General features: G+C 72.7%; 100 protein-coding genes, 1 pseudogene and 1 riboswitch (1 of these 102 only partly in view). Of the genes and pseudogenes, 37 read left to right on the top strand and 64 right to left on the bottom strand.

Annotation, left to right across the window (positions count from 1 at the left end; genetic code table 11):
- Window positions 1–517, top strand: the 3' portion of a protein-coding gene (locus ACH4NX_RS18005; RefSeq protein WP_398127998.1) for a helix-turn-helix domain-containing protein. It extends 299 nt beyond the left edge of the window; only the last 517 of its 816 coding nucleotides appear in the window; the start codon falls outside the window, past its left edge; it ends in the stop codon at window positions 515–517.
- Here ACH4NX_RS18005 and ACH4NX_RS18000 read toward each other — a convergent pair.
- The gene (locus tag ACH4NX_RS18000; protein ID WP_351396012.1) at window positions 499–924 is read right to left on the bottom strand and encodes a hypothetical protein; all 426 of its coding nucleotides are present in this window, start codon (window positions 922–924) and stop codon (window positions 499–501) included. The genes ACH4NX_RS18005 and ACH4NX_RS18000 overlap by 19 nt on opposite strands.
- Window positions 925–1138: 214 nt before the next feature.
- On the opposite strand from ACH4NX_RS18000, the gene ACH4NX_RS17995 reads away from it, so the two are divergent.
- From ACH4NX_RS17995 to narI, 6 genes are all read left to right on the top strand, one after another.
- On the top strand, window positions 1139–2002 hold the full coding sequence (locus ACH4NX_RS17995) for a helix-turn-helix transcriptional regulator (protein WP_351396009.1): 864 nt from the start codon (window positions 1139–1141) through the stop codon (window positions 2000–2002).
- 129 nt (window positions 2003–2131) lie between these two features.
- A complete protein-coding gene (locus ACH4NX_RS17990) occupies window positions 2132–2947 on the top strand; it encodes an SAM-dependent methyltransferase (protein WP_351396006.1) in 816 nt (271 codons plus the stop codon).
- Window positions 2948–3058: 111 nt separating this feature from the next.
- Window positions 3059–6754 carry a nitrate reductase subunit alpha gene (locus ACH4NX_RS17985; protein WP_351396003.1) on the top strand — a complete coding sequence of 1232 codons (3696 nt, stop codon included), beginning with the start codon at window positions 3059–3061 and terminating at the stop codon, window positions 6752–6754.
- On the top strand, window positions 6754–8349 hold the full coding sequence (narH, locus tag ACH4NX_RS17980; RefSeq protein WP_398127997.1) for a nitrate reductase subunit beta: 1596 nt from the start codon (window positions 6754–6756) through the stop codon (window positions 8347–8349). Before ACH4NX_RS17985 ends, narH begins: the two co-directional genes overlap by 1 nt.
- A gap of 4 nt (window positions 8350–8353) precedes the next feature.
- Window positions 8354–8848: a nitrate reductase molybdenum cofactor assembly chaperone gene (gene narJ / locus ACH4NX_RS17975; protein ID WP_345588657.1), complete on the top strand. Its 495-nt coding sequence runs from the start codon at window positions 8354–8356 to the stop codon at window positions 8846–8848.
- Complete coding sequence (gene narI / locus ACH4NX_RS17970; RefSeq protein WP_351395996.1) at window positions 8845–9567, top strand: respiratory nitrate reductase subunit gamma; 723 nt, start codon at window positions 8845–8847, stop codon at window positions 9565–9567. The genes narJ and narI overlap by 4 nt, the downstream gene beginning before the upstream one ends.
- 19 nt (window positions 9568–9586) lie before the next feature.
- Here the strand turns inward: narI and ACH4NX_RS17965 are convergent, their stop codons facing one another.
- The 4 genes from ACH4NX_RS17965 to ACH4NX_RS17950 all read right to left on the bottom strand — a co-directional run bounded on the left by ACH4NX_RS17965 (window position 9587) and on the right by ACH4NX_RS17950 (window position 14273).
- Window positions 9587–10012 (bottom strand): OsmC family protein, encoded by a 426-nt coding sequence (locus tag ACH4NX_RS17965; protein ID WP_351395993.1) that lies wholly within the window; start codon window positions 10010–10012, stop codon window positions 9587–9589.
- Between the two features lie 101 nt (window positions 10013–10113).
- Window positions 10114–11526 (bottom strand): amino acid permease, encoded by a 1413-nt coding sequence (locus ACH4NX_RS17960; RefSeq protein WP_351395990.1) that lies wholly within the window; start codon window positions 11524–11526, stop codon window positions 10114–10116.
- Window positions 11527–11610: 84 nt separating this feature from the next.
- A complete protein-coding gene (locus tag ACH4NX_RS17955) occupies window positions 11611–13755 on the bottom strand; it encodes an alkaline phosphatase family protein (RefSeq protein ID WP_351395987.1) in 2145 nt (714 codons plus the stop codon).
- A gap of 116 nt (window positions 13756–13871) precedes the next feature.
- A complete protein-coding gene (locus ACH4NX_RS17950) occupies window positions 13872–14273 on the bottom strand; it encodes a hypothetical protein (protein WP_351395984.1) in 402 nt (133 codons plus the stop codon).
- Between the two features lie 83 nt (window positions 14274–14356).
- Between ACH4NX_RS17950 and ACH4NX_RS17945 the strand changes: the two genes are divergently transcribed.
- Window positions 14357–15130, top strand: a complete 774-nt coding sequence (locus tag ACH4NX_RS17945; RefSeq protein ID WP_398127996.1) for an MBL fold metallo-hydrolase — start codon at window positions 14357–14359, stop codon at window positions 15128–15130.
- Entirely contained in the window at window positions 15127–15753 is a 627-nt protein-coding gene (locus tag ACH4NX_RS17940) for a VTT domain-containing protein (RefSeq protein ID WP_351395978.1), read from the top strand. Before ACH4NX_RS17945 ends, ACH4NX_RS17940 begins: the two co-directional genes overlap by 4 nt.
- 2 nt (window positions 15754–15755) lie before the next feature.
- On the opposite strand, the gene ACH4NX_RS17935 is transcribed toward ACH4NX_RS17940, so the two are convergent.
- From ACH4NX_RS17935 to ACH4NX_RS17900, 8 genes are all read right to left on the bottom strand, one after another.
- Entirely contained in the window at window positions 15756–16835 is a 1080-nt protein-coding gene (locus ACH4NX_RS17935; RefSeq protein WP_351395975.1) for an MBL fold metallo-hydrolase, read from the bottom strand.
- Window positions 16832–18196, bottom strand: coding sequence for an aminotransferase class I/II-fold pyridoxal phosphate-dependent enzyme (locus ACH4NX_RS17930; RefSeq protein ID WP_398127995.1), 1365 nt, complete (start codon window positions 18194–18196; stop codon window positions 16832–16834). Before ACH4NX_RS17930 ends, ACH4NX_RS17935 begins: the two co-directional genes overlap by 4 nt.
- Before the next feature lie 140 nt (window positions 18197–18336).
- On the bottom strand, window positions 18337–19266 hold the full coding sequence (locus ACH4NX_RS17925) for a hypothetical protein (protein WP_398127994.1): 930 nt from the start codon (window positions 19264–19266) through the stop codon (window positions 18337–18339).
- 252 nt (window positions 19267–19518) lie between these two features.
- The gene (locus tag ACH4NX_RS17920; RefSeq protein WP_351395969.1) at window positions 19519–20313 is read right to left on the bottom strand and encodes an RNA polymerase sigma factor SigF; all 795 of its coding nucleotides are present in this window, start codon (window positions 20311–20313) and stop codon (window positions 19519–19521) included.
- Between the two features lie 381 nt (window positions 20314–20694).
- On the bottom strand, window positions 20695–21111 hold the full coding sequence (locus ACH4NX_RS17915; protein WP_351395966.1) for a VOC family protein: 417 nt from the start codon (window positions 21109–21111) through the stop codon (window positions 20695–20697).
- A 5-nt stretch (window positions 21112–21116) separates the two neighbouring features.
- The gene (locus ACH4NX_RS17910; protein ID WP_351395963.1) at window positions 21117–21545 is read right to left on the bottom strand and encodes a helix-turn-helix transcriptional regulator; all 429 of its coding nucleotides are present in this window, start codon (window positions 21543–21545) and stop codon (window positions 21117–21119) included.
- Between the two features lie 62 nt (window positions 21546–21607).
- Complete coding sequence (locus tag ACH4NX_RS17905; protein WP_398127993.1) at window positions 21608–23998, bottom strand: ATP-binding cassette domain-containing protein; 2391 nt, start codon at window positions 23996–23998, stop codon at window positions 21608–21610.
- 37 nt (window positions 23999–24035) lie between these two features.
- Entirely contained in the window at window positions 24036–24257 is a 222-nt protein-coding gene (locus ACH4NX_RS17900) for a hypothetical protein (protein WP_398127992.1), read from the bottom strand.
- A 201-nt stretch (window positions 24258–24458) separates the two neighbouring features.
- Between ACH4NX_RS17900 and ACH4NX_RS17895 the strand changes: the two genes are divergently transcribed.
- The 3 genes from ACH4NX_RS17895 to ACH4NX_RS17885 all read left to right on the top strand — a co-directional run bounded on the left by ACH4NX_RS17895 (window position 24459) and on the right by ACH4NX_RS17885 (window position 25963).
- A complete protein-coding gene (locus ACH4NX_RS17895) occupies window positions 24459–24866 on the top strand; it encodes a DUF2795 domain-containing protein (protein WP_351395955.1) in 408 nt (135 codons plus the stop codon).
- Between the two features lie 20 nt (window positions 24867–24886).
- Window positions 24887–25330, top strand: a complete 444-nt coding sequence (locus tag ACH4NX_RS17890) for a CBS domain-containing protein (protein WP_398127991.1) — start codon at window positions 24887–24889, stop codon at window positions 25328–25330.
- Between the two features lie 90 nt (window positions 25331–25420).
- Window positions 25421–25963: a type 1 glutamine amidotransferase domain-containing protein gene (locus ACH4NX_RS17885; RefSeq protein ID WP_351395948.1), complete on the top strand. Its 543-nt coding sequence runs from the start codon at window positions 25421–25423 to the stop codon at window positions 25961–25963.
- A 189-nt stretch (window positions 25964–26152) separates the two neighbouring features.
- Here the strand turns inward: ACH4NX_RS17885 and ACH4NX_RS17880 are convergent, their stop codons facing one another.
- Complete coding sequence (locus ACH4NX_RS17880) at window positions 26153–26449, bottom strand: DUF6158 family protein (RefSeq protein WP_351395945.1); 297 nt, start codon at window positions 26447–26449, stop codon at window positions 26153–26155.
- Between the two features lie 60 nt (window positions 26450–26509).
- Here ACH4NX_RS17880 and ACH4NX_RS17875 point away from each other — a divergent pair, with 60 nt between their 5' ends.
- A complete protein-coding gene (locus ACH4NX_RS17875; protein WP_351395942.1) occupies window positions 26510–27631 on the top strand; it encodes a Vms1/Ankzf1 family peptidyl-tRNA hydrolase in 1122 nt (373 codons plus the stop codon).
- 18 nt (window positions 27632–27649) lie between these two features.
- Here the strand turns inward: ACH4NX_RS17875 and ACH4NX_RS17870 are convergent, their stop codons facing one another.
- Complete coding sequence (locus tag ACH4NX_RS17870; RefSeq protein ID WP_398127990.1) at window positions 27650–29269, bottom strand: ABC-F family ATP-binding cassette domain-containing protein; 1620 nt, start codon at window positions 29267–29269, stop codon at window positions 27650–27652.
- A gap of 135 nt (window positions 29270–29404) precedes the next feature.
- Here ACH4NX_RS17870 and ACH4NX_RS17865 point away from each other — a divergent pair, with 135 nt between their 5' ends.
- The 3 genes from ACH4NX_RS17865 (at window position 29405) to ACH4NX_RS17855 (ending at window position 32055) form a co-directional block, all read left to right on the top strand.
- Window positions 29405–30910: a bifunctional phosphatase PAP2/diacylglycerol kinase family protein gene (locus tag ACH4NX_RS17865; RefSeq protein ID WP_398127989.1), complete on the top strand. Its 1506-nt coding sequence runs from the start codon at window positions 29405–29407 to the stop codon at window positions 30908–30910.
- A 99-nt stretch (window positions 30911–31009) separates the two neighbouring features.
- The gene (locus ACH4NX_RS17860; protein WP_398127988.1) at window positions 31010–31831 is read left to right on the top strand and encodes a class I SAM-dependent methyltransferase; all 822 of its coding nucleotides are present in this window, start codon (window positions 31010–31012) and stop codon (window positions 31829–31831) included.
- Window positions 31832–31884: 53 nt separating this feature from the next.
- Window positions 31885–32055 (top strand): hydrophobic protein, encoded by a 171-nt coding sequence (locus ACH4NX_RS17855; protein WP_279561342.1) that lies wholly within the window; start codon window positions 31885–31887, stop codon window positions 32053–32055.
- Between the two features lie 47 nt (window positions 32056–32102).
- On the opposite strand, the gene ACH4NX_RS17850 is transcribed toward ACH4NX_RS17855, so the two are convergent.
- The 13 genes from ACH4NX_RS17850 to ACH4NX_RS17790 form a co-directional block, all read right to left on the bottom strand.
- Window positions 32103–32423 carry a gas vesicle protein K gene (locus ACH4NX_RS17850; RefSeq protein WP_351395930.1) on the bottom strand — a complete coding sequence of 107 codons (321 nt, stop codon included), beginning with the start codon at window positions 32421–32423 and terminating at the stop codon, window positions 32103–32105.
- On the bottom strand, window positions 32398–32580 hold the full coding sequence (locus ACH4NX_RS17845; protein ID WP_003972471.1) for a gas vesicle protein: 183 nt from the start codon (window positions 32578–32580) through the stop codon (window positions 32398–32400). Before ACH4NX_RS17845 ends, ACH4NX_RS17850 begins: the two co-directional genes overlap by 26 nt.
- Window positions 32577–33401 (bottom strand): GvpL/GvpF family gas vesicle protein, encoded by an 825-nt coding sequence (locus ACH4NX_RS17840; RefSeq protein ID WP_351395926.1) that lies wholly within the window; start codon window positions 33399–33401, stop codon window positions 32577–32579. The genes ACH4NX_RS17845 and ACH4NX_RS17840 overlap by 4 nt, the downstream gene beginning before the upstream one ends.
- Complete coding sequence (locus tag ACH4NX_RS17835) at window positions 33398–33727, bottom strand: gas vesicle protein (protein WP_279561339.1); 330 nt, start codon at window positions 33725–33727, stop codon at window positions 33398–33400. Before ACH4NX_RS17835 ends, ACH4NX_RS17840 begins: the two co-directional genes overlap by 4 nt.
- Window positions 33724–34902 (bottom strand): SRPBCC family protein, encoded by a 1179-nt coding sequence (locus ACH4NX_RS17830; protein ID WP_398127987.1) that lies wholly within the window; start codon window positions 34900–34902, stop codon window positions 33724–33726. The genes ACH4NX_RS17835 and ACH4NX_RS17830 overlap by 4 nt, the downstream gene beginning before the upstream one ends.
- The gene (locus ACH4NX_RS17825) at window positions 34899–35639 is read right to left on the bottom strand and encodes a DNA primase (RefSeq protein WP_398127986.1); all 741 of its coding nucleotides are present in this window, start codon (window positions 35637–35639) and stop codon (window positions 34899–34901) included. Before ACH4NX_RS17825 ends, ACH4NX_RS17830 begins: the two co-directional genes overlap by 4 nt.
- Window positions 35636–35899, bottom strand: a complete 264-nt coding sequence (locus ACH4NX_RS17820) for a gas vesicle protein GvpG (protein ID WP_351395919.1) — start codon at window positions 35897–35899, stop codon at window positions 35636–35638. Before ACH4NX_RS17820 ends, ACH4NX_RS17825 begins: the two co-directional genes overlap by 4 nt.
- A gap of 4 nt (window positions 35900–35903) precedes the next feature.
- Window positions 35904–36677: a GvpL/GvpF family gas vesicle protein gene (locus ACH4NX_RS17815; RefSeq protein ID WP_398127985.1), complete on the bottom strand. Its 774-nt coding sequence runs from the start codon at window positions 36675–36677 to the stop codon at window positions 35904–35906.
- Window positions 36674–37117, bottom strand: a complete 444-nt coding sequence (locus tag ACH4NX_RS17810; protein ID WP_279561334.1) for a gas vesicle structural protein GvpA — start codon at window positions 37115–37117, stop codon at window positions 36674–36676. Before ACH4NX_RS17810 ends, ACH4NX_RS17815 begins: the two co-directional genes overlap by 4 nt.
- Window positions 37118–37179: 62 nt before the next feature.
- Window positions 37180–37560, bottom strand: coding sequence for a gas vesicle protein (locus ACH4NX_RS17805; RefSeq protein ID WP_398127984.1), 381 nt, complete (start codon window positions 37558–37560; stop codon window positions 37180–37182).
- 100 nt (window positions 37561–37660) lie between these two features.
- Window positions 37661–38608, bottom strand: coding sequence for a non-homologous end-joining DNA ligase (ligD, locus tag ACH4NX_RS17800; protein ID WP_398127983.1), 948 nt, complete (start codon window positions 38606–38608; stop codon window positions 37661–37663).
- The gene (locus tag ACH4NX_RS17795) at window positions 38605–40452 is read right to left on the bottom strand and encodes a transketolase (protein ID WP_398127982.1); all 1848 of its coding nucleotides are present in this window, start codon (window positions 40450–40452) and stop codon (window positions 38605–38607) included. The genes ligD and ACH4NX_RS17795 overlap by 4 nt, the downstream gene beginning before the upstream one ends.
- Window positions 40449–42383, bottom strand: a complete 1935-nt coding sequence (locus tag ACH4NX_RS17790) for an FAD-dependent oxidoreductase (protein ID WP_351395905.1) — start codon at window positions 42381–42383, stop codon at window positions 40449–40451. The genes ACH4NX_RS17795 and ACH4NX_RS17790 overlap by 4 nt, the downstream gene beginning before the upstream one ends.
- Window positions 42384–42585: 202 nt before the next feature.
- On the opposite strand from ACH4NX_RS17790, the gene ACH4NX_RS17785 reads away from it, so the two are divergent.
- Window positions 42586–43548 (top strand): LLM class F420-dependent oxidoreductase, encoded by a 963-nt coding sequence (locus ACH4NX_RS17785; protein ID WP_398127981.1) that lies wholly within the window; start codon window positions 42586–42588, stop codon window positions 43546–43548.
- Between the two features lie 96 nt (window positions 43549–43644).
- Here the strand turns inward: ACH4NX_RS17785 and ACH4NX_RS17780 are convergent, their stop codons facing one another.
- The gene (locus ACH4NX_RS17780) at window positions 43645–44169 is read right to left on the bottom strand and encodes a phage holin family protein (protein ID WP_351395899.1); all 525 of its coding nucleotides are present in this window, start codon (window positions 44167–44169) and stop codon (window positions 43645–43647) included.
- Between the two features lie 81 nt (window positions 44170–44250).
- On the opposite strand from ACH4NX_RS17780, the gene ACH4NX_RS17775 reads away from it, so the two are divergent.
- Window positions 44251–44598, top strand: coding sequence for a VOC family protein (locus tag ACH4NX_RS17775; RefSeq protein ID WP_351395896.1), 348 nt, complete (start codon window positions 44251–44253; stop codon window positions 44596–44598).
- Between the two features lie 27 nt (window positions 44599–44625).
- On the opposite strand, the gene ACH4NX_RS17770 is transcribed toward ACH4NX_RS17775, so the two are convergent.
- The 6 genes from ACH4NX_RS17770 to ACH4NX_RS17745 all read right to left on the bottom strand — a co-directional run bounded on the left by ACH4NX_RS17770 (window position 44626) and on the right by ACH4NX_RS17745 (window position 52443).
- On the bottom strand, window positions 44626–46605 hold the full coding sequence (locus ACH4NX_RS17770) for a DUF5107 domain-containing protein (RefSeq protein WP_351395893.1): 1980 nt from the start codon (window positions 46603–46605) through the stop codon (window positions 44626–44628).
- A gap of 80 nt (window positions 46606–46685) precedes the next feature.
- A complete protein-coding gene (locus ACH4NX_RS17765) occupies window positions 46686–47264 on the bottom strand; it encodes a GNAT family N-acetyltransferase (protein WP_398127980.1) in 579 nt (192 codons plus the stop codon).
- Window positions 47265–47306: 42 nt separating this feature from the next.
- The gene (locus tag ACH4NX_RS17760) at window positions 47307–48233 is read right to left on the bottom strand and encodes an LD-carboxypeptidase (protein WP_351395887.1); all 927 of its coding nucleotides are present in this window, start codon (window positions 48231–48233) and stop codon (window positions 47307–47309) included.
- 14 nt (window positions 48234–48247) lie between these two features.
- Window positions 48248–50215 (bottom strand): prolyl oligopeptidase family serine peptidase, encoded by a 1968-nt coding sequence (locus tag ACH4NX_RS17755; RefSeq protein WP_398127979.1) that lies wholly within the window; start codon window positions 50213–50215, stop codon window positions 48248–48250.
- 40 nt (window positions 50216–50255) lie between these two features.
- Window positions 50256–51617 carry a M20/M25/M40 family metallo-hydrolase gene (locus ACH4NX_RS17750; RefSeq protein WP_398127978.1) on the bottom strand — a complete coding sequence of 454 codons (1362 nt, stop codon included), beginning with the start codon at window positions 51615–51617 and terminating at the stop codon, window positions 50256–50258.
- Window positions 51610–52443 carry a M55 family metallopeptidase gene (locus tag ACH4NX_RS17745; protein WP_351395879.1) on the bottom strand — a complete coding sequence of 278 codons (834 nt, stop codon included), beginning with the start codon at window positions 52441–52443 and terminating at the stop codon, window positions 51610–51612. Before ACH4NX_RS17745 ends, ACH4NX_RS17750 begins: the two co-directional genes overlap by 8 nt.
- Window positions 52444–52809: 366 nt before the next feature.
- Between ACH4NX_RS17745 and ACH4NX_RS17740 the strand changes: the two genes are divergently transcribed.
- Complete coding sequence (locus tag ACH4NX_RS17740; RefSeq protein WP_351395876.1) at window positions 52810–54033, top strand: cation:proton antiporter; 1224 nt, start codon at window positions 52810–52812, stop codon at window positions 54031–54033.
- Window positions 54034–54055: 22 nt separating this feature from the next.
- Here ACH4NX_RS17740 and ACH4NX_RS17735 read toward each other — a convergent pair whose 3' ends face one another.
- The 4 genes and pseudogenes from ACH4NX_RS17735 to ACH4NX_RS17720 all read right to left on the bottom strand — a co-directional run bounded on the left by ACH4NX_RS17735 (window position 54056) and on the right by ACH4NX_RS17720 (window position 60662).
- Window positions 54056–54820 (bottom strand): class I SAM-dependent methyltransferase, encoded by a 765-nt coding sequence (locus ACH4NX_RS17735; protein ID WP_398127977.1) that lies wholly within the window; start codon window positions 54818–54820, stop codon window positions 54056–54058.
- A gap of 169 nt (window positions 54821–54989) precedes the next feature.
- Window positions 54990–57513 (bottom strand): annotated as a pseudogene (locus tag ACH4NX_RS17730) (SpoIIE family protein phosphatase).
- Between the two features lie 145 nt (window positions 57514–57658).
- Window positions 57659–60058: an MFS transporter gene (locus ACH4NX_RS17725; RefSeq protein WP_398127976.1), complete on the bottom strand. Its 2400-nt coding sequence runs from the start codon at window positions 60056–60058 to the stop codon at window positions 57659–57661.
- A gap of 160 nt (window positions 60059–60218) precedes the next feature.
- Window positions 60219–60662 (bottom strand): SRPBCC family protein, encoded by a 444-nt coding sequence (locus ACH4NX_RS17720; RefSeq protein WP_351395864.1) that lies wholly within the window; start codon window positions 60660–60662, stop codon window positions 60219–60221.
- A 165-nt stretch (window positions 60663–60827) separates the two neighbouring features.
- Here ACH4NX_RS17720 and ACH4NX_RS17715 point away from each other — a divergent pair, with 165 nt between their 5' ends.
- The 4 genes from ACH4NX_RS17715 to ACH4NX_RS17700 all read left to right on the top strand — a co-directional run bounded on the left by ACH4NX_RS17715 (window position 60828) and on the right by ACH4NX_RS17700 (window position 64645).
- Window positions 60828–61868 (top strand): Rv2578c family radical SAM protein, encoded by a 1041-nt coding sequence (locus ACH4NX_RS17715; protein WP_351395861.1) that lies wholly within the window; start codon window positions 60828–60830, stop codon window positions 61866–61868.
- Window positions 61869–62082: 214 nt separating this feature from the next.
- Window positions 62083–63666, top strand: coding sequence for an alpha/beta hydrolase (locus tag ACH4NX_RS17710; RefSeq protein WP_398127975.1), 1584 nt, complete (start codon window positions 62083–62085; stop codon window positions 63664–63666).
- Window positions 63667–63704: 38 nt separating this feature from the next.
- Window positions 63705–64103 (top strand): RidA family protein, encoded by a 399-nt coding sequence (locus ACH4NX_RS17705; RefSeq protein ID WP_351395856.1) that lies wholly within the window; start codon window positions 63705–63707, stop codon window positions 64101–64103.
- A 20-nt stretch (window positions 64104–64123) separates the two neighbouring features.
- Window positions 64124–64645 (top strand): GNAT family N-acetyltransferase, encoded by a 522-nt coding sequence (locus ACH4NX_RS17700; RefSeq protein WP_398128100.1) that lies wholly within the window; start codon window positions 64124–64126, stop codon window positions 64643–64645.
- Between the two features lie 4 nt (window positions 64646–64649).
- Here the strand turns inward: ACH4NX_RS17700 and ACH4NX_RS17695 are convergent, their stop codons facing one another.
- Entirely contained in the window at window positions 64650–65252 is a 603-nt protein-coding gene (locus ACH4NX_RS17695; RefSeq protein ID WP_398127974.1) for an adenylosuccinate lyase, read from the bottom strand.
- A 438-nt stretch (window positions 65253–65690) separates the two neighbouring features.
- On the opposite strand from ACH4NX_RS17695, the gene ACH4NX_RS17690 reads away from it, so the two are divergent.
- The 9 genes from ACH4NX_RS17690 (at window position 65691) to pssA (ending at window position 76618) form a co-directional block, all read left to right on the top strand.
- The gene (locus tag ACH4NX_RS17690; protein ID WP_398127973.1) at window positions 65691–67496 is read left to right on the top strand and encodes a 3-hydroxyacyl-CoA dehydrogenase family protein; all 1806 of its coding nucleotides are present in this window, start codon (window positions 65691–65693) and stop codon (window positions 67494–67496) included.
- Between the two features lie 187 nt (window positions 67497–67683).
- Window positions 67684–68499, top strand: a complete 816-nt coding sequence (locus tag ACH4NX_RS17685) for a TetR family transcriptional regulator (protein ID WP_351395849.1) — start codon at window positions 67684–67686, stop codon at window positions 68497–68499.
- A 390-nt stretch (window positions 68500–68889) separates the two neighbouring features.
- Entirely contained in the window at window positions 68890–70227 is a 1338-nt protein-coding gene (gene ccrA / locus ACH4NX_RS17680; RefSeq protein WP_351396137.1) for a crotonyl-CoA carboxylase/reductase, read from the top strand.
- Window positions 70228–70237: 10 nt separating this feature from the next.
- Window positions 70238–72265: a protein meaA gene (locus tag ACH4NX_RS17675; RefSeq protein ID WP_351395846.1), complete on the top strand. Its 2028-nt coding sequence runs from the start codon at window positions 70238–70240 to the stop codon at window positions 72263–72265.
- Window positions 72262–73224, top strand: coding sequence for a CoA ester lyase (locus tag ACH4NX_RS17670; RefSeq protein ID WP_351395843.1), 963 nt, complete (start codon window positions 72262–72264; stop codon window positions 73222–73224). The genes ACH4NX_RS17675 and ACH4NX_RS17670 overlap by 4 nt, the downstream gene beginning before the upstream one ends.
- Before the next feature lie 5 nt (window positions 73225–73229).
- Window positions 73230–73745 (top strand): MaoC family dehydratase, encoded by a 516-nt coding sequence (locus ACH4NX_RS17665; protein WP_351395840.1) that lies wholly within the window; start codon window positions 73230–73232, stop codon window positions 73743–73745.
- Complete coding sequence (locus ACH4NX_RS17660) at window positions 73745–74950, top strand: acyl-CoA dehydrogenase family protein (RefSeq protein WP_351395837.1); 1206 nt, start codon at window positions 73745–73747, stop codon at window positions 74948–74950. Before ACH4NX_RS17665 ends, ACH4NX_RS17660 begins: the two co-directional genes overlap by 1 nt.
- A gap of 170 nt (window positions 74951–75120) precedes the next feature.
- Window positions 75121–75777: a phosphatidylserine decarboxylase gene (locus ACH4NX_RS17655; RefSeq protein WP_279561302.1), complete on the top strand. Its 657-nt coding sequence runs from the start codon at window positions 75121–75123 to the stop codon at window positions 75775–75777.
- A 40-nt stretch (window positions 75778–75817) separates the two neighbouring features.
- Window positions 75818–76618, top strand: a complete 801-nt coding sequence (pssA, locus tag ACH4NX_RS17650) for a CDP-diacylglycerol--serine O-phosphatidyltransferase (protein ID WP_279561479.1) — start codon at window positions 75818–75820, stop codon at window positions 76616–76618.
- A gap of 86 nt (window positions 76619–76704) precedes the next feature.
- Here the strand turns inward: pssA and ACH4NX_RS17645 are convergent, their stop codons facing one another.
- A complete protein-coding gene (locus ACH4NX_RS17645; RefSeq protein ID WP_351396134.1) occupies window positions 76705–77847 on the bottom strand; it encodes a glycerate kinase in 1143 nt (380 codons plus the stop codon).
- Window positions 77848–78128: 281 nt separating this feature from the next.
- On the opposite strand from ACH4NX_RS17645, the gene ACH4NX_RS17640 reads away from it, so the two are divergent.
- Window positions 78129–78623 carry an NUDIX hydrolase gene (locus tag ACH4NX_RS17640; protein ID WP_351395834.1) on the top strand — a complete coding sequence of 165 codons (495 nt, stop codon included), beginning with the start codon at window positions 78129–78131 and terminating at the stop codon, window positions 78621–78623.
- A 122-nt stretch (window positions 78624–78745) separates the two neighbouring features.
- The gene (locus ACH4NX_RS17635; RefSeq protein ID WP_351395831.1) at window positions 78746–79492 is read left to right on the top strand and encodes a Sir2 family NAD-dependent protein deacetylase; all 747 of its coding nucleotides are present in this window, start codon (window positions 78746–78748) and stop codon (window positions 79490–79492) included.
- Here the strand turns inward: ACH4NX_RS17635 and ACH4NX_RS17630 are convergent.
- The 3 genes from ACH4NX_RS17630 to ACH4NX_RS17620 form a co-directional block, all read right to left on the bottom strand.
- Window positions 79489–79971 (bottom strand): methylated-DNA--[protein]-cysteine S-methyltransferase, encoded by a 483-nt coding sequence (locus ACH4NX_RS17630; protein ID WP_351395828.1) that lies wholly within the window; start codon window positions 79969–79971, stop codon window positions 79489–79491. The two genes, ACH4NX_RS17635 and ACH4NX_RS17630, sit on opposite strands and share 4 nt — an antisense overlap.
- A gap of 118 nt (window positions 79972–80089) precedes the next feature.
- Entirely contained in the window at window positions 80090–81586 is a 1497-nt protein-coding gene (locus tag ACH4NX_RS17625) for an AlkA N-terminal domain-containing protein (RefSeq protein WP_351396131.1), read from the bottom strand.
- 138 nt (window positions 81587–81724) lie between these two features.
- Complete coding sequence (locus tag ACH4NX_RS17620) at window positions 81725–83635, bottom strand: heavy metal translocating P-type ATPase (protein ID WP_351395825.1); 1911 nt, start codon at window positions 83633–83635, stop codon at window positions 81725–81727.
- 56 nt (window positions 83636–83691) lie between these two features.
- Here ACH4NX_RS17620 and ACH4NX_RS17615 point away from each other — a divergent pair, with 56 nt between their 5' ends.
- On the top strand, window positions 83692–84054 hold the full coding sequence (locus ACH4NX_RS17615; protein ID WP_279561298.1) for a metalloregulator ArsR/SmtB family transcription factor: 363 nt from the start codon (window positions 83692–83694) through the stop codon (window positions 84052–84054).
- A 78-nt stretch (window positions 84055–84132) separates the two neighbouring features.
- Here the strand turns inward: ACH4NX_RS17615 and ACH4NX_RS17610 are convergent, their stop codons facing one another.
- From ACH4NX_RS17610 to ACH4NX_RS17580, 7 genes are all read right to left on the bottom strand, one after another.
- On the bottom strand, window positions 84133–88065 hold the full coding sequence (locus ACH4NX_RS17610) for a glycoside hydrolase family 2 TIM barrel-domain containing protein (protein ID WP_398127972.1): 3933 nt from the start codon (window positions 88063–88065) through the stop codon (window positions 84133–84135).
- Between the two features lie 223 nt (window positions 88066–88288).
- Complete coding sequence (locus ACH4NX_RS17605; protein ID WP_351395818.1) at window positions 88289–89893, bottom strand: alkaline phosphatase D family protein; 1605 nt, start codon at window positions 89891–89893, stop codon at window positions 88289–88291.
- A gap of 135 nt (window positions 89894–90028) precedes the next feature.
- A complete protein-coding gene (locus ACH4NX_RS17600; RefSeq protein ID WP_351395815.1) occupies window positions 90029–90691 on the bottom strand; it encodes an ATP-binding cassette domain-containing protein in 663 nt (220 codons plus the stop codon).
- On the bottom strand, window positions 90684–91685 hold the full coding sequence (locus tag ACH4NX_RS17595) for an ABC transporter ATP-binding protein (RefSeq protein ID WP_398127971.1): 1002 nt from the start codon (window positions 91683–91685) through the stop codon (window positions 90684–90686). The genes ACH4NX_RS17600 and ACH4NX_RS17595 overlap by 8 nt, the downstream gene beginning before the upstream one ends.
- On the bottom strand, window positions 91682–92632 hold the full coding sequence (locus ACH4NX_RS17590) for an ABC transporter permease (RefSeq protein ID WP_398127970.1): 951 nt from the start codon (window positions 92630–92632) through the stop codon (window positions 91682–91684). Before ACH4NX_RS17590 ends, ACH4NX_RS17595 begins: the two co-directional genes overlap by 4 nt.
- Before the next feature lie 5 nt (window positions 92633–92637).
- Entirely contained in the window at window positions 92638–93606 is a 969-nt protein-coding gene (locus ACH4NX_RS17585) for an ABC transporter permease (protein ID WP_398128099.1), read from the bottom strand.
- Between the two features lie 32 nt (window positions 93607–93638).
- A complete protein-coding gene (locus tag ACH4NX_RS17580) occupies window positions 93639–95231 on the bottom strand; it encodes an ABC transporter substrate-binding protein (RefSeq protein ID WP_351395808.1) in 1593 nt (530 codons plus the stop codon).
- Between the two features lie 199 nt (window positions 95232–95430).
- Here ACH4NX_RS17580 and betT point away from each other — a divergent pair, with 199 nt between their 5' ends.
- Window positions 95431–97554, top strand: a complete 2124-nt coding sequence (gene betT, locus ACH4NX_RS17575) for a choline BCCT transporter BetT (RefSeq protein ID WP_398127969.1) — start codon at window positions 95431–95433, stop codon at window positions 97552–97554.
- Between the two features lie 61 nt (window positions 97555–97615).
- Here betT and ACH4NX_RS17570 read toward each other — a convergent pair whose 3' ends face one another.
- Both ACH4NX_RS17570 and ACH4NX_RS17565 read right to left on the bottom strand, forming a co-directional pair.
- Window positions 97616–98125 (bottom strand): O-acetyl-ADP-ribose deacetylase, encoded by a 510-nt coding sequence (locus tag ACH4NX_RS17570; protein WP_398127968.1) that lies wholly within the window; start codon window positions 98123–98125, stop codon window positions 97616–97618.
- 47 nt (window positions 98126–98172) lie between these two features.
- Window positions 98173–99582 (bottom strand): phytoene desaturase family protein, encoded by a 1410-nt coding sequence (locus ACH4NX_RS17565; protein WP_398127967.1) that lies wholly within the window; start codon window positions 99580–99582, stop codon window positions 98173–98175.
- 114 nt (window positions 99583–99696) lie between these two features.
- Between ACH4NX_RS17565 and ACH4NX_RS17560 the strand changes: the two genes are divergently transcribed.
- Window positions 99697–100362, top strand: a complete 666-nt coding sequence (locus ACH4NX_RS17560; protein WP_398127966.1) for a hypothetical protein — start codon at window positions 99697–99699, stop codon at window positions 100360–100362.
- Here ACH4NX_RS17560 and ACH4NX_RS17555 read toward each other — a convergent pair.
- The 11 genes from ACH4NX_RS17555 to ACH4NX_RS17505 all read right to left on the bottom strand — a co-directional run bounded on the left by ACH4NX_RS17555 (window position 100298) and on the right by ACH4NX_RS17505 (window position 112065).
- Entirely contained in the window at window positions 100298–101143 is an 846-nt protein-coding gene (locus tag ACH4NX_RS17555) for an inositol monophosphatase family protein (protein ID WP_398127965.1), read from the bottom strand. The genes ACH4NX_RS17560 and ACH4NX_RS17555 overlap by 65 nt on opposite strands.
- Before the next feature lie 84 nt (window positions 101144–101227).
- Window positions 101228–103066 (bottom strand): gamma-glutamyltransferase family protein, encoded by a 1839-nt coding sequence (locus tag ACH4NX_RS17550; RefSeq protein WP_398127964.1) that lies wholly within the window; start codon window positions 103064–103066, stop codon window positions 101228–101230.
- A gap of 66 nt (window positions 103067–103132) precedes the next feature.
- Window positions 103133–104494 carry an MFS transporter gene (locus ACH4NX_RS17545; protein WP_351395787.1) on the bottom strand — a complete coding sequence of 454 codons (1362 nt, stop codon included), beginning with the start codon at window positions 104492–104494 and terminating at the stop codon, window positions 103133–103135.
- Window positions 104491–105408 (bottom strand): ABC transporter ATP-binding protein, encoded by a 918-nt coding sequence (locus tag ACH4NX_RS17540; protein ID WP_398127963.1) that lies wholly within the window; start codon window positions 105406–105408, stop codon window positions 104491–104493. The genes ACH4NX_RS17545 and ACH4NX_RS17540 overlap by 4 nt, the downstream gene beginning before the upstream one ends.
- Window positions 105405–106457 (bottom strand): iron chelate uptake ABC transporter family permease subunit, encoded by a 1053-nt coding sequence (locus ACH4NX_RS17535; protein WP_351395781.1) that lies wholly within the window; start codon window positions 106455–106457, stop codon window positions 105405–105407. Before ACH4NX_RS17535 ends, ACH4NX_RS17540 begins: the two co-directional genes overlap by 4 nt.
- Window positions 106454–107497: an iron ABC transporter permease gene (locus ACH4NX_RS17530; RefSeq protein WP_351395778.1), complete on the bottom strand. Its 1044-nt coding sequence runs from the start codon at window positions 107495–107497 to the stop codon at window positions 106454–106456. The genes ACH4NX_RS17535 and ACH4NX_RS17530 overlap by 4 nt, the downstream gene beginning before the upstream one ends.
- A complete protein-coding gene (locus tag ACH4NX_RS17525) occupies window positions 107494–108546 on the bottom strand; it encodes an iron-siderophore ABC transporter substrate-binding protein (protein ID WP_351395775.1) in 1053 nt (350 codons plus the stop codon). Before ACH4NX_RS17525 ends, ACH4NX_RS17530 begins: the two co-directional genes overlap by 4 nt.
- A gap of 214 nt (window positions 108547–108760) precedes the next feature.
- A complete protein-coding gene (locus ACH4NX_RS17520; RefSeq protein ID WP_398127962.1) occupies window positions 108761–109531 on the bottom strand; it encodes an AraC family transcriptional regulator in 771 nt (256 codons plus the stop codon).
- Between the two features lie 116 nt (window positions 109532–109647).
- A complete protein-coding gene (locus tag ACH4NX_RS17515) occupies window positions 109648–110526 on the bottom strand; it encodes an SDR family oxidoreductase (RefSeq protein WP_351395770.1) in 879 nt (292 codons plus the stop codon).
- A 261-nt stretch (window positions 110527–110787) separates the two neighbouring features.
- Window positions 110788–111480 carry a (2Fe-2S)-binding protein gene (locus tag ACH4NX_RS17510; RefSeq protein WP_398127961.1) on the bottom strand — a complete coding sequence of 231 codons (693 nt, stop codon included), beginning with the start codon at window positions 111478–111480 and terminating at the stop codon, window positions 110788–110790.
- 180 nt (window positions 111481–111660) lie between these two features.
- Window positions 111661–112065 carry a (2Fe-2S) ferredoxin domain-containing protein gene (locus ACH4NX_RS17505; RefSeq protein ID WP_351395764.1) on the bottom strand — a complete coding sequence of 135 codons (405 nt, stop codon included), beginning with the start codon at window positions 112063–112065 and terminating at the stop codon, window positions 111661–111663.
- A gap of 62 nt (window positions 112066–112127) precedes the next feature.
- Window positions 112128–112254: riboswitch (cobalamin riboswitch) on the bottom strand.
- Window positions 112255–112374: the final 120 nt, after the last annotated feature.

The following is a 112374-nucleotide window of genomic DNA, read 5'->3' as shown; positions in this document are numbered from 1 at the left end:
CGAGGGCATGGAGCGGCTGATCCGGGGATACGAGCCCTATCCCGCGCTGGTCGTGGACGCGACGTACCGGGTGCTGGCCGCCAACCGGGGCATCTCGATGCTGATGGACGGGGTGGCGGAGCATCTGCTGGAACCGCCGCTGAACGCGATCCGGCTCACCCTGCACCCGGAGGGCCTGGCGCCGCGCATCAGCAACCTGCGGGAGTGGCGCGGGCATCTGCTGGCGCAGATGGAGCGGCAGATCGCCCTGCACCGCTCGGAGCCGCTGCGGGCGCTGTACGAGGAGGTGGCGGCGTATCCGGTGCCGGACACCGCGCGGGGCGGCGAGCCGGCCGAGCCGGTGCCGTACTTCGCGCTGCCGATGCGGATCGAGCACGAGGGCCACACCCTGTCGTTCATCTCGTCCATCTCCACCTTCAACACACCGATGGACGTGACCGTCGCCGAGCTGGCCATCGAGACGCTGCTTCCGGCCGATCCGGCGACGGTCAAGTACCTTCACACCCTGCTGTCCTGAAGCTGCCTCAGCGCCGCGTACTGCAACAGGGCGAACCCGGCGACGGTGAGCGCCTGGAGCACCGTCCACACCGCGCCGGCCGCGGTGGGCGTCAGCCAGAGGGCGAGGGCGGCGAGACTGACCGCCGCCCAGGCGAGGTTGGCCTCGACGACGGCCCGTACGGCGAGCGCCGGAGGCCGGCGGCGGGAGGCCAGCAGGGCGACGCCGGCCGCGTACACCGCGAGGAACGCGCCGAGGCCGAGCAGCAGCCCGGAGCCGGCGCCGAGGAACCGGCCGAGCGGGCCGGCGAACGCGAGGTAGGCGAGCGCGTTGGCGCCGGTCACCACCGCGTCGAGGGCGAGGAAGCGGCGCAGCATCAGCTGCGGCTCGGCGGTGCGGGCAAGTGCGGCCATCTGGTTCGTGGACATGACGAGTCACCCTCCGTCGGGTCGGACACGCTGCGGAAGACCGGGTCCCGGACCGTGCGCCGGTCCGGAACCCGATGACCCCACGATCCCGTCCGGAGCGCGCCCGGTCGATTACCCGTCGGGTAATGATGTCGATCCACCGCCACCCCTTGTGGGACTGACAGGGGAACATGACAGACTGCGGGCAGACTTGGGCGCGTTGGGGAGGCGTGGCGTGAGTGAGCGGCGGGCCGCACCCACCGTGGGCCAGGTGGTCCTCGGCAGACGGCTGCAGGAACTGCGCGAGACGGCGGGCCTCAGGCGCGAGGAGGCCGCCAAGGTGCTCCGGGTGGCCCCGGCGACCGTGCGGCGCATGGAGATGGCCGAGGTCGCGCTGAAGATACCGTACGTCCAGATCCTGCTGACGGCGTACGGGGTGCCCACGAGCGAGGTGTCGGCGTTCGTCGCGCTGGCCGAGGAGGCGAACCAGCCGGGCTGGTGGCAGCGGTACCACGACGTGCTGCCGGACTGGTTCAGCATGTACGTGAGCCTCGAGGGCGCCGCCCGGATCGTCCGCTCCTACGAGCCGCACTTCATACCCGGGCTGCTGCAGACCGAGGACTACGCGCGCTCGGTCCTGGAGGCCGGGACGATCGGGAGCGCGGGCCGGGACGCGGTGGAGCGGCACGTGTCCCTGCGCATGGAGCGGCAGCGGCTGCTGGAGGGCGCGGACGCGCCCCACCTGTGGGTGGTGATGGACGAGACGGTGCTGCGGCGCCCGGTGAGCATCGACGGCCGGGTGATGCGCGACCAGCTGGACAGGCTGCTGGAGTTGTCGGCCCGGGACCGGGTGACGCTCCAGGTCGCCGAGTTCGAGGACGGGCCGCATCCCGGGACGTACGCGCCGTTCACGCTCTTCCGGTTCGCGGAGCCGGAGCTGCCCGACATGGTCTTCACCGAGTATCTGACCGGTGCCCTGTACCTGGACTCCCGTGCGGAGGTCTCCGCGCATCTGGAGGTCCTGGACCACATGACGGCGCGGGCCGCCTCGGCCCAGCGCACCGAGAAGGTCCTGCGCGAGTACCGCGAGATCTTCTGAGTCGGCGACCCTGCCGCACCAGGCCCGAACATCGACCGCGTACGAGCACCGACCACACCCGCACCCCCGACCACGCCGAACCCCGACCACACCCGAACACCTGACCAGGCTCCGAGGAGACGACAGCGCATGACCGGATCCGACGCCACCCCCGCCCCCATCGACACCAGCCGGCCGCATCCGGCCCGCGTCTACGACTGGTGGCTGGGCGGCAAGGACAACTACCCGGTGGACGAGGAGCTGGCCCGCAGGATCCTCGCGGCGGACAACACGGCGGTCCGTGGGGCACGGGCCAACCGCCGGTTCATGCACCGGGCCGTCCGTACGCTCGCCGAGACCGGGATCCGCCAGTTCCTGGACATCGGCACCGGCATCCCCACCGAGCCGAACCTGCACCAGGTGGCCCAGGCCGTGGCTCGCGAGGCGCGGGTCGTCTACGCCGACAACGACCCGATCGTCCTGCGGCACGCCCAGGCGCTGCTGCACGGCTCGGCGGAGGGGGCCACCGAGTACGTCCACGCGGACGTCCGGGATCCGGACCTCATCCTGCGGCTGGCGGGCGAGTCCCTGGACTTCGCACGGCCGGTCGCCCTGTCGCTGGTGGCCCTGACGCACTACCTCGGTGACGCGGTCGACGGTGACGACGCGCACGGGCTGCTGAAGCGGTACGTCGACGCCCTCGCGCCCGGCAGTTTCCTGGTCCTCTCCCAGGTCACGCCCGATCTGAACCCCGAGGCGGTGGGCAAGGCCGCCGGTCTGTTCGCCCGCGGCGGCACGCCGTTCTACCCGCGCTCGCTCACCGAGTTCGCGCGCTTCTTCGACGGCCTGGACCTGCTGGGCCCCGGCGTCATCCCGGTCACCGGATGGCGGCCGGACCCGGAGGACGTGGCGGTCCAGGCGGAGGGCATCGTGCCGGTGTACGCGGGGGTGGCGCGCAAGCCCTGACGGGCCCGGCCGCCGGTGCCCGCTGACCCGTACGGGCGCCGCGAACAGGTGCGCTCCCCCGCCCGCCCCTAGGTTCGAGAAGCCAGGGCACGGTCGATCAAGGGAGCGCACGTGACCGACACCCGGACACCGCCCACCGAGCCGGGCGCGGCGCTGCTGCGGGCGGGGCGGTTCTTCCGGCCGGGCACGGCCGCGCCCGACCTGCACAGCATCGGCCTGGTCGGCGGCCGGGAGGCGGACGCCTTCTACCGGGACCGCTGGAGCCACGACAAGGTCGTGACCTCCACGCACGGCGTGAACTGCACCGGTTCCTGCCGCTGGAACGTGTTCGTCAAGGACGGCATCATCACCTGGGAGACCCAGGCGACGGACTATCCGTCGGTCGGCCCGGACAGCCCGGAGTACGAGCCGCGCGGCTGCCCCCGGGGCGCGGCGTTCTCCTGGTACACGTACTCGCCGACCCGCGTGCGCTACCCGTACGTGCGCGGGGTGCTCCTCGAGATGTACCGGGAGGCGAAGGCGCGGCTGTCGGACCCGGTGCTGGCCTGGGCGGACATCCAGGGCGACCCGGAGCGCCGACGGCGCTACCAGCGGGCGCGCGGCAAGGGCGGCCTGGTCCGGGCGACCTGGGACGAGGCGGTCGAGATGGTCGCCGCGGCCCATGTCCACACCATCCGCACACAGGGTCCGGACCGTATCGCGGGCTTCTCCCCGATCCCCGCGATGTCGATGGTGTCGCACGCGGCGGGGGCCCGCTTCCACTCCCTCATCGGCGCCCCGATGCTGTCGTTCTACGACTGGTACGCCGACCTGCCCGTGGCGTCCCCGCAGGTCTTCGGCGACCAGACGGACGTGCCGGAGTCGGGTGACTGGTGGGACGCGGCGTACCTGATCATGTGGGGCTCGAACGTCCCGGTGACCCGCACGCCGGACGCGCACTGGATGGCGGAGGCCCGGTACCGGGGCCAGAAGGTCGTGGTCGTCTCCCCCGACTACGCCGACAACACCAAGTTCGCCGACCAGTGGCTGCACCCGCACCCGGGCACGGACGCGGCGCTGGCCCTGGCGATGGGGCACGTGGTCCTCAAGGAGTTCTTCGTCGACCGCGTCACCCCCTTCTTCGACGACTACGTACGGCGCTTCACCGACCTGCCGTTCCTGGTGACGCTGGACGAGCGGGACGGGGCGCACGTCCCGGCGAAGTTCCTGCGCGCGGCCGACCTGGGGCAGGAGGGCGAGGACGCGCGCTGGAAGACGGTCGTGCTGGACGAGGCGTCGGGCCGGGCCGTCGTCCCGAACGGCTCCCTGGGCTTTCGCTGGAACGAGGCCGACCGGGGCAGGTGGAACCTCGACCTCGGTGACGTACGGCCCCGGCTGAGCCTGCACGGCCATGAGATGGCGTCCGGCGTCGAGGTACTGCTCCCCCGCTTCGACACCGACGGCGGTACGCACGCGCAGGGCCGCGGGGAGGTCGTCCGGCGGGGCGTCCCGGCGACCCGGCTGGGCGGGGCGACCGGGCCGCTGGTGACGACGGTCTTCGATCTGCTGCTGGCGCGGTACGGCGTGGCGCGTGACGGGGTGCCGGGTGACTGGCCGGCGTCGTACGAGGACGCGGACGCGCCCGGCACCCCGGCCTGGCAGGAGACGCACACCTCGGTCCCGGCGGCGGCCTGTGTGCGGATCGCCCGGGAGTTCGCGCGCACCGCCGAGCGCTCCAAGGGGCGCTGCATGATCCTGATGGGCGCGGGCACCAACCACTGGTTCCACTCCGAGACGATCTACCGGGCCTTCCTCGCCCTGCTCCAGCTGACCGGCTGCCAGGGCCGCAACGGCGGCGGCTGGGCGCACTACGTGGGTCAGGAGAAGTGCCGGCCGGTGACCGGGTGGGCGTCGCTGGCCGCCGCGTCGGACTGGTCGCGTCCGCCGCGCCAGATGATCGGCACCGCGTACTGGTTCCTGAACACCGACCAGTGGCGCTACGACCGGTTCGGCGCCGACGTGCTGGCCTCGCCGCTGGGCGAGGGGCGGCTGGCGGGGATGACGGGCGCGGACTGCCTGGCGCTTTCGGCGCGCACGGGGTGGATGCCGTCGTATCCGACCTTCGACCGCAACCCGCTGGAGCTGGGCGAGACGTTCGGCGACCCGGTGGCGAACGCGGTGGCCGAACTGCGCGCCGGGACTCTGAGGTTCGCCTGTGAGGATCCGGACGCGCCTCGGAACTGGCCGCGGATCCTGACCCTGTGGCGGGCCAATCTGCTCGGTTCGTCGGCGAAGGGTGCCGAGTACTTCACCAAGCACCTGCTGGGCACGCACTCCTCGCTGCGCGCCGAGGAGGCCGCGCCGGGTGAGCGGCCCCGGGACGTGGTGTGGCACGACGAGGCGCCCGAGGGGAAGCTCGACCTGATGCTGTCGCTGGACTTCCGGCACACCTCGTCCACGCTGCTGTCCGACGTGGTGCTGCCCGCCGCGACCTGGTACGAGAAGCACGACCTGTCCAGTACGGACATGCATCCCTACGTGCACGCCTTCTCCCCGGCCGTGGATCCGCCGTGGCAGACGCGGACCGACTTCGACACCTTCAAGGTGCTGGCGGAGAAGCTGAGCGAGCTGGCCGCCGGTCATCTCGGCGTGCGCAAGGACCTGGTGGCGGCCCCGCTCCAGCACGACACGCCGGGTGAGATCGCCCAGCCGGGCGGCGTCGTACGGGACTGGCGCAGCGGGGAGTGCGCTCCGGAACCCGGCAGGACCATGCCGTCCCTGGTCGTCGTGGAGCGGGACTACACGGCGGTCGGCGCGAAGTTCGCGGCGCTGGGCCCGCTGGTGGAGTCCAAGGGCCTGCCCGCCAAGGGCATCACCCTGAGGCCGGACGAGGAGGTGGAGCGGCTGCGGCACATGAACGGCGCGGTGCGCGGCGGCCCCGCCGACGGTCGTCCGGCGCTGGACACGGCCGTGAAGGCCGCCAACACCATCCTGGCCCTGTCCGGCACGACCAACGGGCGCCTGGCCGTCCAGGGCTTCCACACACTGGAGACGAAGACCGGGCAGGCCATGGCCCACCTGGCCGCCGAGCACGAGGGCAAGCGGGTCACGTACGCGGACACCCAGGCGGCGCCCGTGCCGGTGATCACCTCGCCGGAGTGGTCGGGCAGCGAGGCCGGCGGGCGCCGGTACACGGCGTTCACGCTCAACACCGAGCATCTCAAGCCCTGGCACACCCTCACCGGCCGCCAGCACTTCTTCCTCGACCACGACTGGATGCACGAGCTGGGCGAGGCGCTGCCGGTGTACCGGCCGCCGCTGGACATGAGCCGGCTCTTCGGCGAGCCGCAGCTCGGCCCGGACGGGCACCGGGAGGTGACGGTCCGCTACCTCACTCCGCACAACAAGTGGTCCATCCACTCCGAGTACCAGGACAACCTGTTCATGCTGGCGCTGTCCCGGGGCGGCCAGACCATCTGGATGTCGACCCAGGACGCGGACGCGATCGGTGTGTCCGACGACGACTGGATCGAGGCCGTCAACCGCAACGGCGTGGTCGTGGCCCGCGCGATCGTCTCGCACCGCATGCCGCCCGGCACGGTCTACATGCACCACGCGCAGGAACGCACAGTCAACGTCCCCCTGTCGGAGACGACCGGCAGACGCGGCGGCATCCACAACTCGCTCACCCGCCTCATCCTCAAACCGACCCATCTCATCGGCGGTTACGCCCAGTTGTCCTGGGCGTTCAACTACCTAGGTCCGACGGGAAACCAGCGCGACGAGGTCACCGTGATCCGCCGCCGTAGCCAGGAGGTCGAGTACTGATGCGCCCGATGGCCCAGGTCGCCATGGTCATGAACCTCGACAAGTGCATCGGCTGCCACACCTGCTCGGTCACCTGCAAGCAGGCATGGACCAACCGGCGCGGCATGGAGTACGTCTGGTTCAACAACGTCGAGACCCGCCCCGGCCAGGGATACCCGCGCCGCTACGAGGACCAGGAGAAGTGGCGGGGCGGCTGGGAGCTGAACCGGCGGGGCGCGCTGAAGCTGAAGGCGGGCGGCCGGTTCAGCAAGCTCGCCGGGATCTTCTCCAACCCGAGGCTCCCGGAGATCAAGGACTACTACGAGCCCTGGACGTACGACTACAAGAACCTCACCGACGCCCCGCTCGGCGGCGACTACCCCGTCGCCCGGCCCGTCTCGCAGCTCGACGGCAAACCGATGAAGATCGCCTGGTCCTCCAACTGGGACGACAACCTGGGCGGCGCCCCCGCCTACGGCGACCTCGACCCGATGGTGGAACGCACCCGCGAGCAGGCTTCGGAGAAGGTCCGGTTCGCGTACGAAGAGACCTTCATGTTCTACCTGCCGCGCATCTGCGAGCACTGCCTCAACCCGTCGTGCGTGGCGTCGTGTCCGTCCGGGGCGATGTACAAGCGCTCCGAGGACGGCATCGTCCTGGTCGACCAGGACCGCTGCCGGGGCTGGCGGATGTGCGTGACCGGATGCCCGTACAAGAAGGTGTACTTCAACCACCGCACCGGCAAGGCCGAGAAGTGCACCTTCTGCTACCCGCGCATCGAGGCCGGCCAGCCGACGGTCTGCTCGGAGACCTGCGTGGGACGGCTCCGGTATCTGGGAGTCGTGCTGTACGACGCCGACAAGGTGACCGAGGCCGCCTCCACGCCGGACGAGAAGGACCTGTACGAGGCCCAGCTGGGCGTCTTCCTCGACCCCGAGGACCCCGCGGTGCGGCGGGCGGCGGAAGAGGCGGGCATCCCGTTCGACTGGATCGAGGCGGCCCGGCGCTCCCCCGTGCACGCGCTGGTGAGCAAGTACCGCGTCGCACTGCCCCTGCACCCGGAGTACCGCACCATGCCGATGGTCTGGTACATCCCGCCGCTGTCGCCGGTGGTGGACGCGCTGACGGAGACCGGGCACGACGGCGAGGACGCGGGCAACCTCTTCGGCGCGATCGACACGCTGCGCATCCCGCTGGAGTACCTGGCGGAGCTGTTCTCGGCGGGAGACGTCGCACCGGTGCGGGCCTCGCTGGAGAAGCTGGCGGCGATGCGCTCCCACATGCGCGCGATCAACCTCGGCGAGGACCCCGACCCGGCCGTCTGCGCGGGCGTCGGCATGCGTGCCCAGGAGGTCCAGGACATGTACCGGCTGCTGGCGATCGCCAAGTACGAGGAGCGGTACGTGATCCCGACGGCGGCCGTCGGGGACGCGCACCGGCTGGAGGCGTCCGCGCTGCCGGACACGTGCAGCCTGGACACCGACGGCGGGCCAGGCATGGGCGGCGACGGTCCGTTCGGCCAGGACTCGGGCCGCAAAAGGCTGCCGCTGGTGCCGGTGGAGAACTTCCACATCCTGCGCAGACGGCAGACCGCGGACGACGAGAGGGAGGCCTGATCCGATGCCCGGGTTCGAGGTGCTGTACCAGGCGGCGGCGCTCTGTCTGACCTATCCCGACGACGACTTCCGCGTCCGGCTGCCCCTGCTGCGCGAGGCCGCGCCGCAACTGCGCGCCTTCACCGACCACGCGGCCGTGACACCGCAGGGCGAACTCCAGGCGCACTACGTGGAGGTCTTCGACTTCAAGAACCGGCACAGCCTGTACCTGAGCTGGTGGACCGACGGCGACACCCGCAACCGGGGGATGTCGCTGGTCCGTTTCAAGGAGCTGTACCGCGCCCACGGCCTGGAGTTCACCGACGAGGAACTCCCCGACTTCCTCCCGGCGGTCCTGGAGTTCGCCTCGCGCACCGGGGACGTCGGCATGCTCACCGAGCACCGCGACGCCCTGGACCAGCTCCGCTCCCGGCTCACCGCCTTCGGCACGCCCTACGCGTGCGTCCTGGACGCCGTGTGCGCCACCCTGCCGCCCGCCTCCACCGGAGCCCGCCGATGAACGTCTTCCTCTGGGGCGTGCTGCCCTACGCCGCGTTCGCCCTGCTGATCGCCGGCCTGGTCTGGCGGCACCGCTACGACCGCTTCGGCTGGACGACGCGCTCCTCGCAGGTCTACGAGTCGAAGCTGCTGAACATCGCGTCGCCGGTGTTCCACTACGGCATCCTGTTCGTGCTGGTCGGCCATCTCGTCGGGCTGTTCGTCCCCGAGTCGTGGACGGACGCGCTGGGCGTGAGCGAACACGCCTACCACCTGCTGTCGCTGTACGGCGGCACGGCGGCCGGGGTGCTGGCGGTGGCCGGCATCCTGATCCTGGTCTACCGGCGGCGCACCAACGCGCCCGTGTTCCGTGCGACGACCGCCAACGACAAGGTCATGTACGTCTTCCTGCTCGGGGCGATCATCCTGGGCATGGTGGCCAAGCTCGCGCACTCGTCCGGCACCGGCTACGACTACCGGCACACCATCGCGCCCTGGTCGCGCAGCCTGTTCACCCTCCAGCCGAAGACGGAGCTGATGGTGGGGGTGCCGGTGCTGTACCAGGTGCACGCGGTGATCGGGATGGTGCTGATCGCCCTGGTGCCCTACACCCGGCTGGTGCACATGTTCAGCGCGCCGGTGCAGTACCTGTTCCGGCCGTACGTGGTGTACCGGTCGCGCGACCCCAGGCAACTGGGGCCGCGCCCGGACCGTCCGGGTTGGGAGCGTGCGGGCTCCTAGGCCCGTGCCCCCGTCCCGACTAGGCCAGCTTCGCCGTCAGGGTGATGGTCGTGCCGGTCAGGGCCTGGCTGACCGGGCAGTTCTTCTTGGCGTCCTCGGCGGCGGCGACGAACGCGTCGTTGTCGAGGCCGGGGACGGTGCCCTCCACCGTGAGGTGGATGCCGGTGATGCCCTCACCCGGCTGGAAGGTGACGTCGGCGGAGGTGGTGAGCTTGGTGGGCGGGTTGCCCGCACCGGCGAGGCCGTTCGACAGCGCCATGGAGAAGCAGCTGGAGTGGGCGGCGGCGATCAGCTCTTCCGGGCTGGTCTTGCCGTTGGCCTGCTCGGCGCGCGACGGCCACGACACCGGCTGCTCGCCGATGCCGGACGAGTCGAAGGTGACGACACCCTTGCCCTCGAGCAGGTTGCCTTCCCAGACGGTGTGTGCGGAGCGCGTGGTTGCCACGACGGGTCCTCTCGAATTCTCTTGCTGTACAGGGGCGGTGGGAGCCCGTTTCCGGGTTCCTCACCCCCATCCGATCACACTCCGGCTCAGCTCACGCGACTTCAGGGGGCGGTGGGCGCCTGGGCGCGCTTTGTGCGGGCCGCCATCACCGCGTAGACCAGTACGCCCGCGAAGAGGAACAGCACGCCCTGGTACACCGCCGCGTAGCCGGCGCCGGCGACCAGCCAGAGGGAGAAGGCGGCCGCGACCGCCGCGATCACGCCGTCCCGCACCAGCCGCACCCGGTCGACCTTCTCGCCCTGCCCGGAGACCAGGTGGAAGATCTGGGCGGCGGTCGCCAGCAGGTAGGGCACGGTCGCGGTGAAGGTGGTGACGAGGACGAGGACCTCGAAGACCTTCGCCGAGCCGGACGTGTAGTTGTAGACGGTGAGGAGGGAGGCGAGGACCACGGTGACGGCGACGCCGACCGTGGGCACGCCGCGCCGCCTGCGGGCGAACGCGGCGGGGAAGAGCCCGTCCTTCGCGGCGGCGTACGGGGTCTGGGCGCTGAGGAGCGTCCAGCCGTTGAGGCAGCCGGTCATCGACACCAGGGCGGCGAGCGCGACGGCCCAGCCGCCCCAGGCGCCTCCGAACATGGCGTTCACGGCGTCGGAGAAGGGTGCGCTGGAGTCCACCAGCCGGTCGTGGGCGACCGTGCCGAAGACGGACAGGGTGCCCAGCAGGTAGACGAAGGCGGCACCCGCGGTGCCGATGACGGTGGCCCGGCCGACCGTGCGGCGGGGGTCCTTGACCTCGCCGGCGCTGACGGCGGCGGACTCCACGCCGAGGTAGGAGAAGAGCAGGATCGCGGCGGCGGCGGAGACCGCGCCGATACCGCTGCCGCCGCTCGCGTTGAACGGGCCGAGGTTGTCCGGATCGAAGAAGAACAGCCCGCCGACGGCGACGAGCAGCAGCGGCGCGAACTTCAGCACGGTGGAGACGATCTGCACGGCGCCGACGTAACGGGTGCCCGCGAAGTTGGCGAGGGCCGGCAGCCACTGGATGACGAGGGCGGCCAGGCAGGCGGTCCAGCGATGGTCGTTCACCGGGATCAGGACGTCGAGGTAGCCGACGGCGGCGACGGCGAGCGCCGCGTTGGACACCCACGTGGTGATCCAGTACGCCCAGGCGGCGAGGAAGCCGGCGAAGTCGCCGAAGGCCTCACGGGCGTAGACGTAGGGGCCGCCGGTGCGCGGGTCGCGGGCGGCGAGGCGGCCGAAGACCAGGGCGAGGGCGATGGCTCCGACCGTCAGGACACCGAAGGCGAGCAGGCTGATGGTGCCGAAGGGGGCGACGGAGGCCGGGAGCAGGAAGATGCCGCCGCCGATGATGTTGCCCATGACCAGGGCGGTGGCGACGGGGAGCCCGAAGCGGCGGGCGTGTCTGCCGTTGCCGGACGCCGGGGCGGAGTCGGGGGCCGCGGGGGTCTCCCGCGGATCCGGAGCCGGTGGGGGGACGGTCCCGGTGACGTGCATGGGATGGGGCGCCTTCCTTGGAACTGGTGCCCGGGATCGCCGGGACGGCGCCCATGGTCGGACACGGTCCGACACCGCTCCAAATCAGGCGCTTTTGTCCTGTACGAACCCGCCCGGGACCGGAAAAGGTCCGTCTTGGACGGTCCTGGGCCGGGGATCCTCCACGGGCACCTGCGGGCCGCTCGACTCGCGCAGCCAGCGGCGCAGGACCCGGTGCACGTGCTCGGCGCCGACGATCTCCGCACCCTCGGCGACCGGCGCGGACAGGACGACCGGGGACAGCAGGAAGGCGCGGGACTGGGCGCCGCCGAGTCCGCCGTGCGAGCCGATCTGCTCCTCGAAGGCGAGGACCTCGCCGTCGGCCGGGTCGTGGAAGGAGTTGACCATGATGTCGGCGGTGTGCGGGAAGGAGTGCGTGCGGCGCACGGCGTCGGCGGCGCCGGGCCCGAAGGGCGCGAGCGGTCCCGGGTCCTCGTCGAGCCGGTCCAGGGGGATCTCCGCGCCCCGCGCGCCGAGCACCACCCCTCCGTGCTTCTCGCTGCGCACCAGCAGGAAGCCGATGCCGGGGTGGTTGGCGAGGGTCGCCAGCAGGGCGGGGTGGCGGGCGTCGATCTCCTCCCGGGTCATCCGGTGGTGCACGTCCGGGAAGGAGACCAGGCCGAGATTGCCCGAGGCCAGCACGATCGGCTCGGAGCGGCGGCCCGAGGGGGTGTCGGCGGGGCGCTGCTGCCCGGCGCCCTCCTCGACGGGCCGGTGCAGGGCGGCGCGTACGGTGTTGCGGGCCTCGGCGCCGCTGCGGGTGCGCTGGGCGCGGCGCGGCACGTGCAGTCCGCAGCCGGCCCGCACCAGGTCGCCGAGGGTGAGGCCGTAGCGGGCGCGGAAGGTCTCGCCGGGGCTCTGGCCGTGGTCGGACAGGAGGACGATCCGGTACTTGCGGGGGGCGTGCTCGGCGACCTCCTCGATCAGCGCGAGGGACCGGTCGAGGCGCCGGAGGACCTTCGCGGCGTCCCGGCTGCGCGGCCCGGAGTGGTGCGCCACCTCGTCGTAGGCCACCAGGTCGGCGTAGACGGCGGTGCGGCCGGCGAGCATGTCGCCCATCACAGCGGCGACGACGACGTCCCGTTCGACGACGGTCGCGAAGGCGCGGACGAAGGGGTAGAGACCGCCGCGGGAGACGCGCGGGCGGACCTCGTGCACGCGGGCGCGGGTGGACTGGCCGATCTCCCGGCACACCTCGGCGACGAAGGACATGGCGGTGCGGACGGCGTTGGCCGGGTCGGAGAAGTAGGCGAAGTAGCCGGACCGGGACCGGGTCTCCGGGCCGCGGCGGCGGGTGGCGATGGAGAGCACGAGGGCCTGTTCGTCGGCGCCGCCGCCGAACAGGTTGCCGCGGCTGGCGCCGTCGAAGGTGAGCAGTCCGCCGTCGCCGGTGTGCTTGACGGCGCGGTGCTGGAGTTCGGCGGCGCTGGTGGGGCGGTTGCAGACCACGACCTCGCCGCTGTCCTTCTCGTACCAGCGGAAGGCGGGGACGTCGTGGTTGGAGCCGTGCAGGATGCCGAGCTGGCTGGCGCCGGTCTGGCTGGACCAGTCGGTGCGCCACTGGGCGAGCCGGTGGGTCGCGGACGTGCCGTCGCGGCCGAGCCAGCGGGCGACGGTGGGCATGGCGCCGTCGTCGACGGCGGCCAGCAGGACGTCGTGGCCGACGCCGTCCAGTTGCAGGAAGAGGGTGCCGGGGTCGGCCGGGCAGGGCGGGCCGGATCTGCGGCGGCGGTCGGCGAGGCGGTAGAGCCGGCGCCGGTAGGCGTCGTCGTCGCGCACGGCCAGGGCACCGCCGGTGGCGGAGGCGACGGCGGACATGACGGCGGCCACCACGACCGCCGTCTCGGGGGCGACGCCCCCGCGCCCGGCCGGGTTCACGTCGATCGCCAGGAGCAGCAGTCCGCCGTTGAGGAAGAAGACGAGGAGCCCGAGGACGAGGGCCGGCACCAGGAGCAGCAGCCGGACCAGCAGCGGCCACACCAGGGCGGACAGCAGGCCGAAGGCGCCCGCGCCGACCGCGGCGGTCATGGCGATGTCGGTCGCGCTGTCGCCGTCGGGCGACTGGAGCCGGAAGTCCGGCAGGATCCCGGCGAGCAGGAGCATGGTGAGCGTGGAGACGGCCCACACCGCGACACTCCGCCCGATCTGACTGGCGACCCGGCGCCAACGCCCTCCACCCACGCTCCGCACACCTCACGTCCCGGGCCCGTCGTCCGCGCGGGCCTTCCCCACCCTGTCACAACGGTCCGGAGCGCCCGTTTGTCCCCCCAGGTCCGGTTCACACCCCTGTGGTCGGGCGGCGGCGGTCAGCGGCCGTCGTACCCGGCCGTCGGCATCGACAGCCGCCGGTGCACGCACGCCTTCATCCGGGCGTCGTAGGACGGTTCCGCGTGGCCGGCCGTCTCGAGGCGGACCCCGCGTCGCGCGCACTCCGCGGTGAACTCGTCCACGGACGACAGCGCGCTCTCCAGCACGCGGCGACTGGGCGCCACGAACAGGTCGCGCCCCGGGCGGACGCCGTCCCACAGGGCGTCGTGGTCGGGTCGCAGACCGCGTACCAGCAGCTCCCTGGCGACGACGTAGCCGTGCTCCGCGGCCCAGTGGGCGCACATGGCGTGCTGGCTGCGGGAGTCGACCAGGAAGGGATCGTCGTCCAACTGCTCCAGTGGCGTCAGACTCGCGATCGACGTCACCCGCACCGGCCCCATGATGTCCCCCTCACCTCCCGTTTTCGCCGCCGACCCTACTCCTGGACGTAGGCTTCGGGGAGTCGCGCGAAGGAGGCAGAGGAGTGCCGGTGGAGCTCACGTGGTGGGGTCACGCCACCTGCACGGTCGAGGACTCGGACATACGTGTGCTCACCGACCCGTTGTTCGTCCGCAGGCTCGCCCACCTGCGCCGCAGGCGGGGCGCGGTGCCGCCGCCGGACGCCTGGCGCGCGGACGTGGCGCTCGTCTCCCATCTGCACGCCGACCATCTGCACGTGCCGTCGCTCGCGCGGCTCGCGCCGGGTACGCGCCTGCTCGTGCCCCGGGGCGCACGACGGGCGGTGCCGGGGCTGCGCCGGCTCGGGCACCTGAAGGTGAGCGAGGTGGCGCCCGGCGACGAGACGATCGTCGGCGACCTGCGGATACGGGCGGTACCCGCGCGGCACGACGGGCGGCGGCTGCCGATCGGACCGCACCGCGCGCCCGCGCTCGGCTACGTCGTCGAGGGCGAGGCCCGGACGTACTTCGCCGGGGACACCGGCCTGTTCGACGGCATGGAGAAGGAGGTCGGTCCGGTCGACGCGGCGCTGCTGCCGGTCGGCGGCTGGGGACCGTACCTGGGCGAGGAGCATCTGGACGCGGGGCGCGCGGCGCAGGCGCTGGCCCGGCTGGCGCCGCGCACGGCGGTGCCGGTGCACTACGGCACGTACTGGCCGATCGGGATGGACGCCGTGCGCCCCCACGAGTTCCACACGCCGGGCGACGAGTTCGTGCGCCTGTCGGCGCTGCGCGCGCCGGAGGTCGCGGTGCACCGGCTGGGGCACGGCGGCAGTGTGCGGGTGGAGGTCGCGCGGTGAGCTGGCTGAGTGCCGCCACGACGAGCATTCCGACCGACCCGGCCCAGCAGGTGTTCGGTTATCCGTCGTTGTTCCTGCTGGTGCTGATCGGTGCGCTGGTGCCGGTGGTGCCGACGGGCGCGCTGGTGAGTTCGGCGGCCGTGGTGGCGATGCACCAGACGGTGCCGTTCTCCATGCTGATGGTCTTCGTGACGGCGTCGCTGGCCGCTTTCTGCGGGGACATGGCGCTGTACTGGCTGGGGCGGCGCGGGGTCGGCTCGAAGAACGGCTCGCGCTGGCTGGAGGCGATCCGGTCCCGGGCGCCCGAGGACCGGCTGGAGCAGGCGCAGAAGAAGCTCGCCGAGCACGATGTGGCGGTGCTCGTGCTGTCCCGGCTGGTGCCGGCCGGGCGCATACCGGTGATGCTGGCCTGTCTGCTGGCCAAGTGGCCGCTGCGCCGGTTCGCCCGCGGCAACCTGCCGGCCTGCCTGGCGTGGGCGGTGACGTACCAGCTGATCGGCGTACTGAGCGGCGCCCTGTTCAGCAAGCCGTGGGAGGGTGTGGCCGCGGCGATCGCGCTGACCGTGCTGGTGGGCGGGGCGCCGAGCGTGTGGCGGCGCTGGCGGGGGCCCGCCAAGGCCTGAGGTCACTCCAGGACGCGCGAGGCGCCGACCGGCAGGTCCCACAGGTGCTCCCGGGGCAGACCGGCCCGCTGCCAGGCGGCGCGTACGCGGGTGAGCGGTTCCAGTACGGGTTCCGCGGAGAGCACGAACGTGCCCCAGTGCATCGGCGCCATCCTGCGGGCGCCGACGTCCTGCGCGGCCCGCACCGCCTCCTCGGGGTCGCAGTGCACGTCGCTCAGCCACCAGCGGGGGTCGTAGGCGCCGATGGGGAGCAGGGCGAGGTCGATACCGGGGTAGCGGCGGCCGATGCGGGTGAACCAGTGGCCGTACCCGGTGTCGCCGGCGAAGTACACGCGCCGGCCGTCGGGGTCGGTGAGGACCCAGCCGCCCCACAGAGTGCGGCAGGTGTCGGTGAGGGTGCGCTTGGACCAGTGGTGGGCCGGTACGAAGTCGAATCGGACGCCGTCCAGCCGCGCCGCCTCCCACCAGTCCAGTTCGGTGACGCGGGTGAAGCGGCGGCGGCGGAACCAGCGGCCGAGCCCGGCCGGCGCGAAGACGGGGGTGTCGCGCGGCAGCCGGCGCAGGGTGGGGGCGTCCAGGTGGTCGTAGTGGTTGTGGCTGATGACCACCGCGTCGACGCGCGGCAGGGCGCTCCACGCGACGCCGACCGGAGTGACACGGGCCGGGGTGCCGAGGATGCGCCGGGACCAGACCGGGTCGGTGAGGACGGTGAGCCCGCCGATCCGCACCACCCAGCTCGCGTGCCCCGCCCAGGTGACGGCGACGGTGCGGGCGTCCACGCGGGGCAGCGGGCCGGGGGCGCAGGGCAGCCGGGGGATGTCGGCGAGGCCGTCGGGGCCGGGTCTCACCGCGCCCTCGCGGGCGAATCTGGCGAAGGCCTTCAGGCCGGGCAGCGGCGCGGTCAGCCGGTCGTGGAAGGCGCGCGGCCACACCCGGTGCTCGGCGAGCGGCCGGGGTTCGGCGAGCGGGGGGTCCGGGGGCGCCGGGGAGGTCGTGGCCGACGGCGCGCCGGCGCCCTCGGCGGAGGTCGGAGTGGACGCGGACGTGGGCGTGCTCGCGGTCGGACGGGGCTGCTGCGTCATCGAGGAGGCTCCCCTCGCTGAGCGTCGCGGAGATCGCCGAAGACCGATTTCAGCCCGGACAACGCGCGTCGCACGTGTGGCAGTTCCAGCGGGTCGGGGGACGTGAGGACCTCCGCCCGCTGCTCGTCGGTGCCGCCGTCCAGCAGCGGGCCGGTGGCGAGCCGGACGCGCAGGGCCGGGAGGTCGTCGCCGAAGCGGTGCCCGCCGGGGGCGGGCATGCCGAGCCGGGCGGTGAGGAAGTCCTCCAGTTCCTGGGCGTCGCCGACGCCCTGGGCGGCGAGCGCGTCGCGCAGCGGGCCGAGGTCGGCGTACAGGTGGCGGCCGGCCTGCGGGGGGCGGGCGGTGGCGCCGGCGGCGACGACGGCGGCGTGCACGGCGGCGGCCACGCGCGCGTGCAGGCGCACGGCGGCCGACCGGCGGGCGGCGACCGGCTCGGGTTCGGCGAGCGCGTACCCGGCCGCGGCGGCGACGGGGGCGGCGACGCGGGCGCCGAGCGCGGTGAGCACGTCGAGCACGCGTGCGTGCAGGCCGTCTCCGGCGGCGGACGAGGGGAAGCGTGCGGCGGCGGCCGGCCAGCCCGGCGGCAGCAGCGCACCGGCCAGGTCGGTGACGACGGTGACCCGTTCCGGCAGCATCTCGGCGGGGCTGAGCAGCACGGTGGCGTGCGGGTCGTGCAAGGTGTCGCGCCAGGTCTCGTCGCTGACCAGGTGCAGTCCCTCGCCGGCCGCGGCCTCGACGGTCTCGTGCAGCAGATCGGGCGGCGCGACGGTGCCGGTGGGGTCGTCGGCGACGGACAGGACGAGCAGACGGGGGTCGCCGCCCTCGGCACGCACCCGGCGGACGGTTTCCAGGAGGGCGTACGGATCGGGGACACCGCCGGACTCGGCCGGGGTCGGCACATGGAAGACGGGCCTGCCCAGCAGCCGCGCGTACGGCGCCCACCAGGCCGCGCCGGGGCGGGGCACCAGGACGTCGCCGCCGAGCGCGGCGGTCAGGGCGAGCAGGAGGGCGTTGGGGCCGGGGGCGGCCGCGACGTGGCCGGGCTCGGTGGGCAGGCCACGCCGGTCCCAGTAGCCGCAGGCGGCGTCCAGGAGGGCGGGGGCGCCACCGGCCGGCTCGTCGTGGCCCCGGCCCGCGGCGGCGGCCAGTACGGCGGACAGTTCGGGCAGCACGGGCAGCCCGTCGTCGGGGAGGTGCGGACCGTAGCGCACGGGGCCGTGCCCGACGGGGTCGTGCCCGGGGGCGTGGCCTTCGCGGTCATGGCCTGCGCCGTCATGGCTCACGCCGTCATGGCCTACACCGTCGCCACCTGGGCCGTCATGGCCTTCACGGTCGTGGCCTTCGAGGTCCGTCCGCCGCATGCGTGCCTCCGCGCGGTCCGTGGTGCCGTGTCCTGTCGCCGCCCGACCGGGTGCTCTTCGCTCGGTCGTTGCTCCCAGTACCCGCCGTGCCGCCCTGCCATGGCTGTGGCCCGGGTCGCGTGGTCCGCGGGCCGTGCGGGTCAACGGTGCTCGGCGTCCCCGCGCAGGCGGTGCCGCAGCCGGTGCGCGGCCGCGCCGAACGCGCCCGCGATCAGGACGCCGCCCGCGACCAGGGCGGGCGTCGAGTCGGTGAAGGCCCCGCCGGTGCCGGCCCGGACCCCGTGCTCCACGGCCGCCGCGCCGCAGGACTTCCCCCGCGCGGAGGCCTCGCCGTGCGGGGCGGTGGGTTCCGGACACGCGGGCTCGGTGGCACAGGACGTACCGTGCCCGGGCCCCTCGCCGTGCGGTGCCGCCGGGTCGGGACACGCCGGCTCGGTGCCGCCGCACGGCTCGCCCGGCGTGCCCCGTGTACCCGGTGAGCCTGGTGCTGCCCCTTCACCGGGTACGGCCGGCTCACCCGGTACGGCCGGCTCACCCGGTACGGCCGGCTCGGGGCACGGGGACGTGCCGGCGCCGGCGTTCTCTCCGGGGATGGTCATCGTCGCGCTCCACGGGTCGCCCTCGCCCCCTGACGCCTCCGGGCAGGCGCCGTCGACGGTCCACGCGCCCTCGGAGCCCGCCATGGCCGGGTCGGCCTCGAAGTCCTCGGCGGCGGCTATCCGCGCGGTGCCCCGATAGGCGGGCCCGGACGTGGTCCCGTCCTCCTCACCCTCCACCCTGCGCAGCGCGACGGTGCCCTCGTCGAAGGCGGGCGAGGTGGCGTCCAGGGTCGCGGGCGCGGCCCCGCCGGTCGAAGCGCAGGCGACGGAGACGGTGACGGTGCCGCCCGGGGTGACGTCGGCCGGGCTCACCTCGGCGGCGGGTTCACCGGCTGCGGCCGACGGCTGGGGAACGCCGGGGTCGGCGGGCGGCGGGGGAACGCCGGGGTCGGCCGAGACGGGGCCCGCGAAGACGCCGAGGGCGGCACTGGCCAGGACGGCTGCGGACAGGGCGCGGGCGGTGCGGCGCATGGAGCGGGCTCCTTCGAGCGGCGAGCGGCGAGCGGCGAGCGACGGCTGCGGGGGCACGGCACTCGCGCCCCCTCGGCCATCACAGCCCGCCCGGTACCGGCGCGCGCGCCACCGTGCGCCGTTCGCGGGAACGGGGCGCCCGAGCGGGTGAGTACGAGGTTTCGACCCACTCGCCGCCGTGACGACCTCTCGCGTCGCCCACCGGGCCACCGGCGCACTGCGGCACCGCCGCACCGCGCGGAGCCGTTCCGCTCAGGCGGCGGCGTCCCGCAGCACCTGCTCCCGCACCCGGTCGCAGCAGCGGCTGATCAGCCGGGAGACGTGCATCTGGGAGATGCCGAGCTGTTCGGCGATGCGGCTCTGGGTCATGTCGTCGAAGAAGCGCATGTAGAGGATGGCGCGTTCACGCTCGGGCAGTGCGGCGAGGCGGTCCTTGACGGCCTCGCGGTCGACGACGGTGTCGAGGGCCGGGTCCGAGCCGCCGAGGGCGTCGCCGAGCGAGTAGCCGTCCTCGCTGCCGGGCAGTTCCGCGTCCAGGGACAGTGCCGTGAAGCTCTCCAGGGCCTCCAGCCCGGTCCGGACGTCCTCCTCGCTCAGATCGGCGTGCTCGGCGATCTCGGCGACGGTGGGACTGCGGCCGGAGATGGTCTGGGACAGGTCCTGGCCGGCGAAGCGCACGCGGTTGCGCAGGTCCTGGACCCGGCGCGGCACGTGCAGGGTCCACATGTGGTCGCGGAAGTGGCGCTTGATCTCGCCGGTGATCGTCGGCACGGCGTAGCTCTCGAAGGCGTTGCCGCGCTCGGGGTCGTACCGGTCGACGGCCTTGACCAGCCCGAGGGCCGCGACCTGGCGCAGGTCCTCGTAGCTCTCGCCTCGGCTGCGGAACCGTCCCGCGAGCCGTTCGGCCATGGGCAGCCAGGCCTCGACGATCCGGTCGCGGACCGCGTCGCGTTCCGGCCCGTCGGGAAGGGTGGTGAGTCGGTGGAAGGCGTCGGCGGTGTCGGGGGCGTCGTCGTGCGGGTGCTTCACGCTGGCGTGGATCGGCATGGTGCGTCGCAACTCCCTCGGAGCGCGGGGTCCTGCCGTCGCGGCCGGGCGCCGGTGCGGCCGGCGCCGGGGCTCGTCGAGCCTCCGGTGCGCGGGACGGGCGTCACCGGTGCGACGACACGGCCCTTGGGTTCGGGCGGTCACCGTGGGAGGGCGTCCGGCCCGGACGGACGCATCCGTGGCGGCGTCACGCCGCTCCCACGGACGTGCCTCCTGTCCGAAGCACTGCATGTGCGCCTGCCCCCCGGGCCCCATGGCAAACACCCGAATGTCCCCCGATTTCTCCGGCACGGGAACGGGGACCGGCCCGTGATCGCCAGGGGTGATCACGGGCCGGTCCCCGCAAGAGGCAGGGCTGGGCGAGTGCCGTCGGAGCGGCGCTCACCCCTTGCGCGGCTGGTTGAAGCGCAGCATGTTGCCGGAGGGGTCGCGGAAGGCGCAGTCGCGGACGCCGTAGGGCTGGTCCACCGGCTCCTGGAGGACCTCCGCGCCCGCGGCCCGGACGCGTTCGAAGGTGCCGTCGACGTCGTCGGTGGTGAAGATGACGCCGCGCAGCAGGCCCTTGGCCAGCAGTTCGGCCATGGCCTCCTTGTCGGCGGCCGAGGCGTTCGGGTCGGCGAGCGGGGGTTCGAGGACGATGTCCACGCCGGGCTGGGCCGGGGAGCCCACGGTCACCCAGCGCATGCCCTCGAACCCGACATCGTTGCGCACCTCCAGTCCGAGCACGTCCCGGTAGAAGGCGAGCGCCTTGTCGTGGTCGTCGACGGCGATGAAGCACTGCGAGAGGTTGATGTCCATGCGCCTCACGCTACGGGCGGGGACACGGGCCTCGCTTCTCCGTTCCTGACCGGTCGCGTGTAGATCTTGGCGACGCAGGCCGGGATGCCGGCGCCGTCGGCGTGGTCCCGGGCCCGGTAGGCGCTCGGGCTCTCGCCGACCAGTTCGGTGAAGCGCGAGCTGAACGAGCCCAGCGAGGTACAGCCGACCTCGAAGCAGACCTCCGTGACGGACAGGTCGCCGCGCCGCAGCAGGGCCTTGGCCCGCTCGATCCGGCGCGTCATCAGGTAGCTGTACGGGGTCTCCCCGTAGGCGGCGCGGAAGCTGCGGGAGAAGTGGCCCGCCGACATGAGGGCGACGCGCGCCAGCGCCGGAACGTCGAGCGGCTCGGCGTATCCGCGGTCCATCAGGTCGCGGGCCCGGCGCAGCCGGGCCAGGTCCTCCAACTTCGTCACCCCACCACGATCCCACAGCGCCGGTCCGACCCGGTACCGGCGCCGCGGGAGGCCGTTCGCGGTCAGGCGCCGACGTAGGCCGCGAGATGTTCGCCGGTGAGGGTGGAGCTGTCCGCGACGAGGTCGGCGGGGGTGCCCTCGAAGACGATCCGGCCGCCGTCGTGGCCGGCGCCGGGGCCGAGGTCGATGATCCAGTCGGCGTGCGCCATGACCGCCTGGTGGTGCTCGATGACGATGACCGACTTGCCGGCGTCGACGAGCCGGTCGAGCAGGCCGAGCAGTTGCTCGACGTCGGCGAGGTGCAGGCCGGTGGTGGGCTCGTCGAGTACGTAGACGCCGCCCTTGTCGCCCATGTGGGTGGCCAGCTTGAGCCGCTGGCGCTCGCCGCCGGACAGCGTGGTGAGCGGCTGGCCGAGGGTGAGGTAGCCGAGTCCGACGTCGGCGAGGCGGTCGAGGATCTTGTGCGCGGCGGGGGTGCGGGCCTCGCCGGTGCCGAAGAACTCCTCCGCCCGCGCCACCGACATCGCCAGCACCTCGCTGATGTCCCGGCCGCCGAGGCGGTACTCCAGCACCGACGGCTGGAACCGCTTCCCCTCGCAGTCCTCGCAGGGCGTGGCGACGCCCGCCATCATCGCCAGGTCGGTGTAGAGGACACCGGCGCCGTTGCAGGTGGGGCAGGCGCCCTCGGAGTTGGCGCTGAAGAGGGCGGGCTTGACGCCGTTGGCCTTGGCGAAGGCCTTGCGGATCGGGTCGAGCAGTCCCGTGTACGTCGCCGGGTTGCTCCGCCGGGAGCCCTTGATGGGGCTCTGGTCGACCGAGACGACGTCCGCGCCGGCCGGGACCGAGCCGTGGATCAGCGAGCTCTTGCCGGAGCCCGCCACGCCGGTGACCACGCAGAGCACGCCGAGCGGGACGTCGACGTCGACGCCCTGGAGGTTGTGCGTCGTGGCGTCGCGGATCTCCAGCGTTCCGGTGGGCTCGCGGACCGTCTCCTTGAGGGAGGCCCGGTCGTCGAGGTGGCGGCCGGTGACCGTGTCGCCGGCCCGCAGCCCTTCCACGGTGCCTTCGAAGCAGACGGTGCCGCCCTCCGTGCCGGCGCCGGGGCCGAGGTCGACGACGTGGTCGGCGATCGCGATCGTCTCCGGCTTGTGCTCGACGACGAGGACCGTGTTGCCCTTGTCCCGCAGGCGCAGCAGCAGGTCGTTCATGCGCTGGATGTCGTGGGGGTGCAGGCCGATGGTGGGCTCGTCGAAGACGTACGTGGTGTCGGTGAGGGACGAGCCGAGGTGGCGGATCATCTTCACGCGCTGCGCCTCGCCGCCCGACAGGGTGCCCGCCGGACGGTCGAGCGAGAGGTAACCGAGGCCGATCTCGACGAACGAGTCGAGGGTGTCCCGCAGCGCGGTGAGCAGCGGCGCCACCGACGGGTCGTCCAGAGCGCGGACCCACTCGGCCAGGTCGCGGATCTCCATCGCGCAGGCGTCGGCGATGCTGAGCTTCCCGATCCTCGACGACCGGGCGCCCTCGCTGAGCCGGGTGCCGTCGCACTCGGGACAGGTGGTGAAGGTGACCGCCCGCTCCACGAACGCCCGGATGTGCGGCTGCATCGCCTCCTTGTCCTTGGACAGGAACGACTTCTGGATCTTCGGGATCAGTCCTTCGTAGGTGAGGTTGACGCCGCCGACCTTCACCTTGACCGGCTCGCCGTAGAGGAAGTCCCGCAGTTCCTTCTCGGTGTACTCGCGGATCGGCTTGTCCGGGTCCACGAAGCCGGACTGGGCGTAGACCTGCACGGTCCACTGGCTGTCCGACTTCCAGCCGGGGATGGTGAACGCGCCCTCGGACAGCGACTTGGAGTCGTCGTAGAGCTGCGAGAGGTCGATGTCGGAGACCTTGCCCCGGCCCTCGCAGTTCGTGCACATGCCGCCGGTGCGCTCGTACGTCGCCTTCACGGCCTTCTTGTTGCCGCGCTCGACCGTGATCGCGCCGCTCGCCCGGACGGAGGCGGTGTTGAAGGAGTACGCGCTGGGCGGGCCGATGTGCGGATCCCCGAGCCGGCTGAAGAGGATGCGCAGCATCGCGTTGGCGTCGGTGGCGGTGCCGACCGTGGAGCGGGGGTCGGCACCCATCCGCTGCTGGTCCACGATGATCGCGGTGGTCAGGCCGTCGAGGACGTCGACCTCGGGGCGGGCGAGCGTCGGCATGAAGCCCTGGACGAACGCGCTGTAGGTCTCGTTGATCAGCCGCTGCGACTCGGCGGCGATCGTGTTGAACACCAGAGAGCTCTTGCCCGAGCCGGAGACGCCGGTGAACACCGTCAGCCGGCGCTTGGGGATCTCGATGCTGACGTCCTTGAGATTGTTCTCGCGGGCGCCGTGCACACGGATCAGATCGTGGCTGTCGGCGACATGCGGCACGGCCTGCTGCTGGTCCGTTCCCCTGGCGCTGCTCATCGTGTCTCCATCTGTCGGGCGGGTCGGCAGGGCCACGCTAGACGGAGTGCGGTCGGCCTGGCTTCTCGATTCCTGATCCGATGTCCGCTTCTCCCGACGAGGCCGCGGACGCCTCCGGGCCGGGGGCCGGGGAAGGGGCCGGGGCCGGGTCGTCGGGCGGCGGCGTGGTGCCAGGCAGCACCAGTTCCTCGTAGCGGCCCAGGGCCAGCACCACGCCGAGCATGAGGACCGGGATGAACACAGCGAGCAGCACCGCCATGGTCCGTCCTTCCCGACGAGGGGTGGGCGTGGGGGTGGTGTCGCGGGCCGGGTTCCCCGTGCCCGCCGTACAAACCGACGGTGCGCGCGAGCACACGCCACGTGACCGGGGAAATCGGACCGGACCCGTCCGGATGAATCCGTGTCGGCCCGCGGTGCCCGGGTACGCGGTCGGCACCCCCTGAAGGATGTGGAGGGAGACATGCAGCGAGGCAGTGACCGGATGAGCGTCCATCGTGACGACGAGATGAAGCACGAACTGCAGGGTCTGCTCAGGTCCGGGCACCCCACCCGCAGCGAGGAGTGGAACGACCCGGAACCGGCCGCGGAGGACGACCCCGAGGTCACCTACGGACCGGTGACGCCGGGCCGCGGGCCGACGTACCTGGAGGCCCTCCGGCTCGAACTGGCCCGGAACCTGACCCGGGGCGCCTTCCCCGCGAACCCGCGGGAACTGACCCGGGCGCTGCGCCGCGGCCACGCGCCCGACGCCCTCGTCGAGGGTCTGGAACGGCTGCCGCACAAGGCGCGCTACGACAACGTGCAGGAACTGGCGGTGGCCCTGACCGAGAGCGGCGGATCCGAAACGGCCGGGCCACGGAGCGCGTAGGCCCCGGGAAGGGTGACTCCATGGCCGAGTACGCGGCCGAGTACGTGAGGAACGTCATGACCCCGGGCGTGGCCGCCGTCCGCCCGGACTCCTCCCTCGTCGAGGCGGCGCGGTTGATGCGTACGCAGAACATCGGCGACGTGGTGGTCGCGGACGGGCAGGGCGTCGTGGGCGTGCTCACCGACCGGGACATCACGGTGCGGGCGGTGGCGGAAGGCCTCGACCCGATGGCGGCGGGTGTGCGGTCGGTCTGCACCTCCGACCCGCTGACGGTGTCCCCGGACGACCGGGCCGCGGACGCGGCCGCGCTGATGCGCGAGCACGCCGTACGCCGGCTGCCGGTCGTGGAGGACGGGCTGCCGGTGGGGATGGTGAGCCTCGGCGACCTCGCCGAGGCTCACGATCCCGCCTCGGCGCTCGCCGACATCAGCCGAGCGGACCCGGGCTCCACGGGCGGCGGCTGAGCCGCGCCGAGCCGCGACACACACGGCCGAACGACACACGCGCGCCGGGCGGCGACGCCGGCCGACGCGCCAGGAAGGGAATCCGATCACATGCGTATCGCGTTTCTTACCGCGCCCGAGGGCGTGGAGCAGGTGGAGCTGACCGAGCCGTGGCAGGCGGCGAAGGACGCGGGGCACGAGCCCGTGCTCGTCTCCACCCGGTCCGGCGAGATCCAGGGCTTCAACCACCTCGACAAGGCGGACACGTTCCCGGTGGACGAGGTGGTGGGCGACACGTCGGCCGACTCGTTCGGCGGGCTGGTCCTGCCCGGCGGCGTGGCCAACCCGGACTTCCTGCGGACCGACGAGAAGGCCGTGGCGTTCGTCAGGGACTTCTTCGAACAGGGGCGTCCGGTGGCCGCCATCTGCCACGCCCCCTGGACGCTCGTCGAGGCGGATGTCGTACGCGGCCGGGTCATGACCTCGTGGCCCAGCCTGCGCACGGACCTCCGCAACGCCGGCGCCACCTGGGTCGACGAACAGGTGAAGGTGTGCGACCACGGCGACAACATCCTGGTCACCAGCCGCAAACCGGACGACCTCGAGGCGTTCTGCGAGACCTATCTCGCGGAGTTCGCCAAGGCGGTCGGCTGACAGAGGGCGAGAGCCTCACGCCGGGCCCGGTCCACCGGTGCGCCACGATCGCACCGGAGGGCCGGGCCCCACGCGTGTCGGACCGCCCGCGTGTCCAGACCGCCCGCGTGTCGGACCGCCCGCGAGCCCGCGTGTCGGACCGCCCGCGAGCCCGCGTGTCGGACCGCCCGCGAGCGGACTCCACCGGACTCAGCCGCCGGGGGTGGTGCCCGCCCCGCAGTTCCGTTCCCGGGCGCCCTCGCGGGTGCGGCCCGCGGCGACCGGGCGCCGGGGGTTGCGGCGCAGCCACTCGCCCTCCAGCTGTGCCATGCGGTCGTTGTGGGCCCGCAGCGCGTCGTTCGACCCGTACAGCAGGGTGTCGTGACGCGTGCGGTGGATGGTCTCCAGCTCCTTCATGAGCTGCTGGTCGTCCAGGCGGCCCGGGTCCACTCCGGTCATGGTGCCCACTCCGGTCCTGGTGTCGTCCCTCGTGTCGTGTTCGTTCATGCGGTCCGGGTACCCGCCCCCGAAGCACTACCACCCCCGAGCGGCACCCGGGAGGGAGCCATGGATCTCGCGTTTCTGCATCCTCTCTACGAACATCAGGGGCCCTGGGCCTCCGTGTACGTCGACCTTTCCCGGAACACGGAGGACACCCCCCACGAACGTGAGCTGACGGCCGCCGCGGTGGCCAGGGAGCTGGCGGAACAGGGCGCGGACGACGCGACCTGCCGGGCCGTGAAGGAGGCGGTGGAGGGATTGCGCCACGCCACCGACCCGCACGGGCGGGCACTGTTCGCGTGCGCCGGACGGGTGGTCCTCGATCCGCCGCTCGCCCGGCCCCCGTACGGCGGGACCACCGCCGACTGGGCGCCGCTGCCGCATGTGGCGCCACTGCTGGAGCTGGCCGGCGAGGACCCGGTGTGCGTGGTGGCCTACGTCGACCGCAAGGGCGCCGACTTCGAGCTGCGCAGCGCGCTGGGCAGCTCGGACGCGGGCGGCGTCACCGGCCGGCAGTGGCCGGTGCACCGCACGAGCAGCGTCGACTGGTCGGAGCGCCATTTCCAGCTGCGGGTGGAGAACACCTGGGAGCACAACGCGGCGGAGATCGCGGACGCGCTCGCCGTGTGCCAGGAGGAGACGGGCGCCGATCTGCTGATCCTGGTGGGTGACGACCGGGAGCGGCGGTCCGTGCACGAGCGGCTGCCCAAGCGGTTGCGGGACCGGGTCGCCGAGGCCTCGCGCGGCGCCGGCAGCAGGCTGCTGGACGACGAGGTGGAGCGGCTGCGCGACGACCATGTGCGCTCGCGCGCCCAGGATGAGCTGGGCCGGTTCCTGGCCGCCCGCACGCCGGACGGCGAGGGCCGGGCCGGCGCCGCCGAGGGTGTGCCCGCCTTGGTCGAGGCGGCCCGGGAGCACCGCATCGACGAGCTGCTGATCATCCCGGACGGCCCCGACACCCACCGCGAGGTCTGGATCGGCGAGGACGCCGACCAGTTGGCGGTGCGCCGTACCGAGCTGAAGACGCTCGGCGAGCAGAACTCCTGGTCGGCCCGCGCCGACGACGCCCTGCTGCGCTCGGCGGTGATGACCGGCGCCCCGGCGATCTCGGTCACGGCGGCACTGCCGTCCGAGGCCGCGGAGAAGGCGCCGGTGGGCGGACTGGGGGCGCTGCTGCGCTGGAAGTGACCGCCGTGCCCGACGGCGTCAGCGGGCCCGCTCCACCCGCCGTTCGTCCCAGACCGGCTCCGGTGTCTCCCGTACGCGTCCGTCGCTGCCGAAGACGAGGTACCGGTCGAAGGAGCGGGCGAACCAGCGGTCGTGGGTGACCGCGAGGACCGTGCCCTCGAAGCCCTCCAGGCCTTCCTGGAGGGCTTCGGCCGATTCCAGGTCCAGGTTGTCGGTCGGCTCGTCGAGCAGCAGCGCGGTGACGCCCTGGAGCTCCAGCAGGAGGATCTGGAAGCGGGCCTGCTGGCCGCCGGAGAGCCGGTCGAAGGTCTGCTCGGCCTGCTGGGTCAGCTCGTAGCGGCGCAGCCTCGACATGGCGGCGCCCCGGTCCTGGGCGTGCTCGGTCCACAGGATGTCCAGGAGCTTTCGGCCCAGCAGTTCGGGGTGGGCGTGCGTCTGCGCGAAGTGTCCGGGGACCACACGCGCGCCGAGCTTCCAGTTCCCGGTGTGGGCCACGTCGCCGCCGGCGAGCAGCCGCAGGAAGTGCGACTTGCCCGAGCCGTTGGAGCCGAGGACGGCGACGCGTTCGCCGTAGAAGACCTCCAGGTCGAAGGGTTTCATCAGGCCGGTGAGTTCCAGCTGTTCGCAGGTGACGGCGCGTACGCCGGTACGGCCGCCCTTCAGGCGCATCCTGATGTCCTGCTCGCGCGGCGGCTCGGGCGGCGGTCCGGCCTCCTCGAACTTGCGCAGCCGGGTCTGGGCGGCGGCGTAACGGGAGGCCATGTCGTGGCTGATCGCGGCTGCCTGACGCAGCGTCAGTACCAGTTTCTTCAGCTGCGCGTGCTTCTCGTCCCAGCGGCGGCGCAGTTCCTCGAAGCGGGCGAAGCGTTCACGCCGGGCGTCGTGGAAGGTGGCGAAGCCGCCGCCGTGCACCCAGGCGTCGGCGCCCGCGGGGCCGGGTTCCAGGGAGACGATCTTCTCGGCGGCGCGGGCCAGCAGTTCCCGGTCGTGGGAGACGAAGAGCACCGTCTTGCGGGTCTCCTTCAGCCGCTCCTCCAGCCAGCGCTTGCCGGGCACGTCGAGGTAGTTGTCCGGCTCGTCGAGCAGCAGCACCTCGTCGGTGCCGCGCAGCAGCGCCTCCAGCACCAGCCGCTTCTGCTCACCGCCGGACAGCGTGCTCACCCGCCGCCACTGGGCCTTGTCGTACGGCACCCCCAGAGCGGCCGTGGTGCAGATGTCCCACAGGGTCTCGGCCTCGTACCCCTGCGCCTCGGCCCAGTCGGCGAGCGCCTGCGCGTAGCGCATCTGGGCGGCCTCGTCGTCGACGGTCAGGATCCCGTGCTCGGCGGCGTCGACGGCGCGCGCGGCCTCGCGGATGCGGGGCGAGGCCACGGACACCAGCAGGTCGCGTACGGTCGTCTCGTCCCGGACGGAGCCCACGAACTGGCGCATCACCCCGAGACCGCCGCCGACGGCGACGGTCCCGCCGTGCGGCTTCAGCTCCCCGGACAGCAGCCGGAGCAGGGTGGTCTTGCCCGCCCCGTTGGGTCCGACGAGGGCCACGACGGCCCCCTCCCCCACCCGGAAGGAGACGTCGCCGAGCAGCGCCCTTCCGTCGGGGAGGTAGTACTCCAGGTGCGCGGCTTCGAGATGACCCATGAGACCGGATTCTGCGGCTCCGGGCACGTCCGGGGCAAACTACTTTCCCGCGCCCTTGCCCCGCCGCGGCCCCGGGCACCGGTACGTGGGGCGCGCCACCCGCAGGAAACGCCGTCCGCAGGGTAGGCGGGAGCCATGAGCCCCGACGTAGACCTCACCTCCCCGACGCCCGGCCCGCATCCGGTCCGCACCGGTTTCCTCCGGCTGGACCAGCGTGTGTTCGAGGCCGTCGCCGCCCGTACCTGGCCCGGCGCCGACCCCCTCCTCCCCCTGCTGAGCCGTAGCGCCAACCACGGCGTGCTGTGGTTCGCGGCGGGCGCCGTCCTGGCCGCGTCCCGCACCCCGAGGGCCCGCCGCGCCGCCGCCAGGGGTCTCGCCTCGCTGAGCCTGGCCTCGCTGACGATCAACACCCTCGGCAAGCGCTCGGTCCGCCGCCCCCGTCCCGTACTGGACCCGGTGCCGCTGATCCGGCAGCTGAAGCGGCAGCCGATCACGACGTCGTTCCCCTCCGGCCACGCCGCGTCGGCGGCCGCGTTCGCGACCGGTGTCGCGCTGGAGTCCCCGGCGTGGGGCGCGGCGGTGGCCCCGGTGGCCGCCGCGGTCGCCCTCTCGCGGGTCTACACCGGGGTCCACTTCCCGAGTGACGTACTGGCGGGTGCGGCCCTCGGCGCGGGGGCCGCGTTCGCCGTACGGGGCATGGTGCCCACGCGCGCCCAGCTCACCCCGCCGGCCCGGCCGCGTGCCGAGGTGCCGGCGCTGCCCGGCGGCGAGGGGCTCGTCATGGTGGCCAACATCGGCTCGGGCACCTCGGACCGGGTGCGGGCGCTGTGCGACGCGCTGCCCGACGCGGAGGTCGTCGAGTGCGAACCCGCGGACGTCCGGGCGGAGCTGGAGAAGGCGGCGGGCCATGCCCGGGTGCTCGGCGTGTGCGGCGGCGACGGCACCGTGAACGCCGCCGCCGAGACCGCGCTCCGCCATGGGCTGCCGCTGGCGGTGCTGCCCGGCGGCACCCTCAACCACTTCGCCTACGACCTGGGCGTGGAGGACGTACGGGATCTGTGCCGGGCACTGGAGCGGGGCGAGGGGGTGCGCGTGGACGTGGGCCGCTTCGCCTCCGGCGGGCAGCGCGGCATCTTCCTGAACACCTTCAGCCTCGGTGTGTACCCGGAGCTGGTGCGCGAGCGGGAGCGCTGGTCGCCCCGGATCGGCGGCTGGCCGGCCGGGGTGCTCGCGGCCGTACGGGTGCTGCGCGCCGACCGGCACCCACTGGAGGCCGAGGTGCGGGGCCGTCGGCGCCCGCTGTGGATGCTGTTCGCGGGCAACGGCACGTACCACCGTCGGGGCCTCGCCTCGGGGCGCCGGCTCGACCTGGCGGACGGGCAGCTGGACGTGCGGGTGGTGCACGGTGGCCGCCGGCCGGCCGTGCGGCTGCTGTCCGCGGCCCTCGCGGGTCCGCTGACCCGCTCCCCCGCCCACGCCGCGGTGCAGATGGGCCGACTGCGCCTGTCCGGGGTCGCGCCGGGCACGCTGATGGCCTTCGACGGCGAACTGACGGAGACGGAGGGGGAGCTGACGCTGGAGAAGCTGCCCGAGGCACTCACGGTGTACCGCCCGCTGCCCGGTGACGGACTCCCCTCCTGACCTCGCCCGACGCCCCGGCGGTCCATATACTGATACGTGGGTCTCATCATTCGACCGGTGCGCGTACGGTGAGCGCATCGTCGGGAGAGGGGACCCACCATGCCGAAGCCGCGGGAGACCGCCATCTACACGCACGGGCACCACGAGTCGGTGCTCCGCTCGCACACCTGGCGCACGGCCGCCAACTCCGCCGCCTACCTGCTCGGATCCCTCGAGCCCCACATGCGGGTCCTGGACATCGGCTGCGGTCCGGGCACCATCACCGCGGACCTGGCGGAGCTGGTCCCACAGGGTCGTGTCACCGGCGTGGACCGGGCGCCGGAGATCGTGGAACGGGCCCGGGCCACGGCTGCCGAACGCGGGCTGGCCAACACCGCCTTCGCGGTCGCCGACGCGCACGCGCTGGATTTCCCGGACGACACCTTCTGCGTGGTCCACGCCCACCAGGTCCTCCAGCACGTCGGCGACCCGGTCCAGGCCCTGCGGGAGATGAGGCGGGTCGCGCGGCCCGGCGGGATCATCGCCGTCCGCGACTCCGACTACGGCGCGATGACCTGGTACCCGGCCTCGGCCGGCATGGACGACTGGCTGGACCTGTACCGCCGGGTCGCCCGCGCCAACGGGGGCGAGCCGGACGCCGGACGCCGGCTGAAGGCCTGGGCGCTCGAGGCGGGGTTCACGGACATCACGGCCACCTCCGCCACCTGGACCTTCGCCACGCCCGAGGAGCGGGAGTGGTGGAGCGGCCTGTGGGCGGACCGCACCGTCGCGTCGGCATACGCCGAGATCGCCGTCGGGGCCGGCCACGCGACGACGGAGCGGCTGCGGACCGTCGCGGCGGCCTGGCGGGAGTGGGGCGAGCGGCCGGAGAGCTGGTTCAGCGTCCTGCACGGGGAGATTCTGTGCCAAAAGAAAGCCTGACGGGTGCCTGATCGATGGAATTCGGGAAAGCAGTACGACAGGAGGTTCACATTATGGTTCCGCTTCTGATCGTACTGCTTCTCGCCCTCATTCTCTTCGGCGCCGGATTCGCCGTGAAGATTCTCTGGTGGATTGCCCTGGCAGTCCTGGTCCTGTGGTTGCTGGGTTTCCTGGCCCGCGGGACGAAGGCCGGCGGCGGCAGGGGCCGCTGGTACAGGTGGTGAACCGCGGACGGTGAACCACAGGTGACGAGGCTGCTGCCCCGGGAGGCTCACTCCCGGGGCAGCAGCGGTCCCAGCGGCCCGAGGTCCAGGTTCAGGTCCTCGGGCCGCAGGCCGTAGCGGTCGCGCAGTTCGGTCATCCGGTCGTCGAGGAGCATCAGGGTGAGCCCGATCCGCTCCTCCTGCTCCTCGTTCAGGTCGCCCTCGTCGACGCGGCGCAGCGCCTGGCGCTCCATGAGCTGGCGCAACAGCTCGACGACCGTCAGCACCAGTTTGATCAGGTCGCGCTCGACCGTGTCGGGTTCGAGGTCGAGGCGCTTGCGGGGCTCAGGATGTTCACTCACGTCAGTCCCCGAACGGCGACGGTACATTGCGGTTGACCGAGCTGATCAGCGCGTTCAGGTCGATGCGGACCAGGTCGACGTCCGCGATGCGCAGCGTGACGTCGCCGGTGATGACGACGCCGCCGGCCAGCAGCCGGTCCAGCAGGTCGACGAGGGCGATCTCGCGGCGTTCGACGACGGTCATGATCCCACCCCCGTACCCTCCCCACCGGCGGCCTCGCCACCGGAAGCCTTCCCACCGGCGGCCTCGTCACCGGCGAATGAATACGCGGCCCACGGACCGGTGAGTTCCACGCGAATTCCCGGTGCGTCGTCCTTCGTCCGGTCCACCATTTCCACGAATTCCTCGGAGACGTCCCGCCGCACCAGATAGGCGGCGTTGAGGACATTCCGTCCGGCGGCGCCGGAAATGCTGGGGTTCTGCGGCGCGTGCAGTCGCGCGTCGTCGGCCCTGGAGGAAAGCGTTTCGTGCAGGCGCGTGGCGAACTCCTCCGCTTTGGTCCACAGATCGTCGTTCGCCCGCGTCCGCATGCGCCGCTGCCGCAGGTAGTCCCGGCCCGAGGCGGGCTTGGAGGCGGGCTCCGCCGGGCCGGCCGCCCGCTCGGGCGCCGCCTCGACATACACCTTGACGCCCCATTCCACCCGCCCGTCCAGCCGGTCGAGCGTGCGCCGGAAGGCCTCCTCCCGCTCCTCCAGCATCACGCGTACGCCGCTGTCGTCCCGGAAGACGGTGGCCAGCCGGAGCGGGAGCGGGGTGGTGACGGCGGTGAGCGCGTCGATGACCTGCTGGTGGGCGCGGGCGGTCCCGGCCAGCCAGTCCAGGTTCTCGAGGTGGGCGCGCAGCGCCTCCTCACAGAAGTCGGCCTCGGGCACATGGCTGACCACGGCGACCAGGTCGCGGTGGGCCAGCAACCGGGGCGGGTCGCCCGCCACCCCCGTCAACTGGGCCTGGAGGGCCGCGTCGAAGGGGCGGCAGACGGCGTAGACGTACCGCAGTCCGGTCACGGTGCCTCCCTCGGTACGCGGCCCGGGTCCAGTTCGCGCAGGCGTTCACGCAACTCGGCGTTCTCCCTTGTCAGTTCCTCGTGCCGGGCGCGCGAGGAGAGTGCGGGGTCGCTCTCCCACCAGTCGATGCCCATTTCCTTGGCCTTGTCGACGGAGGCGACGACGAGCCTCAGCTTGATGGTGAGCAGCTCTATGTCGAGCAGGTTGATCTTGATGTCGCCGGCGATGACGACTCCCTTGTCGAGCACCCGTTCCAGGATGTCGGCGAGGTTGGCGCTCTGTCCCTGGCCGCCGTAGGGATCGGGCAGCCGGCTGGGCGTGGTCATCGACGGCTCCCGCGGTCGGCGTCCTCGTGCTCGTCGTACGCGTCACGGGACTCGTCCTCGCCGGCTTCCTTGTCCTCCTCCTCGTACTCGCCCTCGGGCTCGGGCTCGGACTCCGGGTCCTCCTCCTCGTACTCGTCCTCGTACTCGCCCTCGGGCTCCTCCTCGTAGCCGGCCTCCGCTTCTTCCTCGCCCTCTTCCTGGTCGTCCTCGGCGTACTGAGCCTCGTCCTCGGGGGCGTCCCGGTCCTCCCGGTCCTCCTCTTCCGCGCTGGGCTCCTCGCCCTCCTCGCCCTCCTGCTCCTCAGCGAGGGCGTCCTCGTGGCTGCGGACGACCTCGCCGTCGCGGATCTCGCCGCGCCAGCCGTCGTCCGCCTCGCCCTTGAGGGTGATGTGGCGGACGTAGTTCTTCAGGTCGAGGCGGGCCCGGCGGCCCTGGGCGCGCCAGATGTTGCCGGTCTTCTCGAACAGGCCCTTGGGGTAGTACTCGATGACCAGGATCACGCGGGTCAGGTTGTCGGCCAGCTGGTGGAAGCTGACGACGCCCTTCGTCGTGCCCTTGGCACCCTCCGACGTCCAGGAGATGCGGTCGTCGGGCACCTGCTCGGTGGTCTTCGCCTTCCAGCTGCGATTGGACCAGAAGACCTTCAGCTGCCAGTCGGACGAGGTGTCGTCGGCACGGTTCGCGCTCTTGACGCCCTTGGCGAAGGTGCTGAAGTCCTGGTACTGGGTCCACTGGTCGTAGGCCGTGCGCAGCGGCACGCCGACGTCGACGTACTCGATGATGACGGTCGGCTTCTGACCGCCGCCGCCCTTCTTCCTGCCCTTGCCGCCACCGAGGTTCTTGAAGGCGCCGACCACGTTGTCCTTCACCTTGCCGGCGCCGACCTCGAACGCGGTCCGCATGGGGCCCTTGCCCTCGGCGAGCTTGCGTCCGCCGTCGAGGGCGAGCTTGGCGAATCCGGGGCTGTTGCCCTCGGCGATGTCGTTCAGCTTGCCGGTGGTCTCCCCGAGCTTGGTGCCGACGCCGGTCAGCAGCCGCGTGACCTGTGCGGCGAGGTACTCCTGCATTTCCGCCTTGAGGCGGTCGGCCGCCTCGCTCTGGGCCACGTCGGCGATCGGGTTCTTCTTCGCGGCCTTGCCCGCCGTGGAGGCCGCGGAACCGAGAGTGTCGGTCATCGTTCACCACCGCCCTTCGACTGCCGGGTTCCCACGCCGCGGGCGGCGCTCCTGGGTCCGGCCGCCTTCTTGCCGGCCGCCTTCTTCGCGGGCTGCGCCCGCTTGGCCGCGGTCTTCTTCGCGGGTGCCTTGGCCGCCGCCTTCTTCGCGGGCGCGGGCGCCTTCCGTGCCTCGGGCGGGGCCTTCTTCGCGGCCCGCTCGCCTCGCGGCTCCCGTCGCCGCGGCCTTGGCTCCTCGCGCTCCCGCCCGGACCGCTCGTCCTCCGGCTCGTCCTCCTCGTAGCGCTCGTCGTCGTCCGCCGCGCGCCCCTCGGCGTCCTCCGAGTCCTCCGAGACCTCGGAGTCGCGGGAGTCGCGGGAGTCGCGGGAGTCGCGGGAGTCGTCGGAGTCGTCGGATCCGACGCCCGGTACCTGGGACGTCACGCCGGAGAGCTGGTCGCGCACCTGGGCGGTGCGGCCGTGCAGGCGGTCGGCGAGCGCGTCGATCTGCCGCTCCACCATGGCACCCGAGGCCGCCTTGCCCACGCCTCGCAGGTCCGTGCGCAGCTGGTCCCCGATCTCCTTGAACTGGGGGTTGTTCTGCAACTGCGTCGAAACCAGTTCGGCGATGCCCTTCGGGGTCAGGTTCATCTTCTTGCCCGCCACCATGGTGCCGACGGCGACCGCCAGTTTCAGCTTCTTCGTGCGTCCCAGCAGATATCCGGCCCCTACCGCGAGGCCCATTCCCACTCGATTCATGGTGCCGTCCCGTTGCCCAATCCCGCGCTTGTGCGCGTAGCGATCTCCAGCCGGTCCAGAAGCTCGTCCTCCTGTCGGTCGAACTCCTCCTCGGTGATCTCGCCGGCCTCCAACTGCTCCTCCAGACGGGCCAGTTCGGCTCTGATCGTGGCCGGGTCGTAGTAGATCCGCTCGGCCTCGCTCAACACCTGTCTGATGGCCCACGCGCCGCCGCGCACCGGGGCGAGCGGCAGCATCAGAACCTCCGAGATCAGTCCCATCTCGTCACCCCGCTCCGGCGTCAGCCCCGCCGGCCGCGGTGCCCGCAGGCTCGGCCGGGCCGGGCTCGACGAAGCTGTACGGCGGCAGGGGTCCGTTCACACGCACCTCCAGGTGCGGCATGTCCCCGCGGGCCCGTTCCACTGCGGCGAGGAACTCCTCGGCGGAGTCCTGCTTCACCAGGAACGAGACGTTGGCCAGCCACCCGGTGGACTCGGGGCCCACGCTCACCGCGTCGGCGACCGGTTCCAGGGCGCGCTCCAGCACGACGGCGTCCTCGGCCTCCTTGCCCTGGATCGCGGCCGCGACCATCTCACCGAGCTGGATCTTGCTCTCGTAGCTGCCGCCACCCGACTGCCGGTTGGACTCGGCCAGGGCCCGGATCTCCGGGTTCTCGGCCATCACGTGGTGCAGCACGGCCTCTTCGACGTGGTTGGCCTTGACGTTGTACTCCACCCGGCCGTCCAGCGCCCCGAGGCGTTCCCTGTAGTGCTCGGCCCGCTCGGCGAGGACGCCGGTGACCGTGCTGTCGTCCGGAGCCACGCTGCCGAACCGCATGGGCAGCACACAGCCGCCCGCGCCCGCCTCGCTGAGCACGTTCTGGTGGGCGAGCAGTTCCCTGCGCTTGGGGCGCAGTCCCTCGGGCGCGTCGCTGACGACGGCCGCCAGGTCACCCGCCCCGATGACGCGTACCTCGCGCGGTGGTTCACCGACGCCGGTCAGTCCCTCGGGGAGCGAGGGATGGGAGCCGGCGGTGATGCCGTAGACGTACGTACTCACTCCTGCTCCTCCTTCCGGCGCGAGGGAGCGGCCTTACGGGCGCGCGGACGCGACGCGGTCTCGCGCTCGCGCTCGGAGCCGTCCTCGTCACGGGCCTGCTTGAAGGCGTCGGATATGGTCTCGGCGGCGCCGGAGAGCGCCCCCTTGGACTTGCCCTTGGCGCCGGACTCGGTCATCTTCCCGACCAGGTCGGGCAGGCCCGGGTCCTTGCGCGGTCCGGCCTCCAGATCGAGCCGGTTGCATGCTTCGGCGAAGCGCAGATAGGTGTCGACGCTCGCGACGACGATACGTACGTCGATCTTCAGGATCTCGATGCCGACCAGGGAGACGCGGACGAATGCGTCGATGACGAGCCCCCTGTCCAGAACAAGCTCAAGTACGTCGTAAAGGCCGCTACTGCCGCCTCCACCGCCGGACTGTTGTGCCGGTACGACAGTCATGCCTGCTGTTCCTCCGTCTTTTCGCGGGTGTGAGTGTGCTGAGTCGGTCCGCGGCGGGCCGCCTAGCGGCCGCCGGACCCACGGGCGTCGGACCGGCCGCGCTCGTAGCGCCTGACTCGCCGGTAGCCCGTGAGCTGCCCCTCGGCGTCGAGCTCCACCTGGTAGCTCCCCATCAGACTCATCGTGTCGGGCACGCGCTCCAGCTCGAGAACCTCGACCTCCAGCGCCCAGCCCTCCTCCGTCTGCTCGAAGGACGACACCGTCTCCGCGGTCATTCCGGTGAGCTCCGCCAGCTGGGCGCGCGCCTCGCGCAGCACCTCCATCGGCCGGGGCCGACGCGACGCCTGTGATTCCTGTGACTCTTGGGACTTCTGTGGTTTTTGTGTTCTGCGTGAACTCTGTTGTGAGCCTTGCGATTCGGACGTGTTGTTCGTGTTCGACATGGCCACCTCCCCCTCCGTGTGGCCGCAAGAGTGTTCGCCAAACCTCCACGGGCGCATGCATGTGCCACCCGCGGATGCCCCCCTACGGCCCCGGGCCGGCTCAGCCGCGCAGGGCGTTCAGCCGCCGCCGGGCGGGGCCCAGGGCCCGGGGGCGGCTCATGGCCCCGGCCCAGGGCCGGGTGCGCGCCTGGTCGACGGCGTCCGCGATCGTCCAGCGGCGGGCGTGCAGCGCGGGGTCGTCCAGCTGGTCCCACGAGACGGGGGTGGCCACGGGTGCGCCGGACCGGGCGCGGACGGTGAAGGGGGCGACCGCCGTCTGCGCGTAGGCGTTGCGCTGGATGTCGAGGTAGAGCCGATCGCCGCGGTCCTTCTTGCGGGCGGCGGTGGTGAGCCGGTCGGGATGGGCCGCGGTCAGCACTTCGGCGACGTCCCGGGCGAACTCCCGTACGTCGCCGAAGTCCTGACGTGCGCTCAGCGGAACGACCACGTGGAGTCCTCGGGACCCGGTGGTCATGAGGGCCGAGGGCAGTTCCAGCTCGTCGAGCAGCTCGCCCAGCAGCCGGGCCGCCTCCCGTACGGCCTCGAAGTCGTCGCCGGCCGGGTCGAGGTCGAAGACCATCCGGTCCGGCCGGTCCACCTGCCCGGCCCGGGACAGCCAGCGGTGCAGGGTGAGGGCGGCCTGGTCGGCGAGGTAGAGGAGGGTGGCGGTGTCGTCGCAGACGGTGTGGCGGACGGTGCCGCCCTCCTTGCCCACCTCGACGCGGCCGATCCAGTCCGGGTAGTGCTCCGGGGTGTTCTTCTGCATGAACCGCGGTCCGTCGACGCCGTCCGGGTGCCGCTCCAGCATCAGGGGGCGGCCCCGCAGGTGCGGCAGCATGAAGGGGGCGACGGCACGGTAGTAGTCGACAAGGTCGCTCTTGGTGTACTCCTTCGCGCCGCCGCCTCCCCCGGCGCCGCCGTCACCCGTGGGGAACAGCACCTTGTCCGGCCGGTGTACCTCCACCCTGTGCCGGCCTGCCCGGACGGTCCGTGCGGCGCCACCGCTCACGGGATGATCGCCTGCTCCACCAGCATCCGTACGGCGGCCTCGATGGACTCGGCGTCGATCCCGGCGGCGTGCAGCTCCTCGGCCGGGGTCGCGGAGCCCGGCATCGTCCCGACGGCGAGCCGGACCAGACGGGGCACGGGCCGTCCGTCGCAGAAGGCGTCGAGGACGGCGTCGCCGATGCCGCCCTCCTGGCGGTGGTCCTCCACGGTCACCAGGCAGCCGGTTTCCTCGGCGGCCTTCCGCAGGGTGGCTCGGTCGACGGGCTTGACCGAGTACAGGTCGATCACCCGGACCGGGATGTCGTCCTGGCCGAGCGCGTCGGCGGCGGCGAGCGCCTCGTGCAGGGTGACACCGGCCGCGACGACGGTCAGCCGGTCGCGGTCGGAGGAGCGCGGCACCTTGCTGCCGCCGACGGGGAACTCCTCGTCGGCGCCGTAGATCACCTTGCTCTCGCCCCGTGAGGTACGCAGGTAGCGGATCCCCTCCAGGCCGGCCATCTCGGCGACGAGGCGGGCGGCCTGGTTGGCGTCGCACGGGTAGAGCACGGTCGAACCGTGGATGGCCCGCATCATCGCGAGGTCCTCCAGGCCCATCTGGCTGGGGCCGTCCTGGCCGATGGCGACGCCCGCGTGGGAGCCGACCAGGTTGAGGCCGGAGCCGCTGATCGACGCCATGCGCACGAAGTCGTGGGCGCGGGTGAGGAAGGCGGCGAAGGTGGTGGCGTACGGGACCCAGCCGCGTGCCGCCATGCCCACCGCGGTGGCGACCATCTGCTGTTCGGCGATGTAGCACTCGAAGTAGCGCTCGGGGTGTTCCTTGGCGAAGAACTCGGCGCGGGTGGAGTCGCCGACCTCGCCGTCGAGGGCGACGACGTCGCCGCGGGCGGTGCCGAGTGCGGCGAGCGCCTCGCCGAAGGCGTTGCGGGTGGCGACCTCGTCGCCCTTGTCGTAGCGGGGCAGCTCGGTCTGACCGGTGCCGGCCGAGTGCAGTGCCCGTGCGGACGGCGGCTCCTGCACCCGGACCCGGAGGTCGCGCGGGCCGCCGAGTTCCGCGATGGCCTCCTCGGCCTCGGGGAGGGGCTTGCCGTGCTGGCCCTCGCGGTCCTCCACGGCCTCGACGCCCTTGCCCTTGAGGGTGCGGGCGATGATCGCGGTGGGCTGGCCCCTGGTGGACAGGGCCTCGCCGTAGGCGCGATCGATGGCGTCCACGTCGTGGCCGTCGATCTCGATCGTGTGCCAGTCGAAGGCCCGGAAGCGGCGCGCGTACGCGTCGAGGTCGTGGCCGTGCCGGGTCTGACCCCGCTGGCCCAGCCGGTTGACGTCGACGATCACGGTGAGGTTGTCGAGGTTCTCGTACCCGGCGTGCTCGGCGGCCTCCCACACGGACCCCTCGGCCATCTCGCTGTCGCCGCACAGCACCCACACACGGTAGTCGGCGTGGTCCAGCCGCTTGCCGGACAGCGCGATGCCGACACCCACGGGGAGCCCCTGGCCGAGTGAACCGGTGGCCGTCTCGACCCACGGCAGCCGCTGCGGGGTGGGGTGCCCCTCCAGGCGGCTGCCCAGCTTGCGGAAGGTGAGCAGTTCCTCGTCGTCGATGGCGCCGGCCGCCTTGTAGGCGGAGTAGAGCAGGGGTGAGGCGTGTCCCTTGGAGAGGACGAAGCGGTCGTTGCCGGGGTGGGCGGGGCGCTCGAAGTCGTAGCGGAGGTGGTTGGCCAGGAGTACGGCCATCAGGTCCGCGGCGGACATCGAGGAGGTCGGGTGTCCGGAGCCCGCGGCGGCGGACGTCCGTACGCTGTCGACGCGCAGCTGCTGTCCGAGGTCGACGAGTTCACCGGTGTTCATGAGTCTCCTTCCACTCCGCGGCCGTCGGAACGCTTGACGGGGCCGGGGGCGATGTCGGGTCCGGGGGGCGGCTGGTCCGCCGGGGGTTCGGGGCCGGGGTCGTCGGGCGCGCCGGCGGACCGGGCGGGGGTGGGCGCGGCTCCGGTGGTCCGGGGTTTACCGGGTGCCGCACCGGTGGGCCGGGGTTTGCCCGGCCCAGCACCCGGGCGCCGTGGCTCGGCGGGCGCATTGGCGGAGGGCGGCTTGGCGGGCGCAGTGGTGGACGGCGGCTTGGCGGGCGTCCCGGCGGGGCGGGACCCGGCGGAGGCGTCGGCCGGGCGGCCTCCCTTGGCCGGCTCAGCGCCGGGCCGGCTCTTGGCGGGCCCACCACCGGGCTGGCTCTTGGCCGGCTCAGCGCCGGGCTGGTTCCTCGCGGGCTCACCACCGGGCTGGCTCTTGGCCGGCTCACCACCAGGCTGGCTCTTGGCCGGCTCACCAGCGGGCGTGCCCGTCGGCGGCGTCGGCGTCGTCGGCTTGCCGTCGGCGGGTTCGGTACGCGACCGGCGGTCCTCCGCGGGCTCGGGGGCGGCTCGGCGCCCCGGGCCGTCTCCGTCCGCCGTCCCCGCCTTCTTCCGGGTGTCCGCCCCGCCCGGCACCCGCGCCACCTCCGGCGACGCCGATTCCAGGGGCACGGACCAGGACCGTACGAGGCCCAGCTGGACCGCCTGGCGGGGCAGTACCGCGTCGAGCAACCAGTCCGCGGCCACCCGCACCCGATTGCCCGGCATCGCCGCGAGGTGGTAGCCCCGCGTCACCACGCCCGCCGCCGGACCGGACATCGGCACCCCCAGCGGGTTGGCGGCGGCCTTCACGCCGCCCAGGTCCACGACGAATCCCATGTCACGGTGGCGGTACGCCCTCCGCTCCCCGCCGACACCGAGCGACGCGGCGACGTTCCGCGCGCAGACCTTGCCGTGCCGCCACGCGTGCTGCGCGGTCATCGGCGTGTACTGGCCCGGCTGGTTCAGGTCCGGCACCGCGGCCACGTCACCGCACGCGAACAGTTCGGGCCGCCCGGGCACCTGGAGGTGCGGGTCCACGAGCAGCCGGCCGCGTTCCATGGGCAGCCCGAGGGACTCCACCAGGGGGTCGGGCCGTACGCCCACGCACCACACCAGCGTGCGCGTGTCGACACTCGTGCCGTCGGTCAGCAGGACCCCGTCGTGCGTGGCCTCCTTCACGGAGGTCCCCATCCGCACGTCGACGCCCCGCTGCCGCAGTACCCGGTCGGCGGTGCGGGAGAGCCGTTCGTCCATCTCGGGCAGCACCCGGGGCGCCACGTCCAGCAGCATCCAGCGGGGCCGCATACCGGTGCGCATCGGGTGCTTGCGGACCTGCGCGTCGGTGTACATCTGGCCGTGCGCGGCGACCTCCGTACCGGTGTATCCCGCCCCGACCACGACAAAGGTGCACCGTGCGGCGCACTCCGCGCGGTCATCGGCCGCGGCGGCCAACTCCACCTGCCGGGTCACGTGGTCGCGCAGGTAGAGGGCCTCCGGCAGCCCGCGGAAGCCGTGGGCGTGCTCGGCGACGCCGGGGATGGGCAGCAGCTTGTTGACGCTGCCCGCCGCGAGCACCAGCCGGTCGAAGCGCAGGGTGCCCTCGCCGCCCTCGGGGCCGGTGTAGTGCACGGTGTGCCCGTCGAGGTCGATGCCGTCGGCCTCCCCGAGCACCAGCCGCACGCGCGGCAGCGTGCCCGACAGGGACACGCTGACCCGGCGCGGTTCCAGGATGCCGGCGGCGACCTGCGGCAGCAGGGGCAGGTAGAGGAAGTAGTCGGTCGGGTTGAGCAGGGTGATGTCGGCCTGGTGCCGGGTGAGCCGGGACAGGGTGCGGGCCGTCCGGTACCCGGCGAAGCCGGCACCGACGATCACGATGCGGGGTCGGCTCACGGTTCGCCTCCGGGCTGTCGCGTACCTCGTGAGCCTTCCGCGTCCCCCTGACCAGGGCACCCAAACGTGCGCCGGGCCCGTACGGCGGGGCGGTACCACGGCCCGCTGCGCGGTGCCACGGCCCCGTACCGCCGGTTTCCGGCCAGGCCGCCGGGTACCCGGCCCGGGACCCACCCGCCCCATGTCCCGGAGGCAACCCCCCATGCCCGAGTACGGCTATTTCCTCTCGTGCGAGCAGTACGGTCCCGCGGAGCTGATCGAACAGGCGCGGATGGCCGAGCAGGCCGGATTCCAGGCGCTGTGGATCTCGGACCACTACCACCCCTGGAACGGCGAGCAGGGGCAGAGCCCGTTCGTGTGGTCGGTGATCGGCGCGCTGTCCGACGCGGTGTCCCTGCCCATCGAGACGGCCGTGACCTGCCCGACCATGCGTATCCACCCAGCGGTCGTGGCGCAGGCCGCGGCGACCAGCGCGGTGATGACGAACGGCCGTTTCCGGCTCGGCGTCGGCACCGGCGAGGCGCTCAACGAGCACATCTTCGGTGACGCGTGGCCGGCCGCGCACGTACGCCTGGAGATGCTGGAGGAGGCCATCCTGATCATGCGCCGGCTGTTCACCGGCGAGGAGGTCAACCACCACGGCACGCACTACACGGTCGAGAACGCCCGTCTGTACACCGTCCCGGACGAGCCCGTCCCGATCGACATCTCCGGCTTCGGCCCGGCGGCGACCAAACTGGCGTCCCGGGTGGGCGACGGCTACATCACCATGATGCCGGACACCTCGATGGTGGAGCAGTACCGCAAGGGCGGGGGCGGCGGCAAGATGGTCAGCGGGGGCACCAAGGTCTGCTACGACACCGACCGGGACGAGGCGGTACGGACCGTGCACCGCCTGTGGGCCAACGAGCAGCTGCCGGGCGAGCTGGGCCAGGTGCTGCCCTCGCCCAAGCACTTCGAGCAGGCGCAGACCCTGGTCACCGAGGACATGGTCCGGGACAACCGGGTGTGCGGCGACGACGCGGACGAACACGTCGCGGAGCTGAAGGAGTTCGCCGACGCCGGCTTCGACCGCGTCTACGTCAACCAGATCGGCCCCGACCTGCGCGGCTTCTTCGACTTCTACCGTACGACCGTGCTGCCGCGGCTCCAGCAGAGCGTCTGAAGCAGAGCACCTGAAGCAGAACGTCCGACCCGCGCGGCACGGCGCCCCCCGAACCACTCGGGGAGCGCCGTGCCGTCCTGTCCGGGTCGCGGCCGGTCAGCCGCGGCCATGAGTGCCGTGCGGAGCCTCGGGGTCGATGTCGTCCTGGCGCGGTGCCGCCGCCCCGGAGCCACCCGGCGCGGGCGTGCCCGCCCCCGGGGCGCCGGTCGCACCACCGACCCCGCCGGGCGCGACGGGCGGCATCGGCGGGTAGGGCATGCCGAATCCGTTCGGCGGCACACCCGGCGCGTCACCGCCGGGGGTGCGGTCGTGCCCCGGGCCGTGGGCGGACGCCGGCCGGGCCGCGCCGCGCAGCAGGTAGGCCGCGACGCCCAGGAGGGCGGCCGTGATCAGCGCGGCGGCCCAGTCCGGCATACCGACGGCGAGGGCCAGGCCCACGGTGAGCGCGAGCGCGGCACCCGCGTACAGGGCGGCGGCGCCGGACGCGGCGTACAGCGTGGCCTTGCGGCGCTGCTTGCGCGTCTGCTCACGCAGCTCGTCGCGCACGGTCTCGCGTGCCACCTGCGCCAGTTCGTCGACCAGATGCTTGTCCAGGTGTTCCAAGTGATCCATGCGGTCCATACGTCCCGAGTACCCGGAGGCGCAACTTCCATGGGCCGGACCGCGCGTGGGACCCCGCCGATCCCAACTAGGCTCGTCCGCATGGACATTCTGGGAGCCACACTGCGCATCTACGTCGACGACCTGGACAAGGCGATCCCCTTCTACGAAGGCCTGGCCGGCGGCCGGGCCCACCGCTCCGAGCGCGGCGGTGTCGAAGTCGCCGCGGTCGGCTGCTTCCTGCTGATGAGCGGGCCCGAGTCCCAGCTCGAGGTACTGCGCAAGATCACCGCGACGATCGCCGTGACCGACGTCGAGGAGACCCACCGGGTCCTCGCCTCGCTGGGCGCGGACATCGTCGCGGGTCCGGTCCCGACGCCCGGGGGCCGCAACCTGATCGCCCGGCACCCGGACGGGACGATCTACGAGTACGTGGACCGGCGGGCGTAGCGGCGGACGCAGCGGCGGGCGGGCTGCTCACTCCCCGCCCGGCCGCATCCGGAAGTCGTGCCGGGCGGGGAGCGGCCGGTCGCCGAGCCGGGCCCACAGCCGGTCGATGCTCTGTGCGCCCTCCCGCAGGTCGGCGACCTCGAAGCCCTCGTCGAAGACGGCCCGTGCCTCGTCGCGGCGGCCCTCGGCGGCCAGCAGCTCCGCCTCGGTCAGCCGGAACCGCCCGCGGGCCCGGGTCGCGGGGCGCAGCCGCTCCCACACGGCACGGGCGTCCACCGTGCGCCCGACGGCGAGCAGCGCCTCGATCGCCTCACGGCCGAGCGCGGCGGAGACGGCCGCCCACTCCTCGTCGCCGCCGCGGTCGTCCGTCTCCTGCCGCCCTTCCGCCAGCCGCTCACACAGGTCGTCGAAGGCCCCGGCGTACCGGTCGGCGGCCCGCTCGTGGTGGCCGTCCTCCTGGTCGGCGACGGCGAGGCAGCGCAGCAGCGGCCAGCCGGCGGCGGCGGTCCTCAGGCCGCGCTCCCAACTGCGTACCGCCTGGGCCCGGTCACCGCCGTGCCACTGTGCGATGCCGAGGTGGTACTCGGCGACCGGCGTGGCGGCCGTGGTCTCCAGCATGTCCCGCCAGGGCCGGGCGACCAGTGTGCCGCCGGGCGGCCGATGATGCTCGGGACCGGGCAGCGATCCGGCGCGCAGCAGATGCAGCCAGGGCCGCTGCTCGTCGCCGAGGGTGCTCTCCTCGAAGGGTGTACCGGGCAGCTTCCAGCCCGCGCGCAGCACTTCGAGCGCGCCCCAGCCCGAGCCGGTGGCGAGGCTCTCACCGGGCTCGGCGTCGGCGTGTGGCCGCCAGGTCTCGTACGCCGCGTCGACACGGGCGCGCGGCAGGACCGTCTCCAGCCGGTCCTCGGCCCCGCGCAGTACGGTGTGCCACTCGCCTCCGGGTGACGCGTCGAGCGGCCCGTAGGCCTCCAGCCACGACACCTCGCTCTCCGCCTCCAGCCTGACGTGTTCGAGCTGGGTGCGGGCGAGCCCGGCCTGGATCTCGCAGTAGCCGCCGGTGCCGGGCTCGGTGAGCCACTCCTGCCAGCGCCGCCCGCCGGGTCCCGTGCCCCACACGAACAGCTTGCGCCCGCGCAGCACGTCGGTGGACGTCTGCACGAGCCCGGTCCCGTGTTCGTCGAGTGCGGCGATCCAGCGGCGCCGGCCGTCCGGCACCTCGTAGAAGTAGTCGGCGGGGTAGGTGCTGTTCAGCGGGTACGTCCGGTCGGTCCCGTCGTACGACGGGACGGGCACCCGGCGCAACCGCCTCTCGTAGCCGAAGAGCCAGGCCTCGTCGGCCGGGGCGAGGACCCGGCGCTCCTCGGGGACCGCGATGTTGGACCACCAGTACGTCGGCACCGGGCGCTCGTGCGGGTTGCGGATCCGGACGCCGACGTGGAGGAAGTCCGAGCCCTCCGGCAGCCACAGGTCGACCTGGAAGGGCAGGTCGCGCAGCCGCTCCCACTCCCACAGGCGCAGCATCTCGCCGCCGTCGGGGGCGGGCACGCGGGCGGCGTGGAGGGGCGAGCAGGACAGGGTGGTGTGGCCGGTGGCGCCGATGTTCCACTCGATGCCGCCGGAGAACCAGGCGCCGTTGAGGGCGAAGTTGGCGGGCTGGAGCACGGGGTTGACGTAGAGGAGTTCGCGGTCGGTCGGCTTGTGGTGGAGGGAGGCGACGCGGCCGCCGAGGCCGGGCAGGACGGTGGCCCGCAGCCGGTCGTTCTCGATGACGAGGGCATCGGTCTCCCGTGCCCGGCGGGTCCGGTCGTAGCCGTCCCGGACCCGTACGGGCAGCAGGCCGCGCAATGGTTCGTAGTCGACCTGGCGGGCCATGTCGCGGGGCAGGCCTGCCCGGTCGCGTTCGTCGATGCGGTGGGCCTCGTCCAGGGGGCGCAGCGGCGGCAGGGGGTTGTCCGGTCCCAGCGGCGCGGCGGGCAGGGTCAGTACCTCACGTCGGATCGTCGTCACGGTTCCCCATGGAAGCCGCTCGTCGGCCCGCTGAACAGGGGGCGCCGTCGGTCACGTTCGCGCGACGTCGCTCACGTTCGCTACGACGGGGACCGGCCGGAGGCCACGGTCTCGGCGGTGATCGCCCAGCGCTGGTGGTCGCGCCAGGCCCCGTCGATGTAGAGCATCCTCGGCGAGAAGCCCTCCAGATGGAAGCCGCAGGCTCGGGCCAGCGCGATCGAGGCGGCGTTGCCCGGCTGCACGTTGATCTCCAGCCGGTGCAGCCGCATCGGCCCGAACGCGTACCGCACGACGAGGTCCAGCCCCTCGCGCATCAGCCCGCGGCCCGCCGCGTGCGCGAAGGCGCCGTAACCGAGCGCGCCGCTGCGAAAACCGCCCTCGACGATGTTGTTGATGTTGACGAACCCGGCGATGGAACCGCCGTCCGTCCCGCTCGTGTCCTTCTCGCACACCAGGAAACCGGCCTTGGTCGGGTCCTCGATCAGCCGCGCCGCGTAGGCGTCGTACGCCCGGGCGCTGTCCGGCGGGAAGAGCCACGGGTGGTGCAGGTCCTTGCTCTGACGGGCCCGGGCGGTGAACTCGGCGCCGTCCTCAAAGGTGAAGTGCCGCACGACCACGCGGGGGCCCTCGGCGAGCAGGCGGGACGGGGTGTGCGGCATTCCGTCAGCCTACGACGCCGGGTCGCCGCGCGCCGGTCCTGGTCAGCGCAGCGCCGGCCGGTCCAGCGTCAAGGTGCCCGCGTCCGCGTCGAGTTCCGCCGTTACTCCGAACGGGACGGTCAGCGCCCCCTCGCAGTGCCCGAAGCCGAAGTCCTCGACGACCGGCACACCGAGGCCGCCGAGCCGGTCGGCCAGCATGGGCCGCAGCCGCTCGTAGGGCGCGCACTCGTGCCACGAACCGAGCAGCACGCCGCCGACCCCGTCGAGCCGGCCGGCGCGCAGCAGCTGGGTGAGATAGCGGTCCAGCCGGTACGTCTCCTCCCCCACGTCCTCCAGGCACAGCAGCCCGCCGCGCGTGGACGGGCGGGCGTGCGGGGTGCCCAGTTCGGCGGCGAGCAGGGCGAGGCAGCCGCCGAGGGTGACGCCCCGCGCCCGGCCGGGGACCATCGGGGTGCTGCCGCCGGAGGCGATCACGCGGACCGTCTCCGGGGCGAACAGGGTGGCCTTCAGGTGCTCCTGTGCCCGCGCGTTCTTGAGGAAGTCGATCCCCGCGGCCATCGGCCCGTGCAGCGTGACCAGGCCCAGCCGGGTGGCGAACGCCTCGTGCAGCGCGGTGATGTCGCTGAAGCCGACGAGCACCTTCGGCCCGGCCGCGCGCATCGCCTCCCAGTCGAGCAGGTCGGTCACACGCTGGACGCCGTACCCGCCGCGGGCGCACAGCACCGCGTCCACGGTGGGGTCGCACCAGGCGGCCTGGAGGTCGGCGGCCCGGTCGGTGTCCGTGCCCGCGAGGTAGGCGAAGGCCCGGTGCCGGTCAAGGACGTGCGGCCCCACGACCGGCTCGAGGTCCCAGCCCCGCAGCACGTCCAGCCCCGCCTGCAGCCGCTCCTCGGGCACGGGCCCGCTGGGCGCGACGACGGCCACCCGCGCTCCGGGGCCGAGCCGGGCCGGCCGGGTCAGCTCCTCCACCCTCTCCCCTCCCCTCACCCGGTCAGTTCCAGGGTCGGGATGCCGCGCGGGTCCAGGCCGAAGACCTGCGCGTAGAGGGAGAGCTCGGCCTCCAGGGCGCGCACCATGGTCCCCGCCCGGCGGAATCCGTGCCCCTCTCCTTCGAAGGTGAGGTACGCGTGCGGCACCCCCCGGCCCTGGATGCGGGCGAGGAACCGCTCGCACTGCACGGGCGGGCAGATCACGTCGTCGAGACCCTGGAGCAGCAGGAAGGGAGCGGTGACCCGGTCGGAGTGCTCGGCGGGCGACCGCTCGACGTACCGGTCGGGCACCTCGGCGTACGGGCCGATGAGGCTCTCCAGGTACCGCGACTCGAAGTCGTGGGTCTCCCCCGTGCCCCAGCCCGTCAGGTCGAGGATCGGGTAGATGACCGTGCCGCAGGCGTAGACGTCGGTCGTGGCCAGCGAGGCGGCGGCCGTCCAGCCACCGGCACTGCCACCGCGCACGGCGAGCCGCTCCCGGTCGGCGGTGCCCTCGTCTGCCAGGGCGAGGGCGACGGCCGCGCAGTCCTCGACGTCGACGACGCCCCACTGCTCGCGCAGCCGGTTGCGGTACTCCCGGCCGTGCCCGGTGGAGCCTCCGTAGTTGACCTCCGCGACGCCGATGCCGCGCGAGGTGAAGTAGGCGATCTCCAGGTCCAGTACGAGGGGGGACCGGCTGGTGGGGCCGCCGTGCGCCCAGATAACGTACGGCGGCAGCTCGCCGTCCAGCGCGGCACAGCCGGGGTTGTGCGGCGGGTAGAGGTGGGCGTGGATCTCCCGCCCGGCGGGTCCGGTGAAGGTGCGGATGCGCGGTTCGGGGTAGTACGCCGGGTCCACGGCGTCGTCGTGAGGGGCGCCGACGACCCGCGCCCGGCCGGTGCGGGCGTCCAGCTCGACCACCTCGTAGGAACTGCGCGGACTCGCGCCGACTGCCACCACTCGCTCACCGTGCGCGGCGAGGGTGGCGGCGAACTCGGTCCAGGGGCCCGCCGCGTCGACGACCTCGCCGGTCTCCGGGTCGAGTATGCCGAGGGCGGGGGCGCCACGGCCGTGCACGACGGCGATCAGGCCGCTGTCCAGTGGCGCGAACCAGCGCTGCCCGAGCTTCCACAGCGGCCCGCCGAACTCCTCCTCGCGGGCGCACAGCGGCTGCCCGTCGCGGTAGAGGTTCCACCAGCCGGTGCGGTCACAGGCGTACAGCAGGGCGCCGTCGGGGGCCCAGTCCGCCTGGGCGATCGACTCCTCGGGGCCGCCGGCGATCGTCCGCGCGTCCCGGAACGTGCCCTCGGGGCCGACCTCCGCGACGATCAGCTCGGTGCCGTCCCAGGGCATGCGCGGGTGGTCCCAGGCGAGCCAGGCCGCGCGCCGCCCGTCGGGCGAGAGGCGGGGGCCGGTGACGAAGCGGTGCCGGTCGCCGGTGAGTTCGCGGACCGCGTCCCGGTCGTCGGCCGCCGAGCCGTCCAGTGGCACCGCCGCCAGGACCCGGCGCACGTCGCCGGGCCCGTCGCCGGTGTACTCCTCCAGGACGCACCAGACCTCGCCGTGCTCGTCACGCACGTCCGGTTCGGCCCAGCGCAGCCCGCCGCCCACCGGCGAGACGGGCGTCAGCGGACGCGGTTCAACGTCGCCCGGCCGGTAGGCGTACAGCCGCTGGTCGGCGAAGTTCACGAAGACCACCAGCGGCCCGGTCCCGGTCAGGTGCGCGGCCCAGGGCCGGCCGCCGTACTCGATGACGCGGCTGCGCACGTTCCAGGGGGCGGGCAGCACCGGCTCCTCGGTGCCGTCGGGACGCCGCCGCACCAGGGTGCGCCGGCCGCCCTCGGCGGGCCGGGGCGCGGTCCACCACACCTCGTCGCCGACGAGGCCCACGTCGTCGGGCCGTCCGTCGTGCGCGGCGGCGAGGGCCGCGTCGACGGGCGAGGGCCACGATCCGTACGCCAGGGTCGGCACTGACTTCCCCACTTCTCCTCCAGTTCCTTGTCGAGCGGTCCCAGGGTGTCCGCTACGCCGTGCGCAGGAATCGGTCGAGGACGCGGACGCCGAAGTGCAGGGCCTCGGCGGGGACGCGTTCGTCGACACCGTGGAAGAGCGCCTGGTAGTCGAAGCCCTCGGGCAGCTTCAGCGGCGCGAAGCCGTAGCCGGTGATGCCGAGGCGCGAGAACTGCTTGGCGTCCGTGCCACCGGACATGCAGTACGGCACCACGTGCCCCTCGGGGGCGAACTCCTCGACGGCGGCGCGCATCCGCGCGTACGTCGGCGAGTCCACCGGCGCCTGGAGGGCGACCTCGCGGTGGGCGAACTCCCAGTCCACGTCGGGCCCGGTGAGCCGGTCGAGGGTGCTGCGGAACTCGTCCTCGCAGCCGTGCAGGAAGCGCCCGTCGACGTACGCGACGGCCTCCCCGGGGACCACGTTGACCTTGTAGCCGGCGTTCAGCATGGTCGGGTTGCCGCTGTTGCGGACGGTGGACTCGACCAGCCCCGCGGCGGGCCCGAGCTTGTCCAGCAGCGCGTCGACATCACGCAGGTCGGTCTCGATGCCGTAGACGGCGGCGAGTTCGGTGAGGGCGGCGCGCACGGTCGGGGTCAGGCGCAACGGCCACTCGTGGTCACCGATGCGGGTGATCGCCGCGGCGAGCCGGGTGACCGCGTTCTCCCGGTTCACCTTGGACCCGTGGCCCGCCCGCCCCCGCGCGGTGAGCCTGAGCCAGCCCGTGCCGCGCTCACCGGCGGCGATCGGGTAGAACTGCCGGCCGGCGCCGTCGTGGAAAGTGAACGCCCCCGACTCGCTGACACCCTCGGTGCAGCCCTCGAACAGCGCGGCATGCCGGTCGGCGAGGAAGCCGGAGCCGTCCTCGGCGCTGGCCTCCTCGTCCGCGGTGAACGCGATGACGACGTCCCGCCGGGGCCGTACCCCCCGCCGGGCCCAGTCGCGCACGACGGCCAGGATCATCGCGTCCATGTTCTTCATGTCGACCGCGCCGCGCCCCCAGACGACCCCGTCGCGGATCTCCCCGGAGAACGGGTGCACGCTCCAGTCGGCGGCCTCGGCGGGCACCACGTCCAGGTGACCGTGCAGGAGCAGCGCGTCGGCCGACGGGTCGGTGCCCTCGATCCGGGCGACGACGTTGGTGCGGCCCTCGGTGCGTTCCAGCAGCGTGGGCTCGATCCCCGCCTCCGCGAGCCGCGCGGCGGCGTACTCGGCGGCCGGGCGCTCCCGGCAGTCACCGCCGCCGCGGTTCGTCGTGTCGATCCGGATCAGCTCGGAGGTGAACCGCACGACCTCGTCCAGCGCCCGGGCGTCGTCCGTACTCCCGGGCGTGCCGTCGGACGGGCGCTCGTAGCTGCTCCCGGCCTGCTCAGCCATACTGCTCCTCCACCGCGGCCGAGGCGATCGTGGTGACCGCCTTGAAGGTACGGATCGCCTCGAACATGGTGTCGTGGGTGTACGCCACCTTCCGCTCCGCGATACGGGCCACCCCCGGCACGACGGTCGTGGCCGCCGCCAGGTGCTCGGCGTCGAACTCCACGGCGACGGTGAAGGGCCCCCCACTCACCGGCTCGTGCCGCACCGCGAGCGCCGCCGCCTCCTTGGCCGCCGCCCGGATGTCACCGGCGGTCCTGGCCGGCGTACGGCACACGGCCGCGTACCGCGACACATGGTCCTTGACCGCGACCTTCAGTGCCTCGGGCGCGTACCCGAGCGCGTCCTCGCACGCCACGTCGTCCCCGGTGACGAGCACCACCGGCACCCCGTACTCGGCGACGACGTGCGCGTTGAGCAGCCCCTCGCTGGCCCGTACGTCGTTCAGCCACACGCCGGTGATCTGGTTGGCGAGGAAGGTGTGGGCGAGGACGCCCTCCATCCCGGCGCCCGCGTGGTACCCGATGAAGGCGATGCCGTCCACGTCCCCGTGCTGGACGCCCTCCACCATGGACAGCGGTTTGTGCCGGCCGGTGAGCATCTGCGTCCGCTCGTCGAGCCGCTCCAGGAGCAGGTTGCGCATGGTCCAGTGCGCCTCGTTGACGAGCACCTCGTCGGCTCCGCCGTCGAGGAAACCCAGCACGGCGGCGTTCACGTCCGAGGTGAACATCGACCGGCACCGCTCCCACTGCGGCGTCCCCGGCAGCACGTCGGCCGGCCAGGTGACACCGGTGGCGCCTTCCATGTCGGCGCTGATGAGGATCTTCATGCCTCGAAACCGTACGCGTCGGCCGGCCGCCTCGGCCAGAGCTGTGGACAACTACCGGTGGTATGGACCACTGAACTCACCTCGTACGGCCTACGACCAGCCACTCCATGGATTCGACTGATCATAGGACCGTCGCTCCCCACCCGCCGAGCACCAGCCTTCCACACCCCCCGCTGCCCACGGGAACAGGCCCTCCCTCCCCCGACGGCGTACACCCGGTCGCCCCGGCTGCCGGAGCAGGGAAGAGTGGCACCGTGCACGCCGTCAGCGAGAACGTCCACGCCGGTACGCGACTGGGACCGCTCGGCGCTCCGGGCGCCGACTTCGCCGTCGTCACTCCGTGACCCGGCGGTACGGCGGCGCCCCATGACGCATCCGGGCACTCTCGTCCTGATCATGGCCGCCGCCGTCCTGGCACCACTCCTCGTACACGCCACGGGACGTCGGCTCCGCGTCCCGCTGGTCGTCTTCGAGATCGTTCTGGGCATCCTCATCGGTCCGCGGGTCCTGGGGTGGGCGCACCCGGACAAGGTCGTCGACACGCTCGCCGATCTCGGACTGTCGATGCTCATCTTCCTGGCGGGCTACGAGATCGAGTTCGCCGCCGTCCGCGGTGACACCCTGCGCCGTTCCCTCTGTGCCTGGCCGGTCTCGCTCGTCCTCGGGATCGGTCTGGGCTTCCTCTTCAGCGGCGGTGAGGTCTTCGAGGCCTTCGTCGTCGGCACCGCCCTGACCAGCACAGCGCTGGGCACGGTGCTGCCGATGCTGCGGGACCGCGGTGAGCTGCGGGGCCGCTTCGGGACGGTGGTGTCGGCGTTCGGCGCGGTCGGCGAGTTCGGTCCCGTCGTCGCCATGGCGTTGCTCCTCGGCGGACGCCGGCCCGCCGAGTCCGCGGCCCTGCTGATCGCGTTCGGGGCGGTCACCGCCGCGGCCGTCTTCTGGGCGCTGCGCCCGCGCCCGCCGTGGTTCGGCGAGCTGACCGAGCGGACCCTGCGCGGCAGCGGCCAGTTCGCGGTCCGGTTCGTCATGCTGCTGCTGGCCTGCATGCTGGGCCTCGCCGAGGTCTTCGGCCTCGACGTCCTGCTGGGCGCCTTCGCCGCCGGCGTGCTGACCCGCATCGTGCTGCACCGGGCCGCGCCCGCGAGCAGCGAGGAGGTCCTCGGCAAGGTGGAGGCCCTGGGTTTCGGCTTCCTCGTGCCGTTGTTCTACGTGGTCACCGGTATCGAGTTCGACCTGGACGCGTTGCTGGACGATCCGGTCGCACTCCTGCTGGTGCCGGCCTTTCTGTCGCTGTTCCTGCTGGTACGCGGCGGACCGGTGTACCTGCTCGCCCCGAAGGACCTGAACCGTACGGACCGGTCGGCCCTCGCGTTGTTCGCCTCGACCTGCCTGCCGCTGGTCGTCGCGATCACGACCATCGGCGTCGACCAGGACCTCCTCGGCACGGACCGGGCCGCCGCGCTGGTCGGCGCCGCGATGATCTCCGTCCTGGTGCTGCCTCTCCTCGCGATGCGCCTGCGCTCGGCGACCGGCGGGACGGCGAGGCCGGCCTCCGCCCAGGAGGGGGCGAAGGACACGGAGGCGTGGTGACGCCGAGACGGACCGTACGCCGTCACCCCGCGGCACCGGACAAGCCGCCGCCGGCGTGCCGCGACTCGCGCCGCCCCGCCACCACCCACCTCGAGGGCAGTTCTATCCGGGTGCCGTCCGCCGTGTACTCCGTGGTGACCAGCGGGAGTTCGCCGCTCGCCAGGACGGTGAGTCCGGCCGCGACCAGGTACTCCGGTATCGCCTCGTCGGGGACCGCGCCGGGGGTCAGGCCGTGCCGGAGGACGGGCGCGAGCTTGGCCGGCGGTCCCTCGGGGCCCTGGGCCAGCCCCCTCAGTACGGCCCTGGCGGCCTGGGACGGCTCCACCAGGAAGGCACGGCCGCGTTCCCCGACGAGTGCGGCCAGGGCGTCGGCCAGTGGCCGGCGGTCGTCGGGCTCGCACTGGTGCAGGACGCCGCGCACATAGACGTTGGCGTCCCCCAGCTCCGCGTGCAGCGTCTTGGCCTCGGTCTTGTCGGTCGCGTCCAGCCGCCGGTACGCCGCCTGGCCGGCGGGGTCGGCGTAGCGGGCACGGCCGAGGGCGGCGGCGGACAGGTCGGCGCCGACGACGTGTGGAAAACGGTCCGCGAAGTAGCGGGTCTGGGTGCCGTTGCCGCAGCCGAGGTCTATCAGGGGCAGGCCGGGGTCGGTCAGGTGCGGCTCGAAGTACGCCAGGTGACGGCCGGCGGTCAGCATCGGCTCCGCGTCCCAGAACACCGACCCCTGCCCTTCGGGCGCCTCGCTCCAGAAGCTCTCCCAGGCGTCCCGGTACCGACTCGTCACGCTCATGCCCGTCTCCCCACCTGCGACGACGTACGGCCCGCCGAAGGCGACGGGCCCGTACGGTGTACCGCGCCCGGCGCACGGCCACAAGCACCCGGCGCACACCTTCACCGGACATGCCAACGGCGCACGCCCCCGGGGCCGCCGGGGGGGGGAACGGATCAGTGGCGGCGGCTCAGCGGCGGGGCAGCGTCAGCTCGAACCAGACGGTCTTGCCCGCCTTCGTACGGCTCGCTCCCCACTCACGGGCGAGGGTGCTGACGACCTGCAGGCCGCGCCCGGCCTCGTCGTCCGGACCGGCGGCGCACAGCGTGGGCAGTTCGTGGTCGTCGTCGTCCACCTCGCACAGCAGCGTGTCGGCGCGGACCAGCCGCAGCTCGACGGGGCGGGCGTGGGCGTGCCGTACGGCGTTGGTGACCAGTTCGCCTGCCATCAGCTCGACGGGGTCGGCCAGCTTCGGCAGGCCCCAGTCGTGGAGCTGCTCGCGGACCGCCGCGCGGGCGCGGCCGACCTCGGCCGGGTCCCGGGCGAGGCGCCATTCGGCGACGGCGTCCGACGCGATGCCGGTGAGCCTGGCCATCAGCAGGGCCACGTCGTCCTTGCGGCCCCCGCGCGTGCCCAGCGCGCGGATGATGGTGTCGCAGGCGTCGTCCATGGACGCGGCCGGGTGGGCGGCGGACTCGCAGAGGGTGGCGAGGCCCACGCCGATGTCCTCGCCGCGCACCTCCACCAGGCCGTCGGTGCACATCACCAGCCGGTCGCCGGGCCGCACGCGCACGCGCACCGACTCGAAGGGCACTCCCCCGACCCCGATCGGCGCCCCCGTGGGCAGGCCGATCAGCTCACTGGCGCCGTCCTCGGCGCGGACCAGGACGGGCGGGATGTGACCGGCGTTGGCGAGGCGCAGCTCACCGGCGACGGGGTCGTAGACGGCGTACAGGCAGGTCGCCAGGTGGGTGTCGCCGAGCCGCTGGGCGAGGTCGTCGAGGTGGCGCAGGAGCCGGGCGGGCGGCAGGTCGAGGCCGGCCATGGTCTGCACGGCGGTGCGCAGCTGCCCCATCATGGCGGCGGAGCCCAGGCCGTGGCCCATCACGTCGCCGACGACGAGGGCGGTGCGGGCGCCGGGCAGCTTGACCGCGTCGAACCAGTCGCCGCCGACGCGGCCGAGGAGGGTGCCGGGCAGGTAGCGGGTGGAGATGTCGCAGCCGGCCATGTGCGCGGGGATGTGCGGCAGCATGCTGTCCTGGAGCGTCTCGGCGACGTTCTCCTGGTACGTGTACATGCGCGCGTTGTCGATCACGAGCCCCGCGCGGGCGGCGAGTTCGGCGCCGGTGACCCGGTCCATGTCGTTGAAGACGGGCCGCTCCGGGTGCCGGAGCAGGATCATGAAGCCCAGGACGACGTCGCGTGCCTTCAGGGGCACCAGCAGCATCGAACGGCCCGTGATGAGCGGCCGGATGTCCCGCTTCTCGAACTGGGAGGCGATGGCGTGGCCCATCTCCTCGGTGATGCGGGGCACCAGGACCGGCTCGCCACTGGTCATGCACCGGAAGAAGGGGGTGTGCGCCGGGAACGGCATGGCCTCGCCGACCGGTACGACGTCGTCCCAGCGGCCGGGTTCGTCGGTGTGCTCCAGGGCGACCCGGTGCCACATCGTCGTCGTGTCCGGCACGCCGTCGGGGAAGCCCTCGCCGGCGACGACCTGTTCGCGCAGATAGGTTCCGGCGACGTCGGTGAAGCGCGGGACGACCGCCTTGCTGACCTCGACGATGGTCCGGGAGAGGTCGAGCGAGGTGCCGATCCGGCCGCTGACCTCGTTGAGGAACTCCAGGCGTTCGCGTACGGCGGCGTACTCCAGGTCCTCGGCCTCGTCCTGCGGGTCGTCCGGTACCGGCTCGCCGGCCGCCGGCGCCCGGGCCGCGCGCTCGCGACGCGCCCTGCGCCCGGCCCGCCGGGGCACGCCCCAGTCGGGGGTGACGGGCACCCGGTCGTGCCGGCTGAACTCCAGGACCGGATAGCCCAGTTCCAGGACCTGCGCGACGATGCGGGCGCTCTCGCCGACGCTCATGCTGGGCAGGATCTCGGGGAGGCGGCGGGCGAGTTCCCCGGCGCCGGGGAAGTCGGTGTACAGCGCGAAGCCGGGCGCGATCCGCTCGGCGACCGGCCCGTCGCCGGCCGGCTCCCCGGCCCTCGTCTCCGGGGCCCGCGTACCGCCGGCGCTCCCGTCGGTGCCGTCCCGCCGCAGCCCGTCCGCGTCGGCGGCCAGTACGAGCAGCCGTTCCCGGCCGGGTCCCACCAGGGGGTACGCCCACCACAGCACGTCGACGCGGTCGTCGCCCGGCACGGTCAGACGGGCACGGCCCGCCGCCGGGTAGGACAGCTGTCCGTCGAGGGAGGTCTCCAGGCCGGGCCCGAGTCCGTCGTACGCCGCGTACTGGCCGTAGGCGGTGGCGTCCTCGGTCCCGTCGTCCGGGAGCACGCCCGAGACGGGCAGCAGGTCGGGGGCGGGCCGGCCGATCGCCTCCTCCTTGGGCAGGGCGAACAGCCGCCGTGCGCCCCGGCTCCAGTGGGAGACCAGCCCCTCGCGGTCGACCACGACGACGGCCAGCGGGACGCGGCCGGCCACGGGGTCCGCGGGCACGGGCGCCGGGTCCGGCCCGGCGGCCTGGAGGCGCGTCCCGCTGGGTGCCATGGTCCATGGCGTCAGGCCCTCTCTCCCCACGGCTCCGCAAGATCTGTGTCGCCGTCACCACCGTACGGCGGTGGCCGGTGACCGTGTGCGGCAACGGGGGAATTGGTGGCGCGCGAACACACCGGCGCGCGCCCGCGCGCCGGTGCCCGGTCTCAGTCCTCGTGCCCGAGCTGCAGGTCGCGTTCCGTGCGGCCGCCGCCGGCCACCTGGAGGACGGTCGCGACGGGCGGATAGCCGGCGGCGATGACGGTGTACTCGCCGGAGGACAGGTCGACGAACCGGAAGCTGCCGTCCGGCCCGGTGGTCAGTGTGTCCACCACGTTGCCCGCCGCGTCGAGCAGCGTCACGCGAGCGTCCTCCACGGCCCGTCCGCCGCTGGCGCGCACGGTGCCGCGCAGTACGGCGCCGCCGGCCAGCTCGACGTCCTGGCGCGTCTCCCGGGCGGCCTGGACGCTGACGGGCAGCGCGGCCGGACGGAAGGCGGGGGCGCTGCCGGCGAGGGTGTACTCGCCGGCCACCAGCTCGGTGATGACGTAGCCGCCCTCCCGTCCGCTGCGGGTGGTGGCGACGACTTCGCCGTGGACGTTGGTGAGGGTGACGGTCGCGTCGCGCACGGGGCTGCCGTCCGCGGTGAGCACGCTGCCGGCCAGGCGCCCGGCGCCGCCGAGGACCACGTCCAGTTCCACCGGGCGTTCGCCGACGGTCACGGAGACCGCCTGCGGCTGGTGGCCGCCGGCCGCGGCGATCAGGACGTACGCCCCCGAGCCGGGCGTGGCCAGCGCGTACCGTCCGTCGTCGCCGCTGGCGCCCCGGCCGATCTGCTGCCCGCCGACGTTGATGAGGGTGAGCGCCGCGCGGGGCACGACGGTGCCGTCGGGGTGCTGCACCGTGCCGCAGACCGGGATGCCGGCGGCGTAGGGCGAGCGTGCCTGGGGGACGGGGGCGACGGACTGCGCGGTCTGCGGGTCGGTGACGGGGGCGTTGTGGGACACCAGGGGTTTCTCCTTGAGGAAGAAGGCGATGAGCAGCCCGAGGACGAGCACCGGCACCAGGTAGAGGAAGATCCGCGGCATGGCGTCGGCGTACGCCCCGATGTAGGCGTCGCGCAGCGCCGGGGGCAGGGAGTGGACGAGCTGTGGGGTGATGGCCTCGGCGTCGGGCAGGCCGGTGCCGGCCTCGGCGGGGATCCGGTCGGCCAGGGCGTCGGTGAGCCGGTCGGCGAAGAGCGTGCCGAAGATGGCCGCGCCGACGCTGCCGCCGATCTGCCGGAAGTAGTTGTTGGCGCTGGTGGCGGTGCCCAGGTCGGCGGGGCGCACGGAGTTCTGCACGGCGAGGACCAGGACGGGCATCACCATGCCGATGCCGGCGCCGAGGACCGCCATCCAGAGGCTGTAGTGCAGGCGTGGCGTGTCGGCGTCGAGCCGGGACAGCAGCCACATGCCGATGACGGACAGCGCTCCGCCGAGGATCGGGTGGACGCGGTAGTGACCGGTCCGGCTGATCATCTGCCCGGAGATGACCGAGGCGCCGACGATGCCGCCCATCATCGGCAGCATCAGCAGGCCCGACTCGGTGGCGGTGGCGCCGTCGACCATCTGCAGGAAGGTCGGCAGGTAGCTGGCGGCGCCGAACAGGGCGACGCCGATGACGAGCCCGACCAGGCCGGTGACGTTGAAGACGGAGTCCCGGAACAGCCGCAGCGGGATCAGCGGTTCGGGCGCGAAGTGCTCGGCGACGAGGAAGAGGACGGTTGCCGCGACCGCCCCGGCGGCGAGGCCGAGGATGACCTTCGAGCCCCACTCGTACTCGGTGCCGCCCCAACTGGTCAACAGGACCAGGCAGGTGGAGGCGGCGGCGAGCAGCAGGGCGCCGAGGATGTCGAGGCGGGGCTTGGCCGTCGGCCTGGGCAGCTTCAGCACGACGGCGACGACGGCCATGGTGACCAGTCCGAAGGGCACGTTGATGTAGAAGCACCAGCGCCAGGAGAGGTGGTCGGTGAAGTAGCCGCCCAGCAGGGGGCCGGCGACCGAGGCGAGCCCGAAGGCGGCGCCGATCAGGCCCATGAAGCGGCCGCGCTCGCGGGGCGGCACGATGTCCGCGATGATCGCCTGCACGCCGATCATCAGTCCGCCCGCGCCGACGCCCTGCACCGCGCGGAAGGCGATCAGCTGGTCCATGGTCTGCGCCCGGCCGGCGAGTGCCGAGCCGACGATGAACACCAGGATGGCGAACTGGAAGACGCCCTTGCGTCCGAAGAGGTCGCCGAGTTTGCCGTAGATCGGCAGGCCGACGGTGGAGGTGAGCAGGTAGGCGGTGATCGCCCAGGACATCTTGTCCAGGCCGTGCAGCTCGCCGACGATCTTCGGCAGCGCCGTGGCGACGATCATCTGCTCCAGGGCGGCGAGCAGCAGCGCCAGCATCAGTCCGACGAAGACCAGCCGGACCCGGCGCGGGCTCAGCCCGGCGTCCCACTGCGGTGCGGGAGCGGGGGGTTCGGGAGGCGTCGGGGGTGCGGCGACCGGTTCGTCCTGCACCAGAGTGATCCCGCCCACGTACCGCTCCCCTCGTCACACCTGCTCACAATTGCCGCCAGAGGCGACAACTGCGAACAAGTGCGAAGGGTTACGGCATACAGCGGAATCGCATGGAGATCACTCGAACCGGTGAGACGGCACCCAGCCACTCAACGGCCTTCCAGCGACCGCCCTTTGGCTACTTCTCGACCTCGGCGGCGAGCTTGGCGAGCATCGCGTCGTAGATCCGGGCGAGGCCCTTGGGCGCGAAGGTCTTCTCGAAGAAGCCGCCGACGCCGCCGGCGCCCTGCCAGGTGGTGAGGACCACCACGCGGGACTTGCCCTCCCCGGCCGGAGTGACCCGCCAGGTGGTGACCATGGAGGAGTTGCGGTCCTTCTCGACGAGCTCTCCGTCGGTCGGCTCGGTGACCTCCAGCAGACAGTCGCGGACGCGCTTGCTGGTGGCCTGGAGCTTCCAGTGCACGAGGGTGCCCTCGCCGTCGCCGCCCTCGCGGACCTCGTACTCGCTGAAGTGCTCCGGCAGCAGCTTCTCGCGGGTGCCGCTGTAGTCGGCGAGGGTGTCGAACACCGTCTCCGCGTCCGCCGCGACGATCCGCTCCGTCTCCGCCTCGACCTGCGCCATCGGGTACCTCCAGGGCCTGGTTGTCGGGGTCGGGGCAAGCCAACCACCCCACCGTCCGGCCACCAAATCGGGGGGGGGGCGCGAAGCGGTCCCGGGCGACGCGTCCGCACGATCAAGGGAACACGTGTTCTATTGTGTGGACCGCAGCACTACCGAGGAGGCGCCATGCGCTGGGAGAACCTCACGGACTCCGACCACGCCCGGGCCGCCGGCCCCGCACTGTTCGGCGCGGACGCGGTCACCACCCGTACGTTCGACACGCCCGAGTTCCGCGGCATCACCTTCCACGAGGTGCGGGCCCGCTCGATCCTCAACCGGGTGCCGGGCGCCTCACGGATGCCGTTCGAATGGACGGTCAATCCGTACCGGGGCTGCACGCACGCGTGCGTGTACTGCTTCGCGCGCAAGACGCACGGCTACCTGGACCTCGACACGGGACTCGGCTTCGACTCACAGATCGTCGTCAAGGTGAACGCGCCGGAGCTGCTGCGCCGCCAGCTGGCCTCGCGGCGCTGGCAGGGCGAGCACGTGGCGATGGGCACCAACGTCGACTGCTACCAGCGCGCCGAGGGCCGCTACCGGCTGATGCCGGGCGTCATCACGGCCCTCACCGAGCGGGCGAACCCGTTCTCGATCCTGACCAAGGGCACGCTGATCCTGCGCGACCTGGACCTGCTGACCCGGGCGGCACGCGTGACGGACGTGGGAATCTCGGTCTCGGTCGGCTTCACCGACACGGAGCTGTGGCGCACCGTGGAACCGGGGACGCCCGCGCCGGAACGCCGCCTGGAGATCGTACGGACCCTCGGCGAGCACGGCATCGGCTGCGGTGTGCTGATGGCGCCGGTCATCCCCTTCCTGAGCGACGAGCCGGCCCAACTGCGCGCGACGGTACGGGCGATCGCCGCCGCCGGCGCCACGTCGGTGACACCCCTGGTGCTGCACCTGCGCCCGGGCGCCCGGGAGTGGTTCATGACCTGGCTCGGGCAGCACCACCCCCACCTCGTACGCCGGTACGAGCGGCTGTACGCGGAGGGGGCCTACGCCCCGAAGTGGTACCAGCGCCGGATCACGCGACAGGTGCACGACCTGGCGCGGGAGTACGGCATCGGACCCGTGCGCGCGGGGACTCCGCGACGGGTCGCGCTGCCGGAACCCGAGGCCGAGCCCACGCCGGCCGAGCCGGTCCAGCTCTCCCTCATCTGAGATCCGGGAACAGACGCCGCGACGCGCAGCCGCGCACCGCGGCAGGCGTCCGAGGCGTACGACCCGGCCCCGGGCCCCAAGCATTCGAGGGCATCTGCCGACCCGATCGGGTCAAGCGCGGTCCGGCGGCGTTCCTCCTGAGGCGCCCTCCGGGACGATGCGGCGAGGTCCGCGACCCGCGCGGGCCGCAGCCTCTCCGTCCTCGGAGGACGTCATGAGACAACGCGCAGCCGTGCTGTGCGGCGCCGCCGTCATCGCCGCAGGGACCGTGACGGCCGCCCCCGCGGGGGCGAGCGCTCCGCACCCCGTGGGCGTCCCCCACGCCGCGGAGCCCAACTGGGAGAAGTGCGGCACGGACGACTACCCGTCGCTCCAGTGCGCGTCCCTCACCGTTCCCCTCGACCACGCGCGCCCGGACGGGAAACAGATCACACTGGCGCTGTCCCGCGTCCCGCACACCTCCGAGAAGTACCAGGGGCCGCTGCTGGTCAACCCGGGCGGGCCGGGCGGCAGCGGGCTGACGCTCGCCGGGTTCGTGGCGTCCTCGCTGCCCGCCGAGGTGGCCGCGCAGTACGACGTCATCGGCTTCGACCCGCGCGGCGTGGGCCGGAGCGAGCCCGCCCTGAACTGCCGGCCGGGCCACTTCGACCCGGTGCGTCCGGACTCCCTGCCCACCACACCGGCCGTCGAGCGGGCCAACCTCGCGCGGGTGAAGTCCTTCGCCGAGTCCTGCGGCGAGAAGTACGCGGACGTGCTGCCGTACATCGACACGGTCGGCACCGCCCGGGACATGGACGCGATCCGCAGGGCGGTCGGCGCGAGCAGGATCAGTTACTTCGGCTACTCGTACGGCACCTATCTGGGCGCCGTGTACGCCAAGCTCCACCCGGGCCGGGTGCGGCGCCTGGCCCTGGACTCCGTCGTCGACCCGACGGACGTGTGGCACGACGCCAACATCAGCCAGGACCTCGCCTTCCAGGACCGCCATCGGGACTTCCTGGCCTGGACCGCCGAGCACGACGGGGCGTACGGGCTGGGCTCCGACCCGCGGCGGATCGAGGCCGCCTGGTACGGCATGCGGACGGCGCTGGTGAAGAAGCCGGCGGGCGGGAAGGTCGGCGCCTCGGAGCTGGAGGACACCTTCCTGCCCGGCGCCTACTACAACGGGTACTGGCCCTACCTGGCGGAGGCGTTCGGCGCGTACGTGAACGACGGGGACACCGGCCCGCTCGTCGAGGCGTACGAGAACTTCGGGGCGGTGGACGCCGCCGGCGACAACGGTTACAGCGTCTACACCGCGGTGGAGTGCCGTGACGCCGGCTGGCCGCGTGACTGGGACGAGTGGCGCGACACCAACTGGGGCGTGTACGAGAAGGCACCGTTCATGGCGTGGAACAACGCCTGGTACAACGCGCCGTGCGCGTTCTGGCCCACGGACTCGCGTCGGCCGGTGGACGTGACCAACCACGAGCTGCCGCCCGCACTGCTGTTCCAGGCGACCGGTGACGCGGCCACCCCGTACGAGGGCGCCCTCACCGCGCACCGGCTGCTGCGCGGCTCCAGCCTGGTGGTCGAGGAGGGCGGCGGGAACCACGGCATCACACTGAGCGGGAACACCTGCCTGGACGAGCACTTGTCGGCGTACCTGGCCGACGGCACCGTGCCACGCCGCGGCGGCGACGGCGAGGCGGACGCGGTGTGCCCGGCGCTGCCCGGCCCGAAGCCGCTGGAGTCGAGGGCGGCGTCGACCTCCTCGCGCGGCTCGACGCTGCACGGACTGCTGGGCTTGCGGGGGTAGTCGGGGGCGTTGTCAGACCCGTGGTCCACCATGGACGCATGAGTGAGCTGACCAGGATTCCCGCCCCCGACGGCGTCGCGCCCGCCGCCCAGTACACCCATGTCGTCCTCGGCACCGGGCGGTTCGTGGCCGTCTCCGGCCAGCTCGCCCTGGACGAGGACGGCGCGCTCGTCGGCGAGGACGATCCGGCGGCTCAGGCCCGCCAGGTCTTCGAGAACCTGCGCCGGTGTCTGGCGGCGGCCGGGGCGACCTTCGACGACGTGGTGAAGCTGACCTTCTTCGTCACGGACATGGCGCACATGTCCGCGATCCGCGCGGCCCGCGCCGAGCACATACCCGACGACCGGCTGCCGGCCGCTTCGGCGGTGCGGGTCGCCGGGCTGGTCCGGCCGGAGTTCCTGATGGAGATCGAGGCGTTCGCGGTCGTGGCCCCGTGAGCGTGGCGCGGGTGCGCAAGATGACGCTCGCCGACTGCGACCGCGTCTCCGCGATCCGTGTCCGGGGCTGGCAAACGGCCTACCGGGGCCTCGTGCCGCAGCCGTACCTGGACAGGCTCGACGTGCGCGAGGACGCCGAACGGCGCCGCGACCTCCTCGCCCGCGCCCCGGACGGCACGGTGAACCCGGACGGCACGGTGAACCTGGTCGCCGAGGACGACGCCGGCCAGGTCGTCGGCTGGGCCTGCCACGGTCCGTACCGGAGCGGCGAACCACACACCGCCGACGCGGAGTTGTACGCCCTCTACGTCGACGCCGGGCGGCTCGGCACCGGCATCGGGCAGGGCCTGCTCCGGGAGTCGGCACACCGGTGCACGGCCGCCGGGTACGCGCGCATGCTGCTGTGGGTGCTCGAGGGCAACGCCCGCGCCCGGCGCTTCTACGAACGGGCGGGTTTTCGCGCCGACGGTGCCGAGGAGCCGTTCGAGGTGGACGGGGTGACCGTGCCCGAGGTGCGGTACTCGAGAGCACTGACCGGCTGACGCGTCATCGCTGCCCCGGAATGCGCGCCAGCGCCCGTACCGCCGCCTGGGCCAGCGCCGGGTGGGCCAGGGCGTCGTTCAGGACGGGGCCGGCCCGGTCGTCACCGAGTGTGCCGAGGCCGTCGACGCAGGCGAGCGCCACGCGCCGGTACGGGTCGTGCGGGCGCAGCCGTCGCTCCAGCGTGGTGATCAGGGCGGGCACGGCCTCCGGGGCCCGCAGTGCGACCAGCAGCCGCACCGGGTGCAGGGCGTAGGCGACCCGCAGTTCGTTGGTGGCCAGGGCGGCGGCGGCACGGGCGGTGCGGGGGTCGCCGAGGCGGGCGAGAGCGTGGGCGGCGGAGGCGCAGCGCGGCGGATCGCGGTGGTTCAGCAGCAGCACGAGGGACTCGAAGGCCCGCCGGTCCCCGGCCACGCCCAGCCGGAACGCGGCCAGTTCACGGGCCCAGAGCGGCTGTCCGGGCTCGGTGAGCACCGCGGCCAGCTCGTCCAGGTCCCCGGTCGCCACGAGGCGGTCGTACGCCGCCGAGGCGCCCTGCGCGCCCTGCGCGCCCGAAGCCGCCGCTTCGGCCCGTAAGCGCTCCGTGAGCGTTCGCAACTCTTCGTCCATGACACCGAGGTTAGGGGCCTCACAGGACCTGTGGGACGTACATCACGAACACCGGGGGCTGGCGCGCTCGTTACCCGCGAGTTAATCTCAGACGAGCGAGTTACCCACTCGCGGTACTCCTCACGACGGTCTGGTGACGCGGCCGTCGCGAGCGCAGAGAGCAGTCGGTTCGGTACTCCAGGTACCCGGCAGTCCAAGCATCCGGATCTCGGGTCGTCGGGCAGTCGGGTCTCAGGTACCGCAGTACGGCTCGGCCTCGGGACAGGGCCGGTCCCAGACCGCCGCGCGGGCGTGTGCACGCCCTGAGCGACGGCACCGGGCGTGTGCGCCAGTCAGCCCGGCGACACCCGCACTCCACTCCCTTCCGCACGCACCCGGTGCGCCCCTCGGCGCACCCGGGCGTGTTCCCGTCGTCACCCTCATTCCTGGAGTCCCGCGATGGCCACTCCCCTGTCCGACACCCCTCTGTCCCCGCTGCGCCGCGTCGCCGTCGTCGGCCTCGGCACCATGGGCACCGGCATCGCCGAGGTCCTGGCCCGGGCCGGCCGCGACGTCGTCGGCATCGACATCAGTGAGGCGCAGGCCGCGACGGCCGTCGCCGCGCTGGAGTCCTCCACCGCCCGGGCCGTCGAGCGCGGACGCCTCACCGAGCGGGAGCGCGCCGACGCCCTCGCCCGCATCCGTACCTCCACCGACCTGCGGGCGGCGGCCGACGCCGACCTGGTGATCGAGGTGGTCCCGGAGTCCTACGAGATCAAGCAGCAGGTCTTCCGGGAGCTGGACGGGATCGTGCGCCCCGAGACCGTCCTGGCGACCGGCACCAACGCGTTGTCCGTGACGCGGCTGGCCGCCGACTCGGCCCGCCCGGAGCGGGTGCTCGGCCTGCACTTCTTCAACCCGGCACCGGCGATGAGGCTGGTGGAGGTCGTCTCCTCCGTGCTGACCGGGCCGGGCGCCGTCACGGCGGTCACCGATCTCGCCCTGGACCTCGGCAAGGAACCCGTCGCGGTCGGCGACCGGCCCGGGTTCGTCGCCGACGGGCTGCTGTTCGGATACCTCAACCAGGCCGCGGCGATGTACGAGGCGAACTACGCCTCCCGCGAGGACATCGACGCCGCGATGCGGCTCGGCTGCGGCCTGCCCATGGGCCCGCTGGCCCTGCTGGACCTGATCGGCGTGGACACCGCCCGCACCGTCCTGGAGGCCATGTACGCCGCCTCCCACGACCGTCTGCAGGCTCCGGCACCGATCCTGCGGCAGCTCAGCGAGGCGGGCCTGACCGGCCGCAAGGCCGGGCGCGGCTTCTACACCTACGAGGCACCGGGCAGCGCGGTCGTCGTGCCGGACTCCTCGACCCCGCGCGCGAGCGACAGCCCGGTCCCCGGCCGTACCGTCCGCGCGGTGGGCGTCGCCGGCTCCGGCACCATGGCGTCCGGCATCGCCGAGGTGTTCGCCAAGGCCGGGTACGAGGTCGTGCTCGCCGCCCGCAGCGCGGAGAAGGCGCGCACGGCCAGGGCCCGTATCGGCAAGTCCCTGGCGCGCGGCGTCGACAAGGGGCGGCTGACCGCGGAGGCCGCCGCGCAGGCGCTGGAGCGGATCACGCCGACGGGGACGTACGACGACTTCGCCGACGTCGATCTGGCGGTGGAGGCGGTCGCCGAGGACCTGGACGTCAAGCGGCAGCTGTTCGCCACGCTGGACAAGGTCTGCAAGCCGGGCGCGGTGCTGGCCACCACCACCTCCTCGCTGCCCGTCGTCGCCTGCGCCCGCGCCACCTCGCGCCCGCAGGACGTGATCGGCATGCACTTCTTCAACCCGGCGCCGGCGATGAAGCTGGTCGAGGTGGTGCGGACGGTGCTGACCGCCGACGACGTGCACGCCACCGTCCGCGAGGTCTGCGCCGAGGTCCGCAAGCACGCCGTGGACTGCGGCGACCGGGCCGGGTTCATCGTGAACGCGCTGCTGTTCCCGTACCTGAACAACGCCGTGAAGATGGTGCAGGAGCACTACGCGACGCTCGACGACATCGACGCCGCGATGAAGCTCGGCGGCGGTTACCCGATGGGCCCCTTCGAGCTGCTGGACGTGGTCGGACTGGACGTCTCGCTCGCGATCGAGAAGGTCCTGCACCGTGAGTTCCGCGATCCGGGCCTGGCTCCGGCGCCGCTGCTGGAGCACCTGGTGGCCGCGGGCTGCCTCGGCCGCAAGACGGGGCGCGGCTTCCGCGAACATGCCCGCCGCTGAGCCCGGTCCCGGTGACCGGTTCCGGTCCGAGGAGGACTGGGGCGGGCTGCTCGAACCGACCGTGTCCCTCCCGCCCTCCTCCGCGGGGTCTCGCCCGCCCTCCCCGGCCGGTCCTCCCCCGCCCTCCCCGGGCGGGGGAATCCCCGGTCACGCGCATGATTGCGTGCACATGCAGTACGTTCGGGGCATGTCCCAGCCCGCCAAGTCCTCACGTACACCAGCTACGCCCGACGCGCCGGAGAGCGCGGCCGGCAACCGAGCCGCCGCCCAGCGGCTCAAAATGCGCCGGGAGCTGGCGGCAGCGGCGATGGAGCTGTTCGCGACCAAGGGGTACGAGGCGACCACCGTCGACGAGATCGCGGCCCGCGCCGGGGTCGCCCGCCGCACCTTCTTCCGCCACTTCCGTTCGAAGGAAGAGGCGATCTTCCCGGACCACGACGACACCCTGGTCCGCGCCGAGGCGGTGCTCAACGCGGCGCCCGCGCACGAGCATCCGCTCGACACGGTGTGCCGCGGCATCAAGGAAGTCATGAAGATGTACGCGGCCCGGCCGGAGATCTCGGTCGCCCGGTACAAGCTGACGCGTGAGGTGCCCACCCTGCGCGAGGCGGAGATCGCGTCGGTGGCCCGCTACGAACGTCTCTTCACCCGCTACCTGCTCGGTCACTTCGACGAGCACGCGCACGACGACGACGCCAACGACGACCCGCTGCTGGCCGAGGTCGCCGCCTCCGCCGTGGTCACCGCCCACAACCACGTGCTGCGGCGCTGGCTGCGGGCGGACGGCCAGGGGGACGTGGAGACCCAGCTCGACCACGCCTTCGCGATCGTGCGGAAGACGTTCGGCACCGGCATCGGCGCCGGGCGCTCCACTGCCTCCTCCGCGCGGCCGGCCGCCTCCTCGGCCTCCGTGCGGGGCGAAGTGCTGGTGACGGTCGCGCGTACCGACGCACCGCTGCACGAGGTCATGCGCACCATCGAACAAGCACTCAAGGAGCGCTGACCCGCTCCACCGTCTGTGTGACAACGGCCACCCACCGGGTGGCCGTTTTCGCATGTCAACGCCCCTTCTCGTGGCCCGGCCGACCGGCGTTCGATCGATCATCGCTCATCTGATGGGTAAAGATTTCATCTGAGGCCAAGTTCTGGCACTCAGTGCCTTGCGGGGTGACACGCGGTGTCATACGTTGAAGGTGTCCGGGCTGTCCCCGCAAGCGACCGCCTGCGTGCCCGGCGCCTGCGTCACAGGCACCCTCCCGCGCCACAAAGCGCTGCCGCACAGCACCCTCCCCGCCGGACCGACGGCACCCCTCACCACACCCCTCAGCAGCACCGACGTAACCCTCAGCGCCCCTCCCTCAGGGCGCTCACCGCCGGAGGCAACACCGTGACCATGAAGGACATCCTGGCCGCGATCCAGTCGCCCGACTCGACGCCGGCCGACATCGCCGCCCTGCCGCTCCCCGAGTCGTACCGCGCGATCACCGTCCACAAGGACGAGACCGAGATGTTCGCGGGCCTCGAGACCCGCGACAAGGACCCGCGCAAGTCGATCCACCTGGACGAGGTGCCGCTGCCCGAGCTGGGCCCGGGCGAGGCCCTGGTGGCCGTGATGGCCTCCTCGGTCAACTACAACTCGGTGTGGACCTCGATCTTCGAGCCGATGTCGACGTTCGGCTTCCTGGAGCGCTACGGCAGGGTCAGCGAACTCACCAGGCGCCACGACCTGCCGTACCACGTCATCGGCTCCGACCTGGCCGGCGTCGTCCTGCGCACCGGCCCGGGCGTCAACGCCTGGCAGGCCGGCGACGAGGTCGTCGCGCACTGCCTCTCCGTCGAGCTGGAGTCGTCCGACGGCCACAACGACACGATGCTCGACCCCGAGCAGCGCATCTGGGGCTTCGAGACGAACTTCGGCGGCCTCGCCGAGATCGCGCTGGTCAAGTCCAACCAGCTGATGCCCAAGCCGGGCCACCTCAGCTGGGAGGAGGCCGCCGCCCCGGGCCTGGTCAACTCCACCGCCTACCGGCAGCTCGTCTCCCGCAACGGCGCCCAGATGAAGCAGGGCGACAACGTGCTCATCTGGGGCGCGAGCGGCGGGCTCGGCTCCTACGCCACCCAGTTCGCGCTGGCCGGCGGCGCCACGCCGATCTGCGTCGTCTCCAGCGAGCAGAAGGCCGAGATCTGCCGGCGCATGGGTGCCGAGCACATCATCGACCGCAGCGCGGAGGACTACCGGTTCTGGAAGGACGAGCACAACCAGGACCCCCGGGAGTGGAAGCGGTTCGGCAAGCGCATCCGCGAGCTGACCGGCGGCGAGGACGTGGACATCGTCTTCGAGCACCCGGGCCGCGAGACCTTCGGCGCCTCCGTCTACGTCACCCGCAAGGGCGGCACGATCGTCACCTGCGCCTCGACCTCCGGCTACGACCACAGCTACGACAACCGCTACCTGTGGATGTCGCTGAAGCGCATCGTCGGCTCCCACTTCGCCAACTACCGCGAGGCATGGGAGGCCAACCGCCTCATCGCCAAGGGCAGGATCCACCCGACGCTCTCCAGGGTCTACTCGCTGGAGGAGACCGGCCAGGCGGCGTTCGACGTCCACCGCAACCTCCACCAGGGCAAGGTCGGCGTGCTGTGCCTGGCGCCCGAGGAGGGCCTGGGCGTGCGCGACGAGGAGATGCGCGGCCGGCACGTCGACGCCATCAACCGCTTCCGCAACGTCTGAGGAGCGTCGCATGACCGATCGTCAGAAGGACCGGCCGTGGTTGATGCGGACCTACGCCGGCCACTCCACGGCCGAGGCGTCCAACGAGCTGTACCGGCGCAATCTCGCCAAGGGCCAGACGGGTCTGTCGGTCGCGTTCGACCTGCCGACCCAGACCGGCTACGACTCCGACCACATCCTCGCCCGCGGCGAGGTGGGCCGGGTCGGGGTGCCGGTCGCGCACCTCGGTGACATGCGCCGGCTGTTCCAGGACATCCCACTGGAGCAGATGAACACCTCGATGACCATCAACGCCACGGCCATGTGGCTGCTGGCGCTCTACCAGGTCGTCGCCGAGGAGCAGGGCGCGGACATCACCCGGCTCCAGGGCACGACCCAGAACGACATCGTCAAGGAGTACCTGTCCCGGGGGACGCACGTCTTCCCGCCGGGGCCGTCGCTCCGCCTGACGACGGACATGATCGCGTACACGGTCTCCCGCCTCCCGAAGTGGAACCCGATCAACATCTGCAGCTACCACCTGCAGGAGGCGGGCGCCACGCCGGTGCAGGAGATCGCGTACGCCATGTCCACCGCGATCGCCGTGCTCGACGCCGTGCGCGACTCCGGCCAGGTGCCGCGGGAGCGCATGGGCGACGTCGTCGGCCGCATCTCCTTCTTCGTGAACGCGGGCGTCCGTTTCGTCGAGGAGATGTGCAAGATGCGCGCGTTCGGGCGGATCTGGGACCGTGTCACCCGGGAGCGGTACGGCATCGAGGACCCCAAGCACCGCCGCTTCCGCTACGGCGTCCAGGTCAACTCGCTGGGCCTGACGGAGGCCCAGCCCGAGAACAACGTCCAGCGGATCGTGCTGGAGATGCTGGCCGTCACCCTCTCCAAGGACGCACGCGCGCGTGCCGTGCAGCTGCCGGCCTGGAACGAGGCGCTGGGCCTGCCCCGCCCCTGGGACCAGCAGTGGTCGCTGCGCATCCAGCAGGTGCTGGCGTACGAGAGCGACCTGCTGGAGTACGGCGACCTCTTCGAGGGCTCGAAGGTGGTCGAGGCGAAGGTGGACGAACTGGTCGAGGAGTCCCTCGCCGAGATCGGCCGCATCCAGGAGATGGGCGGCGCGATGGCCGCCGTCGAGTCCGGCTACCTGAAGTCCCAGCTGGTCGCCTCGCACGCCGAGCGGCGGGCCCGCATCGAGTCGGGTGAGGAGAAGATCATCGGTGTCAACGCCTTCGAGGGCACCGAGCCGAACCCGCTGACCGCCGACCTGGACACCGCGATCCAGACGGTCGACCCGGCGGTGGAGGCCCGTGTCGTCGCCTCGCTCCGGCACTGGCGGGACACCCGCTACCAGCCGCCCTTCAACCACCCGCGCCCCTGCAAGGCCCTGGAGAAGCTGAAGGAGGCCGCCAAGGGCACCGACAACCTCATGGAGGCCACCCTGGAGTGCGCCCGCGCCGGTGTCACGACCGGCGAGTGGGCCGGGGCGCTGCGCGAGGTGTTCGGCGAGTTCCGCGCCCCGACCGGGGTCTCGTCGGCGCCGGTGGCGGTCGCCGCCGAGGAGGGCTCGGCGCTCGGCGAGGTCCGCCGCAGGGTGGGCCGGACGGCCAGGGACCTCGGCGTCGGCAAGCTCCGCTTCCTGGTCGGCAAGCCCGGCCTGGACGGCCACTCCAACGGTGCGGAGCAGATCGCCGTGCGGGCCCGCGACGCCGGGTTCGAGGTGGTCTACCAGGGCATCCGGCTCACCCCGGAGCAGATCGTGGACGCCGCCCTGGCCGAGGACGTGCACGCGGTGGGCCTGTCCATCCTCTCCGGCTCCCACGCCCAGCTGGTGCCGGACGTACTGGAACGGCTGCGTGTGGCCGGTGCCACAGACATTCCGGTGATCGCCGGTGGCATCATCCCGAACGGAGACGCCGAAGAACTGCGCGCCGCCGGAGTGGCCGCGGTCTTCACCCCGAAGGACTTCGACATCACCTCGATCATCGGCCGGATCGTCGACGAGATCCGGCACGCGAACAAGCTCGACCCCCTGGAGGTCCCCGCATGACGACCGTCAACCGTCTTCGCCCCCGGCGCTCCTGCCTGGCGGTGCCCGGTTCGAACCCGCGCTTCCTGGAGAAGGCGCAGGGACTGCCGGCGGACCAGGTCTTCCTCGACCTGGAGGACGCCTGCGCGCCGCTCGCCAAGCCGGAGGCACGGCACACCATCGTCAAGTTCCTCAACGAGGGCGACTGGACCGGCAAGACCCGCGTCGTGCGCGTCAACGACTGGACGACCGAGTGGACGTACCGCGACGTCGTCACGGTCGTCGAGGGCGCCGGCCCGAACCTGGACTGCATCATGCTGCCCAAGGTGCAGGACGCCCAGCAGGTGGTGGCCCTCGACCTCCTCCTCACCCAGATCGAGAAGACGATGGGCTTCGAGGTCGGCCGGATCGGCATCGAGGCGCAGATCGAGAACGCGCGGGGCCTGAACAACGTCAACGAGATCGCGCAGGCGAGCCCGCGCGTCGAGACCATCATCTTCGGCCCGGCCGACTTCATGGCGTCCATCAACATGAAGTCGCTGGTCGTGGGCGAGCAGCCGCCCGGCTACCCGGCGGACGCCTACCACTACATCCTGATGAAGATCCTCATGGCCGCCCGCGCCAACGACCTCCAGGCGATCGACGGCCCCTACCTCCAGATCAAGAACGTGGACGGCTTCCGCGAGGTCGCCGGCCGCGCCGCCGCCCTCGGGTTCGACGGCAAGTGGGTGCTGCACCCGGGCCAGGTCGAGGCCGCCAACGAGGTCTTCTCCCCCTCCCAGGAGGACTACGACCACGCCGAGCTGATCCTGGACGCGTACGAGTACTGCACGTCCGAGGCGGGCGGCAAGAAGGGCTCCGCGATGCTCGGCGACGAGATGATCGACGAGGCCAGCCGCAAGATGGCGCTGGTCGTGGCGGGCAAGGGACGCGCCGCCGGCATGACGCGCACCGGCAAGTTCGAGATCCCGGAGGGCTGAGCGCGATGCAGTTCGGACGCACCTACGAGGAGTTCGAGGTCGGGGCGACGTACAAGCACTGGCCGGGCAAGACGGTCACGGAGTACGACGACCACCTGTTCTGCCTCCTCACCATGAACCACCACCCGCTCCACATGGACGCCAACTACGCCGAGAGGACGACCGACTTCGGCAAGAACGTGGTGGTCGGGAACTACGTCTACTCCCTGCTCCTCGGCATGTCCGTCCCGGACGTCTCCGGCAAGGCGATCGCCAACCTGGAGATCGAGTCGCTCAAGCACGTGGCGCCGACCTTCCACGGCGACACCCTCTACGGCGAGACGACCGTGCTCGACAAGTGGCCGTCCAAGTCCAAGGACGACCGGGGCATCGTCCACGTCGAGACCAAGGGCTACAAGCAGGACGGCACGATCGTGTGCGTCTTCCGCCGCAAGGTGATGGTGCCCACCGAGACGTACACCAAGGAGCGCGGCGGCGAACAGCCGGGCCGCCCCGAACCGAGGGAACAGGGGAAGCAGTAATGGCGCGACTCGCCCAGACCGCCGGTCTGACGGACATCCAGCGGGAGATCCTGTCCACCGTCCGGGACTTCGTGGACAAGGAGATCATCCCGGTCGCCACGGAACTGGAGCACCGCGACGAGTACCCGCAGGACATCGTGGACGGGCTCAAGGAGCTGGGCCTGTTCGGCCTGATGATCCCGGAGGAGTACGGGGGCCTGGGCGAGTCGCTCCTGACCTACGCCCTGTGCGTGGAGGAGATCGCCCGCGGCTGGATGTCGGTGTCCGGCATCATCAACACGCACTTCATCGTGGCGTACATGCTCAAGCAGCACGGCACGCGGGAGCAGAAGGACCACTTCCTGCCCCGCATGGCCGCGGGGGACATTCGGGGCGCCTTCTCGATGTCGGAGCCGGCGCTGGGCTCGGACGTCTCCGCCATCTCCTCGAAGGCGGTGAGGGACGGCGAGGAGTACGTCCTGAACGGCCAGAAGATGTGGCTGACGAACGGCGGCACGTCGTCGCTGGTGGCCGTTCTGGTGAAGAGTGACGAGGGTCACCCCGAAGGCACGGCGCCGCACAGGTCCATGACGACCTTCCTGGTGGAGAAGGAGCCCGGCTTCGGCGAGGTCCGGCCCGGGCTGACCGTCCCCGGCAAGATCGACAAGATGGGCTACAAGGGCGTCGACACGACCGAGCTCATCATGGACGACCTGCGCATTCCGGCCGATCGAGTACTCGGCGGCGTCACCGGCCGAGGTTTTTACCAAATGATGGACGGTGTCGAGGTCGGCCGCGTCAACGTGGCGGCACGTGGCTGCGGCGTCGCTCAGCGTGCCTTCGAGCTCGGCGTCCGGTACGCCCAGCAGCGTCACACTTTCGGCAAACAGATCGCCCAGCACCAGGCCATTCAGTTCAAGCTCGCGGAGATGGCTACCAAGGTGGAGGCGGCGCATGCGATGATGGTGAACGCTGCACGCAAAAAGGACTCGGGCGAACGAAACGACCTGGAAGCGGGTATGGCCAAGTACCTCGCCTCCGAGTACTGCAAGGAGGTCGTGGAGGACGCCTTCCGGATCCACGGCGGGTACGGCTTCTCCAAGGAGTACGAGATCGAGCGCCTCTACCGCGAGGCCCCGATGCTGCTCATCGGTGAAGGCACCGCCGAGATCCAGAAAATGATCATCGGCCGTCGACTGCTCGAAGAGTATCGATTCCAGGGTTAGATGTCCGGATACGGGGTGTTTTCTTGGAGAAGAAGGTCACACCCCGTAGGCACTGTTCGGCCGCCGACTCAGCTTCCTGGCTTACCCAGTTGCGGCGTGGAGCCGCTACGATCGCCGGAAAGCCGCCGTCCCCCGTCGAAGCGCGGCATCATCCGCTACGAAGGTCATCCATGCCCCACAGCCAAACCTCTGCATCTCGCGACAGCCTGGCCGGCGTACGCCTCGCGCGCGGAGCATCGCCGTGGCTTCTGCCGACCGTCGCCACCGCAGCCGTCAGCCTTCTCCGTGCCCGTCGCTCCGGCGCCGCCAAGGCCGTCGCCGTCCCCGCCACCGCGCTCGCGGCGGGGATGCTGTGGTTCTTCCGCGACCCCGAGCGCGAGATCACCCAGGGCCGGGTCATCTCGCCCGCCGACGGCGTGGTGCAGAGCATCATGCCGTGGAAGGACGGCCGTACCCGCGTCGCGATCTTCATGAGCCCGCTCAACGTCCACGTGAACCGGGCCCCGCTGGCCGGCGAGGTGACCTCGGTCGAGCACGTTCCCGGTGGCTTCGTTCCCGCCTTCAACAAGGAGAGCGAGAACAACGAGCGGGTGGTGTGGCACTTCGACACCGAGCTCGGCGACATCGAGATGATCCAGATCGCCGGCGCGGTGGCCCGCCGCATCGTCCCGTACCTGCCGCAGGGCACGAAGGTCGAGCAGGGCGACCGGATCGGTCTGATCCGCTTCGGCTCGCGCGTCGACCTGTACCTGCCGGAGGGCGTGGAGGTCGCGGTCGAGGTGGGTCAGAAGACGGTGGCAGGGGTGACTCGAATTGACCGTGATTGATCCACAGACCCAGGCCGGATGGGTACCGGAGGCCGACGAGATGGACGACGAGGAGGAGATGCCCCTCTCTCTCCGCCTGTCGATAGCCGACACGCTCACCCTGGGCAACGCCACGTGCGGCTTCATGGCGGTGTACTTCACCACCACGGGCATCCTCATCCCGCACCTCATGGGCGGCGACGAGTCGGGCATGGCCCGGCAGAGCGCGGCCACCGCGGTCATCCTGATGCTGTGCGCGGCGATCTTCGACCTGTGCGACGGCCTGGTGGCGCGCAAGCTGCGCAGCTCGCCGATGGGCGCCGAGCTGGACAACCTCTCCGACCTGATCAGCTTCGGGCTGGCGCCGGCGTACTTCGTCCTCGTCTACGGCATGGTCGCGCACGACGCCTACCAGCGGGTGGCGGCGGTGGGGGCGATCGTGGTGCTGCTGGCGGTGGTGCTGCGGCTCGCGCGGTTCTCCTGCGTCACCGTCAAGGACGGCACGTTCCAGGGCATGCCGTCGCCGTTCGGAGCGCTGACGGTGGTCTCGATCGTGCTGCTGGAGCTGCCCTTCGTGGCGACGCTGCTGGCGATCATCGGCACGGCCTGGCTGATGGTGAGCCGGGTCGAGTACCCGAAGCCGCGGGGGCGCCTCGCGGTGGCGATGCTCGCGTGGATCGTGCTGTCGATGGGGCTGCTGGCCGGCTGGGCCTTCGACGCGCCGAGCGGGCAGCTGCTGCTCCAGACGGGATGCGCGTTGCAGCTGGTGATGGGCGCGGTGATTCCGCTGTTCGCGACGGCTCGGCGGGTGAACAACTTCCGTGACAACCGGCGGGAGGCGCGGGCGGCGCAGTTGCCGTGACGCTCCGCTGGATGGGCCCCGGACCCGGGTCGGGTCCGGGGCCCTTTCGTTCGCACGGGTGAGGTTCCGGCGGGGGCGAGACTCGTCTAGACCAGGAAGTCCCGCGCGACGCGCTCCGCGACCCGTTCCAGGATCGGTCCGGCCTCGGCGATGCACTTCGCCACGTCCGGCTCGACATCCGTCAGCGGATACGCCCGCCGGATCCCGGCCCGCCCCAGCGCCTCGGCCGGCAGCGCGAGCCGCCCGCACACCGCGACGACCTCCTTGCCCGCGGCCCGCCCCGCCGCGGCGACGCCCGCCGGGGCCTTCCCGTGCAGGGTCTGCTCGTCCAGCGAGCCCTCCCCCGTGATCACCAGGTCCGCCCGCTCCAGCGCCGGCGCGAAGCCGAGCACGTCCAGCATCACCTCGATGCCGGGCCTGAACCGCGCCCCGAGCAGCATCGCGCCGAAGCCGATGCCGCCCGCGGCACCGGCGCCCGGCGAGGCGGCGTACTCGGCGGCCCGCGCTCCCACGGTCTCCGTCTTCTCCAGCACCGTCGCGAAGTGCGTGAGGGCCGCGTCCAGGGCCTCCACGTCCTGGGGGGACGCGCCCTTCTGCGGGCCGTAGACCGCCGGGGCACCCTTCGGCCCGGTCAGCGGATTGTCGACGTCGCTCGCGAGGACCAGCTCGACGCCGGACAACCGCGGGTCGATGCCCGACAGGTCGGCCGAGGCCAGGCCCGCGAGGCCGCCCCCGCCCGGCGCGACCGGCTCCCCGTCCCGGCCGAGGAACCGCGCGCCCAGCGCGGACAGCATCCCGGCGCCGCCGTCGGTGGTCGCGCTGCCGCCGACCCCGAACACGATCGTCCGCGCCCCCGCGTCCAGCGCGGCCCGCAGCAGCTCACCGGAGCCGTACGTGGACGCGGTGAGCGGTGCGAGTACGCCCTCGGGCAGCCGCTGCAGGCCACTGGCCTCGGCCATCTCCACGACCGCGGTGCCCTCGCGCAGCGCGTACGCCGCGGTCACCTGGTCGCCGAGGGGCCCTGCGACCCGTACCTCCCGGCGTTCGAACCCGGCCGCCACCGCGGCGGCGACGGTGCCGTCGCCGCCGTCGGCCACGGGCAGGGCCTCGACGCCCAGGCCCGGCACGACGCGGCGCAGTCCGGCCGTCACCCGCTCGGCGACCTCGACGGCCGTCAGCGACCCCTTGAACTTGTCCGCGGCGACGAGTACCCGGCGGGCCCCGTCCACTGCAGCGTCAGCCACCTTGCTCTCCCCTTGCTCTCCGAGCCTTGCGCACGTCAAGGCAGTCGCGCCGCTGCGACCTTAACCGCAGGACGGCCACGCCGTCATGCCCCTGCCCGCAGGGTGGACCCGCGGCCGCCCGGCGAGCCGGTGGGCGCCGGCGCGGAGGCCGGGTGGTGCGGGTCGGCACGACGGCCCCGTCCCCCCGCCGTGGCCGGCCCCGTTCTCCGCCGTGTCCGGCCCCGTGCTCCCGCCGTGTCCGGCCGCGGGCTCGTTACGCTTCCGGGATGACCACTCCTGACTACGCCACCTACATCGCCGGTCTCCCCCGCGTCCTCGCCGGTGCCGCCGCGGTCTTCCGGGACGCCGAGGGACGGGTACTTCTCGTCGAGCCCAACTACCGCGAGGGGTGGACGCTGCCCGGCGGGACCATCGAGTCCGACCGGGGGGAGACCCCGAGGCAGGGCGCGTGGCGGGAGACCGTCGAGGAGATCGGGCTGGACCTGCCGCTCGGCCGGCTGCTCGCGGTGGACTGGGCGAGCGGGACGGGCCGGCCGCCGATCGTGGCGTACCTGTACGACGGCGGGGTCCTGTCCGAGGACGACCTCAAGGCGATCCGCTTGCAGGAGGAGGAGTTGCTGTCCTGGCGGCTGGTGCCGCGCGAGGAACTGGGCGACCACCTGCGCGGCTCCCTGCACGGCCGGGTGCTGGCGGCGCTGGACGCGCTGGCGGAGGGCTCGGGGACGGCCGAGCTGGAGAACGGCCGCCGGGTCGACGCCTGAGGGCACACCCCCTGACCGCACCCGCGTGGCCGCACCCGCCGAGACGGCACACCCGGGGCGGCACATCCCGTGACGGCACAATCCGTTCGCCCGGCGGGCCCCGGCGTCCTACGCTCGGCCGCATGACCAGCAAGCCCCTCGTCGCCATCCTGAGCGGTGCCGGCGTCTCGACCGACTCCGGCATCCCCGACTACCGCGGCCCGAACGGGCTGTGGCGGCGCGACCCGGAGGCCGAGAAGCTCGTCACGTACGAGTACTACATGGGCGATCCGGAGATCAGGCGCCGCTCCTGGCGGATGCGGCGCGACAACCAGGCGCTGGGGGCCGAGCCGAACGCGGCACACCGCGCGGTGGCCGAGCTGGAGCGGCGCGGGGTGCCGGTCCGGGTGATCACACAGAACGTGGACGGCCTGCACCAGCTCGCCGGGCTCTCCGCCCGCAAGGTCCTCGAACTGCACGGCACCGCGCGCGGTTACGTGTGCACGGGCTGCCCCGCCCGAGGGCCGATGGAGGACGCCCTCGCCCGGGTCGAGGCCGGTGAGGACGACCCGCCGTGCCTGGAGTGCGGTGGCATCCTGAAGTCGGCGACCGTGATGTTCGGCGAGAGCCTCGACCCGGTGGTACTGGGCGAGGCTCTCGCCGTCAGCAAGGCGTGCCAGGTGTTCGTCGCCGTCGGCACCAGCCTCCAGGTGCACCCCGCCGCCGGACTGGCCGGCGTGGCCGTCGACCACGGGGCCCGGCTGGTCGTCGTGAACGCCGAGCCGACACCGTACGACGACCTGGCCGACGAGGTCGTCCGGGAACCGATCGGCACCGCCCTGCCCGAGCTGCTGCGCGGGCTGGGCCCCGGCACCGACCGGGGTGACTAGAAGAGCGCCGAGCCCCGTTCGAAGTCCAGCAGGCGCTGCTTTCGTTCCAGGCCGCCGCCGTAGCCGGTGAGGCCGCCGCTCGCGCCGATGACCCGGTGGCAGGGGACGATGATGCCGATCGGGTTGCGGCCGTTGGCGAGGCCCACGGCGCGGGAGGCCTTCGGGGTGCCGAGGGCGGCGGCGAGTTCGCCGTAGGTGCGGGTCTCGCCGTACGGGATGCGGCGGAGCTGGTCCCAGACCGCGCGCTGGAACGGGGTGCCGTTCAGGCGCAGGTCGAGGGTGAAGTCCTTCAGTTCGCCGGCGAAGTACGCCGTCAGTTGCTCCTCCGCCTGTGCGAACGGGCCGTCGTCGGCCGCCCCGAAGGTCTCCTCCGGCGGGCGGTGGCGCTGGTCGGTCATGTAGAGACCGCACAGGGTGCCGTCCTCGGCGACGAGGGTGAGCGCGCCGTAGGGGCTGTCGATCACGGTGTGCCGCTTCACGGATTGAGCGGATTCGGAAGACTGGGCGGATCGCAAGGATTTCTCGGGCGTCACGGGTGTCACGGGTGTCACGGGTGTCATGGGTGTCACGGCTTTCACAGGTCCCACGGGATTTTCCTTACACGGGCAGGAAGTTGATCGGGTGGCTGTCGGTCGCCCACAGGTACTGGACGGCGTAGGCGCGCCAGGGCCGCCAGGCCGCCGCGCGGGCGGTCAGCGCCGCCGGGGTCGAGGGCAGGCCCAGTTCCTCGGCGGCGCGGCGGATGCCTAGGTCGGTGGGGAGGAAGGCGTCGGGATCGCCCAGGGCGCGCATGGCGATGACGTCGGCGGTCCAGGGGCCGAAGCCGGGGAGGGCGAGGAGCCGGGCGCGGGTCTCGGCCCAGTCGCACTCGACGCCCAGGTTGAGCGAGCCGTCGGCCAGGTGGGACACGAGGGTGGTGAAGGTCGTGCGGCGGGTGCGGGGCATCGCCAGGGTCTCCGGGTCCACCGACGCCAGCGCGGTCGCCGACGGGAAGAGGTGGGTCAGGCCGCCCTCGGGGTCGTCGACCGGGTCACCGTGTGCCGTGACCAGGCGGGCGGCGTGGGTGCGGGCGGCGGCGGTGGAGACCTGCTGGCCGAGTACGGCGCGTACGGCGAACTCCGCCTCGTCGACCGTGCGCGGCACGCGCCGGCCGGGTGCCTTGTCGACCAGCGGCGCGAGCAGCGGGTCGGTGCGCAGCTGGTCGTCGATGGCCGCCGGGTCGGCGTCCAGGTCCAGCAGGCGCCGGCAGCGGCTGATGGCGACGGTCAGGTCACGCGGGTCGCTCAGAGTGAGGCGGCAGGCGATGTGGTCGGGGTGGGGGGTGAGTGCCACGATGCCGTGACCGTACGGGAGGCGCAGGGTGCGGCGGTACGCGCCGTCCCTCCACTCCTCCACTCCGGGTACGGCGGTGGCGGCGAGGTGGCCGAAGAGGTTGTCGGGGTTGAGCGGGGTGCGGAAGGGGAGGCGGAGGGACAGTGCGCCGGAGGTGGTGCCGGTGACGGCGCCCGGGGTGGTGCCGGCGGCGCGGCCCTTCGGGACACGGGCGCGCAGCTCGCTCGGGGAGAGCGCGTAGACCTCGCGGACCGTGTCGTTGAAGGTGCGGATGGAGGAGAAGCCGGCCGCGAAGGCGACGTCCGCCATCGGCAGCGGGGTCGTCTCGATGAGCAGGCGGGCGGTCTGGGCGCGCTGCGCGCGGGCGAGCGCGAGCGGGCCCGCGCCCAGCTCGGCGAGGAGCTGGCGTTCGACCTGCCGGGTGCTGTAGCCGAGCCGGTCGGCGAGGCCGGGCACGCCCTCGCGGTCCACGACACCGTCGGCGATCAGCCGCATGGCGCGGGCCGTGAGGTCGGCCCGCCGGTTCCACTCCGGGGAGCCGGGGGTGGTGTCCGGGCGGCAGCGCTTGCAGGCCCGGAAGCCGGCCTGCTGACAGGCCGCCGCGCTCGGGTGGAAGGTCATGTTCTCGGGCTTGGGCGGGACCACCGGGCAGCTGGGCCGGCAGTAGATGCGGGTCGTCAGGACGGCCGTGAAGAACCAGCCGTCGAACCGCGCGTCCTTGGACCGGACGGCGCGCACGCAGCGCTCGGTGTCGGTGTGCATTCCCGTCTGCATGTGTCCAGGATGGTCCACCGGCCGGACCGGGGCTGGCGGAAATCCGACATGGACGTCACGCTTCCAGGGCTCCGCCGGATCGCTCTCGACGCTCCGAGGGTCCTCGTCGCCCCGGCCCTCCCGTCGTCACCCCGACCGCCAGGCCGACTCGCGCAGCAGCCGCAGCCCGTTGAGGCCGACCAGCACGGTCGATCCCTCGTGCCCCGCGACGCCGATCGGCAGCGGCAGGTGTCCGATCAGGTCCCACAGGACGAGGACGGTGATGAAGGCACCGGCGATGACCAGGTTCTGCAGCACCAGCCCGCGCGCGCGCCGGGAGAGGCGTACGACGGCGGGCACGGCCGCCAGCTCGTCGCGCACCACGACCGCGTCGGCCGTCTCCAGGGCCAGGTCGGAGCCGGCGCGGCCCATGGCGACGCCGGCGTGCGCGGCGGCGAGCGCGGGGGCGTCGTTGACGCCGTCACCGACGAAGAGCACCCTGCGGCCGGACCGCTCCAGTTCCCGTACCGCCTCGACCTTGCCCTCGGGCAGCAGCTCCGCGCGGACGTCGGTGATGCCGGTGGCGGTGGCCACGCGGGCGGCGGCGGCCGCGTTGTCACCGGTGAGGAGGGCGGGGGCGGTGCCGGTGAGGCCGGTGAGCGCGGCGGCGGCCGGGGCGGCGTCGACGCGGAGGCGGTCGGTGAGGGCGAGGGTGCCGACGGGGGTGCCGTCCCGGGTGACCTGGACGGTCGTTTCGGCGCCCTCGGGGGTGTCCGCGCGGCCGACCCGCACCTCGTGGCCGTCGACCACCGCCGTCACCCCGCGGCCCGGGGCTGCCGTGAAGTCCTCCGCGGGCGCGATGGGCAGGCCGCGGGTGCGGGCGGCGGCCACGATCGCGCGGGCCAGCGGGTGCTCGCTCGGGTGCTCGGCGGCGGCGGCGAGTGCGAGGAGGGCGTCCTCGTCGAGGCCGGAGCCGGGCAGTGGCCGTACGGCGGTCACCTCCGGGGTGCCTTCGGTGAGGGTGCCGGTCTTGTCCAGGGCGGCGGCGTCGATCTCGCCGAGGCGCTCCATGGCGACCGCGGACTTCACCAGGACGCCGTGCCGGCCGGCGTTGGCGATGGCGGAGAGCAGGGGCGGCATGGTCGCGAGGACGACCGCGCAGGGCGAGGCGACGATCATGAAGGTCATGGCGCGCAGCAGGGCGTCGGTGAGGCCGGCGCCGAAGGCGAGCGGGACGCCGAAGACGGCGAGGGTGGCGGCCACCATGCCGACCGCGTAGCGCTGCTCGATCTTCTCGATGAACAGCTGCGTCGGCGCCTTGGTGCGGGACGCCTCCTCGACGAGGGTGACGATCCGGGCGATCACCGAGTCGGCGGGGTCGCGTTCGACGCGGACGCGCAGTGCGCCGGTGCCGTTGAGGGTGCCGGCGAAGACGTCGTCGCCGGGGCGCTTGAGGACCGGGAGGGACTCGCCGGTGATGGTCGCCTGGTCGACCTCGCCGGCGCCGTCGAGGACCGAGCCGTCGGCGCCGATCCGCTCCCCCGGCCGGATCATGAGCACGTCGCCGACGGCGAGGGCGGCGGTCGGGACGGTCTCCTCGCGGTCCTCGGTGAGGCGAGTGGCGGTGGTGGGCGCGAGGTCGAGCAGGCCGCGTACGGAGTCGGCGGTGCGGGCGGTGGCCAGGGCCTCCAGGGCGCCGGAGGTGGCGAAGATGACGATCAGCAGGGCGCCGTCGAGGACCTGGCCGATGGACGCCGCGCCCAGCGCCGCGACGATCATCAGCAGGTCGACGTCCAGGGTCTTCTCGCGCAGGGCGCGCAGGCCCTCCAGTGCGGGCTCCCAGCCGCCGGCGGCGTAGGCGACGGCGTACAGCGGGCCGTACGCCCAGGCGGGGGCGCCGCCGAGGTCGAGGGAGAGCGCCGACAGGAACGCGAGCAGGGCGGCCAGCGCCCAGCGGGCCTCGGGCAGGGCGAGGACGCGGGTACGGCGGCGGGGCGCCGTCCGGGCGGGTGCGGGGACGGGAGCGGGGGCGAGTGTGGTGGACACGCCGCACACCATACAGGAACAGATGAAGACTCGTTCATGTGTTCATCTGTGGTGAGTAGGATGAGCGCATGGGTCACGGAGCCGCCACCACCGCGCAGGACGCCGCCGCACGCGTACGGCTGGACGCGGACAACGTCGCCAAGGTCGCCACCACGCTCCAGGCCCTGTCCACACCCTCCCGGCTCCTGATCCTGGCCCGGCTGCGCGAAGGACCGCTGCCCGCCACCGAGTTGGCGGCGGAGGTGGGCATGGAGCAGTCGGCCTGCTCGCACCAGCTGCGACTGCTGCGCAACCTGGGCCTCGTGGTGGGTGAGCGCCAGGGCCGCTCCGTGGTGTACGCGCTGCACGACCACCATGTCGCCGAGTTGCTCGACCAGGCCGTCTACCACGTGGAACACCTGCGGCTGGGCATCAGCGACGCGACGGACTGACCCGCCGCCGCACGCGGGCGGCGACGGGTCGGCCGGACTGTCGGAGTACGGGACCCGGGACCGGGGGCCCGGCCGGTGCTATTCGGTCGCCGTGGGCCGCCGCGAGGCCGCCGTCGCGTCCTTCACGTCGGTCAACGGGCGCAGCCGGTACGTGTAGGAGTAGTCCCGGTCGGCGAAGAGCTTGAACTCGTCGTGGGTGTGCGCGCCCCAGCTGTTGTCACCGCCGACGCCCATCTGCCGGTGGTTCAGGCGCAGGACGACCTCGTCCCTCGGGGTGAGCTGGTAGTCGTGCCGCACCCCGGCCGACAGGTCCTCCGGCGTGAAGAAGGAGGCGTTCGCCTCCAGCAGGGGTTCGCCGGAGGCGAGCAGGCCCACGCCACGGCGGTCGGTGAGGGCGATCCAGCGGACGTCGGTCTTGTTGCCGTTCTCCTGCGGTCGGATGTAGGGCGTCCACTGCTCGGCGACGGTGCCGGAGTACAGGCCGACGTCGGTGCCGGTGTTGCGGTCCCAGTGGTTCTCCTCGGGGCCGCGGCCGTAGTAGTGCAGGCGGTCCAGGCGGCGCGGCAGGAAGAGCAGGGTGCCGACCTCCGGGATGTAGGGCAGGCTCGCGGCCCCCGGATGCAGGGTGTTGTCGACCTTGATCTCACCGTTGCCGAACACCGTGTACGTGGTGGTGTACGTGGACTCCACCGTGGTGGGCAGCGTGCCGGTGACCTTGATCTCGACGGCCCGGTCGCCGAGGGCCCGCACGGTGACGTCCGTGACCTTCCGCCGGGCTCCGGCGTCGCGCCAGGTCTGGTTGCGGGTGTGCTGGCCGTTGCCCTTGTCGTTGTCGGTGGGCGCCCGCCAGAAGTTGGGGGCGGGCCCGGAGGTGAGCAGCCGGGTGCCCTTCGCCTCGTAGGAGGTGATGGTTCCGGTGCGCTTGTCGACGGTGACCGAGAAGCCCCTGCCGCTGACCCGCACGTCCTTGTCCCGGTCGTCGTGGCGCAGGGCCGGGACGCTGTCCAGGCGTACGGGGGTCACGCCGGGGCCGTCGGCCTCGACCGGGAGCTGCTGCCGGGCCACCTCGAAGCCGGCCTCGGCCCACGGCGTGGACTCCTTGGTGGTGAAGGAGAGTTCCAGGAAGTACTCGGTGCCCGGGTCCGGGTCGCCCGGCAGCCGTACGGGGACGGTGATGTCCTTGCTCGACTGCGGCGCCACGTCCAGCTGGCCGCGGGTCAGCTTTCCGCGTCGTACGGTCTTTCCGTCGGCGACGAGTTCCCAGCGGCCGTCGAAATCGCTCAGGCCGGTGAAGAGGTACTCGTTGGTGAGGGTGACGGCGCCGGGGCCGCCGCCGGGGGTGCGGGCGGCGTTGATGGCCTGGTAGACGCGTTTGACCTCGGCGGCCTTGCCGGTGTGCCCGCGGTCGGCGGTGACGACGCCGTCCGCGACGAAGGCGCCGTCGTTGGGGTTGTCGCCCCAGTCGCCGCCGTACGCGAGGAACGTCCTGTCCTTAGGTCGCTTCTCGTCGGCCTCGACGGTCGCGGCGTCGAACCAGAACCGCACGCCGTCGTCCCCGGGGCCGCGGCCGTCGTCGGCCAGTTCGGTGGCGGCGAGCGCGCGGGCGTACACGCGGGCGCGGCGGATGGCGCCGCTGAACTCCCGGACCTGGGTGTCGGCGTCGGTGGCGAGCGCGAGGGGCGCGGTGTTGCTGCTGGGCCGCCGGTCGGTGGTGCGGGTGGCCCGTACCGTGCCGTCGACGTACAGGGTGAGGGTCCCGGCCTCGGCGTCGAAGACACCGGCGATGTGGTGCTCCCGGCCGGTCCAGTCGTCCGGCACGGTCCAGTTCGCGGTGATCCACTGGCCTTCGGAGTGGATGAAGAACTCCAGTCGCCGGTCGTTCTGCTTCAGCGCGTACTGGGTGTCGCCCTTGGCGAGGATGGGCTGGTGGTAGCCGGTGAAGTGCGGGGTGACCCAGGCCTCCAGGGTCAGGGAGTCCGTGAGGTCGAGGCTGTCGTCGCGCTCGAAGACCGTGATGCCGGACAGGCCCTCGTCCCGGTCGAGCCTGCCGCGGGTGGCGAGGATCTCGCCGCGCAGCCCGGCCGGCCCGGTCTCGGTGAGCAGGGTGCGGGCGGGGACGGGCGTGTACAGGGACTGGTCGACGAAGTCCCAGATCCAGCCGCCCTGGAGCACGTCGTGGCTTCGCACGATGTCCCAGTACTTCTTGAAGTTGCCGTTGGAGTTCCCCATCGCGTGGGCGTACTCGATCATGACGTACGGCCGGGTGTCGGCAGTGTCCTTCGCGCGCTGCTCGACGCGCTGCGGGCTGTCGTACATCTCGGAGCGGATGTCGCTGATCCCGGGGCGGTCGTCGCCCTCGTACTGGATGACCCGGGTGGGGTCGTAGGAGCGGATCCAGTCGTGCATGGCGGTGAAGGTGCTGCCGCCGCCGGCCTCGTTGCCGAGCGACCAGATGACGACCGAGGCGTGGTTCTTGTCGCGGTGGACCATGTTCTGGGCGCGGGCCACGCAGGCCTCGGTCCAGTCGGGGTGGTCGCCGGGGTACTCGTCGCGGATGCCGTGGGTCTCGAGGTTGGTCTCGTCGACGAGGTAGAGGCCGTACTCGTCGGCGAGTTCGTACCACAGCGGGTTGTTCGGGTAGTGCGAGGTGCGGACGCTGTTCATGTTCATCCGCTTGATGATCTTGATGTCCTCGACCATGTCCTCGCGGGTCAGGGCCGTGCCGCGGGACGGGTGCATCTCGTGGCGGTTGGTCCCGCGGAGGGAGACGGGCCTGCCGTTGATCCGCATCAGCCCGTCCTTGAGCGCGAACTCGCGGAAGCCGACCCGGTGCGACAGGGTCTCGACCACCTTGCCCGCCGGGTCCCGCAGCCGCAGGACCGCCGTGTAGAGGTCCGGGTGTTCGGCCGACCACAGCCTGGGCTTGGGTACCGCCTTCGCCGCCCGTACGGTGACGTCCTGGCCGGCGCCGGCCGTGCCGAGGTCGGCGGACTGCTCCAGCGGCCGGGACCAGACGGCGTGGCCGCGCGCGTCGTACAGCTGGGTCTCCACGGTGTACCGGCCGGTGGCGCCGTCACCGCCGCCGTACGCCCGTACGCTCGCGGTGACCGCCAGCTCCGCGTCCGTGTACGTGTCGTTCAGCGGGGTGTCCAGCTTGAAGTCGCGCAGGTGCACGGCCGGGGTGGAGTAGAGGTGGACCGAGCGGAAGATGCCGCTCAGCCGGATCATGTCCTGGTCCTCCAGCCAGTCGCCGTCGGCGTAGCGGTAGACCTCCACGGCGATCTGGTTGGTGCCGGGACGCAGGTGGTCGGTGATGTCGTACTCGGAGGGCGTGTAGGAGTCCTCGTCGTAGCCGACCAGTTCGCCGTTGATCCACACGTAGTGGGCGGACTTGACGCCCTCGAAGTGGAGGAAGGTGCGGCGGCCCTTCCAGTCGCGCGGGACGGTGAAGGTGCGCCGGTACTGGCCGACCGGGTTGTAGCGGGTCGGCGCGGCGGGCGGCTGCGGGTCCTCGCCGAGGCCGTTGGGGCCCCAGTAGGGGTAGGTGATGTTCAGGTAGATCGGGAAGTCGTGGCCGTGCAGCTGCCACACCGAGGGGACCGGGATGGTGTCCCAGTCGCCGTCGTCGGTGTCGGTGCGGTGGAAGTCGGCGTCCCGGTCCTCGGGGCGGTCGGCGTAGGCGAACTTCCAGGTGCCGTCGAGGCTCTGCCGGTACGGCGAGCGGGTGCGGTCGCCGGTGAGGGCCGCTCTCACGTCCGCGTAGGGCATGAGCGTGGTGTGCGGTGGCTCGGTGCCGAGCCGGAAGACACCGAAGTCGTTCCACTGGGGAGGCTCGTCGGCCGCCGCCCGCCGGCCGGCCGCGTGCGACGCGAGCGGTGACGCGGACGACAGGGCGAGCGCGCCGAGGACGGCGGCGCCGCCCTCCAGGAGACGGCGGCGGCTGACGACCGGACGGGAAAGGCTGGAGGGGCGGGCCGTGGGTTCGGCGGGTGACACGGGCGAGTGCGGCATGACCGTGGCCTTCCGTGGGCATCGGGGGGCGGCTCAACGCACGGTGCTGTGACGGCGGTTGCTGTGGAGTTGGAGCACAACTGCCGGTGACGCGGCGACTACTGAGTCAGCCCACACCCTAGGACCCGAACACAACCGAATCAATTACCCCGTCGGACTTTGTTGGTTCCTGAGTGACAGGCGCCGGCACCCGGACACGGGGCCGACGCCCTACGCCCTACGCTCAGACGGCCTGGACTCCCGGCACGCCCGTCTCGATCACGAACGACTTGTCGGTCCGGACCGGGGCGCCGGGCCGGGTGACGTAGTCGACGACGCGGTAGTCGGCGGTGTACCGCTCCTTGGACACGGTGCAGCGGACGTAGCCGCGGCGGCTGCTGTAGTACTTGGTGTGCGGGTTCTCGTCCCAGTACACCTGGCCGGGATCGTGGGTGGCCGAGCCGTCGCCGCCCGAGGTGATCGACGTGGTGACGAACTCGCTGCCCACCAGCCGCGTCTCGGGACGCTCGAAGTCGCGGCGCAGGTCGTTGGTCCAGTTGTTGTGCACGTCGCCGGTGAGCACGACGAAGTTGTCGATGCCGCGCTCCTCGACGTAGCCGAGCACCCGGTCGCGGGAGACGCGGTAGCCGTCCCAGCCGTCGTTGTAGCCGCCGTCGTCCGGGCCGGCGACGGCGTCCCAGTTGGCGAAGTAGATCTGCTGCGGGAGCACGTTCCAGGTGGAGCGCGAGCGCGACAGGCTCCGCTCCAGCCAGGCGTGCTGCTCGTCGCCCAGGATGGTGGCCTTCGGGTCCCACTGGTCCGGTCCGGAGACCTGCCACTTGTCGCCGTAGGGCTGGTTGGTGCGGTACTGGCGGGTGTCCAGCACGCTGAAGGTCGCGGTGGACCCGAACTCCAGGCGCCGGTACAGCGGCAGCGCCGTGTCCACCGGCTTGCGCAGGCGGCGCAGCGGCATGTGCTCCCAGTACGCCTGGTAGGCGGCCCGGCGGCGGGCGGCGAAGTGGGCGGTGGTGTCGTTGCCCTGGCCGGCGTCGCTGTTCTCCGGGCTCAGGTCGGCGTAGTTGTTGTCGGTCTCGTGGTCGTCCCAGGTGACGACGAACGGCGCCGTGGCGTGCAGCAGCCCGAGGTCGGGGTCGGTCTTGTACTGGGCGTGCCGGGCGCGGTACTCGGCGAGGGTGTTCATCTCGTCGCCGTGGTGGGTGCGTACCTTGCCGTTGACGCCGGCGGCGTACTCGTAGAGGTAGTCGCCGAGGTGGAAGACCACGTCGGGGCGCTCCTCGGCCATGTGCCGGTACGCCGTGAAGTGGCCCTGCTCCCAGTTGGCGCAGGAGGCGAAGGCGAAGTCGACGGTGGGCGAGGTGCCGGGAGCCGGGGCGGTGCGGGTGCGGCCGACCGGGGAGACGGCGCGGCCGGCGCGGAAGCGGTAGTAGTACTCGTGATGGGGCCGCAGTCCGCGCACGTCGGCGTGGACGGTGTGCGCCTCGGCGGGCACGGCGTGCTCCACGCCGCGCCGGACGACCTTCCGGAACCGCTCGTCGAGAGCGACCTCCCACCGCACGGCGACGGGGCGCCGGGGCATGCCGCCGTCGTCGTCGAGCGGCTTGGGCGCGAGGCGGGTCCAGAGCACGACGCCGTCGGGGAGCGGGTCGCCGGACGCGACGCCGAGCTGGAAGGGGTCGGCCGGGACGTTGCCCGGCGCGGCGGGCGCGGCGCCCGCGACGGGTGCGGCACCGGTGCCGAGCAGCACCGCGCCGGCGCCGGCGGCGCCCGCGATACCGAGGAAGCCCCTTCTCTTCAGGGAGTTCGGGGTACTGGTGCGCGGCGGGGTCATCGAACCTCCAGAGGACGGATGGCCGGACGACAGACAGGCAAACGGCACGGAGTGAACCCCGGCTGCTGTGCCCGTGGACCGGGCTTGTCCTCCACATGTCGATGAGGGTGTCAGGGTCGCGTCAGAGTGGCCCTGTCATCGGCGCCCGGTCAGCGTGGCCCATTCGACGGTGCGGTCGCACCAGCGGTCCAGGAGGACGCGGTCGTGGCCGACGGCCAGCAGTCCCGCGCCGGTGTCGGCACGGTAGTCCTCCACCACCCGGACCAGGGCGGCGGTGGTCGATGCGTCCAGCATCGCCGTCATCTCGTCGCACACCAGCCAGCGCGGGCGCAGCACGAGGGCGCGGGCGAGGCAGGCGCGCTGCAACTGGCCGTCGCTGACCTCGTGCGGGCGCCTGCCGAGCAGGTCGGCGGTGAGCCCGACGGTGGCGGCCAGTTCGGCGACCCGGTCGGCGACGCCCTCGCGCCGGCCGGTGGCGCGCAGGGGCTCGGCGATCAGGTCGGTGAGTGCCAGCCGGGGGTCGGCGGAGAGCCGGGCCTGCTGGAAGACGACGCCGAAGGCGGTGCGCTGTTCGCGCGGGGCGCGGTGGCGCCAGCGTCGTACGGGTGTGCCGTCGACGACCAGGGTCCCGGCCTCGGGGTGGTGCAGCAGGGCCGCGACCCTGGCCAGGGTGGACTTGCCGCAGCCGCTCGGTCCGAGCAGACCGACGGCCTCGCCCGGCGCGACGGACAGGGAGATGTCCCGGACGACGGGCGTGTACCTGTCGTATCCGGCGGTGACGGCGCGCAGTTCAAGCACGGTCGGCGGCCTCCGTGAGGGCTGCGTGCGGGTGGTGGCAGGCGACCGTGGCGGTCGGCGTCGGCAGCGCGGCGCAGGCGTCGGTGGTCCGGTCGCAGCGGGCGGCGAAGGCGCAGCCGTCGGGCAGGGAGCCGAGTTCGGGCGGCAGGCCGGGGATGGGGGCGAAGGCGCGCTCGGGCAGGGCGTCGAGCAGGCCCCGGCTGTAGGGGTGGCGCGGGCCGGGAGCGCCGAAGAAGTCGCGGGCGTCGGCCAGTTCCACGATCCGGCCCGCGTACATCACGGCGATCCGGTCGGCGATGCGTTCGGCGGCGGCCAGGTCGTGGGTGATCATCAGCAGGGCCCGGTCGCCGTCCCTCGCGCTGCCCCTGGGGCCGACGCTGTCGACATGTCGCCGTAGCTCGTCGACGGTGCGGTCCACCAGGTCCCGGTCCAGGCCGGTGGTCGGCTCGTCGGCGAGCAGCAGCGGGGCGTCGCCGACGAGGGCGAGGGCGGTGGCGGCGCGCTGGGCGAGGCCTCCGGAGAGTTCGTGCGGGTGGTGGTCGAGGTGGTCCACCGGGAAGGCGGCCCGCTCGGCGGCGGCCTCGGCGGCCGTGCGCAGGGCGGCACGGCCACGGACGGCGGTGAGTTCCGCGACCGTCTCCTCCAGCTGCGAACGGATGGTGCGGACCGGGGTGAGGTGGGCGGCCGGGCTCTGCGGGACCAGGCCGATCAGCCGGCCCCGTACGGTGCGGGCGAAGGTCCGCTCGTCGGCGGCGAGCAGGTCCAGGTCGCCGAGCAGCGCGCGGCCGGCGGTCTGCGCGTTGCCGGGCAGCAGCCCGAGCAGGGCGGAGGCGAGGACGGACTTGCCGCAGCCGCTCTCGCCGATCAGGGCGAGGCACTCGCCGGCCACCACGTCGAAGTGGGCGTCGGTGACGGCGGCGATCCGGCGCCCGCCCGGCATCCCGAAGCGCACCGACAGACCGCGTACCGACAGCACGGGGGCTCGCTCGGTCACAGCATCAGCTCCGATCGGCGGCGGGGGTTGATCCGCTCCCGCCAGGCGCCGGCGAGGCCGGCGACGGCGAGGGTGGGGACGATGATGAACAGGCCGGGGAAGAGGGTCGGCCACCACTGCCCGGCGAGCAGCGAGCCCCGCGCCTCCTGGATCAGGTTGCCGAGGCTCGCGGTGTGGGTGGGCAGTCCGAGCCCGAGGAAGGACAGCGCCGACTCGTGCCACATGGCGTGCGGCACCATCAGTACGGCGGCCAGCGCGGCCTGGGGCAGCACGCCCGGCAGCAGGTGCCGCACGGCCACCCGCCACCGGGAGGCGCCGCCGGAGACGGCCGCGTCGACGTAGGGGCGCGAGCGCAGGGACAGCACCTCGGCGCGGACGATGCGCGCGGTGGACAGCCAGTGGGTGAGCGCGACGGAGAACACCACCGGCCAGACACCCGGCCGGAACATCGCGACGATGAAGATGCCCATCAGCAGGTGGGGCACGGAGGAGAGGGTGTCGACGACGCGCATGACGGCGCGGTCGACCCAGCCGCCCAGCGCTCCGGCGGTGGCACCCACGGCGGTGCCGACCACGGTGGCCGTCAGTGCCGCCGCCACCCCGACGAGCAGGGAGACGCGCAGGCCGTACACACAGCGCAGCAGCAGGTCCCGGCCCACGTCGTCGGTGCCGAACGGGTGCTCCCAGCTGGGCGGTCGCAGCTTCGCGGCCAGGTCGACCGCCTGCTGGTCGAGCTGCGTCAGCGGCGGTACGAGGAGGACGGCGAGGACGGTGACGGCCAGCAGCGCGGCGGAGGTGCGCAGGCGCAGGGTGCGGGTGGAGCGGCGGTCGGTGCCGTGGGAGCGCCAGGCCGGGCCGAGGCGCTCGGCCTTCTCCGCCTTCCCGGGCCCGGCCTTCCGGGCCCCTGCCTTTTCGGTCCCGGCCTTCTGGGCCGCGGTCTCAGCCATGGACATCACATCTCACTGTGCTTCACCCTCGGGTCGAACAGTCCGTAGAGCAGGTCGGCGAGCAGGTTGCCGGCGAGTACGGCGGCGGTGGCGAGGACCGTCAGGGCGGCCAGCAGCGGGAAGTCGACGGCGGTGGCCGCCTCGACGGTGGCCGCGGCGATGCCGGGCCAGCTGAACACGGTCTCCACCAGCAGGGCGCCGGTGATGAGTTCGGGGACGCGGGAGCCGATCAGGGTGAGCACCGGCAGCAGACCCGAGCGCAGGGCGTGCCCGAGCAGGACCCTGCTCTCGCCGATACCGCGGGCCCGCGCGCCGCGCACCGGGTCCTCCGCGAGGGCGTCACCGACGCCCTGGCGTACGTACAGCGTGAACCAGGGCAGCTGGGAGACGGCGAGCACGCCCGCGGGCAGCAGGATGTGGCTCGTGACCTGCCCCGGCGTGACCCGCTCGCTGGCGGTGTCCGTCAGGCCGCCGGCCGGCAGCACGTCCCACTGGAGGGCGAACAGCCACACGGCGAGCAGCGCGATCCAGAAGACCGGCGCGGCCTCCAGGACGTACGCGAGCGAGGTGACCGCCCGGTCGAGCATCGATCCGGGACGGCGGGCGGCCAGCACACCCAGGAGGGTGCCCACCAGGACGGCGACGGCGAAGGCGACGGCGCACAGCAGCGCGGACCAGACGAGGCGTTCGCCGATGACCTGCGCCACCGGCTGGCGCATCACCCCGGAGTGGCCGAGGTCGCCGGTGAGCGCGGAGGTCAGCCAGTCCCACCAGCGGACGACGAACGACTGGTCGACGCCGAGGTTGTCCCGCAGCCGGTCCAGGGTCTCCTGGTCGGCGCCGAGCGCGGCGGTGCCGGCGTACGCCTTGACGGGGTCGAAGGGGGAGGCGGCTGCGATGGCGAAGACGCCGAAGGTGACGACGAGGACGATGGGCGCGGCGAACAGGACCCGCCGCCCGGCCAGCCGTCCCATCGCTCCCCACGGCAGCCGCCCAAGGGGCCGGGTCATTTCTTGGGCTGCCAGTCCTCGATGTTCCACCAGGGCCCGCTGGCGAAGCCGTGCTCGTGCGGCTCCAGCTGCGTGGTCAGGCCGTCCCAGCGGTCGGCGAGGACGTACAGGTGGTCGATGTGGGTGAGGAAGGTGTAGCCGGGGTTCTGCACGAGCGCCTTCTGGACCTTCTCGTAGGCGGCGCCGCGTACCTCGGGGTCCTGGCTGCGCCGGCCGGCGTCGAGGGCCTCGTCCACCGCCGGGTTGTCGTAGTGCGCCATGTTGTTGAACCCGTCGCCGGCGAGCGAGGAGTGCAGCAGGGTGTAGAGGCCGAAGTCCGGGTCACCGACGCTGCCGAAGCCGGCCATGACCGCGTCGCTCTTCATCCGCGGCTCGATGACCTCCCAGGTGGCGCCCTCCACCTTCACCTCGATGCCGGCCTTCTTGGCGTCGGAGGCGTAGGCGAGCGCGTGGTCCTGGCGGACCTTGTCGCCCGAGGGGTAGTACAGGGTGAAGGAGGCGCGCTGTCCGTCCTTGGCACGGACGCCGCCGGAGCCCGGCTTCCAGCCGGCCTCGTCCAGGACGCGCTCGGCCTTGGCCAGGTCGTGCGGGCGTTCGATGCCGCGCGCGTACCAGGGGTCGTCGACGGGCAGCGGCCCGTACGCCGGCCGGCCCGCGCCGTCGAGGATCTTGTCGACCATGGCCTCGCGGTCCACGGCGGCGTCCAGGGCCCGCCGGATCGCGCGGTCGCCGGTCACCTTGCCCGCGGTGGGCAGGGTGACGGCCCGGAAGTCGTAGGACCTGGCCTCGTACGTGCGCCGGCCCTCGTCCTTCTCGAAGGTGGCGGCGAGGTTGGGCGGCAGGACGGCGCCGTCGAGGTCGCCGGAGCGCAGGCGGGTGGCGCGTACGTTGTCGTCGGCGATGACCGCCATGGTGAACGACTTCACCGCGGGCTTGCCGCCCCAGTAGTGCGGGTTGGCCTTGAAGGCGAGTTTCTCGCCCTTGCTCCAGTTCGTGAGGACGTACGGACCGGTGCCGACGGGCCTGGTGTTGAAGTCGCCGGTGTTGGGGTCCTGTTCGCCCGCCACGTGCTCGGGGACGATGGGCAGCACCGTGCGGGCGGCGAAGGGCGCGTACGGGTACTTGAGGGTGAAGACGACGGTGTCGTCGCCGTTCGCGCGGACGCCCTCGATCGCGTCGAGTTCGCTCCGGGCGGTGCTGTTGGTCTTCGCGTCCAGGATGGTGCGGTACGTGTAGACCACGTCCTGGGCGGTCAGCGGTTCGCCGTCGCTGAACTTGACGCCCTCGCGCAGGGTGTACGTGTACGTCCGGCCGCCGTCGGCGATCTTCGGCAGTGCGGTCGCCAGGGCGGGCTTCAGCCTCAGGTCGGTGTCGCGGGCGAGCAGCCCGTCGAAGATCTTGGAGTTTCCGTCCTTGCCGTAGCCGAGCAGCGGGCTGAGGGTGTCCGGCTCGGAGCCCACCCCGATCACCACGGACTCGGCCGCCTCCGCGTCACCGTCGCCCGTTCCGCCCCCGGGTGCGGAGCAGGCGGTGACGCCGGCGGCAAACGCCACCGCGGCGGCGGCACTTCGTATCCGACGGGTCGTCATGTCTCCCCCACGCTTGTTGTTGATGCGGGGTTATTGCACATCAGTGGCAATTACCGCGTCAAGCCAGGTGGGCGAGATGTCGCGCCCGTCGGCGAGAGGCCGACACGGCCGACCGGTGCTGGACGGGCCGTGCGATCGGCAGCACACTGCCTTAACGCCTGATCCAGCCCCAATGGGCACCAAACCGGAGGAAACGGCCGTGTCGACCGCAGGAGACAGAAGCGCCGGAGCGGATCCGGAAGGGCCGTCGACGGACACCGGGGCGGCGGGCACGGGCACGCTCAAACCCGTCGTCTTCTTCGGGTCGGCCGTGCTGATCCTGGCGATCTCGGTCTGGGCGATCGTCACGCCCTCCGGCGCCGAATCGGCCATCGGGGTGGCGGTCGACAGGATCTCCTCCTGGTTCGGCTGGTACTACTTCCTCGCCGCGACCGTCTACCTGGTCTTCGTCGTCTTCATCGGCGTGTCCAAGTACGGCACGATCAAGCTGGGCCCCAAGCACTACAAGCCCGACTACGGGCTCTTCGCGTGGGCGGCGATGCTGTTCGCGGCGGGCATCGGCATCGACCTGATGTTCTTCTCCGTGGCCGGGCCGGTCAGCCACTACCTCGCGCCTCCGGAGGGCGACCCCGAGACGGTGGAGGCGGCCCGGCAGGCGGTGGTGTGGACGCTGTTCCACTACGGCATCACCGGCTGGGCCATGTACGCGCTGATGGGCATGGTGCTCGGCTACTTCGCCTTCCGGTACCGGCTCCCGCTCGCGATCCGCTCCGCGCTCTATCCGGTCATCGGGCGCCGGATCCACGGGCGGATCGGTGACGCCGCCGACCTGGCGGCCATCATCGGCACCGTGTTCGGCATCTCCGTGTCGCTCGGCATCGGTGTGGTGCAGCTGAACTACGGACTCAAGGTGCTCTTCGACGTCCCGGAGGGGCTTCCCGCGCAGATCGGCCTGATCGTCGTGGCGGTGGTGATGGCCACGGTGTCCGCGGCGGCCGGGGTGGACAAGGGCATCCGCCGGCTGTCGCAGCTCAACGTCCTGCTCGCCGTACTGCTGATGCTCTTCATCCTGGTCGTGGGCGAACCGTTCCGGCTGCTCAACTCGCTCGTCCAGAACGTCGGGGACTACGTCAGCCGCTTCCCCTCGATGACCCTGAACACCTTCGCCTACGACCAGCCCACCGAGTGGCTGGACGCGTGGACGCTGTTCTTCTGGGCCTGGTGGATCGCCTGGGCGCCGTTCGTCGGACTGTTCCTGGCCCGGATCTCCCGCGGCCGCACCCTGCGTCAGTTCGTCGCCGCGACGCTGATCATCCCGTTCATCTTCACCGGCCTCTTCCTGTCCGTCTTCGGCAACAGCGCGCTGTTCGTGGTCCGCGACGGCGACACCGCTTTCGGCCAGAGCGCGATGAACGCCCCCGAGCAGGGCTTCTACGGCCTGCTGGAGCACTACCCGGGCGCGCTGTTCAGCGCCGGACTCGCCACGTTCGTCGGGCTCCTGCTGTACGTCACCTCCGCCGACTCCGGGGCGCTGGTCATGGGCAACCTCAGCTCCCATCTGCCGACCCCGGTGACGGACGCGGCCCCGTGGCTGCGCGTCTTCTGGGCGGTGACGACAGGGCTGCTCACGCTCGCCATGCTCATCGTGGGCGGCGTGCAGGCGCTCACCGACGCCACCATCATCATGGGTCTGCCCTTCTCCTTCGTGATGTTCCTGATCATGGTGGGGCTCTATCTGGCGCTGCGTACCGAGTCCATGCGGGAGGAGGCGCTGGCCACCACGCTGCCGGGGTCGCTGTCCGGACGTACCACGCAGCAGGGCCCCCCGGGGGCACGGAACTGGCGGCACCGGCTGGCGCGGGCGATGGCGTTCCCGGGCAGGCGGGCCGCCGCCAGGTTCGTCGAGGACGTGTGCCGCCCCGCCTTCCAGGAGGTCGGACAGGCGCTGCGGGAACAGGGGGCGCAGGCTGAGCTCCTGGAAGGGGTCAACGAGGAGAACGGCCTCGCGCACGTCGGTCTGCGGGTACCGATCGGTCCGAACGCCGCGTTCGTGTACGAGGTCTGGCCCGTCGAGAAGCCGACGCCGGGCTTCGCCACCCGGTCGGTGACCACGCACGACACCTACGTGCGCTACGAGGTCCGGCTCGCCGAGGGCAACCAGGGCTACGACGTCATGGGGTACACCAAGGAACAGCTCATCGGCGACAGCCTCGACCAGTACGAGCGGCATCTGGAGTTCCTGCGCATGCACCGCGAGGCGGCCGACCGGTCCGCCCTGCCCGACCACCGCCCGGACGCTCCGGAGGCACACCTGCCGGAGTAGACGCCCGACGGCCGCCGAGGTCGACGGCCGGCCGAGCCCAGTGGTCAGCCGAGCCCGACGGTCAGCCGAGCCGCGTGGCGAACGCCGCGTGGGCCCGGTCGTCGAAGAGCACGAACCTGACCTCCTCGACCTCGGTGTCCGCCTCCCGCACGGCCGCCACGGCGATCCGGGCGGCGTCCGTCAGCGGCCAGCCGTAGACGCCGGTGGAGACCGCCGGGAACGCCACGGTACGGGCGCCCAGCTCATCGGCCACGCGCAGGGACTCCCGGTGGCAGGACGCGAGCAGGCCGGAACGGTCCTCGCCGGCCGACCAGACCGGGCCCACCGTGTGGATCACCCAGCGCGCGTCCAGGTCGCCCGCGGTGGTGGCGACCGCGCGACCGGTGGGCAGGCCCTTGCCGAGGTGCCCCGCGCGCAGCGCCCGGCACGCTTCCAGGATCGCGGGGCCGCCGCGCCGGTGGATGGCACCGTCGACGCCGCCCCCGCCGAGCAGGCTGGAGTTGGCCGCGTTGACGATCGCGTCGGCGCTCTCGCGGGTGATGTCGCCCTGGACGAGCGTGATGGTGGTCATGGCTCCTGCCTGATCATGCCGGCTTCCTCATGGAGTGCCCTTCCTGGTCAGGTCTGCCGCAGCCGGCGCCAGACGGCCTTCGCCGCGTTGTGCCCCGACATGCCGTGCACGCCGGGGCCCGGCGGCGTGGCCGACGAGCAGATGAAGACGGCCGGGTGCGGGGTGGCGTACGGGAACAGGGACGGCTTGGGGCGCAGCAGGAGCCGGAGTCCGGAGACCGATCCGGAGGCGATGTCCCCACCGACGTAGTTGGCGTTGCGGACGGCGAGTTCGGGCGGGCCGGCGGTGGCGCGGGCGAGGACGCGGTCGCGGAAGCCGGGGGCGAAGCGCTCCAGTTGGCGTTCGACGGCGTCGGTGAGGTCGCCGGTCCAGCCGTTGGGGACGTGTCCGTACGCCCAGAAGACGTGCTTGCCCTCCGGAGCGCGGGTGGGGTCGGCGACGCTGGGCTGCGTGGTGATGAGGAACGGCGCGTCGGGGGCGCGGCCCTCGCGGGAGGCCGCGTTCAGCGCGGCGCCGATCTCCGCGCTGCTGGCGCCGATCTGCACGGTGCCGGCGGTGCGGGGCTCCTGGGCGGTCCACGGGACCGGGCCGTCCAGCGCGTAGTCGATCTTGAAGACGCCGGGGCCGTAGCGGTAGTTCGCGTAGTGGTTGCCGAGGCCGGCGATGCGGGCCAGGGCGGTGGGTGAGGTGTCGAAGACGTACGCGCGCGCGGGCGGCAGGTCGTCGAGGCGCTTGACCTCGTAGTCGGTGTGGACGGTGCCGCCGAGGTCTTTCAGGTAGGCGGCCAGGGCGTCGGAGATGGCCTGGGAGCCGCCGCGGGCCACGGGCCAGCCGCGGGCGTGCGCGGCGAGGGCGAAGACCAGGCCTATGGCGCCGGTGGCGAAGCCGCCGAGCGGGGCCATGACGTGCGCCACGAGGCCGGCGAAGAGGGTCTTGGCCCTGTCGTCGCGGAAGCGGCGCATCAGCCATGTCGACGGGGGCAGGCCGACCAGGCCGAACCGGGCGAGGGTGACCGGGTCGCGGGGCAGCGCCGTGAGCGGCAGGGACATGAAGTCGCGGGCCAGGGTGTCCCACCGGGGCAGGAAGCGCTCCACCAGCCTGCGGTACGCGCCCGCGTCGCGCGGCCCGAAGGAGGCGGCCGTCTCGCCGACCGACCGGGACAGCACGGCGGCCGAGCCGTCCGGGAACGGGTGCGCCATGGGCAGCCCCGCGTGCAGCCACTGGAGCCCGTACCGCTCCAGGGGCAGGGCGCGGAACGCGGGCGAGTTGATGCCCAGCGGGTGCGCGGCGGCGCACGGGTCGTGCCGGAAGCCCGGCAGGGTCAGCTCCTCCGTGCGGGCCCCGCCGCCCACGGTGCCCCGGGCCTCGAACACGGCGACCGAGAAGCCTCGGCGGGCCAGCTCCACGGCGGCGGTCAGTCCGTTCGGCCCCGCACCCACTACGACAGCATCGAGCATCGACGGCACCTTCGGACCCCTTCGTCAGCCGATGGCCACTGGGGATCAGGATATGCCCGGGCACCGACAGCCCACGGGCAAGGGTGGGACGGGCGGGACCGATAGGGTCCGGGGATGACACGCCGGACACGCTTTCCCGGCCCCCGGGAGGGGCTGTGGCTCTGGTACGAACTCGGCTTGGACGGCCACGCCCTGCGGCAGGCGGCGTTCGACCGGTCGCTGCCGGTCCCGCACGCCGGGGACCTCCTCTACCGCGCGGGCGAGGCGATCACCGACGGCGGCGCGTCGGTGGCGGCCGCGCGCGACGACCTCCGCTCGACGCTCGAACGGTTCGGCCCGGACGCCCTGCCGTTCTACGAGACCGTGTACGGCGTGCTGACGGACGGCCCGGTCGAGGTGCCGCCCGGCGCCGGCGACGTCACCGGCGCCGAGTTCGAGCGGGTCTGGGAGACGGCGAGGCGCCACCGGCGGTTCATGCGCCACCTCACTGGGCCGCTGCCCGAGGGATCGCTGGTCACCGGTACGGTCACCGTCGCTCCGTGGGGCCCCGGCCGGACGGGGCTGGTGGTGGACATCGGCCGGCCCGGACGGGCCTTCGTGGACATGGGGCAGCTCCCCCCGCGCGGCGAGGACTGGCCACCGGTCGGGACCGTGACCGAGTTCGAGGTCGTCCAGATCCGCTTCGACGTCCGGCCGGAGCGCCCCGACCTGGAGATCAGGCTCCGCCCGACAGCAGTGCCACCACCTGGCGGGCCGTGGCCGCGTCGCGGGCCGCGGTGAACGGCAGCTCGTTGCCACCCGTGATCCGGAAGGGCTCGCCCGAGCGGGTCAGGTGGGTGCCGCCCGCCTCCTCGACCAGGAGGATCCCCGCGGCGTGGTCCCAGGCGGCCTCCCAGGAGAAGGCCGTGGCGTCGGACTCCCCCTGGGCGACGGCGAGGTACTCCAGTCCGGCCGAGCCGCAGGAGCGGGGGGCCAGCCCCGGGGCGCGCAGGCCGAGCAGGACCTGCTTCTGCTCGTCGGTCGTGTAGTCCGGGTGTGACGTGGCGACCCGCAGGTCACGGCCGGGCTCGGGCGGGCCCGCGTAGAGCCGCTCACCGTTCAGGAAGGCGCCCCGGCCGCGTACGGCCGTGGCGAGTCGGTCGTCGGCGGGGGCGTAGGTCCAGGAGGCGTGCACGACTCCGTGGTGGGCGAGGGCCACCAGCGTGCAGAAGCCCGGGTCGCCGTGCACGAACTGCCGTGTCCCGTCGACGGGGTCGATGATCCACACCGGTGCCTCGCCGCGTATCGCCTCGTACGAGGCGGGGTTGTCGTGCACCGCCTCCTCGCCGACCACGACCGAGCCGGGCAGCAGCGCGGCCAGTACCTCGGTGAGGTACAGCTCGGCCTTGCGGTCGGCGTCCGTCACCAGGTCGTGCGGGCCGGCCTTCTCGTCGACCTCGTGGGCCGCGAGCCGGCGCCAGCGCGGCATGATCTCCAGGGCGGCCGCCTTGCGGACGGCCTCCTCCACCTCGTCGGCGTGCCGGGCGAGAAACTCGTCGATGGTTTCGTTGTTCTCGATCATGACTCCATGAGAGCACGCCCGACTGACAATCCCCACCCGGGTGGTGTACTCCGGGTGGAATCGGCACGAACACGGGGTGCGGGGTCAGCGGCCGACCGCGTAGCCCTGCGCTCCGCGCGGGTTCGCCGCCGCCGACAGCACGCCCGTCTGCGGGTTCCGCGCGACCGCGCACAGCCGGCCCTCGGACCAGGCGTCGCCGACCGTCACGTCGTGCCCGCGGCGCCGCAGCTCCTCGACGACCTCCGCCGGCATCCGCGACTCCACGGTGACGCTGCCCGCCCGCATCCCGCGCGGGAAGAAGGAGCCGGGGAAGCTGTCGTTGTGCCAGTTCGGGGCGTCGATCGCACCCTGGAGATCGAGACCGCCGCGGACCGGGGCGCGCAGCGCGACCGCGAGCAGGAAGTGCAGCTGCCACTGGTCCTGCTGGTCGCCGCCGGGCGTGCCGAAGGCCATGACGGGCACCCCGTCGCGCAGGGCCATGGAGGGTGTGAGCGTGGTGCGGGGCCGGCGGCCGGGGGTGAGCGAGTTGGGCAGGCCCTCCTCCAGCCAGGTCATCTGCAGCCGGGTGCCGAGCGGAAAGCCCAGTTCGGGGGCGACGGGGTTGGACTGGAGCCAGCCGCCGCTGGGCGTGGCCGAGACCATGTTGCCCCAGCGGTCCACGATGTCGAGGTGGCAGGTGTCGCCGCGGGTGGCTCCGTCGGCGGCGACGTCCGGTTCGCCCGGCACCGGGGACGTGGGGCGCTTGGCGACCGTCGGCTCGCCGACCCCCAGGGCGTCCAGGCCCTCGCCCTCGACGGCCGCCACGCGCGCGTGGGCGCTGAGCCGCGGGGCGCGCCCGGCCGGGCTGCCGGGCCTCAGCTCGAAGGACGCCCTGTCGCCGACGAGCGCTCGCCGTGTCGCGTTGTACCGCGGCGACAGCAGGTCGTCGAGCGGCACCCCGGCCGCGCCGTCCGCGTCCCCGTACCAGGCCTCCCGGTCGGCCATGGCGAGCTTGCAGCCCTCGACCAGCAGGTGGACGTAGTCGGCGGTGCCGTGGGCGGGCAGTTCGGACGGGAGCAGCGCCAGTTGCTGGAGCAGGACCGGCCCCTGGCTCCAGGGGCCGGCCTTGCAGAGGGTCCAGCCGTTCCAGTCGTACGTCGCGGGGGCCTCGTAGGACGCGGACCAGTCGGCGAGGTCGGCGGTGGTGAGGGTGCCGGTGTGCCGGTCGCCGCTGGTGTCCATGGTGGGCCGCCCGGCCTGTCGTACGAGGGCCTCGGCGACGAACCCGGTGCGCCAGACCTCCCGGGCCGCGTCGATCTCCGCCTCCCGGTCCCCCGCCCCGGCGGCCTCGGCGAGCAGCCGTTTCCAGGTGGCGGCGAGGGCGGGGTTGCGGAACAGCTCACCGGGGCGGGGCGCATGTCCGTCCGGCAGGTAGACCTCGGCCGAGGACGTCCACTCCGTCTCGAACAGCTCCCGCACGGTCTCGACGGTCTCAGTGAAGCGCTCCACGGGCGCGTGCCCGTGCTCGGCGTAGCCGATGGCGTACCTCAGTACGTCGGCCAGCGGCTTGGTGCCGTGGTCGCGCAGCAGGAGCAGCCAGGCGTCGAAGGCGCCCGGCACGGCGGCGGCGAGCGGTCCCGTGCCGGGGACGAGGTCCAGGCCGAGCCCCTTGTAGTGCGCGACCGTCGCACCGGCCGGCGCCACGCCCTGCCCGCACAGCACCCGCACCTCGCCGCCCGCCGGCGCGAGCAGGATCGGCACCTCCCCGGCGGGCCCGTTGAGGTGCGGCTCGACGACGTGCAGCACGAAGGCACCCGCGACGGCGGCGTCGTAGGCGTTGCCTCCGTCCTCGAGCACCGCCATGGCCGACTGGGAGGCCAGCCAGTGGGTGGAGGCGACCATGCCGAAGGTGCCTTGCAGGGTGGGGCGGGTGGTGAACTGCATCTCTCACCTCGGTGACTGCTTGTGTCGACTGTGTGCGTCGGCGGCTGTCCGTGTGCGTCGGCGGTCTCAGCGATTCTCCCCGCCCGCTTCGGGGGTGAGGGCGGCGGGGCCCGAGTCCTCGGGGCCGGAGCCGGTCGCGGTGGTGTCCCGCGCGCGGGACCCGGCCTCCTCGTCGGCTCGGCGGCGAGCGGCGTCCTCGTCGGTCCGGGCGTCGTAGCTGACGAGCCTGGGCAGTGCGACGGTGAGCATGCCCACCGCGGCGACGCAGGCGAGGCCGCCGGTCCAGATCGCCGGGCGGGCGCCGGTCCAGCCGGCCATCGCGCCGGCGCGGACCTGGCCGAGTTGCGGACCGACGCTGTAGGAGAGGACCTCGATGCCGGCGAGGCGGCCGCGCAGCCGGTCGGGAATGGTCTGGTTCCAGATGGTGGAGCGGCCGAGCCCGCTCAGCATGTCCCCCGCTCCGGCCAGGGCGAGGCACGCCAGTACCAGCCAGACCTGCGACGTCCAGCCGGCCGCCGCCATGGCCAGGCCCCAGCCGGCGGCGCCGAAGACCACCAGCAGGCCGTGCCGCCGCGTTCTGGACACCCAGCCGCTGGTCAGGCTGACCAGCAGCGACCCGACGGCGCCCGCCGAGTACATCAGCCCCAGCGACCAGTCGGCGTCGAGTTCGTCGGCGAGGAAGGGGAAGATGGTGTTCGGGAAGGCGAAGAACATCGCCGACAGGTCGATCGCGTAGGTGCCCAGCAGTACCGGCCTCGACCAGGCGTACCGGGCCCCTTCGGCGATGCCGCGCAACGACGGCTTGGCCGCGTGCTCGACGGGCGGCACGGACGAGAGCCGACGGCACATCAGGACCGACAGGCAGAAGCAGACCACGGTGGTGGCGTACGCGGGGACGTTGCCGGCGTAGGCGACGACGAGGCCGGCCAGCGCGGGGCCGGCGATGGCGCCGGCCTGCCAGCGCAGGGCGTTCAGGGCGGCCGCGGCGGCGAGCTGGTCGTGCGGGACGATCCGGGCCAGCAGCGAGTCCAGCGCGGGCCGTTGGAGTCCGGCGAGGGCCGCCACCCCGCCCGCCACCACGTACAGGGGCCAGAGCAACGGGCTCGGCAGCAGCGCGTTCACGAGCAGGACGGCCGCCAGCAGCCCCAGTCCCGCCTCGGTCAGCACGATGACCTTGCGCCGGTCCACCGCGTCCGCGAGTGCTCCGCCGTACAGTCCGAAGACCACCAGCGGGACGAGTTCTACGGCGCCCATCACACCGACCGCGAGCGGGGAGCCGGTCAGGTCCTTGATCTGGAGCGGCAGCGCGATCAGCGCCATCACGCTGCCGAGGTAGGTGACCAGGCCCTGCGTCCACAGCAGGCGGAAGTCGCGGGAGGAGCGCCAGGGCGCGAGGTCGGGCAGCAGCGCCGCGAGTTTCGGGGTCACGGCCTCGCTCCGGACTTCGGGGTGCCCTCGCGGGAGGTGTCCGAGACGGTGGTCCGGGCGTCGGCGCCGGTGCGGGAGGCGTCCGACGCGGTGGTCCGGGGGGCCTGCGCGGCGTCCGTCGTGTGGTGGCGGCCGATCGGCAGGACGAGGGGCTTGCCGGAGACCGGGTCCTCGATGACGCGGCTCTCCATTCCGTACAGGGCCCGGACCGTGTCCTCGGTCATCACGTCCTCGGTCGTCCCGGCGGCGAGCAGCCGTCCGGACGCCAGGGCGATGAGCCGGTCCGCGTAGCGCGCGGCCAGGTTGAGGTCGTGCAGGACCATGACGATCGTGGTGCCCCGGGTCCGGTTCAGGTCGGTCAGCAGGTCGAGGACCTCGACCTGGTGGCTGATGTCGAGGAAGGTGGTGGGCTCGTCGAGCAGCAGCAGGTCGGTCTGCTGGGCCAGCGCCATCGCGATCCACACCCGCTGGCGCTGGCCGCCGGAGAGTTCGTCGACGGCCCGGTCCATCAGGTCGGTCGTCTGTGTGGCCTCCAGCGCCGCGGCGACCGCCGCGTCGTCCTTCGCCGTCCAGCGGGAGAAGGCGCGCTGGTGAGGGTGGCGGCCCCGGCCGACCAGGTCCAGCACCGTGATGCCCTCGGGGGTGACCGGTGACTGGGGCAGCAGGCCCAGGGTGCGGGCGAGTTCCTTGGCGGGGGTGCGGTGGACCTCCCTGCCGTCCAGGACGACCCGGCCGGCGCGCGGGACGAGCAGCCGGGACATGGCGCGCAACAGCGTCGACTTGCCACAGGCGTTGGCGCCGACGATCACCGTGATCCGCCCGGCCGCCAGGGTCAGGTCCAGGCCCTCGATGACGGCGCGGTCGCCGTAGCCGAGCGTGAGGTCCTCGGTGGCGAGGGTGTGGGACGCGGTCACAGTGAGCCTCCGGCCCGGTTGGTGCGGACGATCAGATAGACGAGGTACGGCGCGCCCAGGACGCCGGTGACGATACCCACGGGGTAGCGGGTGTCGAAGGCGTACTGGCCGGTGAAGTCGGCGACCAGGACGAGCAGGGAGCCGACCAGCCCCGCGGGCACCAGCAGGGATCCGCCGGGCCCCACCAGGCGGGCGGCGATCGGCCCGGAGAGGAACGCGACGAAGGCGATCGGTCCGGCGGCCGCCGTCGCGAACGCGATCAGCCCGACGGCCGCGACGATCACGGTGACGCGGGTGCGTTCGACACGGACGCCGAGCGCGGAGGCCGTGTCGTCACCCAGGCTCAGCGCGCTCAGGTCGCGGGCCCGGGACAGCAGCACCGGGCCGCACACGAGTACGGCGAGGACGGCGGGCACCGTCTCCTGCCAGGTGGTGCCGTTGAGGCTGCCCGTGAGCCAGCGCATCGCCTCCTGGAGGTCCCATTCGCCGGCCTGCGACAGGACGTAGGAGGTGACGCTGTCGAGCATGGCGGCGATACCGATGCCGATCAGGATGAGCCGGGTTCCGGCGACCCCGTCGCGGAAGGCGAGGGTGTACATGAGCAGGGCCACTCCGAGCGCGGCGGCGATCGCCACGACCGACACCCCGGTCCCGCTCATCGAGAAGGTCACGATGGCCAGGGCCGCCGCCGCGCTCGCTCCCGCGCTGATGCCGATGACGTCGGGGCTGGCCAGCGGGTTGCGGAGCATCGTCTGGAAGGTGACGCCGGCCATGCCGAAGCTGAATCCGGCGGTCAGCGCGAGGACCGCCCGGGGCAGCCGCAGGGTGCCGACGGTGAAGGAGGCGCCCGGCACCTGCTCGCCCATGACGACGCGCAGCACGTCGCCGGCCGGGTAGAAGGTGTGGCCGGCCATGAGTGTCGTGGCGAACGCGGCGACGACGAGCAGCAGCAGCGTCGAGGCGAGCAGCCGTCGCCGGTACGCGCCGCGCACCCGGGCGCGGGTGACGGCCGCCGGCGTGGACGGGGCGCGGACGGCTGGGGCACTCACAGGGACCTGACCTTCTGGCGTCGGACGATGTGGATGAAGAAGGGGGCGCCGATGATCCCGGTCAGGATGCCCACGTCGATCTCGGCCGGCCGGGCCACGACCCGGCCCAGCACGTCCGCGGCCGTCAGGAGGATCGCGCCGCTCAGCGCGGAGAACGGCAGCAGCCAGCGGTGGTCGACCCCGGCCAGGAGCCGGCAGGCGTGCGGTACGACGAGACCGACGAAGAGGATCGGCCCGGCGACGGCGGTGGACGCGCCGCACAGCACGACCGCGCCGAGCGCCGCGCCGGCCCGGACGAGGGCGACGCGTTCACCGAGTCCGGCGGCCAGGTCGTCGCCCAGTGCCAGCGAGTTGAGGGCACGGGCGGAGACCAGGCAGATGACGAACCCGGCGCCGAGGAACGGCAGGACGCTGCCGAGCTGTTCGTAGGAGGCGCCGCCGACGCCGCCGATCTGCCACAGCCGGAAGGTGTCGGAGATGTCGTTGCGCGGCAGGACGACGGCGCTGACCAGGGAGGTGAGCGCGGCCGTGATGGCGGCGCCGGCGAGGGCCAGCTTCAGCGGGGTGGCGCCGCCGCGGCCCAGCGAGCCGATGGCGTACACGAAGGCGGCGGTCAGCGCCGCTCCGAGCATCGCCACCCAGATGTATCCGTCCGCCGACGCGAGGCCGAAGTAGGCGATGGCGGTGACCACGGCCAGGGAGGCACCCATGTTGACGCCGAGGATGCCGGGGTCGGCCAGCGGGTTGCGGGTGACGCCCTGCATGACCGCGCCGGAGAGTCCGAGGGCGGCGCCCACGACGACGGCGAGGAGGGTGCGCGGTATGCGCTTGGCGACCGCCGCCTCCTCCAGGGTGGCCTCCGCGCCGCCGAGTGCCGCCCACACGTCGGACCAGGCGACGGCGCGGGAGCCGAAGGCGAGGGAGGCCACCATGACGGCGATCAGGACCGCGGCGATGACGAGGAGCCACAGGACGCGGACGCGCGCCGGACGCCTTACCAGCAGGGTGTCCGGCGCGGTCGGGGTGTCGGTGACGGTCACTTGGCCTTGTCCGCGGCGTCGGCGAGTGCCTTCACGTAGTCGTCCAGGACGTACGGGATCGACAGCGGGGTGGGGTTGGCCGCGGTGGCCAGCGGGGTGCTGCCGGGCAGCAGGTAGATCGAGCCCCGCTTCACGGCGGCCAGCTTCGAGGTGAGCGGGTCGTCCTTGAGCGCCTTGAGCAGTTCGCCGGTGTCGTCGCCGTAGCCGGTGATGATGTCGACGTCGTTGAAGTCGTCGATGCGCTCGGCGCTCTTGGTGAGGACGAACTTCTTCGTCGACTTCGACGGCCCCGAGACGCTGGCGGGGATCTTCATGCCGAGGTCGGTGAAGAACTGGGTGCGGGTGTCGTGGGCCGTGTAGAAGCCGACCTGGCTGACGTCCTTGGAGGAGACGTGCGTCATGAACATCGCCGTCTTCCCCTTGAGCTGGGGGTACTTGGCGGCGGTCTCGCTGATTTGCCCCTCGAGGTCGCCGATGAGCTTGTCGCCCTCGTCGGCGAGTCCGATGGCCTTGCTGTTCTGGCGGATGATGTCGCGCCACGGGGTGGCCCAGGCGGCCTCGGGGTAGGCCACGACGGGGGCGATCTGGCTGAGGGTCTCGTAGTCCTGCTCGGTCAGCCCGGAGTAGGCGGCGAGGATGACGTCGGGCTTGGTGTCGGCGACGGCCTCGAAGTCGATGCCGTCCGTCTCGTCGAACAGGACGGGCGTCTTGGCGTCGAGTTCCTTCAGGCGCTTCTCGGTCCAGGGCAGTACGCCGTCCCCGTCGTCGTCGCCGAAGGTGGCCTTCGCCATGCCGACGGGGACGACGCCGAGGGCGAGCGGCACCTCCTCGTTGGCCCAGTTCACGGTGGCGACGCGCTTGGGCTCGGACGGGACGACGGTGGTTCCGAGCGCGTGCTTCACCGTCACGGGGAACTGGCCGGAACCGTCGGCGCCGGCGGCGCCGCTGTCGTCCTGCTTCCCCTCGTCACCGTCCTGGCCGCCGCAGGCGGTGAGGCCGAACAGGAGGGCCGCCGCGAGGGCGAGCGCACGAAGGCGTGGAGTTCTCATCGACCCGTGTTTTCACTTTCGGTCGGCGGTGCCGGGCCCACGCTCCGGACCGCGGACCCGGGGGTCACGGACTCAAGGGGTGACGGAGCGGGGCACGGCACGCGCACCAGCAGGGTTAGGTAAGGCTTACCTGCACAGAGTATGGAGTTGGTGCACGCGCATCAATCGAGCCTTTTCGACAGGCCTTGTAGCGATCGGGACACCGATGAGCCCGTCAGCGGTCCCGGAACCTGCCCGGAGTCGTCCCCGTCGTCCGCCGGAAGGCCGCCCCGAAGGCACTCGCCGAGCGGTAGCCGACCGCGTCGGCCACCACGTCGACCTCGAATCCGCGGGCGAGGAGCTGCACCGCGTGCTGGGCCCGCACGGCGGCGACCCAGCGGGCGAAACTCGTGCCCGTCTCGGCCTGGAACGCACGGGTCAGGGTGCGCGCGCTGCACCCGAGGGCGGCGGCCCAGCCGGTCAGCGTCCGCTGGTGGGCGGGGTCGGCCCGGACCGCGTCCACGATCGGCCGCAGCAGCGCGGAGGTGGGCAACTGCACCAGCAGCGCCCGGGACGACGGCCGCAGGACGTCGAGGACCATCGACTCGGTCACGGCCCGGGAGCGCGACGGAAGGTCCGCCTCCTCGAGCCGCTCCAGGAGGAGCCGGAGCAGCGGGGTGATGTCCACGGCGACCGGCACGTCGGGCAGCGCCGACACCGTGCCGTGCCGGAAGAAGTGCGCCCGGTACGAGGTGCCCGCGACCGCGGAGGCGGAGTGCAGTTGCCCGGCCGGCATCCACAGTCCCAGTGTCGGCGTGACGCACCAGACCTGGGCTCCCACCACGACCGTGGACGCGCCGTGCTCGTTCCAGAGCAGTTCGTGCCACGGGTGCGAGTGCTCGTTCCAGGCCGTGTCGTCGGAGACGACCTCCTCGTATCCCTTGATCACGAAGGGCACGTCCACCTCGCCGGCGGCGAGCGCCGGCAGCTCCCTCATGACACGCATGCGGTCAGGCTAACCGGCGGCCGCCCACCCGCCGGCGGCCCGGTGCGCGGGCGGCGGGTGACTCGCGGACAACGGGCCGGGCTCGGCGGAGGCCCTGCCGACCGAGGTCCGCCGGTTCAGGGCAGCGGCGTGCCGCCGGTCGCGTTGACGATCTCCGCGGTGATGAAGGACGCCTCCGGGGAGGCCAGGAAGACGTAGGCGGGTGCCATCTCGGCGGGCTGGGCCGGCCGGCCGATCGGTGCCTGCCTGCCGAACTCGGCCGTGTCCGGCAGCGTCGAAGGAATCAGTGGCGTCCATACCGGCCCCGGTGCGACCGCGTTGACGCGGACGCCCCGCTCGATCGTCATCTGGGCCAGTCCCTGGGTGAAGGTGACGATGGCCCCCTTCGTCATGGCGTAGTCCAGCAGATGCGGGCTCGGCTTGTAGGCCTGCACCGACGTCGAGTTGATGATGCCGCCGCCCTCGGGGATGTGCGGCAGGGCGAACTTCGACAGCCAGAACATGCCGTAGAGATTGGTGCGCATCACGCGGTCGAACTGCTCTGTCGAGATGGCCTCGATGCCCTCGGGCTGCGACATCTGGTACGCAGCGTTGTTCACCAGGATGTCGATCCGGCCGAACTCGCCGACGGCCTGTTCGACGAGAGACCGGCAGTTGGCCTCTTCACGGATGTCGCAGGAGACGGGGATCGCGCGGCGTCCGGCCTCCTCCACCCATCGGGCGGTCTCCCGGGCCTCGTCCTTCTCTTCGTCCAGGTGGGTGAAGAGCACGTCGGCTCCCTCGCGGGCGAAGGCCAGGGCCACCGCTCGCCCGATCCCCGAGTCCCCGCCGGTGATCACGGCCTTGCGGCCGTCGAGGCGGCCACTGCCCCGGTAGGACTCCTCGCCGTGGTCAGGAGGCGGGTCCATGGGCCCGGTCCAGCCGGGATGCGGCTGGTCCTGGGAGGGGAAGTCGGGTCGCGGATGCTGGTGGACGGGGTTCTGCGGCTGGTTCACGGCTCTGCCCTTCCTCGTCGGTGGCACGGTCTCCGCTCTGCCTGGTCGGTCTCGCACGCCCACCTGCCAGGTCCGGATCCGACCCCGGGTTCCCGCCGCCCCGCGCTGAAAACGACGGCCGGACGACGTCGGCGGCGAACGGGCCGGCCCTTCGGCAGCACGCAGCGAACGGCTTCGGTGCGGGTACGGCCCGCGTCGGCCTCAAGCCCGCGCTCTCCGAGGACCCCCTTCGTGCACGACCGCGTCGCTGCCTGACCGGGCTCACCCGGCCAGGCAGCAGTCCGCGCACTTGGTACCGGCCGGGGCACGGTAGTAGAGGCAGCAGCTCCGGCGCCGGAACGTCAGGTCCGGACCGGTCAGGTGCCCGGTGCCCGCCAGGCGGCCGGTGGTGAGCAGTTCGCTCGTGAGGACGGTGAGCGGGCCGCGCAGCCCGGGATGGGCGGCCAGGAGGCCGCGGGCCGCCTCGACGAGCGCGGAGGCGCTGTTTCCGTCCAGCAGTCGCGGGGCGACCCGGGGGCGCAGCTCCTCGGCGAGGGCGTTCAGGTGGCCCGTCACCTGCTCGCTCAGGGTGCGTGCGGGGGCCGGGAGCCGGTCGGCGTACCAGCCGGCGGCCCGGGCGAGCCGGAGGGCCGGGCCGTCGTCGGCGCGTCGCAAGGTGCTCAGGTCCGGGACGATTCCGTGCAGCAGTGTGCCGGCCAGAGCCGGGGACCAGAGCCGTGCGGCATGCCCCAGGTGGGCGAGGGAGACGCCGACGCGTGGTTCGGGAGCGCGGTGCCGGTCGGTGGCGGCCCGGACCAGGTCGGCGAAGCCGCGGGCGCAGGAGTCGGCGAGTGGGTGCCATCCCGCGTCGGGGCCGCCGGTCGGCAGGACGAAGAACCCGCCGAGGCCCGCCACCCTGTCCAGGGCCGCGGCCACTTCCCCGGCAGGCGCCCGGGCGTCTTCGGGCGTGTTCACGTGCGCCTCCCCGCGTCGGTGCGGCCCCGGGGGTGGGGGCCGGGTCCTGTGGCCGGTCCGGGAGCCCCCCGGCGCCCGCCCGGTTCGGTGGGAACGGCGAGACCCGGGTGAGGGCCGGGACCTGTGGCCGGCCATGGGAGAGCCCCCGGCGCCGCCCCGTTCGGTGGGGGCGGCGGGGCCTCAGCCGGCGGCGCGGCGCCTTGGCGGGCTGAAGACGTAGAGGTCCAGGATCTCCGGCCGGGGCGCCACACCGGGGCCGCCGGCGCCGACCCACGCGGCGACGTCCTCGGTCGCGTCCGGGTCGTTGACCAGTCCGAGCCACACGGGCCGGGCACCGGCGGCGCGGCCTTCCGCGGAGGGCTGTACGACGATGACGTTGGCCTGGTCGCAGACGTCGAGGCAGTCGCAGACGCGTACCGGAGCCGCGGCGCGCAGGCGTTCCGTCTGGGCCGCGTGGTCGACGCCGGTCACTTTGGGGCTGCCGCAGCAGCAGTCGCGGCACACCACGACGCGGCACGGCACCGGGCCGGTGGCCGTCGCGGGCCACGCGTCGTCTGTCGTTCGTCCGGTCGGCGTTGCGGGCATGCGGTGCCGTCCCTCTCTCCGGGGAGATCCGCCCCGGTGGTCCGTCGAGGAGGCGACCGCGTGAGTCTCCTGGCTCTCGGGTCGATGCTCGCCCCGGCCTTCCCACCCGCTGTCGGGCAGTGGCCTGTCGGGACTCGCTCGCCGATCACAGTGGCGGGACCGCGCCGGATTCACACCGGCTTCCTCGTTCCGCCGTCGCCTTGTCGCCGGCCATCATCCCATTCCAGGGGGGTGTCCCGCCCGCCCGGATCAAGCCGTCATCCCGTCTCCTGTTCGTGCGGGGCCGTCGCGGGCGGATGAGTCGGACGG

It is taken from the genome of Streptomyces sp. NPDC017225, from assembly GCF_044331465.1.
Lineage (GTDB): Bacteria > Actinomycetota > Actinomycetes > Streptomycetales > Streptomycetaceae > Streptomyces.
This window is presented reverse-complemented; position numbering and strand designations above follow the sequence as displayed.

Coding starts and splice junctions, on each gene's coding strand:
- ACH4NX_RS17620 (WP_351395825.1), bottom strand. CDS start 83,635: ATGGTGTGCGGCGTGTCCACCACACTCGCCCCCGCTCCCGTCCCCGCA.
- ACH4NX_RS17835 (WP_279561339.1), bottom strand. CDS start 33,727: ATGACCACGCCCAGCCGGCTGCCCGATCCCTACGGCGGCCAGGGACAG.
- ACH4NX_RS17875 (WP_351395942.1), top strand. CDS start 26,510: ATGGATCTCGCGTTTCTGCATCCTCTCTACGAACATCAGGGGCCCTGG.
- ccrA (WP_351396137.1), top strand. CDS start 68,890: ATGAAGGACATCCTGGCCGCGATCCAGTCGCCCGACTCGACGCCGGCC.
- ACH4NX_RS17640 (WP_351395834.1), top strand. CDS start 78,129: ATGACCACTCCTGACTACGCCACCTACATCGCCGGTCTCCCCCGCGTC.
- ACH4NX_RS17525 (WP_351395775.1), bottom strand. CDS start 108,546: ATGAGAACTCCACGCCTTCGTGCGCTCGCCCTCGCGGCGGCCCTCCTG.
- ACH4NX_RS17690 (WP_398127973.1), top strand. CDS start 65,691: ATGGCCACTCCCCTGTCCGACACCCCTCTGTCCCCGCTGCGCCGCGTC.
- ACH4NX_RS17785 (WP_398127981.1), top strand. CDS start 42,586: ATGCCCGAGTACGGCTATTTCCTCTCGTGCGAGCAGTACGGTCCCGCG.
- ACH4NX_RS17735 (WP_398127977.1), bottom strand. CDS start 54,820: ATGAGCGTGACGAGTCGGTACCGGGACGCCTGGGAGAGCTTCTGGAGC.
- ACH4NX_RS17925 (WP_398127994.1), bottom strand. CDS start 19,266: ATGCGCCGCACCGCCCGCGCCCTGTCCGCAGCCGTCCTGGCCAGTGCC.
- ACH4NX_RS17830 (WP_398127987.1), bottom strand. CDS start 34,902: ATGACCGACACTCTCGGTTCCGCGGCCTCCACGGCGGGCAAGGCCGCG.
- ACH4NX_RS17795 (WP_398127982.1), bottom strand. CDS start 40,452: ATGAACACCGGTGAACTCGTCGACCTCGGACAGCAGCTGCGCGTCGAC.
- ACH4NX_RS17890 (WP_398127991.1), top strand. CDS start 24,887: ATGGCCGAGTACGCGGCCGAGTACGTGAGGAACGTCATGACCCCGGGC.
- ACH4NX_RS17905 (WP_398127993.1), bottom strand. CDS start 23,998: ATGAGCAGCGCCAGGGGAACGGACCAGCAGCAGGCCGTGCCGCATGTC.
- ACH4NX_RS17915 (WP_351395966.1), bottom strand. CDS start 21,111: ATGGACATCAACCTCTCGCAGTGCTTCATCGCCGTCGACGACCACGAC.
- ACH4NX_RS17880 (WP_351395945.1), bottom strand. CDS start 26,449: ATGAACGAACACGACACGAGGGACGACACCAGGACCGGAGTGGGCACC.
- ACH4NX_RS17695 (WP_398127974.1), bottom strand. CDS start 65,252: ATGGACGAAGAGTTGCGAACGCTCACGGAGCGCTTACGGGCCGAAGCG.
- ACH4NX_RS17990 (WP_351396006.1), top strand. CDS start 2,132: ATGACCGGATCCGACGCCACCCCCGCCCCCATCGACACCAGCCGGCCG.
- ACH4NX_RS17635 (WP_351395831.1), top strand. CDS start 78,746: ATGACCAGCAAGCCCCTCGTCGCCATCCTGAGCGGTGCCGGCGTCTCG.
- ACH4NX_RS17765 (WP_398127980.1), bottom strand. CDS start 47,264: ATGCCGCACACCCCGTCCCGCCTGCTCGCCGAGGGCCCCCGCGTGGTC.
- ACH4NX_RS17825 (WP_398127986.1), bottom strand. CDS start 35,639: ATGAATCGAGTGGGAATGGGCCTCGCGGTAGGGGCCGGATATCTGCTG.
- ACH4NX_RS17715 (WP_351395861.1), top strand. CDS start 60,828: ATGCGCTGGGAGAACCTCACGGACTCCGACCACGCCCGGGCCGCCGGC.
- ACH4NX_RS17670 (WP_351395843.1), top strand. CDS start 72,262: ATGACGACCGTCAACCGTCTTCGCCCCCGGCGCTCCTGCCTGGCGGTG.
- narJ (WP_345588657.1), top strand. CDS start 8,354: ATGCCCGGGTTCGAGGTGCTGTACCAGGCGGCGGCGCTCTGTCTGACC.
- ACH4NX_RS17855 (WP_279561342.1), top strand. CDS start 31,885: ATGGTTCCGCTTCTGATCGTACTGCTTCTCGCCCTCATTCTCTTCGGC.
- ACH4NX_RS17555 (WP_398127965.1), bottom strand. CDS start 101,143: ATGATCGAGAACAACGAAACCATCGACGAGTTTCTCGCCCGGCACGCC.
- ACH4NX_RS17870 (WP_398127990.1), bottom strand. CDS start 29,269: ATGGGTCATCTCGAAGCCGCGCACCTGGAGTACTACCTCCCCGACGGA.
- ACH4NX_RS17935 (WP_351395975.1), bottom strand. CDS start 16,835: ATGACGCAGCAGCCCCGTCCGACCGCGAGCACGCCCACGTCCGCGTCC.
- ACH4NX_RS17850 (WP_351395930.1), bottom strand. CDS start 32,423: ATGTACCGTCGCCGTTCGGGGACTGACGTGAGTGAACATCCTGAGCCC.
- narI (WP_351395996.1), top strand. CDS start 8,845: ATGAACGTCTTCCTCTGGGGCGTGCTGCCCTACGCCGCGTTCGCCCTG.
- ACH4NX_RS17560 (WP_398127966.1), top strand. CDS start 99,697: ATGACACGCCGGACACGCTTTCCCGGCCCCCGGGAGGGGCTGTGGCTC.
- ACH4NX_RS17950 (WP_351395984.1), bottom strand. CDS start 14,273: ATGGGGCCGGTGCGGGTGACGTCGATCGCGAGTCTGACGCCACTGGAG.
- ACH4NX_RS17920 (WP_351395969.1), bottom strand. CDS start 20,313: ATGCCGATCCACGCCAGCGTGAAGCACCCGCACGACGACGCCCCCGAC.
- ACH4NX_RS17615 (WP_279561298.1), top strand. CDS start 83,692: ATGGGTCACGGAGCCGCCACCACCGCGCAGGACGCCGCCGCACGCGTA.
- ACH4NX_RS17685 (WP_351395849.1), top strand. CDS start 67,684: ATGTCCCAGCCCGCCAAGTCCTCACGTACACCAGCTACGCCCGACGCG.
- ACH4NX_RS17805 (WP_398127984.1), bottom strand. CDS start 37,560: ATGTCGAACACGAACAACACGTCCGAATCGCAAGGCTCACAACAGAGT.
- ACH4NX_RS17505 (WP_351395764.1), bottom strand. CDS start 112,065: ATGCCCGCAACGCCGACCGGACGAACGACAGACGACGCGTGGCCCGCG.
- ACH4NX_RS17775 (WP_351395896.1), top strand. CDS start 44,251: ATGGACATTCTGGGAGCCACACTGCGCATCTACGTCGACGACCTGGAC.
- ACH4NX_RS17550 (WP_398127964.1), bottom strand. CDS start 103,066: ATGCAGTTCACCACCCGCCCCACCCTGCAAGGCACCTTCGGCATGGTC.
- ACH4NX_RS17580 (WP_351395808.1), bottom strand. CDS start 95,231: ATGACGACCCGTCGGATACGAAGTGCCGCCGCCGCGGTGGCGTTTGCC.
- ACH4NX_RS17605 (WP_351395818.1), bottom strand. CDS start 89,893: ATGACCCCGCCGCGCACCAGTACCCCGAACTCCCTGAAGAGAAGGGGC.
- ACH4NX_RS17710 (WP_398127975.1), top strand. CDS start 62,083: ATGAGACAACGCGCAGCCGTGCTGTGCGGCGCCGCCGTCATCGCCGCA.
- ACH4NX_RS17705 (WP_351395856.1), top strand. CDS start 63,705: ATGAGTGAGCTGACCAGGATTCCCGCCCCCGACGGCGTCGCGCCCGCC.
- ACH4NX_RS17565 (WP_398127967.1), bottom strand. CDS start 99,582: ATGCTCGATGCTGTCGTAGTGGGTGCGGGGCCGAACGGACTGACCGCC.
- ACH4NX_RS17900 (WP_398127992.1), bottom strand. CDS start 24,257: ATGGCGGTGCTGCTCGCTGTGTTCATCCCGGTCCTCATGCTCGGCGTG.
- ACH4NX_RS17610 (WP_398127972.1), bottom strand. CDS start 88,065: ATGCCGCACTCGCCCGTGTCACCCGCCGAACCCACGGCCCGCCCCTCC.
- ACH4NX_RS17720 (WP_351395864.1), bottom strand. CDS start 60,662: ATGGCGCAGGTCGAGGCGGAGACGGAGCGGATCGTCGCGGCGGACGCG.
- ACH4NX_RS17820 (WP_351395919.1), bottom strand. CDS start 35,899: ATGGGACTGATCTCGGAGGTTCTGATGCTGCCGCTCGCCCCGGTGCGC.
- ACH4NX_RS17895 (WP_351395955.1), top strand. CDS start 24,459: ATGCAGCGAGGCAGTGACCGGATGAGCGTCCATCGTGACGACGAGATG.
- ACH4NX_RS17960 (WP_351395990.1), bottom strand. CDS start 11,526: ATGCACGTCACCGGGACCGTCCCCCCACCGGCTCCGGATCCGCGGGAG.
- ACH4NX_RS17780 (WP_351395899.1), bottom strand. CDS start 44,169: ATGGACCGCATGGATCACTTGGAACACCTGGACAAGCATCTGGTCGAC.
- ACH4NX_RS17590 (WP_398127970.1), bottom strand. CDS start 92,632: ATGGCTGAGACCGCGGCCCAGAAGGCCGGGACCGAAAAGGCAGGGGCC.
- ACH4NX_RS17885 (WP_351395948.1), top strand. CDS start 25,421: ATGCGTATCGCGTTTCTTACCGCGCCCGAGGGCGTGGAGCAGGTGGAG.
- ACH4NX_RS17865 (WP_398127989.1), top strand. CDS start 29,405: ATGAGCCCCGACGTAGACCTCACCTCCCCGACGCCCGGCCCGCATCCG.
- ACH4NX_RS17740 (WP_351395876.1), top strand. CDS start 52,810: ATGACGCATCCGGGCACTCTCGTCCTGATCATGGCCGCCGCCGTCCTG.
- ACH4NX_RS17930 (WP_398127995.1), bottom strand. CDS start 18,196: ATGCGGCGGACGGACCTCGAAGGCCACGACCGTGAAGGCCATGACGGC.
- ACH4NX_RS17665 (WP_351395840.1), top strand. CDS start 73,230: ATGCAGTTCGGACGCACCTACGAGGAGTTCGAGGTCGGGGCGACGTAC.
- ACH4NX_RS17520 (WP_398127962.1), bottom strand. CDS start 109,531: ATGCGTGTCATGAGGGAGCTGCCGGCGCTCGCCGCCGGCGAGGTGGAC.
- ACH4NX_RS17625 (WP_351396131.1), bottom strand. CDS start 81,586: ATGCACACCGACACCGAGCGCTGCGTGCGCGCCGTCCGGTCCAAGGAC.
- ACH4NX_RS18000 (WP_351396012.1), bottom strand. CDS start 924: ATGTCCACGAACCAGATGGCCGCACTTGCCCGCACCGCCGAGCCGCAG.
- ACH4NX_RS17655 (WP_279561302.1), top strand. CDS start 75,121: ATGCCCCACAGCCAAACCTCTGCATCTCGCGACAGCCTGGCCGGCGTA.
- ACH4NX_RS17745 (WP_351395879.1), bottom strand. CDS start 52,443: ATGAAGATCCTCATCAGCGCCGACATGGAAGGCGCCACCGGTGTCACC.
- ACH4NX_RS17860 (WP_398127988.1), top strand. CDS start 31,010: ATGCCGAAGCCGCGGGAGACCGCCATCTACACGCACGGGCACCACGAG.
- narH (WP_398127997.1), top strand. CDS start 6,754: ATGCGCCCGATGGCCCAGGTCGCCATGGTCATGAACCTCGACAAGTGC.
- ACH4NX_RS17700 (WP_398128100.1), top strand. CDS start 64,124: ATGACGCTCGCCGACTGCGACCGCGTCTCCGCGATCCGTGTCCGGGGC.
- pssA (WP_279561479.1), top strand. CDS start 75,818: ATGGACGACGAGGAGGAGATGCCCCTCTCTCTCCGCCTGTCGATAGCC.
- ACH4NX_RS17570 (WP_398127968.1), bottom strand. CDS start 98,125: ATGACCACCATCACGCTCGTCCAGGGCGACATCACCCGCGAGAGCGCC.
- ACH4NX_RS17585 (WP_398128099.1), bottom strand. CDS start 93,606: ATGGGACGGCTGGCCGGGCGGCGGGTCCTGTTCGCCGCGCCCATCGTC.
- ACH4NX_RS17675 (WP_351395846.1), top strand. CDS start 70,238: ATGACCGATCGTCAGAAGGACCGGCCGTGGTTGATGCGGACCTACGCC.
- ACH4NX_RS17810 (WP_279561334.1), bottom strand. CDS start 37,117: ATGACTGTCGTACCGGCACAACAGTCCGGCGGTGGAGGCGGCAGTAGC.
- ACH4NX_RS17660 (WP_351395837.1), top strand. CDS start 73,745: ATGGCGCGACTCGCCCAGACCGCCGGTCTGACGGACATCCAGCGGGAG.
- ACH4NX_RS17845 (WP_003972471.1), bottom strand. CDS start 32,580: ATGACCGTCGTCGAACGCCGCGAGATCGCCCTCGTCGACCTGCTGGAC.
- ACH4NX_RS17750 (WP_398127978.1), bottom strand. CDS start 51,617: ATGGCTGAGCAGGCCGGGAGCAGCTACGAGCGCCCGTCCGACGGCACG.